The organism is Rhizobium etli 8C-3, from assembly GCF_001908375.1.
Lineage (GTDB): Bacteria > Pseudomonadota > Alphaproteobacteria > Rhizobiales > Rhizobiaceae > Rhizobium > Rhizobium etli_B.
Window position 1 is genome coordinate 2,266,344 of sequence record NZ_CP017241.1, and the last position, 113,212, is coordinate 2,379,555.

The following is a 113,212-nucleotide window of genomic DNA, read 5'->3' on the forward strand; positions in this document are numbered from 1 at the left end:
CGCATCATCGCGGCTACGGCCGCACAACGGGCGCCTGAAGGGCGCCTTTTCCATATGGAGAAACTACTTTGAACATTGCACACCTGCAGGAAAACCGCGCCTCTAAGATCGCTGAGCTGCGCAAGGTAACGGACAACCCGGAACGCTTTGACGCTCTGGAAGCTGAAGTCCGCGCGCTCGACAAGGATATCCGCCGCGCCGCAACGCTCGCCGAATTTGAGCGCCAGGCTGAGGCCAAGCCGGATGCACGGCTCGAAAACGAGATCCGCGATTATTCCGTCGCAAAGGCTATCCGCGAGTCCGTCGCTGGCAATCTGACTGGCCGCGAAGCTGAAGTTTCGGCAGAGCTCGGCAAGGGTCGCGAAGTCCGCGGCGTTATGGTCCCTACTTCGGCAATCTTCGGCGAACAGCGCGCCATGCTCACCACCGGCTCGGCTGGTAACACGGTTGCGACCGCGATGGGTGGTCTGATCGACCGCCTGCGTCCCGTCCTTGCCGTGCAGGGCATGGGCGCCACGATCATTAGCGGCCTGACTGGCAACCTCGACCTGCCGCGCCTGACGGCTGGCCCGACTGCCTACTGGGTGGCTGAAGACGGCGCGCCGACTGCTTCGGATTCGACCTTCGACAAGGTTTCTCTGGCGCCGAAGACCGTTGCCGGCGAGATGTACCTTTCCCGCCGCCTGACGCTGCAGAATGGCGTTGCGCTGGAAAACGTACTCCGCAATGACCTTGCGTTCATTCTCGCTCAGGCGCTCGACAAGGCGGCTATCCAGGGTGGCGGCACGAATGAGCCGGATGGGATTCTTTCTGTGATAACCGAGAATGTGACGGCAGCGACGGCGCTTTCCGACATTGCGGCTGACCTAATTGCCGCGCTGGAAATCGACGACGTGACCGGCACGACGGGCTTCCTCACCAATGCCGCCCTCATGGGTGCGGTTCGCAAGGTCAAGGACACGACGGGCCGCGTCATTCCGGCGTCGGAAATCTTCCACGGCGAGCGCGTCGTTTCGAGCAACAACGTTCCGGTTGTTGCAGCTGAAAACCCGCTGATCTTCGGAGCCTGGTCGAATCTGGTCCTCGGCATGTGGAGCGGCGTTGACATTCTTGCCAACCCGTACAGCGACGCCAGCAAGGGCGGCCTGCGCCTGCACGCGTTCCTCGATGCGGATATCGCGATCCGCCATACCGAGGCGTTCTCTTACAAGAACGTCGCCTAATGGAGGCCGTCACCCTCGCTGAAGCGAAGGCGCACTTGCGCATCGGATTCACGTCCGATGACGCCTATGTGACTTCGCTCCTAGAGGCGGCCGAGGGGTACGTGTCGGAGATCGGGGTGGCGCTTGCCGCCCCGGTTCCCGCGCCCGTTAAGCACGCCATCCTCTTGCTTGTGTCGCACTGGTATTCCGCGCGCGAAGCTGCGGCGACCGAACCGCCACGCGCCATTGCATTCGGTGTAGACGCCCTTCTCCAGCCCTTTAGGGAGCAATCACTGTGATTGAGAAACGTATCGCGACTGAGGTTCGCGCCGAAGGCCGAAAGCTGACCGGGTACGCGGCGACGTTCGGCACAGAAACCCGGATCCTCGACTTTAACGAGACGATCGCCCCCGGCGCCTTCGCGGCCAGTCTGCGCGGCCAGCCCGACATTCTGGCGTTGGTCGATCACGACACTGGCAAGGTGTTGGCAAGGACGGCTAGCGGGACGTTGCAGCTCTCCGAAGACGCGCGCGGACTCAAGTTCTCGATAGACGTTCCGGATACAAGCCTTGGCCGCGATATCCTCGCCATGGCGGCCCGTTCCGACCTAGGCGGAATGTCGTTTGGCTTCACCGTCCCTGAAGGCGGAGACGAGTGGCGCGGCGATAAGCGCACGCTCCGCAACGTTGTGCTCCACGAAATTAGCGTCGTGCAGAGCTTCCCCGCGTACGGCGGCACGTCCATTCAGGCACGAGCTCGCCAGCAGCGCACCGATACCGACCGTCGGCTAGCAATCCTAGAACTGGAGGCTTCCCATGTGGCCATTCCGCAAAACTGAAACGCGCATCGCTACTAGCGACCCGTTCCTCGGCGAGTTCCTTGGCGCGCGCTGGCAGGCTAGCGCTGACATTGAGAAGGCAAGCGGCCACGCTGTCGCACACCGCTGCATCAGCGTCATCGCCGAAAACCTCGCAAGCGTGCCGCTGAAGGTCTACAAGAGGACCGAAGATGGCGGACGGGAAGCCGCAACAGAGCATCCGCTCTATGGCGTGCTGCACGACGAGACCGCGCCAGGGCTTACCGCCTTCGAGGCTCGAGAGTGGTTGCTTGCGTCTGCGCTTACCCAGGGCAATGCCTATGCTCGTATCGATCGCAACGGCCGTGGCCAGGTAACGGCACTGCATCCCCTCGTAGCCGGCACGGTCACGGTCGAAGTGCTCAAGTCTGGCCGTCTGCGCTATAAGCACGCCCTGCCCGACGGCGGCACCGAAACGCTGCTGCAAGACGAGGTGCTGCACATCCGCTATCGGACCAAGGACGGCATTCTCGGCATGTCGCCCATCCAGATTGCAGCGGCTGCTTTCGGCCTTGCATTGGCGCAGCAGGACCAAGCCGGCGCTGCCGCGGAGAATGCGTTCCGTCCTGCCGGCGCGCTCGTGTTTCCCGACAAGATCGGCGGGGCCGGCAAGGAGTCCGTGACTGCGAAGTTCAAGGAACGCTTCGTCGGCGCGCTCAAGGCCAACGAGGTAATGATCCTCGACGGCGGAGCGAAGTTTGAGACCTTCAGCTTTAACAGCAAGGACTCCGAGTTTCTGGATTCGCGCAAGCTGTCTAACCTCGACATCTGCCGCGTCTTCGGCGTGCCGCCTAGCGTAGCCGGCATCACCGACGATGCGACCTACAGCAACATCGGCGAGGAATCCCGCGCCCTCGTCATGCGGTGCCTGGCACCATGGGCCAAGCGCGTCGAGATGGCCATGAATATCGCTCTCCTGTCGCCAGAGGCGCGCAAGACGCTCTTTATTGAGCACGACCTAAACGCGCTTACCAGAGGCGATCTGTCGACCCGCTATGCGGCTTACCGCATGGCGCGTGAGGGCGGCTGGCTTTCCGCAAACGATATTCGCGGATACGAGAACATGAGCAGGATCGAAGGCGGCGATGAATATATCCAGCCGTTGAACATGGGCTTGCTCGGCGCGAACGACAATCGCTCAAAGCTGGATGATGCAGCATGACCGGCGCTGGTGATCTGCGGGAAGTCGTCAATTTCCAGTTTTACGAGGAAATTGATGACGGCTACGGAAATGTGTACGGCGACTGGGTAACGGTCTTTTCCGCCCATGCCCGAATCCAGATCCTTCGCGGCACGGAAACGGTTATGGCGGGCCGCCTTGCCGGCAAGCAAACCGTTGCGCTGACAATCCGCTGGCAAACCGAAGTCGCCACCATGCACAGCGGCTTTCGGGCCGTTAACGCGCGCAGCGGCGAAGTCTACAACGTCAAAAGCGTTGAACCAGACGAGCGGCGGGCGTTCGTCAACATTCTAGTCGAGTCGGGCGTGGCGACATAAACGCGGGCCGCCTCGTGCGGCCTGCACAACCTTGACGATCTGCCTATTTCGTGCAATACGAGCGTGCCCCAACAATAACAACAATAAAGGGAGGCCACGCTATGAAGCTCGCCGTTGCGCGCGAAATCAAATCCATTGCAGCCGAAGCCGGCGCGGACAGTTGGAAGCTGATCCGCGAAGGGAAGCACCTGATAATTGACTTCCGATTCGCTGAGAAGACCGTGCGGCAGGTGCTGGCCGCTACGCCTTCCGGGCCGCGAGCACGACGCAACGAAGTGGCGTGGTTACGACGGCAGGTTGCCGCTTGAGTGCGGTACGACGCGCGGTACAACATGGCCCGCTGCACCGCCTGATTCTAGGCTAATTCGTCCAGTCGATCATCGGCGCGACGGCGAAGACGGGAGCTTTGAAGTAGTTGCCTTTTTCTTTTTTTTCAGGCGCTTGCAACAGTTTTTTCTCCGTCTTGTTCACGCTTGTTTTATGCCAAATCCGCCGATTTCGACGCCGGACTTGGCACAATGCACCAACTGGAATCGCCATGTACCAAATGAGGATGCGGTCATGGGAACTATCACCGCGCGAAAGCGAAAAGATGGTAGCGTCGGCTACGGGGCACGCGTGCGCGTTATGCGGGATGGCCTCACTTATCATGAGACAGAGACTTTTGATAGGCGGCCGGAGGCAATGGGTCCGCCTCAAGCGTTACACGCATCTTCGCGAAACCGGCGACAACTATGCTAGCTGGGGCGGCCCCCAGTCGGCGGTCGAGACCAGATAGCAAGCGCATGCGCCGCTTGGACGAGGCTTTTTCTGCTGCGGAGGAGCCTCCACAATCGAGTCAGGGAAATTTACTTGCGCTCGGGCACGCTGCCCGCAGCTTCAACGTCGGAACAGAGCCGGTGAAGAGCCTTGTGCCCCCGCGTCCTTCAGCGCGCGGAGGAAATGGTCGTTTTCCCGGATCGAACCGACGCTGACACGAATGAAGGTCTCGAAGCCTGTCTGCTTCCACGGCTTGACGATGACACCGCGTTCGAGCAGGGCCACGGCCAGTTGGGTGGAGTTTTTCCCTGTGTCGACGAACAGGAAATTGCATTTCGAAGGCGCCATCCGGTAGCCCATGGCGGCAAGGCTTGCAGCCATCCGTTGACGTTCGAGACTGGCGGCCTCGATGGACCGTTTCAGGTGGCCCGCATCGTCCAGCGCGGAAATTGCCGAAACCTGGGCTATGGCATTCGTGTTGAACGGGGTGCGGGCGCGGTTGAAGAAATCGCAAAGGCCGCCATCGCTGACGATGCCGTAGCCAATGCGCAGGCCGGCCAGGCCGTAGGCCTTGGAAAAGGTGCGCAGCACGACCCAGTTGCAACCGCTATCCTTCAGCATGTCGGCTGCGCTGGGATAGTCATCGCCTGCCGCATATTCGGCATAAGCCTCGTCTACAACGATGAGAGTTTCCGGATCGAGCGCAGCGATAGCCTTCGCTAGTTCACTGGGTGTCAGCCATGAGCCGACCGGGTTCATAGGATTGGAGAACATCAGCATGCGCGGCTTGCGGGCGATCGCGGCAAGAAGCGCATTCATGTCGATGGTGAGATCCGCTGTGACGGTGACGCGCTCGACCTTTCCGCCCATCAGGGTCACGTAGTCCTCGTGCAGAGGGAAGGATGGATAGAGCGTCGCCATGGTATCGGCCGGGCGCACTACCGACCGGCAGATGACGGCGATCAGGTCTTCCGAGCCGTTGCCTAGAATGACTTGGTTGGCCTCCACGTCAAAGTTGGCCGCCAGTCGAGCGCACAGGGCGCGGCCCTGCGGATCGGGATAGAGCCGGGCAAGCTCGCCGATATCGGGAAAGAGCGTGCGCACCATCGGCGAAGGGCCGAGAGGGTTCTCGTTGGAGCCAAGCTTGGCGATGTCGTCGATATGGTATTTCGCCCGCACCTCCTCCAGCGTCAATCCGGCATTGTAAGGAGCGATCGAGCGGATTTCCTCCCGGATAGGGCTTGAAGCATTTGCCATTTGCAGTCTCCATGGGCGCGCTTGCTACGCGACATTCAGGATGTGCGTATATGTATAGACATGTCAACACAAGTATGCTTCATTCCATCAGAGAACAAGAAGGGAGCCGCTATGACCCGTGCGAGTTTTGATCTTTCCGGCCGCCGCGCTCTCGTCACCGGCGCAAGCCGCGGCATAGGGCAGGCGATCGCGGTTGCCCTGGCTGAGGCCGGTGCGGATGTGGCGGTCACAGCGCGGGCGGTCGAGGGACTAGCCGAAACCCGGGCGCTGGTCGAGGGCGCCGGCAGGCGCTCGGTGACGATCGCCCAGGACGTACGCGACGTCGAGTCCTGCGGACACGTCACGAGAGCGGCGTCCGAGGCGCTGGGCGGCCTCGACATCCTGGTCAACAATGCGGGATTCGAAAATGTCCGGCCCTCCTTCGATGTGGATGAGGCGCTCTGGGAATCGATCCTGTCGACCAATCTGAAGGGGGCTTTCTTCTGCTCTCAGGCGGCCGGCCGGATCATGGCCGAAGCAGGCGGCGGCGCTATCGTCAATCTCTGCTCGCTGACCTCCTATGTCGGCGTTCCGACCGCTGTGCCTTACGGCGCCTCGAAGTCCGGACTTCTCGGCGTGACGCGGGCGCTGGCCACCGAATGGGCAGTGCACAACATCCGGGTCAACGCCATTGCGCCCGGCTATTTTCGCACGGCCATGACCGAGGTCTTCTACGAGAACGAGGACTGGCAGTTGCGTATGCTGGACAAGATCCCGCAGCGCCGTTTCGGCAAGGAAAGCGACATCGGCGGGGTCGCGGTCTTTCTCTGCAGCGATGCTGCGGCATACGTCACCGGGCAGTGCATTCCAGTCGACGGCGGCTTTCTCGCTTCAATCTGAGATCTCGGCCAGCTTCGCCCGAGTGGTTAGTAGAATGGCGGCAAACACCGCCGCCCCCTCAGGCGCTTGCCTTTTTGCTCGCGTGCGACAAAATCTCGATCGAGATGCGCGAGACTTTTCGCAACTGCACAAAACTTAGCCAGACGACATTGCGGCAAAAAAAATACGCAAGTTTGATTGACGGTACTTGTACAAATATGTATAGACAAGTTAACGTGAAACTCGATCGGTTGGCTGCCGTCGCGACGGCAGAATGAAGCTTCGGGACGGCACCGTTCGTCAAGCCGGGCAACACAGGGGAATCTCATGGGCGTTGTTGCTGCCGGCCTCCGTCCGGCCGGAATGACTGGTCAGATTGCTGTTTCCGTCAAAGATGTCAGCATGGTTTTCGGCAATGTCCATGCCGTCAAGAATGCCTTCTTCGACCTGCCGAAGGGCAAGTTCCTGACCATTCTCGGCCCGTCAGGTTCCGGCAAGACGACCCTCCTGCGTATGATTGCCGGCTTCGATCGCCCGACCAGCGGCGAAATCTTCATCAACGGCCAGCCGGTCAGTGCCGTGCCGCCGCACAGGCGCGCGATCGGCATGGTGTTTCAAAAGCTCGCGCTCTTCCCGCACATGACGGCGGCTGAAAACGTCGCCTTTCCGCTTAAGATGCGCCGCCATGATGCCCGCACGATCCCGGAGAAAGTCGAGCGCTATCTCGATCTCGTGCGGCTCGGCGGCTATGGCGGCCGGCGCATCAATGAGTTGTCCGGCGGCCAGCAGCAGCGTGTCGCCATCGCTCGCGCCCTGGTGTTCGAACCGGACCTGCTCCTGCTTGACGAACCGCTCGCCGCGCTCGATCGGAAGCTTCGTGAGGAAATGCAGCTCGAATTCCGCCGCATCCAGAAGGAACTCGGGGTGACGACGATCAACGTCACCCATGACCAGCGCGAGGCGCTGGTGGTCTCCGACGAGATCATCGTCATGAGCGGTGGCGAAATTCAGCAGAAGGCTCGTCCAGTCGACGCTTATCGCGCTCCGTCCAATGCCTTCGTCGCCAACTTCATTGGTGTTACCAATTTCATCGAGGGCGAGGTCGTCGATTTGACCTCTGCGGGCGTCGTGTTTGAGGCGAATGGCCTGCGCTTTTCCGGTGTCGTCACCGATGCTGCGCTTGCCGCCGGTGCGCCCTGTGCCGCTGCGGTCCGCGCCGAGCAGATCCGCATCGCCCCGAAGGACGGAAGCCTCGGCGATCTCGAAGCAGTGGTTGACGGCAAGGTGGTCGACTGCATCTTTGAAGGCGAGCGCCTGGTCTACGAAATTCGGGTTCCGGGGCTGGCCGGCGTTCTGATGCGTGTCTTCGACCACGACCCAGAATCCCACTTGCAGTTCGGTCCGGGCGAAGACGTTCGTCTCGGCTGGAACGCAAGGGATATGAATGTTTTTCAAAAATGACCCCGAGAAGGTCCAGCCAGAGGAGAATGTATAATGTCGCATGAAAAGTTCCTGTCCGCGCAAATTCGCCGCCGAACACTGCTTGCGTCCATGGCCGCAGCCGGCGCCTCGGCCGGCCTCTCGACGCTTGGCGCGAGCCGCGCCTTTGCCCAAGAGCCGGAAAAGCCGGCCGAAATCATCGTTCGCGCCTGGGGCGGCAGCTGGGTCGATGCTCTGAAGGCCGGCGTGTCCGACAGCTTCACCAAGATGACTGGCATTGCCGTTCGCCACGACCTGACCGAGGACAACGAGATCCAGCCCAAGGTGTGGGCTGCCGTCGCACAGAAGCGTGTCCCGCCGATCCACATCAACTGGGATACGACGACCAACGCCACCAAGTCGGCGCTGCGCGGCGTGACTGAGGACCTGTCGGATCTGTCGAACATCAAGAACACCACCGACCTTGCCAAGCCCGTGGGGCTCGACGGCTATCCGATCGTCAACACCTACGGTTATGTCTACGTGCTCGCCTATCGCCCGTCGGCCTTCCCTGATGGTGCGCCGAAGTCCTGGAAGGATCTGCTCGACCCCAAACTTAAGGGCCGCATCGCTCTATACAACGACGGCATTGGCTTCCATTTTCCGGCCCAGGTCGCCGGTGGCGGCAAGCTGGAGGATATTCCCGGCAACATGCAGCCGGCCTGGGACTTTATTTCCAAGATCAAGGAACAGCAGCCGCTGCTCGGCGAAGACCCTGACTTTACTACCTGGTTCCAGAAGGGCGAGATCGACGCCGCATGCACCATTTCGACCAATGCGCGCGAAGCCAAGAAGAACGGCATCGAGATCGCCTGGGTCGTGCCGGAGGAAGGGGCCAAGTTCGACACCGACGGCCTTTGGATCCCGAAGGGCTTGCCGGAAAACGAGCTTTACTGGGCCAAGCAGTACATCAACCACGCCCTGACCAAGGAAGCCCAGCAAATCTGGCTGGACGGTCTCGGCCTCCCAGGCGTCGTCCCCGGCCTGACACCGCCGGCTGATCTCGTAGGCGATCCGTCCTATCCGACCAAGGAAGAGGACTTCAAACACCTGATCCGGATCTCGTCCAAGGTGCAGGTCGAAAACGAGAGCCAGTGGTTCGCCAAGTTCAAGGAAATCATGCAGGGCTGAGGCCCTGTGCGCCCGCCGCGTCCTCTCTGGCGGCGGGCAACCTCCTTTCGTGAAACAGGATTGGTAACATGCGCGCCTCCCCCGCCGCATATCCCCTGACATGGCGCGTCATGGATGTGCTCGAACGCCTTGCGGCGATGGTCTGGCCGTCGAGTTTCCAGCGAGGCCTGCCCTATCTCATGCTGGCGCCGGCGCTGCTGCTTGTCGGACTGCTTGTGCTCGGCCTTTTTCAGATCGGCGACGCCAGCCTCCGGACGCTCGACACCACTACCTTCCTGATGTCGGAAAGCTATACGCTTGCCAACTACCAGCGCGTGCTGTCGGAGAGCTTCTTCGCCACAGTGGCCGGACGAAGTCTGATTGGCTCTGTGATCGTGACCGTAGTCACGCTGCTGTTCGCCTTTCCATACGCCTATCTGATGGTGCGTACGCCTTCATCGGCGCTCCGCAAGTTCCTGCTCGTGGCGCTCTTCCTGCCATTCTTCATCGGACAGGTGGTGCGGGCCTATGGCTGGCTCATCATTCTCGGAAACCAGGGCATGGTCAACGAGGCGCTCGGTCTTGTCGGCGTGTCGCCTATGCGGCTGCTTTACAACTATCCGGCGGTTCTGTTCGGCCTTGTCCAATACATGCTGCCTTTCGCCGTGTTGATGCTGGCTCCGGCGCTCACGGCGATCCCGACCGAGTTGGAATCCGCAGCCGCCTCCCTCGGTGCCGGCTGGGTCCGAACCTTCCGCCATATCGTCCTGCCGCTTTCGCGGCCAGGACTCGTCGGTGCGGGTCTCGTGGTCGTCACGCTCTCGCTCACCGATTTTGCCATTCCCGCCATCCTCGGCGGCGGCACCCAGGATTTTATCGCCAATGCGATCTACGACCAGTTCTTCCGCACCTCCGACCAGGGTCTCGGCGCGACGCTTTCGCTCATGCTTGTCGCCGTCGGCTCCATCCTCGTCGGCGTCGTTTTCATGCTCTTCGGCGCGGGCACGCTTGCCATGGGAGGAGACCGCAAATGATCGACAGCCGAAGCAAGTCCATCGTCATCTGGGCTTTCGTCGCAACTGCCCTCGTTATGCTCTCAGCGCCCACCATTGTGGTGCTCGGGGCCTCCTTCACGGCCGGAAACATCATCACTTTCCCGCCTGACGGTCTGTCGCTCAAATGGTATGGCGCAATCGCGCAGGCGAGTGATCTCCGCCAAGCCTTCCTGCGCTCGCTGATCGTCGCCACGATCTGCACGGTGATTGCCATTCCCGCCGGCACGCTCGCCGGCATCGCACTCGCCAAGTATCGGGTGCGGTTTGCGCGCTCCATCCAGATCTACCTGCTGCTGCCCTTTACCATTCCGCTGATCGGTTCCGGCATCGGGATGATGCTTGTCTTCGGCCAGATGAACGTCCTCGGCAAACTGTGGCCCGTGGGCATCGCCTGCTGTGTGATCAATCTGCCCTTCATGATCTGGGCCGTGACGGCGAGCGCTAGCAACCTGTCGCCCGATCTCGAACTGGCTGCGGCCAATTGTGGAGCCCCGCCCCTGCAGCGTTTCCTGTACATCACCCTTCCGGCGGTGCTGCCGGGCGTGATCACCGGATCGCTGTTGATGTTCATCCTCGCGCTCAACGAGTTCCTGGTGAGCCTGCTGCTGGTCGATGCCCGAAGCGTGACGCTGCCGGTGCAGATCTACAATTCCATCCGCTCGATCATCACACCAGATTTGGCCGCAATCTCCGTGGTGTTCATCGCCTGCGCCGGACTTGCGATCGCACTGCTCGACCGACTGGTCGGTCTCGACATCTTCCTCAAATCGAAATGACCCTTCTGCCCTGCACGGGCCAGACATCAAGGACAAGACGATGACATCAGTGTCTTTCTATGAATATTCCAAGCTGAACGCCGAGGAAAAGGCCGCGCTGCTGCGCCGCTCGGAAACCGACATATCGAGCTTCATCGAGAAGGTCACGCCGATACTGGAAGCCGTGCGTATCGAGGGTGACAAGGCGCTCGCGCGCTTTGGCCGAGAACTCGACAAGGCCAATGTCACGGAAGCCAATCTCAAGGTCAGCGAGGCGGAGTTCGACGCGGCCTTCAAGTCGGTCGACGCGAGCGTCATCGAGTCCATCCAGTTTGGCATCGACAATATCCGCACGTTCCACGAGGAGCAGCGCCCGGAAGCCATGTGGCTGAAGGAAATCCGCCCCGGCGCCTTTGCCGGCGACCGCTTCACGCCCATCCGGTCGGTTGCGCTCTACGTGCCGCGCGGCAAGGGATCCTTCCCGTCGGTGACGATGATGACCTCAGTTCCGGCCGTGGTCGCGGGCGTCCCGAACCTGGCGATCGTCACGCCACCAGCACCTGACGGTTCGGTCGATGCCGCAACCCTCGTTGCCGCGCGGCTTGCCGGCGTCGAAACCGTCTACAAGGTGGGAGGCGCGCAAGCCGTGGCGGCGGTTGCCTACGGCACCGAAACCGTCAAACCAGCGCTGAAGATTGTTGGCCCCGGCAGCCCGTGGGTGGTCGCCGCCAAGCGCTCGCTGGCGGGCGTCATCGACACCGGTCTTCCCGCCGGTCCGTCCGAGGTGATGGTCCTTGCCGATGACACCGTCCATGGTGGACTTGCTGCGCTCGACCTGCTGATCGAGGCAGAACATGGCCCGGATTCGTCGGCCTATCTCGTTACCCACAGCCGCCGCGTCGCCGAAGAGGCGCTCGCAGCCCTTCCCGAACACTGGGCGAAAATGACCGAGCAGCGGGTCGCCTTCTCCAAGGCCGTGCTCACCGGCAAGACGGGCGGCGTGGTGCTCACCTCCTCACTCGAGGAAAGCTATGCGTTCGTCAACGCCTACGCGCCGGAGCATCTTGAGCTGTTGTCGGAAGAGCCCTTTATCCATCTCGGCCACATCACCGAGGCGTCCGAAATCCTGATGGGCACCCATACACCGGTCAGCATCGCCAATTTCTCGCTCGGCCCGAACGCGGTGCTGCCGACCAGCCGTTGGGCGCGCACGTTCGGTCCGCTCTCTGTCACTGATTTCGTCAAGCGCAGCTCGATCGGTTATGTCACGGCACCCGCCTACCCGGAATTCGCAAGGCATTCCCATAATCTGGCCATCTACGAGGGTTTCTCCTCGCATGCGCTTGCCGTCTCACCGGTACGCGATGCTTACCTGAAGAAAGGTGCCTAACCATGAAGGCCGTGCGGCTCTACGACGCCCGGGACTTGCGAGTGGAAGAGATGCCTCAGCCATCGGCTCCGGCGTCGGGCTTCGTCAATATCGAGGTCAGGGCCGCCGGTATCTGTGGCTCCGACCTTCACAACTACCGTACCGGCCAGTGGATCTCGCGCCGACCCTCGACGGCAGGCCATGAATTCTGCGGTCGCGTGACCGCGGTCGGAGAAGGCGTTGGCCATCTTGTACTCGGCGATGTCGTGTCGGCGGACTCACGCATGTGGTGCGGCACCTGCCCGGCCTGCAAGAGCGGCCGCAGCAATGTCTGCGAGACGCTCGGTTTCGTCGGCGAGGTTTGCGACGGCGGCTTTGCCGAGGCGGTGCAACTGCCGGCGCGCCTGGTCGTCCGTCACGATCCGCAGCTTTCGCCGCATGTCGCCGCCATGGCCGAACCGCTGGCCGTGGCCTTGCATGCCGTACGTCGCCTCGCCGCCCCCGACGGCGAACCGGTTCTCGTCGTCGGCTGCGGCACGATCGGCGGGTTGAGCGCCCTTCTTCTCTCCCGGCTGCATGACGGCCCGCTGCTACTGGCCGATCTGAACGCCGAGAGGGCCGCCCTCGTTGCCGACGTAACCGGCGGCACGTTTGTTGCTCTCGACAAGGCGGCGATCGAAGCCGTACTTTCCCGCGGACGGCTGCGCCATGCGCTGGATGCCACAGGCAGCATCCAGGCGATTGTCCAGGCGCTCGACATCCTGTCGGGCGGCGGAGCGCTGGCGCTCGTCGGGATCAGCCACGGCAAGCTCGACTTCGACCCGAACCTTCTGGTCGAGCGGGAGATATCGCTGGTCGGTTGCCATGCCTTTGCCGACGAACTGCCCGAGGCCATTGGGCTGCTTGTCGATCTCGCGCCCGCGCTGCAGCGGTTCATCGAAGTGGTGCCGGCGCTCGACGAGGTTCCCGCAGCCTATGAACGGCTGTTGAGAGGCGAGAGCAAGGCGCTGAAGACGATCATCGAGGTGACGGGCTAGTCCGGCCCGTCATGTCATCTGAATGCCGGCCTGTCAGGCGGCGCTGGAGACCTGGCCCCATGAACACTCTTTCCGATTCCGCGTCACCCCTCTACGAGAAGGTGAAGGATTTCGTCCTCGGCAATATTGGTAGCGGAAAATGGGGGCGCAACGCTCGCCTTCCGTCGGAGAACGAACTCGTCTCGACGCTTGGCGTCTCCCGCATGACCGTTCACCGGGCGCTGCGCGAACTCACCTCAGAGGGGCATCTTCGCCGCATCCAAGGCGTCGGAACCTTTGTCGCGCCACCGAAGCCGCAATCGACGTTGATCGAGATCAGCAACATTATCACCGAGATCAAGGCGCGCGGCAGCCGGCACCGGGCCGAGGTGGTCGTCCTCGAACGTATCAAACGACCGGAGCCAGAGCTACTGCTTGCCTTCGAGTTCGAGACGGTGAAGCCCGTCGACCACTCGGTCGTCATCCATTTCGAGAACGACCTGCCGGTCCAGCTTGAGGAACGCTTTGTCAATCCCGCCCTCGTTTCCGGCTATGTCGAGCAGGATTTCAGCGCCATCGCGACCTACGACTATCTGCAGAACGCCACCCCGCTGACCGAAGTGGAACACCTCATCAGTGCCCTGCCGGCCAGCGCGGACCAGGCGCGCCTGCTGCATATCCGTCCCAACGAGTGTTGCCTTGTCCTCCACCGCAAGACCTGGTCCGGCCCGGTCATCGCCACCGTCAACACGCTGACCTATGTCGGCAGCCGCTATTCGCTCGGCAGCCGCTATCTGCACGGCAGCAAGTGACCGCGGGTCCTTTTGACCAGAAGCCCCATCCGGAAAGAACGCCATGAGCCAGCCCACGAGCCGCACTGCCGAAATCAGGAAGATCGCCAAAACCGGGGACGGCAAGGCGGAACAATTGCTGGCCGAGCTTCTGCGCGACCTTTTCAGGATTGAGGCGAGGAATGTTGTGATCAATCACGACCAGTACAGCCTCAATTCGCTTAACGGCTTCTTCGAAACCGCCGATGGAGCCTTCTTCTTCAAGTTCCACCAGGAAGAGGGCGAAGAGGCCATGAGCGGTGAATATTACCGCGCCGACATCCTGGCCCGCGCCGGCCTGCCCGTGGACCAGCCGCTGCTGATGTCGGTGCTTCCGGGCGAACAGATCCTCGTCTATCACAGGCGGACCGACCCGCGCTTTTCCGATGTGCTGCGGGCGCTGGACTTGAAGGACGACCCTGCAGCGCGAAAAAGGGCTGTCGAAGCCGAACGCAGGCTGAGCGAAGCCGTGCTGAAAGTCTATCTCGACACGTTGCATCCGGTGAGCGCCGGGGAGGTTGCGGCCGAGCCGATCCACCGGCTGTTCTATGAACGCCTCATTGACCCTCCGACCGGCGCCTATCCGGGCGGGCGCATGGCGAGCTTCTACGTCGGCAAGGACTTTTCCTTGCCCGGCCTCATGCTGAATTGGGAGGCGTTTTCACGCTGCCGTTTTCTTGTCAATGGCATTGAATACCGGGACAGCATCGGCACTCTTTTCGACGCCGCGCACGAGAGACTGAGCCCGTTGCGGCTCGCAGATGCGGGTGGGGTGACGGCACATGGCGACGCCCACAACGCGAATGTCTGGTACGAGGACCGCGATGGCGAGGCCAGCTTGTCGTTCTTCGACCCCGCATTTGCCGGCGAGAACATTCCGACGCTGCTTGCCGAGGTGAAGACCACCTTCCATAATATCCTCGCCCATCCACTATGGCTCTACGATCCGGCCATGGCGACCGAACAATACGAGGCGAGCGTGGTACTTGACGGCGATCTGCTGCGGGTGACGACCGATTTCGAGCTGAGCCCCGTCCGGCGCGCGCTGCTAGACGTGAAAGCTGAAGCCTTGTGGCGTCCGCTGCTTGCCGAACTGAAGGCGCGGGGCATGCTTCCGGCCGACTGGCGCCGGGTTATCCGGCTCGGTCTCTTCCTCTGCCCGACGCTGGTGATGAACCTGCGTGCCGGCGCTGCGAGCCACAACCCGGTTTCCTCGCTGATCGGCTTTTCCATCGCGGTCGCGGCCGGCAGTGAGCCGGTGGCAGGGAAAGATGACATTTCCAGCTTCCTCGACCTGATCGATCCCGACAGAGACTGACATGAACCCGGTCAACATCCACGACTTCCGCGATGTCGCCCGGCGGAAGCTGCCGAAGATCTTCTTCGACTATATCGATGGCGGATCCTTCGAGGAGGAAACGATGCGGGCGAACCGATCGGACTTTTCCCGCATTGCCCTGCGCCAGAACGTCCTGGTCGAACCGCGGCCGCAGGACCTCTCGACGACCTATCTCGGGCGCCGCCATCCCCTGCCCTTCATGCTCGGTCCAGTCGGATTCCTCGGTCTCTATTCCGGCAAGGGCGAGATCAAGGCCGCTCGAGCAGCGCATGCCGCCGCCATTCCCTTTTGTTTGTCGACCTTTTCCATCGCCTCGCTGGCCGATCTGCGCGCAAAGACGGACGGGCCGCTCCATTTCCAGCTCTACGTTCTTAATGACCGCTCGCTGTGTGAGGAATTTCTCGACTCGGCGGAGAAGGCTGGCGTCGATACTCTATTCGTCACGGTCGATACCGCCATAACCGGCATCCGCGAGCGTGACGTGCGCAACGGCTTTCGTTCTCTCACTCGCGTCACACCGGCGCTTCTTGCCCGTCTGCTGATGCGGCCCCGATGGCTAGCCGACATCGCCCTCACCGGTATGCCGTCGGTCAGGGCAATCGAGCACCGGCCAGAATTCGGCCGCGGCGCGCTGGAGCAGGCGGCCAATCTCTCGCGTCGAATCGACAAGACGCTGTCGTGGAAGGACATTGCCTTGTTGCGCGAGCGTTGGACGGGCAAGCTTGTGATCAAAGGAGTTCTCACACCCGAGGATGCTGTGTCCGCCCGCGACCTTGGCTGTGATGGCGTGGTGATTTCCAATCACGGCGGACGTCAGCTCGACGGGGCCTCGAGCACGATCCGCGCCCTGCCCGGCATCCGCGCTGCCGTCGGAAACGACTTCTGCCTGATGCTCGACGGCGGTATTCTTCGTGGCGCGGACGTCATCAAGGCGATTGCGCTCGGAGCTGACGGCGTAATGCTTGGCCGGGCATATGCCTACGGCCTCTCGGCCGCCGGCGAGGCGGGGGTCGCCGAGGTGATCGCCATCCTCGAGCGGGAGATTTCGATCAGCCTTGCGCTGATGGGCATTGCGTCCATCGATCAGCTGAAAGGCTCAGGGAGTTCCGCTGTCGTACGGTATGAGACTTGATAGGGCCTCGCAACTTCGACAGTGGTTGCTTCGCTAGACTCGGGAGTAGCAAAGCGCTCGATCCGTTGTTCTCCAGCGCTGATTCCCGGCCTGAACTGACCTCAATTTGGTATCTGGTACACGGCAACAGCGCCAAATAGTTGTTGAATAATCAACAAATTCGCACCGTCCGTCCAGTCGATCATCGGCGCAACGGAAAACACCGGGCCATTGGAATAATGCCCCTTTCCGTCTGCCACAGACATCCTGCCGCCTTGCGTGATTTTAAGCTCGATCTCGTTTCGCTACCGCCCCGCGCTCGACCGCAGCATGGTGAGCATAGCTCACGCGGGACGAGGGATTCTAGCGAAGAAATAGGACCAAGGCCAGCTTGGGCCGCCGCTTAAGCGGCAATGAGCAGGAGCACATAGGCAATGACGGTCACCATCAGCCCGCGGAAGGCGAAGGTCACGCAGCGATATTTTCCTCGGGCGATTGCCGAAAGAATATCGGCATTGTTCAGATACTCGTTGAAAAGATAGACCTCGTCCCGGCGCTGCGCTGCATCCCAGAAGCGATGGCGGTGCTTGCCCCATGACCCCCAGAACAGGGAGGTCGACTTGTTAACGTGGCGCGGCAGCACTGCGAGGATGGCCGATATGATTGAAAAGACCGAGGCCGCGGCAAGCAATCCCGAGAAAAGCATGCTCTGCTGGTACCCGTTCACATAGCGCTCCAAGGTAAATACGCTGCGAACCTCACTCGAACTAACCAAGAATGCGAGCATGAAAGTAAAAATATAGGCAGCTTTCTGATCTGAAATCTTGATCTGGTCGTAAAATATATCGTTAATTTTCTTTATGTGATCAAAATACTCTGCACCTATATCCTCTGTCGAGGGCCCACTCCTCATAAGCTCAGCCGCACTTTCAAAATCGGTCACGTTCTCAACTCCAGCCTAAAAGTGTTTCCGTGATATTACACTTCACAGCCAAAGCAATAGCGCGCATGCAGCGCATCTTGACTTTTCAACTTCATATAGACAAACGCATTAGACATGAGGGGAAAATTCATCAGTTCCATGTCCGCCGTTACGGCGTTGAGCGTGGCGTGCTGTCTTGGGCGGCCGGCAGCCGCTGAACCCGTACGCCGCGCGGCACCGGCTGCAGGCTCCGTGATCGACCGCAGGGTCGGCGAGGAAGTCCGGTTCGTCGACCTGTCCAACTGGCAGAATGTCGACCTTAACCAGGAGCTTTTGGGCGGCGACGTGCTGCGTACCAATGCCACCGGCCAACTCGCGGTCCTGTTCGCGGACCGCACGCAGGTACGCCTCGGCCGGAATTCGTCGCTGCAGGTCAAGCAGATGGCGCCGGCGGGCGATACGATCCTCAACCTCCAGTCCGGCACGATGTGGGCCCGCGCCCAGCGCGGCGGCTCGGGCCTGACCGTCCAGACACCGGCCGCAGCAGCTGCCATCCGCGGCACCGACTGGACGCTGACGGTCAAGGGAGACCAAACCTCGCTGATCGTGCTGGAAGGCCGCGTCGAGCTGAAGAACGAGCACGGTAGCGTCGAGGTCACGCAGGGCCAAGCGGCCGTCGCCACCATCGGACAGGCGCCCCGCAAGCTTGTCATCGTTGCGCCGGACGACCGCGAGCAGATGCTGTTCTACCTGACGCTGCGCGGCGGTTTCACCTTCATGCCCGCCTCGCCGCTTCCGGTCCAGAAGATGCGCAGCGAACGCAGCCGCATCGAAGCCAGGGCACCTGAGGCAAGAAGTGCGGAGGACTGGCTGACGCTTTCAGAGGTACAACTGTCACTCGACGGCCGGCAGAAGGCGCAGGAATCGCTGGCGAATGCGCGCATGTTCAAGCTTTCCGCCGCCCAGCGCGCTCGTGCCGACCTGATCGACGCCCTGATTGCCGGCGCCGAAAAGCGATATGACGAGGCAGCAAAATTGTTCTCGCGGGCTGAACGGGTGCTCGATCCGCAGCGCCGGAGCATCGCGGCCTATGGCAGCTATTATTCGCGTTCCCTGCGTGATCCCAGTCATGCCGAAAAGCCGCCGGCAAACGTCACGGGCCCCTATTCTGCCGTGATGAAGGCTTACACTTCAGGGTTCCTTGAGGACATCCCGGCCGCGATAGCGACGATGAAGCAGGCGGAAGCGCGATATCCCAACGATTCCACCCTGCCCGCCTTGCGCGCCCAGCTCGCGATGCTGATCAACGACCGAGTCCAGATGAAAGAGGCGATCGACCGATCGCTCTCGATCGACCCGACCGATCCCAATGCGTTGCAGGCCCGAGCCCGCATGCGCGCCGATTATGAAGGTAATCTCGATGGCGCGCTTATGGACCTGAACAATGCGATCAGTATCGCGCCGGGCTCGTCCAGCGCCTGGAACGACCTCGGCCTGCTCCAGGATGCCCGCGGTGCGACGCGCGAAGCGGAAGCCGCGCTCAAGAAGTCCATCGAGCTTGATCCAGACGATCCGGTTGGCCATGCAAATCTCGCGATCCTCTATCTCGACCAGTCGCGTATGAAAGAGGCCAAGCGCGAGATCGATTTGGCGCTTGCCGCCGACCCTGCCTTCAACATCGCCATTTTGGCACGCGGCCGCTATTATCTGCAGATGAACGAGAGGGAAAAAGCGGTCGATGACCTGCTCGCCTCCTCGACTGCCAACCCCGGCTATTCGCAGGCCCAGCTCATGCTCGCCGCCGGCCACTACGAGAATGGCGACCGCGAAGCCTCCAGTCAGGCGCTCGATAATGCCGATCGGCTGGACAAGAACGATCCTTCTGTCGCAGCATTCCGCGCAGCCGTCGCAATAGACGACTATGACTCAGATGGCGCGATGAAGAGTGCCCGTGAATATCTCAAGCGATCGCGCGCGCGGGGAGGATATTACGCCTCGCTTGGAGCCAACCAAAACGGCGGCTCGACGCTCAATGCAGCTTTTCGCCTCCAGGGTTTGGACGCCTGGGGTCAATACTACGGCGATGCGGTCTTCGATCCGTTTTCGGGCAGCAGCTATTTCGACCAGACTTTTCGTGGAAGCGTAAACCCGCTCGCCAATTCATTTCTTTATGGCGGGAACGTGGTCACCAACACCGCAAACGCGTCATCCTATTCATCCTTCATTCAAGGATTATTGTTTGATCCCCACATGCTTTCGGGTCGCTCGCGGTCGGCAAATCTTGCGCGCATGCCCTTCCTGGAAGGCTCGATTGGCGCTGGAACGACGCTGACGCAAGAAAGTGCGGGCTCGTTGGGTGAGGCTGAGATCCAGGGCTTTTCCAATGAACCCCGGCCCATCAGCTTCTTCGCAAATTTCCAGTGGGAAAAGACCTCTGACACGACACGCGAATACAATAACGGTGCGCTTGATTTAAACACCGATACGAAGCTTGTCGCCGGCAATGGCTACGTGACGGCATCGATAACTCCGGACGATCGTTTCGTCGCATTCCTCAATCATTCAGATTCAAAATACGATCTCGACATTCCGTCCAGAGCATTTCTGCCGCTGGTGCCAGGCCTCTACTATGGCCTTGATAACCAATTTACCATTGCCGGCGTCGGCTTGAGCCATACTTTCGGATATCGGAACGTCGTAAATTCAGCTTTCTTCTATTCATCAGTTGATTCTTCGATGGATCAAAACATTCTCGTTCCGCCACTAATTCCCGGTCTGTTTTCAAGCCTAATACTCACTAAGCAGGAAAATTACGTCGGCGCGATAAATCACACCTACGGTATGGACGACCTGACCTGGCGCTATGGGATCGAAGGAGGATGGATCGACACAGAAACGACCACGGGCGTTTCATTCGCTGGTATCCCTCTCGGTGAGGTCGAGGAACGCACCGGTACTCGCTATGGCAAGGTATACATCGATCTCCTTCACGAGACAACGCCCGATTTGACGGCGCAGTACGGGCTCTTCGGGACCTTTTACCAAGGCGACGAGGTAGACATTCAACGTCTCGAGCCCCGTATAGGAGTCGCTTGGTCGCCGGCGGTGGGCCATTGGCTGCGAGCCGGTTACTTGCGACAAGGCACGAACGGGACCACGCCGACCCTTGCCCCGGTCGGCATCGTCGGCCTGCAGCCTAACACATTCGGCACCGATCTTTCAGGGTATGCGGATACGTTCACTGTTCGATGGGATGCTGAATGGAATGATTGGTTGTTTACGGCTGTAGACTTCCAGCATCAGGAACTCCGCGACCTCTCAATCGACAACATCATTGCTCTGGAGAGCTTTGACACCCGCAAAGCGCGCGCAGATCGTGCTTCGTTTACAGCAAACGTTGCTTTGGGACATGGGTTTGGCTTGGCTGCGACATACGCCCTCAGCGATTCCGAAGATAACGATCCGTCGAGCGGCGGTTATGGACAAGAATTGCCATTCCTTCCAAGGCACTCGGGACAAATTGCCCTCACCTGGGTGAACGAAGCCAATGTGAAAGCTACGCTTGCGGCCAACTACGTCGGCGAACGCCATGGCGATCAGTCCGACGAGATTCTCGATGATTACTGGACGCTCGATGCAAATCTTGTCTGGGAGCCACTTGATAAGCGGTTCGCACTCGAAGCAGCAGCTTACAATCTGCTTGATGAGGATTTTGAGGTCGCCTCAGGATTCAATGGCTGGGGCCGCGTGTTCAAAGGCACGCTTGAAATTCGCTTCTGATGATCGCGGTCGCAGATACCGGGCGCAAAATACGCCAACCAGGCTGGCCGTTCAGCAGCCGACCGGTGCGGCTGGCGGTTCTGGTGCTTTTGACGCTGATTGCCATTTCGCTGCTATCGCGTCTGCCGGCCTGGTCGCTGCTGGAACTGCGGAGCTTCGATTATCTTTCGACCGTCGACGATCCGCTGCCGCCTGCTGATGCGCCGGTGATCGTGGCGATCGACGAGCCGTCGCTTGCGGAGATCAACGAGCAATGGCCCTGGCCGCGCAGCCTGCATGCCCGGCTGATCCGGCAGCTGCGCGCAGCGGGCGCCAAGACAATCGGCCTCGATATCATCATGGCCGAACAGTCTTCGCGAGAGGACGATGCCGCAATAACTGCGGCCGTTGGGCCGGACATTGTGCTTGCCGGCGACGAAACGCTGATCCAGACGCCGCAGGCCGACCAGTTGATCCGCGCCACGCCGATGCCGCAACTGACGGAAGCCGGCGCGAGAACCGGCATCGCTTCGATCGATCTCGGCGGCGACGGCGTCTTCCGCACCATCCCGCCCTATCAGGACGGCTTTGCCATCACCCTTGCGCAGGCAGCCGGGACGGCACCGGGCCGCCTGCCCGCCAACGCGCTCATTCAGTCATTCGGACCATCACGAAGTTACCCGACGGTTTCTTATTATCAGGCGCTGGACCCAGAGAACTTTCTGCCGAAGGATTTCTTCAAGGACCGCGTGGTACTCGTCGGGCTCAGCCTGCAGAATGCGCCGGAAATCGACAAAGGCGGTGCAGATGCCTTTGCCACGCCTTACACGGTCCATACCGGCAGACTGATCGCCGGCGTCGAAATCCAGGCGACGATCTATGACAACATCGTGCACCGTTATTCGATCGAGCTGGCGCGCCTTCCAGTGGTTGCCTTCGCCATTCTGATCGCCGCCATCCTCGCTGCAGCGACCGTCTGGAAATCCACGGGCTGGCCGACATCCGCCGCCACGGTTGTCTTCATCGGTGTCGCGGCGGCGCTGAGCTATGCCGGCATCCGCTTCGGCAATCTGTTCGTCTCGCCGCTGGGGCCGGTCGTAGCTTATGTGTCGGTCGCCTTCGGCCAGGCGGCATTCGATTTTGCCGAAGAGCGACGCAAGAAGAAGCAGATCACTCTCGCCTTCTCGCAATATATATCGCCCGATCTCGTCAAACGGCTTTCCGAGGATCCATCACAGCTGAAGCTCGGCGGCGAGCGGCGGACGCTATCGGTCCTGTTTTCGGACGTGCGCGGTTTCACGACGATTGCCGAAACGCTGAAGGACGATCCGGAGCAGCTCACCGGCCTCATCAACCGCCTCCTGACACCGCTTTCCGATGTCGTGATGGATCACGCCGGGACGATCGACAAGTATATGGGCGATTGCATCATGGCCTTCTGGAACGCGCCCCTCGACGATGCGGATCATGCGCTGCATGCCGTTGCGGCCTCGCTCGCGATGCAAGAAGCGATCGCAAGCCTGAACAGGCAGCTCGAGAAGGAGGCCAGGATAAACGGAACGCCGCTGCATGCGCTGAAAATGGGCGTCGGCATCAATACCGGCGAGTGCGTTGTAGGCAACATGGGCTCGCACCGGCGTTTCGATTATTCCTGTCTCGGGGACGCGGTCAATCTCGCCTCGCGCCTGGAGGGAGTCTCGAAAAATTATGGTGTCGCTCTGCTTCTCGGCGAGCAGACTGCAAAGCTTGTGGCAGACACCTATACCGTCGCCGAGCTCGACCGTGTCATGGTCAAAGGCAAGACGCTCCCCACGCCGGTTTTCACGGTGCTGCATCACGCAGATGCCGCGTCGCTGGCAGCGCACCAGGCTTTCGTCGAAATGAAATATGCGGGCAGGCTTTCGCCGAACGATCCCGTATTCGATACGCTGCCGCAGGCGATCCCCGAACTTGCGGCCTATTATCAGATCGTCCGCAGCGATGTCTCGGGCACGGAAGGATAATCGTACCGTTGCGCTTTCCCCGCTTGCGATTTTCCGTTTAAGATCGTCGGATTCGATAACAGCTAGAGCATCTCAATGTCAGCAAGAAGCCCCGCTACCGTCATTCCGCTTCCGCAGCCGGTTCTACTTCCCATCGAAGGCAGCAGCGACGTCTTTCCGGTACGCCGCGTCTATTGCGTCGGGCGCAACTATGCCGATCACGCAATCGAGATGGGGCACGACCCGAGCCGCGAGCCGCCGTTCTTCTTTCAAAAAAACGCTGACAACCTGCTGCCTCCCGGCAAGCCATTCCCCTATCCGTCCCTTTCCACTGATGTGCATTACGAGGCAGAATGCGTGATTGTGCTGAAATCCGGCGGCGGGAACATTCCCCTCAGCAGCGCGCTTGACTGCATCTATGGCTATGGCGTCGGCATCGATTTCACCCGCCGCGATCTGCAGGCCGAGGCAAAGAAGCTCGGCCGTCCCTGGGAAGTGGCAAAGGCCTTTGAATACTCGGCACCGGTTTCGGCAATCGTACCTGCAAGCCGCCTCGGCCATCCGGAGGCGGGCCGCATCTGGCTCGACCACAACGGCAAGCGCGTTCAGGACGGCGACATGAAGCAGATGATCTGGAAGATGCCGGAAATCATCGCTGAGCTCTCCAAGCTCTTCGTCCTGGCGCCCGGTGACGTCATCATGACCGGCACGCCGGCCGGTGTCGGCGCCGTCGAGAAAGGCGATCGCGTCGAATGCGGCATTGATGGTATCGCGACGCTTGCCGTAACAGTCGCCTGAGGAGATTGCCATGCCCGTTTACACGCTTGGGGGATTGTCGCCGAAATTGCCGCCGAGCGGGCTCTACTGGATTGCGCCTGACGCGCATGTAATCGGGCAGACGGAGCTTGGCGAAGGCGTCGGCATCTGGTTCGGGGCCGTGCTTCGCGGCGACAACGAGACGGTCACCGTCGGCAGCAACACCAATATCCAGGAAGGCGCGATGCTTCACACCGATCCGGGCTTTCCGGTGACGATCGGCCAAGGCTGCACCATCGGTCATCACGCGATCGTCCACGGCTGCACGATCGGCGACAATTCACTGATCGGCATGGGCGCAACCGTCTTGAACGGCGCGAAGATCGGAAACAACTGCCTTGTCGGTGCCAATGCCCTGGTGACGGAAGGCAAGGCATTTCCCGACGGTTCACTGATCGTCGGCTCGCCTGCCCGCGCGATACGGACACTCGATGAAAAGGCGATAGAGGGGCTCAGGCGCTCGGCGGAAAAATATGTCGCCAACTGGCAGCGCTTCGCCCGCGACTTGAAGCGGATCGACTAGCCGGCGAGGAATTGTACTAGGCGGCGCAGGTCTCGCAAAGACCGCGGATTTCGATCGTCGTCTTCTCCGCCTTGAACTTCTTGCCGCGGGTCCAGTTCATCAGCCGGTTATCGACGTCGTGATCGTGGAATTCCATAACATGGCCGCAGCTTTCGCAAATCGCGAAGGCAACGGTGCCGTGGCTGTGGCAATTCTCGTTCGGATGAGCGCAGACAACGAAGGAATTGATACTCTCCAGCCGATGCACGACGCCATATTCGAGCAGCTTCTCCAACGCACGGTAGACCTGCAGAGGGGCGCGGAACCCGTGGTCGCGCAACTTGTCGAGGATGGTATAGGCGCTGAGCGGGCCGTCGGCCTTTTCCAGCACGTCGAAGACCAGCGCCTGGTTCTTGGTCAGTTGAGGTGCGTTCATGAGCCTTGTCCTTGCGGTTCCTTGCGCCCCAGCCGCGGCAGCAGGCTGAAGATGAAGAGAATGAGTGCGGCAACCACGATCGACGGGCCTGACGGGGTATCGTAGGTGAGCGAGCCGAACAGGCCGCCGACGACGGCGGCAGCACCGATCAGAGACGCGAGAACGGCCATGAACTCCGGTGTCGACGAGAAACGGCGGGCCGCGGCCGCCGGGATGATCAGCAGCGACGTGATCAGCATTATGCCGACGATCTTCATGGCAATGGCGATGACGATCGCCATCAGGAGCATGAAAAAGAGCTTCGCCCGTTCCGGTTGCAGCCCCTCGGCTTCGGCAAGCTCGGGGTTGACGGTCGACGCCAACAGCGGACGCCAGAGCCAGGCGATTGCAGCGACGACGAAGAAGCCGCCGCCCCAGATCAACGCGATATCGCTTTTCGCGACGGCGAGGATATCGCCGAAAAGGAAGGCGATGAGGTCGATGCGCACCCAACTCATGAAGGCGACCATGACGAGCCCGATCGCCAGCGTCGCGTGCGACAAGATGCCGAGCAGCGCATCGGCCGACAGCGCCTGCCGCTTCTGCAAGAAGAGCAACAGGATCGAAACTGTCGCCGCAACAGCAAAGACGGCTAACGTCAGGTTGAACTCAAAGAGCAGCGACAGCGCAACACCAAGCAGCGCGGAATGAGCGATCGTATCGCCGAAATAGGCCATGCGCCGCCAGATGATGAAGCAGCCGAGCGGCCCGGTTGTGAGCGCCAGGCCGACACCGGCAAGGATCGCGCGGACGAAGAAATCGTCAAGCATGGCGCTCTCCCGCATGATGGTGGCGCTCGTCATCGAAGTGATCGTGATCGTGGTGATGGCCGTCGTCGGGATGGCAATGATCCGTCACCGAACCATCTGAATGCAGCACGCGGCCGTCCGGCAGATGCGTGTGGTCGTGGTGGTGGCTGTAAACGGCGAGCGTCTTTGCCGCACGGGTGCCGAAGAGTCGCACATATTCCGGGCTCTGGCTGACCGTCTCCGGCGTGCCACGGCAGCAGACATGGCCATTGAGGCAAATGACCGTATCGGTCTCCGCCATGACGACATGGAGATCATGCGAGATCAAGAGGATTCCGCAGCCGGTGGAATTACGGATCTGCTTGATGAGATCGTATAGCGCGATCTCGCCGGAGAAATCGACGCCCTGAACCGGTTCATCCAGCACGAGCAGATCGGGCTTGCGGGCGATGGCACGCGCCATCAGCGCCCGCTGGAACTCGCCGCCGGAAAGGTGCTGCACCTCGGCATTCAGCATATGAGCCATGCCGGCGGCCTCGAGCGCGGCCATCATCTCGCCTTCGGGAAGCGAGCCGGTCAGTGTCATGAGGCGCCGGACGGTGAGCGGCAGCGTCCAGTCGATCGCAAGCTTCTGCGGCACGTAGCCGACCTTGAGGCTGCTTGCTCGCTCCACCTTGCCCTCATCTGGCTTCAAAATGCCGATCGCCGCCTTGGCGCTTGTCGATTTTCCGGAGCCGTTCGGGCCGATCAGGGTGACGATCTCGCCGCGTGAAATCGAAAAATCCACGCCCCGGACGAGCCAGCGGCCATCCCGCCGGACACCCACATTGTGGAGAGAGACCAGCGGCTCCGAAGCAGGGTTTGCGGGAGATAACATCATTTTTCCGACAGTGCTGTTGCCTCATGCTATCGCACACGTTATAGCATTACGCAATTGATGTAATAACATTACAACTGAATTCAAGCGGAGCGTGAACATGAAAATGGCTATCGGCCTTTCCCTGGCGATCTCGGCAGTCCTGCTGGCCGGCGCATCCAAGGCGGCGGATGCACCGGCTGTCGTAACCTCGATCAAGCCGATCCATTCGCTGGTTTCGGCAATCATGCAGGGCATCGGGACGCCCGAACTCATCGTCGATGGCCCCGCCTCACCGCATACCTACAATCTCAAGCCGTCGGACGCGAGCGCACTGCAGAGCGCCAAGGTGATCTTCTGGGTTGGTCCCGGCCTCGAAGCGTTCCTCGAAAAGCCGCTGGAATCGCTGGGCTCCGGCGCCAGCATCGCCGAGCTGGAGGATGCGCCAGGCCTCGTGAAGCTGAAGTTCCGCGAAGGCGGCGCCTTCGAACCGCACGGTGATGGCGACGAGGCGGAAGCCGGACATAAGCATGAAGAGGCCGGGCACGATCATGACACGCATGCGCAAGACGATCACGCTCACGGCGAATTTGACACGCACCTCTGGCTCGACCCGATGAACGCCAAGGCCATGGCTGCGCAAATCACCACGACGCTGGTGGCCGCCGATCCCGCCAACGCGCTGACCTACCAGGCCAATGCCAAGGCCCTCGACGGAAAGATCGATGCGCTCGACCAGGAAATTACCGGCATCATTGCCCCGGTGAAGGACAGGCCTTTCATCGTCTTTCACGACGCCTATCAGTATTTCGAGCACCGTTATGGCGTCCGCGTCGCTGGCTCCATTACGGTGAGCCCGGAAAACATGCCCGGCGCCGAGCGCGTATCGGAGATCCACAAAAAGGTTGCCGACCTCAGCGCCACCTGCGTCTTCGCCGAACCGCAGTTCGAGCCGCGCCTGGTCGGCGTCGTCATCGAAGGAACCAATGCGAAAGCCGGCGTGCTCGACCCGGAGGCAGCAACGCTGGAGGCAGGTCCCGATCTTTATTTCACAATGATGCGCGGCATCGCCAACAGCTTGAAGGATTGCCTTTCGCGCGAAAGCTGAGCCGCAAAGGCGAGCGTTTATGCTCGCCTTCTTCGCAAGGTGGCCACTGCGCACAGCATGACGGCGATGAACTCAGGCCGCTTCGCTGCATCTTTAAGGAGCGTGAACCGTTGCCGCCGATCGAGGGACTGAGCGAACCCACGGACAATGAGGCTGCGTCCCGGGGAGTCTCGCCAGGGAAGATACTGCTATCTGCCGCGCAAAAGCTGCGTTGGAAACGGAAAGCCGCCTGAGAAATCGCGCCCGGCCCTCAATCTCAAGGACGCGGCATTCAACGGTTTTCAGATCGAGTAAAGCGCAATCGGCTTCTCAAAGCCCTTCAAGCGATATGCCCGACCTTTGCTGTCGGCCGTTTGGCTCTGCGCCCGCTCGCAAACGGCCTTGGTGACGAGAATCCGCCCTGCGTCAGCAACCGACTGCGCGCGAGCAGCCGTATTCACAACAGTTCCAATCGCAGTCAGATCGCGATGCGATCGGCCGAACTCTCCGAAGCTGGCCTCGCCGGAATCGATGCCTATACCAACACCGAATTCACTTCCGTCCAGGCCGGCACCTTCAGCGATGTGACGTTCACGACGCAACTGGCAGCGGCGCTGAATCTCCCGGGCAGCGAGCACAGCACGTGCGGCGTGGTCCTGGTGGTGGATCGGAAAGTTGAATATAGCCATGATGGCGTCCCCGACCGTCTTGTTGAGAAGGCCGTCATATTCCCAAATTGCTGTGGCGCATTCATCGTAGAAATCATCCAGCAGCGAGGAGACAATATCTGCCGACAGCGACTGCGAAAGCGTCGTATAGCCTCTCAGATCTGCAAAAAGTACGGATACATCAACATTAATCTTGCGGGCTTTCATCACGCGCGTGAACATAAGTTCGCAAATCGTGCAGGTGTTCGGATTCATCCGGCTCGGCCGTATGCCGAAGGCGCGGAAGGGAATGGAAGCCAGTCCGTGCAAGGGCACCGGGAGACGCATCTGCTGCCAGCAGCCCTTGCAAATCCTGGATTGAGAAAACGACATCTTGCCGCCGCCCTGTTTGCGTGCCGTTTTGCGACTTTCGCACATCCGGGCCAGAAAATCTTCAAAAAAGCCCGTATTTGCGTTGTAACGGCGACCGCGCGCAGACATGGGATGTCGGATTCTCGTCGAGCCACTCGTCTTCAAGACACCAGACGTGGAGAACAGCGATGACTATTACGATTACGGCCTTTGAACGGTCGCCCGATAGAGGCAAGGGACTGGCGCGCGACATGCGCGTTCGCTGGGCGCTCGAAGAAGTTGGCGAGCCTTACGAAGTTCGCCTGCTTTCGTTTAAAGCGTTGAAGAAACCCGCGCATCTCGCGCTACATCCTTTCGGGCAGATCCCGACCTATGAAGAAGGCGATCTCGCCCTGTTCGAGTCGGGGGCAATCGTGTTCCATATCGCGGAGTGCCATGCAGGTTTGCTGCCAGACGATGCGAATGCCCGGGCACGGGCGATCACATGGATGTTCGCGGCGCTCAATACGGTCGAAACGCCGATCTTCGACCGCGCCCTCTCCAAGATTCTCGAGCGCGACGAGCCTTGGTACGAGCAACGTCTGCGTGTGCTCGAAGACAGCATTCGGAAGCGGCTGGGCGGCCTTTCCAGTCGTCTTGGCGATGCCGCCTGGCTGGACGGCGAGTTCAGCGCCGGTGACCTTCTGATGGTGTCGGTGCTGCTCAGGTTGAAAGGATCCGGTATACTGGAGGAATATCCGAACCTTTTCGCCTATGTCGCCCGCGGTGAAGCGCGGCCCGCATACAAGCGTGCTTTCGCCGCTCAGTTGGCGGTCTTCACTGCCGCATCGACCGGCTGACAAAGATCGGCTCCCAGGCAATCATGCGTCGTTCGCTCAGCCATGGGTCCTCATGCCAAAGCAATCGGCGTAATCAGGAAGGAAACGGAAAGCAGAGTTGTGAATATCTTCTTCATCGGGTGAACCTCATGTTTGCACGCCGAAGCTAATTTCACGAAGGTGAACCAAAGCTGAAGATAAAATTAAACTTTTCTAATAAAAACCGCCACTTGCAAGTTTATTCTTATATATTAGTTTCGCTTTTTGATCCGCATTTCAAGCCTCGCTGAAGATCAAAGCCATGTTGACGACGTCGATATAGCGGCCGTCGATCCGAACGGCGTCCTTGCTCACGCCCTCGCTGACGAAGCCAGCCTTCTCGTAAAGACGGATTGCGCGGGCGTTGTCGGCATGGACGCTGAGCTCCACCCGTATGATGTTGTATTCCCTTGCCTGCTTGAGCGTTGTCTCCATGAGGCGCGAGCCGATGCCCTGTCCGCGATGGGCAGAGATGATGCCCATGCCGAGCGATCCCCGGTGGGCATGCGACGGAAAGGAATGTCGCCGGATATCGCACCACCCCACGACTTCACCGTCCCTCACGGCGACAAATTGCGGATGCTTGTTCTCGATCATGTCGAGCACGAATTCCCGTGTGCCTTCGAGCGGAGGAGCCTCAAGGAAGGTGAGATACCTTCGCTCACGCGAAACAACGTCGAGAGCCTGGTGATAGCTCTCGATGTGTCGCACGGCGATCGGTTCGATCACGATAGCCATTTTCAAAGCTCTTCATAACTGAACCAGTCGAAATCGGCTGTCTTGGCGCGGCCCGATGTGTCGAAGGCGAAGACGCCGGCGAAGGCACCGGTGAAGGAGCCGTGCTCTCCGCGGCCACCCTCGTCGGAGACGACGCCGGCATCGAGAACCGCGCCGATCGGCTGCCAGGCGCCCTTTCCTTCCGTCTGCCAGAAGAACTGCAGGTCGTTGTCGCGGATTTCCATGGAAAGCTGCACGCGGCCTTCCGCTGGAAGGGCGACGCCGCTGCCAGCCGGAAAGCTCAGTCGACCGTTTGGATAATCCCCGTTGCAGGAAAGGATGGTGACGCAGCGGCCGAGTTTCTCGTGCAGCGTCACGCCTATGGCATGCAACTTGTGGCGATTGTAGTAATGCGTCAGGCCGGCGACCTGCTGGTAGGTGTCCGGGTCGAACTCCACAACAGTCTCGGCGCGGAAACTGTGATGCTCCTGGCGGCGGGCGACGAGCGCCTGCTCGAACCATGAGCCGATGCTTTCGCGGGCGATGAGGCGCAGATGGCCGGGGCGCGCCGTGAGATCGAAGATGCGCTGCGGCTTCGGCGTGCGCAGCCACTGGAAATCCGCAGGTAACGTGCCGCCATCGAAACTGTATTCGGTGCGAATGGGTTTTTCGGTGCTAACTGCACCCTTGGGACCCGGAACTTCGACATCGGGCACCGTCGTGCCGTTTTCGAGGTAGAGCCAGTCGTCCGCCTTCCACACGCATTTCTGGAGATTGGTTTCGCGGCCAAGCGTGCAGCGGCGCTTCGGCGGGAGCGGCCGCCCGCAGAGATGGGTGTGATAGACTTGCCCATCGGGCGTCTCGACATACTGCCCGTGCCCTGCCCGCTGCAGAACGGCTTCCGGATTGTCCTTGGAAGTGATGAGATGGATATTCGGATGCATCTCGTAGGAACCGGCAATGTTGCGCGAACGCGCCATGGTGACCGCATGATCATAGCCCGTGCCGCCTTCGGCGGTCGTTAGATAATAGTAGCCGTTGCGCTTGAAGAGATGCGGGCCCTCGACGAGGCCGAGCGGGCTGCCGGCGAAAATGTTTCTGATCGGACCCTTCAGCGCCTTCGTCACCGGATCCCATTCCTGCAGCAGGATGCCATCGAAGGCTGGATGCTTGGGCGCACCGCCATAGCTTTCCGTGCGGTGGTTCCACTGCATGTTGAGAAACCACTTGCGGCCATCGTCGTCATGGAAGAGCGAGGGGTCGAAACCGGAGGAGTTGACGTAGACCGGATCAGACCAGCGGGCCTCGATTGTCGGCGAGGTGACAATGTAGTTGTGCGCGTCCTTGAAGTTGCCGTCGAAGCGCTTGACGTCTGTATACACCAGCCAGAACTGCCCATCGGCATAGGAAAGACACGGCGCCCATACGCCGCAGCTATCAGGATTGCCGCGCATGTCGAGCTGCGATTGGCGCTCCAGCGGACGGCGCACCAGTGTCCAGTTCACCAGATCGCGCGAATGATGGATCTGCACGCCCGGATACCATTCGAAGGTCGATGTCGCGATGTAATAATCGTCGCCGACGCGGCAGATAGACGGATCGGGATTGAAGCCCGGCAGAACGGGGTTGCGGATCATAACGGCTGCTCCTCCGGATAGCCGCAGACTGCGGCACGTACATCAGACTGAATGAGAAACGCCCCGGCAGTTATGGCCGGGCGTTCTTGCGCTTATTCTCGCTCTGCCGATTTCGCCCAGAGATTGACGTCGGCCCCACGGGCATAGACGTCGATCTCTTTCAGCTCATCCGCCGTAAACTCAAGATTGTCGAGCGCCTTGACGCAATCGACGATCTGCGATGAGCGGCTGGCGCCGATCAGCGCCGACGTCACCCGGCCGCCGCGCAATACCCATGCGATAGCCATCTGCGCTAGCGTCTGTCCGCGGCGTTCGGCGATGCTATTCAGCTTGCGGATGTTTTCGACGATCGACGGGCGGATGAAATCCCGCTTCAGAAAGTGGTTTAGCGCCGCACGGCTGTCTTCCGGGATGCCGGCGAGATACTTGGTCGTCAACATGCCCTGCGCCAGCGGTGAAAAGACGATCGATCCCATACCGACCTTGTCCAGCGTGTCGAGCAGCTTGTCGTCCTCAACCCAGCGGTTGAGCATGGAATAGCTTGGCTGGTGGATGAGGCACGGCGTACCGAGATCCTTGAGGATCGCGGCTGCCTCCTGGGTGCGCTGGGAATTGTAAGAGGAGATGCCGACATAGAGCGCCCGGCCGGAGCGCACGATATAGTCGAGCGCGCCGCACGTCTCTTCGAGAGGCGTATCCGGATCGAACCGGTGAGAATAGAAGATATCGACGTAGTTGAGGCCCATCCGCTTCAGGCTCTGGTCGCAGGAAGCGATCAGATACTTGCGGCTACCCCACTCGCCATAAGGACCCGGCCACATATCGTAGCCTGCCTTCGACGAGACGATGAGTTCGTCCCGCAGGCCTGCGAATTCGGTGCGAAGGATTTCGCCGAAGGCGGTTTCGGCCGAACCTGGAGGCGGGCCGTAATTATTTGCAAGGTCGAAGTGAGTGATGCCGAGATCGAAGGCAGTGCGGCACATGTCGATCTTGCGATCATGCGGCGTGTCACCGCCGAAATTGTGCCAGAGACCGAGGGAGACGGCAGGAAGCCTCAGGCCGGAGTGGCCCGTGCGGTTGTACTTCATCTTCGAATAGCGGTCGGAAGCCGGTTGCCAGCTCATCGTACTGATCCTTTGGAAGAGTGCGCGCGGGCGGGAAAAGCCCGCGCGAAAAATATCCCTTTGGAGGCCTACTTCAAGAGTGCCTGAGCCTCTTCGATGCCAAGCGCGGCGGGCTGTGTGCAGGTCGTCGTGAGTTCCACGAACCTCCCCTCCTCGCCCGATTTCAGGATCGAAGTCATGACGTCGACGCCATGCAGCGTGCGCTCCAGAGAGCAGCGGGCATCGCGGCCTTCGATCAGCGCCGCGACCATATCGGCAAGACCTGCCGTGCGGTAGTTGGCGCGCGGGCCCTGCGGGCTGTCCTGGTTGAACTTGCCGAAGGGATGTTCCCACGCTTCAAGCGGCTTGATGTCCTTGTCGCGGCCGCTGGCCTCGACGACGCCGCCGAAGAAATTCGGGTCCGGCACGAAAAGGGTGCCATCGGTGCCGTAGAGCTCCATGTTGGCATGGCGGTGCGACCAGACATCCCAGCTCGCCGTCAACGTCACCGTCGCACCGCTGACGAATTCAAGCAGTGCCTGGACCGTCGTCGGCGTCTTGACCGGAATCGTCTCGCCGTGGCGTGGCTGGCTGGTGATTGTGCGTGTCTCCGAAGCCATCGAGGTGATCGCGCCGACGCGCTTGACCGGGCCGATGAAATTGATGAGGTTGGCGATGTAGTACGGTCCCATGTCGAGGATGGGACCCCCGCCCGGCAGGAAGAAGAAGTCCGGGTTCGGATGCCACATCTCCATGCCCGGCCCCATGACATAGCAGGCGCCGGAGGTGATGCGCCCGATGCCGCCCTCGTCCACATATTTGCGGGCAAGCTGGTGCGCACCGCCGAGAAAGGTGTCCGGCGCGCAGCCGACGGAGAGCTTCTTCTCCTTGGCGATGCGCCGCAGATCCTCGCCCTGTTCCAGCGTCAGCACGAGCGGCTTTTCGGAGAAGACGTGCTTGCCAGCCTCCAGCGCCGCCTTCGAGACCGGATAATGCGCGTCAGGGATGGTGAGGTTCACAACGACGTCGATCTCCTCATTGGCAAGAAGCTGCTCGATGGTCTGCGCGGTAACGCCGAATTCCTTGGCGCGAAGCTCGGCTGCCTGCACATTGATGTCGGCGCAGGCCAGGATTTTCAGGCCCTTGAAGAGGGGCGTGAGCGAAAGGTAAGTGGTGGAGATGTTGCCGCATCCGATGATGCCGACGCCAAGTTCCTTGGTCATGGTCTGCCTCAGTAGGTCTTGAAGGATGCGATCGAGCGGGTGATCAGGCGATCGATGTCGCGCGGATTGTCGTGCTCGACGACGAAGTGCTTGACCCTGGTGCCCTCGAGCGCCGCGATCAGCTTCGGCCAGGCAAGCGTGCCGTGACCCACGTCGGCCCAGCCGTCCTCGTCCTTGTTCTCGCCGGCCGGCGCGATGTCCTTGACGTGTACGGCAGTGATGCGCGAGCCGAGCTTGTCGATCCAGGCGAACGGGTCGGCTCCACCGCGGACGACCCAGGCGATATCGGCTTCCCACGAAATGTCGGGCGCACCTTCGAAGATGCGCTCGATCGGCAGCGAGCCGTCGGCAAGCTTCACGAATTCGAAGTCGTGATTGTGCCAGCCGAATTCGTAGCCGGCGTCCTTATAGGGCTTGGCCATTTCCTGCAGGCGCTTGCCAAACGCAAGCCAGCCGGCGCCGTCCGCCGGACGCTGGTCGGCGGCAAGGTGCGGCGCGTAGATCGAATCCATGCCGAGCGTCTTTGCGATGTTCAGCGATTTCTCGACTTCGCCGTCAAGGAAATCCGGGCTGAAATGGCCCGTTGCCATCGTGAGGCCGTTCTTGTCGAGATCGGCGCGCAGGCCCTTCAAATCAGCGTCGTCGAGGTCGGCGTAGATACCGCCGAAGCCTTCGACCTCCGAATAACCGGCCCTGCCGAGCTTTTCGAAGATTGCCGAATAGGGCTGGAAATTGCGGGCGCTATAAAGCTGGAAACTCAGTTTCGTCATCACTTTCTCCTCGGGCCTCGTGCCCTTTCTCAAAATCAATCTGCCGACTGGCAGGAATGCAGGTCGTAGAATCGGAACTCCGGAAGCTCGCCGTCTTGGAGCGGCTTTGCCGGGGTGAAGAGGATGCGCCGGGTTTCGCCAGCTGCCAGATCGAAGACATTGTCGGAGTATTTGCCGTCGGTCTCGGTCTCGATCATCACGAACAGCGCCAGTCCCCTGGCGGTGACATTGAGGCAAACCGAGCCGTCTTCCTCAGCATATTCGCGGGTCACCTGGAGACCGGCAGGCTCCAATTCGAGTGCCTTGTAGGTGCCGTGGGCGTAGTGCCCCTCACCGCCCATGCCGTTTGACGCCGTGAAGCGCCAGGCAAGCAGCGTACCCTCGGGGATATCCGAGACATCGATCGCCGTTGCCGTCACGGCAGCCTCCGGCGTGCAGACCGCTTGGGCGTCCTTCAGGTGCTTGCGCTCGCCCTTCATCGTCACAACGGAAATCGAAAGATCGGCGCTGACCTGCGAAAGCGTGTCGTTGACCAGCGAGAAACGGATCGTTTTGCCGTCCTCCGACGGAATGGCGGCCACGGCGACCGGCTGGAAGAAGCGCTTGACGAGATAGTGCATCGCCTTCCAGCGCCCGCCGTAGTCGAGGCTCGACCAGGACGCGACCGGCCAGGTGTCGTTGAGCTGCCAGTAGATCGTGCCCATGCAATGGGGCTTGAGCGACCGCCAGTATTCCACCGCCGTCTTGATCGCCAGTCCCTGCTGGATCTGGCTGAGATAAACGAAATTCGCAAAGTCCTTGGGGAAGCGAAAGTAGCGGAACATCGTGCCCGCGATTCGCTCATTGCCGCCGGCATTCTTCTGATGCAACTCCATCACCGGCGACGCGACGTTCATGTCCTTGTGGTCGGCATAGGTCTTGATGACCGGCATAGAGGTATAGGACTGGAAACCGAATTCGGAGCAGAAACGCGGCCGCACCGAGCGATAATTGTCGAACGACTTGTTTTCGTGCCAGACCGACCAGTAGTGCATGTCGCCGGAGCCATCGGCGTGCCAGGCGTCACCGAAATCAAGATAGCCGGAGGACGGGCTCGACGGCCACCAGATCGCACCTGGAGCCGCCTTCTTCATCGCCTGCTCGATCGTGCGGTTCAGTCGATCATAGGAGACGAGATAGCGGTCGCGGTCTCTCTTCGGCTCGTCGAACCAGGTGAGCGCACCGACCAGTTCGTTGTCGCCGCACCAGAGTGCGATCGAAGGATGCGAGGCGAGCCGCTTGACCTGGTAGTCGACTTCGAGCGCGACATTGTCGAGGAAGTCTTCTGTCGAGGGGTAGAGGTTGCAGGCAAACATGGAATCCTGCCAGACCATGAGGCCGAGCCGGTCGCACAGGTCATAGAACCAGTCGTGCTCGTAAAAGCCCCCACCCCACACGCGGATCATGTTCATGTTCGCAGCTTTTGCCGACTGCAACAGGTCCTCCGTCTTCTCTTCCGACGACAGCGAAAACAGTGCATCCGCCGGAATCCAGTTCGCACCGCGGCAGAAGATTTCGCGGTCGTTGACCCTGAAAGCGAAGCGGCTTCCGGCCGCATCCGGCGTGGTAACGAGTTCGACGGTACGAAGGCCGATCTGCTTTGTCACCACTTCGGACGGCAAATCGACGGTCAGCGCATAAAGCGCCTGCTCGCCGCTGCCGGAGGGCCACCAGAGGCGCGGTTTCTCGACATAAAAGATATGATTGACCACCGTCTCGCCGGCATTGACACCGACATCCAGTCGAACACGCTCACCGTCGAGCGCGAAATGCATCGGCACGATGCCCGGCTCCTTCGCAAAGAGCGTTGCTGTAACCTGCAGTTCGACGCTGCCGTTAAGGCTATGCCCCTGGCGCGTCGTGACGTGCTCGATGCGCGCAGTCTCGAGCTTCTTCAATGCGATCTTGCCGTAAAGCCCGAGCGGTGCGATCGCGATGTTCCAGTCCCAGCCGAAATGGCATTGCGGCTTGCGCAGCATATTGCCGTTGGCGATCGGCGAGTTGCCCTGGTGATAGGGTACGTAGAAAGGCTGCCTGCCCTGCCGCTCTGCGCCCGCGGCAATGCTCGAATGCAGCACGACGCGAATCGTGTTTTCGCCTGCCTTCAGCATGCTCGAAACGTCTGGCCGGTAGCGGCGAAAGCAATTGTCGGCCGAGAGCACTGCGAACCCGTTGACGAAGACCGTGGCAACGGTATCGAGGTAATCGATGTCGAGATACCAGTCGCCTTCGGCATCCTCGAGCTGGAAGGCTCGCTCGAGCACCCAATCTCGATGCGCGACCCACTGCACCTGCTCTTCATTGCGGCCGAAATACGGATCCGCAATGAGCCTTGCAGCGTGAAGCGCCGTATGGACGTCGCCCGGAAGCGTGATCGATGTGGTGACATCGCCTTCAGCGGAGGCAAGTCGCCAGGAGCCGGAAAGATCGATGGACGAAGTGTTGGACGTGGTCATTTTCTGATCTCGAACATTGGAACGAGGAATGCCCTCGCTCGCCCAGGAGCACTTTCTGCCCCTCACCCTATCCCTCACCCCGCCCGCGAGAAGAGGAAGTTTGCCGAGCGCAGCGTTGCGATCGGGAAGGCGCTGCGGCTGTCTGTGGGCAGAAGGAGCCGACAGGCATGAGGGTACCTCCCTCGCCCACCGCACGCTCGCCGTCTCCTAAATTCTCTCCTCCGTCGCAGCATCGAAGAGCGATGCCAGCGACATGTCGAAGCTGAGCTTCACCGGTGTTCCCACCTTGAATCGACGCGCGCCGTTGATGCGCACCGACATCGTGTGGCCGGCGTGCTTCAGCCAGAGGAGGTTGTCGGCCCCCATCGGCTCCTCGATGTCGACGGTCGCATCATGCACTTCGGGGCCGAGATTTTCATCGACCTTGATGTGCTCCGGGCGCACGCCGAGCACCACCTTGCGGCCCGACTGCAACGGTTGAGCCGCGTCATAGCCTTCGAGCGAGAAGCTGACGCCGTTTGATCTGAAGACCGTCTTGTCGCTGTTCTTGGTCAATTCGCCGTGCAGGAAGTTCATCGATGGCGAGCCGATGAAGCCAGCGACAAAGAGATTGCGCGGCCTGTTGTAGATGGTCGTCGGATCGTCGAGCTGCTGAATGATGCCGCTTTTCATGATCGCGATGCGGTCTGCCAGCGTCAGCGCCTCGATCTGATCGTGGGTGACGTAGATCATCGTGTTTTTCAGCGACTGGTGCAGGCGCTTGATCTCCACACGCAGTTCCGAACGCAGCTTGGCATCGAGATTGGACAGCGGCTCGTCGAACAGGAACACATCGACATCACGCACGAGGGCGCGGCCGATTGCCACGCGCTGGCGCTGGCCCCCGGACAGTTCGGCGGGCCTGCGCTTCAAGAGCGGCTGGATCTGCAGGATCTCGGAGGCGCGCGCCACGCGCTTGTCGATCTCGGCCTGCGGCACCTTTGCAACCCGAAGTCCGAAGGACAGGTTCTTTTCGACGCTCATCTGCGGATAGAGCGCATAGGACTGGAACACCATACCGATGCCGCGATCCTTGGGCTCTTCCCAGGTAACGTTCTTGCCCTTGATGAAGATCTGTCCCGCGGATGCATCAAGCAACCCGGCGATGCAGTTGAGCAGCGTGGACTTGCCGCAGCCGGACGAGCCGAGCAGGACCAGGAATTCGCCGTCGTTAATGTCGAGGTTCAGATCCTTGAGGACGCTGACGGCGCCGAAATTCAGCGACAGATCCTTGATGGAAACGCTTGTGTTCATGATCAACCTTTCACTGCGCCAGCGGCGATACCGCGGACGAAGAGACGTCCGGACACGAAATAGACGATAAGCGGCACCGCGCCGGTGAGTAGCGTTGCAGCCATGTTGACGTTGTATTCCTTCACGCCCTGGACGGCGTTGACGATGTTGTTGAGCTGTACCGTCATCGGGAAATTCTGGTTGCCGGCAAAGATCACGCCGAACAGGAAGTCGTTCCAGATGCCCGTGATCTGGATGATCATCGAAACGACGAAGATCGGCAGCGACATCGGCAGCATGATGCGGAAGAACACCTGCCAGAACCCTGCCCCATCCACACGCGCAGCCTTGAAGAGTTCGGGGGGCAGCGATGCGAAATAATTTCGAAAAAGCAGCGTGTTGATCGGCATGCCGAAGATCGTGTGAACCAGGACGACGGCCCAGATCGTCGAGAAGATGCCGAGCTCGCGCATGATGATGACGAGCGGATAGAGCATGACCTGATAGGGTATGAAAGCGCCGAAAAGCAGGATCGTAAAGAAGACTTCCGAACCTTTGAAACGCCAGTAGGACAGGCCGTAGCCATTCACCGAGGCAATCGCCACGGAAATAATGACGCTCGGAATGGTGATCTTGACCGATTTCCAGAAGCCGACGCTGATGCCGGAGCAATCAAGGCCCGTACAGGCCTGACTCCATGCCTTGACCCAGGGCTCGAAGGTGATCTGCACCGGCGGAGCGAAGATGTTGCCCATGCGGATTTCTGTCATGTCCTTGAGGGAGGTCACGACCATCACGTAGAGCGGTAGGAGATAATAAAGCGCGGCGACAGTAAGGATGCTGTAGAGGATTATGGTCGAAGGCGCGAACATGCGACGAGGTCTTGCGCCTGCCGGCTCGACGACGCCGGCGATGTTGTTGGTGGTGGTGGCTATGGCCATGATCGTGCTCCCTCAGGATCGCTTCTGGCGGAACTCGGCGAGAGCCCACGGAACCAGGATGATGAAGACGGTGACGAGCATCACAGTCGAAGCCGCGAGGCCCTGCCCGAGATTGGCGCGCTCGAACATGAACGAATAGACGTATTTGGCAGGCACTTCCGAAGCAAATCCGGGTCCGCCCTGCGTCATCGCGACGACTAGGTCATAGACGCGCACGATGCCGGAAGCGACGATCACCAGCGTGGTGACGAAGACGCCGCGCATCATCGGAATGATGATGAACAGGTATGTGCGCCACGCCGGAATGCCGTCGACGCGCGCCGCCTTCCAGATTTCGGAATCGATGCCGCGCAGACCGGCAAGCATCAACACCATGACCAGCCCCGTCCCCTGCCACAGGCCGGCGATGACGAGCGCATAGATGACGGTGTTCTTGTCGCCGAGCAGCGCGAGGCTGCCTCCCGGAAGGCCGAGATCGTTCAAAACCTTCGGCACGCCGAGGCCGGGGTCGAGAATCCACTGCCAGACGAGCCCCGTCACGATGAACGACAAGGCGAACGGGTAGAGAAAGATCGTGCGGAAGGTGTTCTCGAACCTGATCTTCTGGTCGATGAGAACAGCCAGCACGAAGCCGATGATGAAGACGAATGTCAGGACGCAGACGCCGTAGGTGGCAAGATTGAGAAGCGACTGGTTCCACCGTGAATTACCGAAGAGCCGGCTGTACTGATCAAAGCCCACGAAATCGCTCGTCGGCAGCAGCCGCGATGACGTGAACGAGTAGAATACGGTCCAGAGCGTGCAACCGATGAAAATCACGATGACGGTCAGCATCATAGGGATTGCTGCGACCTTCGCATTGAGGTTGCGCAATAGGCCAAACGGCCGGCCGGCATGAGCCATCAATACCTCCTGTTGGCGGTCAGGAGCGCGACCAGACTGGATAGCTGTCCGCTCGCGCGCCCATAAAACCGTCTCAAGTACGAGAGCCTCTGTGGCCTTACTGGGCCTGCGAGATGATGTCGGCCTGACGATCGATCGCATCGTCCACAGACATCTTGGAGCTGAAGAATTCGAGCGCGAGATCCTGCAGCTGACCCTGAGTATCGGAATCGAGCATCTGCTCGGTCGAAGGCAGAACGTTGTTAAGGTCCGACAGGATTTCGATTCCCTTCTTCATGCAGGCGTTTGCGGCTTCGAGATCGACGTCGCCGCGAACCGGAAGCGAACCCTTGACCAGATTGAACTTGACCTGAACTTCCTTGGAAAGAAGCATCTTGGCGAGTTCAAGCTGCGCCTTGGTAATTTCTGGATTGCTGTTCTTCGGGAAATAGAAGGCGTCGCCGCCCGTATCGAGCTGCGCATTGAAGCCGAGACCCGGCAGGCAATCGTAGTCGACGCCGGCGACCTTCTTCGCGACGGCGAATTCACCCTGCGCCCAGTCGCCCATGATTTGAGCGGCAGCCTTGCCCTCGATCACCATGTTGGTGGCAACGTTCCAGTCGCGGCCGGAGTAAGCCGGATCGACCATGTCGCGGGCCTGGGCGAATGCGGTCCAGACCTTCTTGTTCTGATCGCTGCGAACGGCCTCTTCGCTCTTCTTGTCGTTGATCTGCAAGTAGAGGTCTTTGCCGCCAATGCCGGCCTGCATGACGTTGCGGATGCCTTCGACCTGCCACGGGGCGCCGGTGGCGAGCGGCGTGATGCCCTTTTCCTTCAGCTTCGGAGCATTGGCTGCGAGCTCGTCCCAGTTTTTTGGAACAGCCATGCCATTGTCTTCGAAGACGTGGCGGTTGAGCCACATCCACTGCCAGGAGTGGATGTTGATCGGCACGCAATAAATCTTGCCTTCATAAACGCAGGCGTCGAGCAGCTTGGCCGGACGGATGACATCTTTCCAATGCTCCTGCTCGGCAAGTGGCGTCAGATCCGTCATCAGGCCTGCCTTGATGAGCTCCTCGGCGTCGCGGCCGGTGTTCATCTGGGTAGCGCCCATCGGGTTGCCGCCGAGAATTCGGCTAATGATGATCGGGTTGGCGGTGGTGCCGGAGCCGGCAATAGCGCCATCGACCCACTTGTTGTTGCCACTCGCATTGAAGCTGTCGGCAAGGACCTTGACCGCAGCGGCTTCGCCGCCGGATGTCCACCAATGGGTGACCTCGAGATCAGTCGCGTTGGCCGCGCCAAGCGGCAGCACGACAGAAGCAGCAAGCACAGCCGCCATCGAACGAAAATTCATGAGTTCTCCTCCCTCACTGAAACGTTGCCGGAAAAACTTAGTGCAATCGACATTTTGGCGCAACAGCCCGCCGTCAAATTTCTATGCAAAACTCGCCATTGCTATCCATGCCTGTTCTTGTTCCACACTTTCGCGAGATGTGGCGTTGCGCTGAGAATTCAATATTTCGTGACAAGTATCATCCGAACGCACTGATATTAGACATTATTTTTCAACTATGCCGACGCCACCCCAGGAAACGGGATTTGCAAGTGAAAAGGGTCAGAGCTTGAAATCGCGAGTCAACCCAGGCGTCCAGTGAGATTGTAGCCGGGATAAAAAGTGCTCGACATTTGAACTGTATCGTTACAGATTTAACAACTTCGAGGAGGATTACTTTTCAGCGGCGAATATGCTTACGGCTTGGCAGAAAACATTCTATAAGCGGACCGAAATCGCGCGAAGGTGACATAAAGGGATGGAAAACAAGGGAAATTCGGGGGGAGCGGCAGCAGCCATCCAGCGCGAACGGCCGACACTGAAGACAATCGCCTTCATGACGGGCTTGGGCATCACCACGGTTTCGCGCGCACTCAAGGATGCACCGGATATCGGCGCGGAGACCAAGGAGCGCGTGCGTATGGTCGCCCGCCAGCTCGGCTACCAGCCAAATCGCGCCGGCGTACGCCTCAGGACCGGCAAGACCAATGTCATTGCGCTCGTCCTTTCCATCGATGAAGAAATCATGGGCTTCTCGAGCCAGATGGTCTTCGGCATTTCCGAAGTGCTGACCGGCACGCCCTACCACATCGTCGTGACACCGCACTCGCACAGCAAGGACCCGATGCTGCCGGTGCGCTACATCCTGGACACCGGCTCTGCAGACGGCGTCATTATTTCGCGCATCGAGCCCGACGATCCGCGCGTGCGACTGCTCGCTGAGCAGAACATGCCCTTCGCCACGCATGGCCGGACCGATGCGGGACTGGTTCATCCCTACCACGATTTCGACAACGAATCCTTCGCGCACGAGGCGGTCAAGAGACTCGTCGAGCGCGGCCGCAGGCGCATCGCCCTGCTTCAGCCGGCAAGCAAGCTCACTTACTATGCCCATACGAGGATCGGCTTCCAAACCGGCCTTCACGATTATGGCGCCGAGGAAGTCCCGCTGCGCGTCAACACCGATACGCCGCTGGAGGAGGTCAAGACCGCGGTCGAAGCGATGATGCGCGTGCCGAATGCACCCGACGGCATCGTCTGTTCGGCAGGAAGTGCCGCTATTGCCGTCAATGCCGGCATCGAGGCGACAAGCAAGCGCGTCGGCTACGATGTCGACATGGTTTCCAAACAGTCCGCGCCGATTCTAAACTGGATCAGGCCGGAAATCATCACGGCCAACGAGGATGTTCGCCACGCCGGCCGCGAACTGGCCAAGGCCGTCATCGCCCGCATCGATGGCATTGAGCCGGAACTGCTGCAGAGCATCAGCAAGCCGGTCTGGCCGGACGATCGAAGATAGGAGCCGGTGCGCGGGCCACTGATCCTGCATCGATCTGCTCACAATAAAAAAGCCCGTTCGAAATCGGGCTTTTGCATGTTCGATTGATACCTCAGAACGTCGAAGCGCCGCTGCCCCACGGACCATGGTGGAAATCCTTGCCGTCGAGGCGGTCGAAACCGTGGGCGCCAAAGAAGTCGCGCTGGGCCTGGATGAGGTTGGCCGTGCCGCGGCCCTGGCGATAGGCGTCGAAATAGGTAAGCGCCGAGGTGAGTGCTGGAACCGGCAGGCCGGCGGCAAGTGCTGCTGCAACGACGCGGCGAAGCGATGGGATCGATTCCTTGACCATTTCCGAGAACGCCGGCGTGACGATGAGGTTTGCCGAATCCGGCGCCTTGGTGAAGGCGCTGGTGATTTCGTCCAGGAACTGTGAACGAATGATGCAGCCGGCTCGCCAGATCTTGGCGATCACCGGCATCGGCAGAGACCAGTTGAACTCGCGGGAAGCTTCCGCCATCACGGCAAAGCCTTGCGCATAGGCGCCGATCTTGGCGGCAAACAACGCCAGTTCCAGATCCTTGTCGAGGTCCTGGCTGTAGGGGATCGGGAAATCATATTTCGGCGTGCCGAAGATCCTCTCGGCGGCTTCGCGCTGGCCCTTCATCGAGGAAATGCTGCGGGCCGCAACGGCAGCTTCGATAGCGGTCGCCGGAATGCCCATGTTCTGCGCTTCGATCGCTGACCACTTGCCGGTCCCCTTCTGGCCAGCCTTGTCGAGGATCATGTCGACCATCGGGCCGCCGGACACAGGATCGTTCGCCGCCAGCACCCTTTCTGAGATTTCGATGAGGTAGGAATTCAGGCGGCCCTTGTTCCATTCGCCGAAGATCTTGCTGATCTCGCCGGCGCTCTTGCCGAGGCCGTCGCGCAGGATGCCGTAGATTTCGGCTATCATCTGCATGTCGGCATATTCGATGCCGTTGTGGATCGTCTTGACGAAGTGACCGGCACCATCGTTGCCGAGCCAGGCGACGCAGGGATCGCCGTTGTACTTGGCGGCAATCGAGGTCAGAACCTTCTCCACGCGCTTCCAGGAGTCTTCGGTACCGCCGACCATAATCGACGGGCCGTGGCGGGCGCCTTCTTCACCGCCGGAAACTCCCATGCCGATGAAGGTCAGCTCGGTATCCTTGAGGCGGTCGAAACGGGCGATCGTGTCACGGAAATTGGCATTGCCGGCATCGATCATGATGTCGCCTCTGGAAAGATGCGGCCGCAGCGCTTCCATCTGTTGGTCGACAGCCTCGCCCGCCTTGATCATGATGATGATCGGACGCGGCGGGCGGATGGCCTCAACGAATTCCTCGATGGTCTTGCAGGGGACGATCTGCTTTTTGAGCTCACCGGCGCTTTCGTAGAATTCGTCCGTCTTTTCGGGCGTGCGGTTAAAGACTGCGATCTTGTTGCCTTTTTCCGCGATGTTGAGTGCCAGGTTGGAACCCATGACGGCAAGGCCGATCAGCCCGATTTCTGCCTTTTCCACGATACACCTCCGATGAGTCATTTTGGATCGGTGTTGTGGCACTCTCCGGGAAAAACGGCAAGTCTGGAAGGAGGCCGATCAGTTCGGCAGGCGCAGTTCAAAGGCTGAGCGGCCGTTTCCTTCAACAGGGGCCTTCCTGTCTGCTATTGTCGGCAGAGGGAACACCAAGGAAAATCCGATGAGCACCATGCCTGCCAAAATTCTTCACTGCTCGATCAATCGGTACTGGAAGGAGGTCTACGACTTTGCCGGCAAGCCGGAAAACATGTCGCTGTGGGCCTCGGGGCTGGCTTCCGGCCTGGAACCGGAAGGAAGCGACTGGATCGCGCACGGTCCTCTCGGAACGGTGCGAGTGAGCTTCGTCCCCCACAACGAATTCGGCATCATCGACCATACGGTAACGATCGAAAGCGGACTACGGGTCTACAACGCGCTGCGAATCGTGCCGAACGGCGACGGCTGCGAGGTGATGTTCATGATGTTGAAACAGCCGGGCATGACGGACGACCAGTTCGCCGCTGATGCCGCCCATGTGCAGAAGGACCTCGGCGCCTTGAAATCACTGATGGAGATGTAAGCGATGGAAAAAGGAGACGACCTGAAGATCGACTACATTGAATTCAACGTCGCCGACATAGCCGCGGCGAAGGCCTTCTATGGTCGCGCATTCGGTTGGAGTTTCACCGACTACGGCCCCAGCTATTGCGAATTCAATGACGGCCGCCTGACGGGCGGCTTCACAAACAACCAACCGCCGCGCCCGGGTGGTGGCCCGCTTGTGATCCTCTACGCCGACAAACTTGAGGAAGCGCTGGAGAAGGTCGAACACGCCGGAGGCAAGATCGTAAAGCCGATCACCGCCTTTCCCGGCGGCCGACGCTTTCATTTTCTTGACAAGGACGCCTATGAACTTGCCGTATGGAGCAAGACTTAAGGCGGGAACCTAGGCAGCGATTGTGGAGATCGCTGCCGCACCGACAGCTTCCAGTACGACAAGCGCACCTAGAACCTGCCCGGACAGATCGCGCAACGGCGACATGCGGCAACGCGTGCGCCTGCTTTCACCGCGCTGTTCATAGTGGTATTCGACATGCTGCCCCGCAAAGCAGGCGTCGAAGTTGGCTTTCGCTTGTGCAACGAACTGTTCCTCGCCGATGAATTCCATGACATGGCGGCCGATCATGTCGATCGGCGTTTGCCCGAGATACGCACAGTTCAGCGTATTGGAATAAAGATAGCGGTAGTCGCGCGTGAGCACGGCGACACGATCCGGAAGCGTCTCGAGAATTGCCGAATTCAGAAAATTCCCGATGTCGACGTCGGGCACACCGGCTTTCGGTGCAGGTTGAGGCAAAGCCCGCGGCAAGGCGAAATCGGCACGCGGAAGCGCGCCGAAATAACGCTCCAAAAGCGATAGGAGCACGGTTGAGTGATGGCTGACACTGGCAGCATCATCGGCATCCTGCTGCAGCAGATAGCCGACAAACTGAAGCTGCGCGTACATCTCCATCAGGTTGGCGGCCTGATGGCCCACAATGACCTCGACCAAAAGATCGAGACCGCGGTCAAGAGTTGCAACGCGCCGATCGTCACCAAGACGAATTGCCTCTTCGATCTGCGAGCAGCGTGATGAGAAAGCTTGCAAAAGTTCGCGCAAGGCGCCTCCAGATCCCTTGTTCTCCAAAGGACACATATTCTCCCCGCTTTGGCGGAATTCAACGCACATGACACGTACGTGAATCCCGTTACTCGCCTTAGTAGCGACGGATAACATGATCAGGATTCACGTTCAACGTGAACGTCACATGGGTTTTAGTGGATGAGATATGAGAGGTTGAAAGCCCTTCACTTAAGAACTTCGTGCTTTACCTTCCAACGGTCGTGGTACCAGAGCCATTGGGCCGGGTATTCCCGCACCCAGCTTTCGACCTTGTCGTTCAGCATCTGCGCGGTCGCTTTCAGGTCGAGATTGCCCTTCTCGTCGCGCGGCATGTCCAGCTTCGGCTCGATTTCCAGCCGATAGCGGTTGCCGGGAAGGCGGATGCAGCGCGCGGGATAAACCTCGCAGTTGAACTGGCGGACGAGTTTCGGCAAGAGAGGATTCGTCTTCGTGTCCAGGCCGAAAAAAGTGGTCTTCAGCCCTTTGCGGAACTTCTGATCGACGAGAACGCCGACACCCTGTCCGGCTTCGAGCTGACGCGCAAGTGCAAAGGATGAGCCTGCATGCGACGGTACGAGCTTGCCCATGCGGGCGCTGCGGAAATCGAAGACCTTCTGGGCGACATAAGGATTGTTCGGTGGACGGAAGAGAACCGTCACATGCAGACCGAAGGCAGCGCCGCTGACGGGCAGGAGTTCGAAGTTGCCGGTATGCGCCGTAAAGACGATGAACGGCCGGGGATTGTCCCGCAGGTCGAGGAAGATTGGGATTCCGGAGACTTCCACCCTGCCCGGTCCTGTCCTTTGCGGGTCGAAATCGAACAAACGATCCAGAAAGACATATTCGGCGGCGAGCCTGCCCATATTGCCCCAACTCGCCAAGGCGATCTCTTCTAGCTCCGCCTCTCCTTTCTCAGGGAAGGCATTGCGCAGGTTGAAGAGCATCAGCTTGTGGCGCGATGTGTGCGGACCGATCTTGCGGGTCAGCCAATCAGCAAATCCGATCGCGCTATCTGCAGGAAACAGCTTCAGAAAATTCATGAAGCCGAAGGCCAGCTGAGCGATCAGCCACTGGCGGAAATGCTCGAGCTTCAGAACGATCCGGGTGAGGAAGAGCTTCACCGGTTCAGTCCATCTTCAGGATGATCTTGCCGAAGATCTGGCGGGATTCCATGCGTTCGAGCGCGCGGTCGATATCGTTAAAGCCGACTTCCGTGTCGATGACCGGATGAACGAGGCCACGTCCCATCTTCTGCATGGCATTCGCCATATTCTCCATACGGCAGCCGAAGGAGCCCAGTAGCTTCAGCTGCTGCTGGAAGAGCATCATCAGGTTCATGTCGGTGGAAACGCCAGACGTCGAGCCGCAGGTGACGAGGCGGCCGCCGCGTTTCATGCACAGCATCGAGCCCGCCCAGGTATCCTTGCCCACGTGTTCGAAGACGACATCGACGCCCTTTTTTTTCGTGAGCTTGCGCACCACGCCCTCGAAGCGATCCGTGCGGTAGTTGATGACGTGATCGGCGCCGAGCGCCATGGCCTTCTCGATCTTGTCGTCCGAGCCGACGGTAGTGATCACCGTGCAGCCGATCTTCTTGGCGAGCTGGATCGCCGCCGTACCGATGCCCGAACCGCCGGCATGCACGAGGATCGTCTCGCCGGGCTCAAGCTTGGCATTGTCGAAGAGCATGTGCTCGACCGTCCCGAAGGTGACGGGCGCCAGAGCCGCGCCGGTGGCATCGACGCCGGGCGGTGCCGGAACGAGCAGGCGGGCCGGAAGGTTCACCTTCTCCTGAGCAAAGCCGTCAAGATGGAAACCATGGACGCCAGAGACGTGCTCGCAGAGATTGTCTCGGCCCTCGCGGCACGAACGGCAGAGACCGCAAGTGCGCGCGCCGTAGATTGCCACCAACTGGCCGGGCAAGACGTGCGCGACGCCCGGGCCGATCGCCTCCACGACGCCCGAGGCCTCCGCGCCGATGACGAGCGGCATCTTGCGCTTGGCGAATGCCATGCCGCGCCAGCCCCAGACGTCGATATGGTTGAGGGCTACTGCCTTTACGCGCAGCGTCACCTCACCTGCAGCCGGGGCATCCGGTTCCGGCAGATCGGTGATCTCCAGCTTGCGGTCATCGATCAGTTGCAATGCGCGCATAAAAAACCTCTCGCCTCGAAGGCGTCTTGTCTCTCTTGTTTTGTCGGCAACCGCTTAAGCCGGTTCGAGCGCCATGACAAGACTGGCGTTCTGGCCGCCGAAGCCGAAAGAGTTCGAAAGCACGGCGGAAACCTGCTGTTCGCGCTTCCTGTTCGGTACGACATCGAGAACGATAGATGGATCCGGATTGTTGTAGTTGATCGTCGGCGGCAGCGTGCCGGTGAGCATGGTCTGCAGCGAGAACACCGCTTCGACCGCACCAGCAGCCGTCAGCGTATGGCCGATCATCGATTTGTTGGAGGACAGCGGAATGGAGGCCATGCGCTCGCCGAAGACGGCAAGCATCGAGCCATATTCCATCTTGTCGTTTTCCGGCGTCGAAGTGCCGTGAGCATTGATGTAGCCGATGCCGCTCTCTTCGATGCCGGCATCGATGAGGGCGGCACGGATCGTGGCGATCGCCGGGCCGCCGTCGGGCGACGAACGGGTGCGATGGAAGGAGTCGGCCTTTTCACCTGCGCCCTTCATGATGCCGAGCACCTTGGCGCCACGCGCGACGGCCGCTTCCAACGATTCGAGGACCAGCGTCGCTGCACCCTCGGCGATGACGAAACCGTCGCGATCCTTGCTGAAGGGCTTGGAAGCCTTCGTCGGCGGATCGTTTTGCGTCGACAGCGCGGAAAGCAGAGAAAAGCGGATGAGCGCTTCGGCGCTCAGCGAACCATCGGTCGCAACAGCAAGGGCGCGATTGGTACGCCCCTGGCGGATCGCTTCGATGCCGAGCTGGATCGCGGTGGCGCCAGAAGCACAGGCGGTCGAAAGGGTCACCGGCAGCCCGCGCGTGCCGAAACGGTCGGCCAGGCGCTCGGAGATCGCGCCGAACAGTGCTGCTTCATGGAAGGCGGAATCCGTGCGCTTGCGCATGGCGGCCAGGAACCGCTCGTAGGCATCGCCAGGATGGTCGGAGGGCGGCGAACGGTCGGCGAGATCGAAGCGGGCACTCCATTCCGGCTCGATCGGCGGCGCGGCGAGAAAAAGCGGACCGTTGAAATCGCCGGAGATACCGGCAACGGAAAGGGCTTCGATCGTCGTTTCGCGGGCAAAAGCGTAGGAGCGCTCAACGGCGTTGGGGACCGGGATGTCGATGAAATCGACAGTGCCGGCAATGCGCGTCGAGAGCCCGTCGGTCGGAAAGCGCGTGATGGCGTGGATCCCGGAAGTGCCGGACGTCAGCGCCACCCAGTTGTCCTTGAGCCCCTGGCCGAGCGAGGTAATGATTCCCATACCGGTGACCGCGACGATCGGGCGGCCGAGATGATCCTTGTAAGTCGCTTCTGTCATTTGCTCACTCCTCACGCATCCGCGGAAAGAACGGCGACACCCTCGCCGCGTTGGTGGCCGACTGCGGTGACGACCGCGGCCGTCGTACCGGCGCTCATCGGTTTTTCGTGCGCGACGTCGAAAGGCGGCACCTTCGCTTTGCTGTCGACGGCAAGTGCCGCAAAAGCAAGTCCAACGGTAAACTGCGCTTCGATCGCATGGCCGGACACGCCGCCGAAGCCGCGGACGGCCGCGCCCGGAAGCTCATGCTCCAGAACCGCCTTCTCGCGCTCTGCCAGGTCATGCATGCCGGTCGAGCCGGAGAAAATCGCAGTGTTTTCCGGCGCAAGCTTCTTGGCCGGCTGCAGCAAGCGCCCGAGACGAGCCTCAAATTTCCCGGCATTCCGGTTACCGCGGTCGCCTTCGATGGAATCGATCGTGGCATAGACATGCGCGCCCCGCGCTTCCGCGTGCTTGCGCGATTCCAGGACGACAAACGCTCCGGCCGAACCGAGGATCATGCCGCCACCTTCGGCATCCTTGCGCGACCAAAGCGGTACCCATTTGCCCTGCAGATGAGCGCCGATCGATTCGGGCAGCAGGATCATGTCCTGACGCTCGGCGGCAAAGGCGCCGCCGACGAGCGCATGCGAGGATTCGCCCGACTTGATCCGGTAGAACGCCGTTTCGACGGCGGAGATGCCTGCAGCCTCCTCGCCCATGAACGTCCGCGAGGAACCGGTGACCTTATGGACGATCGAGATATTGCCGGCGAGGAGGTTGGAAAGCTGAGCCAGGAAGAGCGTCGGGCGCAGCTCCGTAGTCAGCTTCTCGTTGAGTAAGAGCTCGCGATCATTGCGCTTCAGGCCCTCGTCGACGATCAGCGTATCGACGTTGATGTCACGCTCGCCGCCGCCAGCGGCCACGATCATGTCCATACTGCCGCAGGTTTCGGCATTGTCCTTGAAGCCCGCGTCATCGAGCGCCAGGCCGGCGGCAAAGACGCCGATGCGCTGCCAGTTTTCCATCTGGCGCTGATCCCCGCGCTTGGCGATCTGTTGCGACCAGTCGATATCCGGCAGCGGATGCACCGGATAGGGCTTGAATTTCTCGGTCTCGATGATCGGCTCCGGCGCGCGGCCTGCCGTCAAGAGCGCGACATGCGCATCCCTGCCGACGCCCTGACAGGTGACGATACCGACACCGGTGATGAGGACATCATTTTGAGCCTTGCTCATCCCTTTACTCCCTGCGCAGCGATCGCATCCATCAGGCCGACCTCGCCCGCGCGCTTTTTCACGATTTCGCCGAGCGGAACCTCGCTGAAGGGCATGGTGCGCAACTTCAACTGCGCATCGCAGACCTTCTTGCCGCCGCTCGTGATCTTTGCCTTGGTCACGGCAAAGCCGGACCCGTCATGCTCCAGAAACGCCTCAATGTCGAGAACCGCCTCTGGTTCGACGAAGGTGCGCATCTTGGCGCCATCTACCGACATCAGGAACGGCATCGCGGCGAAATCAGTCGCTGCCAGCACCAGCATGCCGGAGGCCTGCGCCATGGTTTCGATGAGGAGCACGCCCGGAACGAGCGGCATACCCGGAAAATGGCCTTCGAAAACGGGGCTTTTCGCCGGCACGACGGAACGCGCCTTGAGCATACCCTTTTCGAGGTCGACCGCTTCCACGCGGTCAATCATCTGGAAATATTCCAGCAGCATCGGATCCTCCGGCCCGGCGAGAAAGCGAGCGCCGGATACGCCTAGTTAGGAACAAAACCGCCCGGCCGCTACTGATCGCAGAGGCAGGGCGGAGAAAAAAGACAGCTGTGTCGCTCAGGCCTTGGCGGCGCGAAGCTCATCGATCTTGGCACAGAGGTTCTTCAGCACAAAATACTCCTCGGTGGAAACTTTCCCCTCGTTGACTTCCTGCGTCCACTTTTCAAGCGGGATCTTGATGCCGAATTCCTTGTCGATGGCGAAAACGATATCGAGGAAGTCGAGGCTATCGATACCGAGGTCGTCGATCGTATGGCTCTCCGGCGTGATCGTTTCGCGATCGATCTCGCTGGTTTCTGCAATGATGTCGGCAACTTTATCGAATGTAGCGGTCACGCGCTGTACCTCTTTCAATGACGAATTTATCCCCCTCATAGGCAAATCCATTTCAAAAGCCAATGCTTTCGCATGATCTGCTTTCAAATTTGGCGCGCAACTGTTGCCGAAACAGCAAATGGCATAAATGCTCGGATCAACTGACCAGCATTCTTGTCTGGATAACGCCGAAACTCGTGCGAGGCACCGTCAAAGCAAAGCGACGAATGCCAGAAACACGGCGATCGCCATTATCATGCAACTCGCATTGAATACCGCGATCCCGTCCTCGACGTCGCTGACGGTGGCCGTGCCGCGGCCTGCGCCGTTGATCATCGGTTCGCTGACGACGATGCCGGCGTAGACCCGCGGACCTGCCAATTGCAAACCAAGGGCACCGGCCATGGCCGCCTCCGGCCGGCCGGAATTCGGTGAGCGATGCAGACCGCCGTCGCGGATCGCAACCTGGAAGGCTTCGCGGCTGGCGCTTGCGCCGCGCCGGAGCCAGGCGCCAGCGGCAATCAGCAGGATGGCAAGACGGGCGGCCGGCCAATTCGCCAGATCGTCGAGGCGAGCTGCGGCCCAGCCGAAATCGATGTACTTGTCCGACTTGTGTCCGATCATCGAGTCGGCGGTATTCAGCATCTTGTAGATGAAGAGGCCGGGCAGACCGAGGATGACATACCAGAGTGCCGGGGCAACGACGCCATCGGAGAAGTTTTCGGCCAGGCTTTCGATCGCCGCACGACAAATGCCCGGCTCGTCCAACGTTTCAGGATCGCGACCGACAATGCGGGACACGGCCTTGCGGCCGCCGACGATCCCCTCACAGCGCAAGGCTTCCGCCACCGCAGAAACGTGGTCCGCAAGGCTCTTCTGCGCCAGGAAGATCGCCACGCAGGCAACTTCGAGCAGAATTCCCACAAAGCCGAACAGCCCGAAGAACCAGTGCAGCACGAGGCCTGCGACAGCGCTGAAGGCCAACAGCACCGTAATCGAGACGGTGCCGTTGAGCCGCCGCTCGGCCTTCGTCAGCGTCTCGCTGTTGAACTGACGATCGAAATGTGAAATCGCCTTGCCGAAGAGGACGACGGGATGCGGCAGCCGCGACCACAGCCAATCCGGATCGCCGACGATCCGGTCGAGAAGGAGCGCCAGCAACAGCACGAGGAGATTTTCGTCGATCGTCATCCGTCAAAACTTTCCAAAGCGACCGCAAGCCTATTGTCGGCGGCGAAATCGGGCGCGAGGCCGAAACGCAGCCATTCCGGCGCATAGTCGAACTTGCGGACGAGAATATGGTGGCGGCAGAGATGCGTGTGAATGCGGCCTGCGAGGCTGTCTTTGACGAGCGAAAAGAGCCGCGTACCGCCGGCCGTTTCCAAACCGGCACCTTTCAACACGCCTTCCAGGGCATGCTGGCGCTCGGCGATCCTGCGGATGATTGGAGCCGTATCCGACCGCAGCAAGGACGCGGCGATCGACAGCGCCGGACCGGACACCGCCCAAGGGCCGAGCCAATCCTCGAAACGCTCGCGGATATCGCCTGCAGCCACGACGAAGCCGAGCCGCAGACCTGCGAGGCCGAAGAACTTGCCGAACGAACGGAAGATGACGAGATTTGAAAGTCGCGATGCAAGAGGCGTGAGACTTAAATTCGGCTCGGCATCGCCGAAGGCTTCGTCGACGACGACCAAGCCGCCCTGCCCTTTTAACCGGTCATGCAGCGCGGCGAGCTCGTCCGGCTTATAGCTTTGGCCATCAGGATTGTTCGGATTGACAACGACGGCAAGCGCATGCCTGTCGTCGACATCCCCGATCGCATCGACCGCATCCACGATAAAGCCGGCTGACCGGAACGCCTTCTCATATTCGCCATAGGTCGGCGAGACGATCGCGATCGGCCTGCCGGGCTCGATCAGTCTGGGCAGAAGCTGGATGACGGATTGTGTGCCCGGAACAGGCAATGGCAGGAGATCGCCGCTGCGGTAATAGTCGCGGGCAGCGGCAACGGCAGACTGCACCAGGTACCTGTCGGGAAGGCGATGCCAGGATTGAGCAGGAATGTCCGGCAGCGCCTCCGGGCACGGATTGATGCCGGTCGATAGATCAAGCCAATCCTCCAGCCTTCCGCCAAAGGCAGCCGCGGCGGCCGTGATCCCGCCGCCATGCACGATCGCAACACTCATCCGGCGGCTCCAGCAAGGTCGATCAGATGCATATAAGACCCAGCGATCTGGCCGCGGCGAAGGCCGGCTTCGCCGAGTCCGATGCCGAGAGCATCGCTCACCCTGAAGAGCCTGTCGGCCTCGCCTTCGCGAACGACAGTGGAATAATGATATTCATGGGCCGTCATGGCATGGTCGAAGAATGCCCCGTCGACCGGCTGTACGCGGCGATAGCCCAGATGCCGGCTGCGCTCTTCATAGCTGGTGACAAGCGGCAGCAGGCCGACCATCTCGTGCCGCGTGCCGCCAGCATCGATCAGCCCTTCGCCAAGGACCATGTATCCGCCGCACTCGCCGTAAATGCGAGTGCCGCGCCTGGCAGCCTCGATCAACGCCCGGCGGAACGTCTGCGCACCCGCGATCACTCCGGCATGCAATTCCGGATAACCGCCCGGCAGATAGATCGCGTCGGCGTCGGCAACGGGTGCTTCGTCGGCCAGTGGCGAGAAGAAGGAAATCGTTGCCCCGCGGCGGCGCCAGCCGAGCAGCATATGTTCGTAGGAAAAGGCAAAGGCGATGTCGCGGGCAACGGCAATCCGGCTTCCGAGCGGCGCCAGCCGATGGATATTCGCCGCCGAGGGAACATTGAGGCCCTGGCGCGCGGTGCGCAGGAGAAACTCGAAATTGCACTCGTCGGATACAGCTTCGGCGGCATGCTCGATAAAGTCCTCCAGCCCCTGATGCTCGCCAGCCTGGACGAGGCCCAGATGCCGCTCCGGAAGCGCCAATGTCTTGTCGCTGCGGATGACGGCGATGACCGGCATGCGGATCGCATCGAGCGCCTGGCGCAGCATCGTCTCGTGCCGCTCGCTGCCGACCTTGTTGAGAATGACGCCGGCGATACGGACGTCGGCGCGGAAGCTCGCAAAGCCGCTGACGAGCGGCGCGACCGAATGCGACATGCGCGAGGCGTCGACAACGAGCACGACCGACAGGCGAAGCATCGCAGCGAGATCGGCCGCCGTCCCCTTGCCGTCGGCCGCGCCGTCGAAGAGGCCCATCATCGCTTCAATGACCAGAATGCGATCGCCGGACCGGTGAAGCGCGGCATTGGCGGAAATCAATTCGGGGCGCATGGCCCAGGCGTCGAAATTCAGGCAGGGCGTGCCGCTGGCGGCGGAATGAAAGGCTGGATCGATATAGTCGGGGCCGGCCTTGCCGGGAGCGATCGCAACACGGCGATTGCGAAGCGCCCGAAGCAGGCCGAGCGTGATCGTAGTCTTGCCCGAGCCGGAGGACGGCGCAGCGATCAGCAAGCCGCTCATGCCATCACCCTCCCGCCCGTGCGGCCAAATGGATCAGGCTGCAGCCTGCGCCCTGCCAAAGCACCCAACCAATCGAGCGACGGGCGCAATTTCACGACCTCGCCGACGACGAAAATTGCAGGCGGCTCCAACCCGGAGGCCGCGACGGCGGCCGGTGCTTCGCCAAGCGTCGTTTCAAGAACCTGCTGCCCGCTGGTTGCCGCATTGCATACGAAGGCGACCGGCTCCGACGGATTGCGGCCGGCCGCGATCAGGTTGGCGCTGATCTGGGCGATATGCTTCATCGCCATATAGATGACGATCACCGGAGAACCGCGGCCGATTGCCTCCCAATTGATCGCATCCGGCACGATGCCGGAAGAATCATGGCCTGTGAGAAACGTCACCGCATGGTTGATGTCGCGATGGGTGACCGGAATGCCGGCATATGCGAGACCGCCGATCCCGGCCGTAATGCCCGGCACGATGCGGAACGGGATGTTATGCTCGACCAGCGTCAGCGCCTCTTCGCCGCCACGGCCGAAGACGAAGGGATCACCGCCCTTCAGCCGCAGCACGCGTTTGCCTGAGCGCGCAAGTTCGACCAGGCGAAGCGAGATATCCCGCTGATTCGCGGAAGGCTTGCCGCCTCGCTTGCCGGCATATTCGAGAACGGCATCGGGCCGCGCGAGCCTCAAGCATTCCTCGTTCACCAGCGCGTCGTGAATGATCGTATCGGCTTGCGCCATCGCCTTAGCGGCAAGCAGCGTCAGCAGCCCAGGATCACCCGGCCCGGCGCCGACGAGCCAGACGCTCCCCGGCTCCAGCGCCGGCAGATGGGAGAATGCGCTTTCGATCATTCAGGTGATCTATGCCCGGCAGCAGGCAAGGTCAACGGCAACCGTGAAGACCCACCACAGGCTGGGGATGGAAAGCGGCTTAATATTGGAATCGGTTGTATCCGAACACAAGCAAAGCAAGCCATCCCATTGATCCGATTCGGCAAGAACCGGCGGAGACAACACCGGCTCCGCAATTCATCAAGCGCGCAGCAGCGTCTCGCGCACGAGGCCGATCACCTTTTCCGATTCGACGCCGGTGCAGACGATCTGGCTCGGCAGGCCGTCCCAATCTCCGGGCGGGAAGCGGCGGCCATCCGGCTTCACGATCGTCTGGCCGTCGGCAATACCGCCACAGACGACGCGAACAGAACCTGTGATGGTCGAAAAGAGTTCCGGCGCCACGACGTAGACGCAGGCGCAGCTGTCATGCACCATCATTCCGTCATCGACGGCGTGCGCATAAAAATCGATATAGAACTGCGAGAGTTCGTTCAACAGTTTGACGGCACTGTCGCCCTCTGCGGCGGTAGCGGCGAGATAGCGCCGGCTCATAGTCGTGACCGCGGTCACGTCGAGGCCAATGACCACGACCTTCCAGGGAGCGGTCAAGACGATGTCGGCAGCTTCCGGATCGCCGTGAATATTGGCTTCTGCGACCGGCGAGACATTGCCCGGCACATAGAAATTGCCGCCCATGATGACGACGGCCTTCACGAGCTTGGCGATCCCCGGATCTTCCTTCAGGGCCAGCGCAAGGTTCGTCATGCGGCCGACGGCAACGAGCGTCACCTCGCCCGGATTGGCGCGCACGGTGTCGATGATGAACCGGTAGGCCGGGCGCGGATCGAGCGGCCCATCGACCGTTTCCGGCACGTCGATATTACCGAGGCCATTGTCGCCATGCACGAGGGTCGGCCAGCCGATCTCCTTGCGCGACGGATCGATCGTCGTACCCTCGCCCTTGGCGACGGGAGCCGGAATATTCCATTCGCGCTTCAAAAACAGCGCGTTGCGCGTCGTCGCTTCGATCGAGGCATTCCCGAATACGGTGGTGATGCCGATCAGATCAATGTCGGGGTGACGATGCAGGAAGAGGAGCGCCATGGCGTCATCGACGCCCGGGTCCGTGTCATATATGACCTTGTGCATGAGATTTTCCTTTTATGCTGTTCGTCGCGTGCCGGAAAACGCCTCGCGAAGTGGCGACACCATAGCGGCCGTTATTCTTTCTGCAACCGCATGCGGGCGATCGCCGCGGTTGCGTGCGCAGATTTGATCTTGGGCACGGCAAGCTCTGCATTGCAGCCGCAAACGGCAAGCGCAGCGGACTCGGCAACGCCGTGGCAGCCGACCTGGGAAAAGACGATGTCGGATGGATTCTTAAGGCGCGGCGTCTCTTCCTCAAGGCGTGCGGCGCTGAAAAACAGCAATGGTACGCCGAAATGCCTGGCAGCCTCGACAATAGCAGGCTCTCCGGCCCGGCCGTCGATCGACGCGATCGCTGCGAGTTCATCGGGCACCAGGCCACCCAGCGACAAAACCTCGGCCGCAAGCGCCATGACTTCGTCGGGCGGCGTCCCGCGCTCGCAACCGAGGCCGAGGACATGGCGGCGTGAATTGTCAAAGGTGATTCCGGTCATCGGCCCTATTTGAAATGATGGGTGTTTGTCCAGCCATTGCAGCCGGAAGCAGGAAATGCAACATGGCGCGGACTTCAGTCCGCCTTCGAGTTCCGCTTTGACCGATATCGCTCCCCAACTGCTTCTACTCCTGTGCCTTGCCGGCTTTTTTGCCGGCTTTGTCGATGCCATCGCAGGCGGCGGTGGGCTCATCACCGTCCCGGCGATGCTGATCGCAGGGATCCCGCCGCTCCAGACGCTCGGCACGAACAAGGTGCAATCCGTTTTCGGAGCAGCGTCCGCGACGATCGCCTATGCCCGCAAGGGCCATGTGAACCTTCAAGAACAACTGCCGATGGCCATGATGGCGGCCATGGGCGGATCGCTCGGTGCAGCCCTTGCGACGATCGTGCCCGGCGATGTTCTGCGCGCCATCATGCCGGTGCTGCTTATCGCGATCGCGCTCTATTTCGCCTTCAAGCCAAACCTGAACGACCTCGATACCCACCGCCGCGTCACGCCATTCTTATTCGGCATGACATTCGTGCCGTTGATCGGCCTTTACGACGGGATTTTCGGTCCAGGCACGGGTTCCTTCTTCATGCTGTCCTTCGTGACGCTCGCAGGTTTCGGCATGCTGAAGGCAACTGCGCATACCAAGCTTTTGAACCTCGGCTCGAACATCGGCGCGCTCATCGTCTTCGCCTCCTTCGGCGCAACGCTGTGGACGGTGGGGCTGATGATGGGTGTCTGTCAGTTCTTCGGCGCACAGGTTGGCTCACGGCTTGCGATGCGCACCGGCGCCAAGCTCATCAAGCCGCTGCTGGTGGCGGTTTGCATCGCCTTCACGATCAAGCTTCTGTCGGACCCGACGAACCCTCTGCGCCTCTGGAGCCTGGGGATGGCCTCCGATTACCTGCCGGGGAATTGATCCGCTTTCAGAACTCCACGCCGGGCTGCCCCTTGATACCGGAGCGGAACGGATGCTTGATCAGCTCCATTTCCGTGACCAGATCGGCGATCTCGATCAGCTCGTCCTTGGCGTTCCGGCCCGTCAGCACGACGTGGGTCATATAGGGTTTCTCGGCAATGAGGAATGCGGCCACCTCGTTGACGTCCAGATAGTCATAACGGAGCGCGATGTTGATCTCGTCGAGCAGCACCATGGAATTGCGCTCGTCGCGGATCAGTTCCTTCGCCTTCTCCCAGGCAGCCCTCGCCGCTGCAACATCGCGCGCACGGTCCTGTGTTTCCCAGGTGAATCCCTCGCCCATCGTATGAAACTGGCAAATATCAGAGAAATGTTTCTCGATCAGGTCGCGCTCGCCGGTCCACATCGCGCCCTTGATGAACTGCACGACGGCTGACGGTTTGCGATGGGCGATATGTCGGAAGATCATTCCGAAGGCAGCAGACGACTTGCCCTTGCCTTTTCCGGTATGAATGATGATCAGGCCTTTCTCGTCGGTCTTCGTGGCCATGATCTTGTCACGCGCGGCCTTCTTCTTGGCCATCTTTTGGGCGTGACGTGCATCGTCCTTCGCGCCGCTTTCCACTGGTTCTTCGCTCATTGTTCTTCCCTAAGAGCTTGTGCCGTTTCCGTGCGCGGCGCCGCGAGATCGAAGCGTGCCGAATTGCTGCGTGGCGTCCAGAGCCTGCGCTCGATGGCTTCGAGCAGCCGCTCCTTCATGTCCGCAAGCGCCGCCGGGTTCTTCTTTGCCATGAAATCGCGGACTTTCGAATCGGCGACGAAGGCCTGGTAGACGGCCTCGAAGTGGTGGTTGCCGACGGCACCCGTCGTCGCTGCAAAAGCGAACAGGTAATCGACTGTGGCTGCGATCTCGAAGGCGCCTTTGTAGCCATGGCGCATGACGCCATCGATCCATTTCGGATTGACCGCGCGCCCGCGCACGACGCGGCCGATCTCCTCCTCGAGCGAGCGGATCACCGGCTTCTCCGGTCGTGAGTGATCGTTGTGATAGATCGCCGGACGTACTCCGCCCAGTTGTTCGGCTGCGGCCGCCATGCCGCCTTCGAACTGGTAGTAATCGTCGCTGTCGAGCAAGTCGTGCTCGCGGTTGTCCTGGTTCTGCACCACGGCCTGGATGGAGCGCAGGCGCTCTTCGAAGACGCCGCGTTCAGCCCTGCCTTCCTCCGCCGCGCCGTAGGCATAGCTGCCCCAGACAAGATAGGATTCCGCCAGATCGGCACGCCGTTCCCAGCCCTTTTCGTCGATCAAAGCCTGCAGGCCCGCACCATAGGCGCCGGGCTTGGACCCGAAGATGCGGTAGCCGGCGCGCTTTTGTGCGGATGCCTCATCGAGGCCGGCGGCGGCAAGGCGCGCCGTTTCGCCGCGCATGCGGGCCGCGATCGGGTTGTCGGCGGCATCTTCATTGAGGGCGCCTACAGCGCGGATTGCCCGGTCAAACAGCGTGATCTGCTCGGGAAAGGCGTCCCTGAAGAAGCCGGAGATGCGCAGCGTCACGTCGACGCGCGGGCGCTGCAGCAGTGCAGGCGGAATGATCTCGTAGCCGGTGACGCGCCGCGAGGTCATGTCCCATACCGGCTTGACGCCGATCAGCGCCAGCGCTTGGGCGATATCGTCGCCACCGGTGCGCATGTTCGACGTACCCCAGGCCGTAAGCCCGAACGAGACCGGCCAGTCACCATGGTCTTGAACGTAGCGCCGAACGAGCAATTCGGCGGATTTTTTGCCGAGTTCGAAGGCTGCGGGCGTCGGAACGGCGCGGCTATCGACTGAGTAGAAATTCCGCCCCGTCGGCAGCACGTCCGGCCGCCCGCGCGTCGGCGCACCGGACGGACCGGGAGCGACGAAGCGGCCGTCGAGACCGCGAAGAAGGCCCGCGATTTCAGCCTTCCCGCAGGCGCGGATGGAAGGCTTCAGACGAGTTTCGATCTCGGTGAGGACCGATTGTGTCGCAGGCCAGTCCGTCGGGCACGGAATTCCACCAGCGACCAGTTCTGCGGCAAGCAGTTCGATGCGTTCGATGGTGTCGCCATTGGTGCGCCAGGGGGTATCGGAGGTTTCCATCAGCAGCGATGGCCGCGGGCCGAGCCAGGGCGCCGACATATCGCAATCCAAGGGATCGAAATGTCGAGAGAGGGACTTGGGGCCCTCTGTCCGACCGGAAGCCGCAGATAGGTGTTTCATAAAGGGGGGTGCCTCCGCGACGTCCGCTGCAAATGCGTCCTTCGCAATCGCCCTTTGCAAACTCTGATCCCCGTCCTCGCCCAAACTGCGCGGCACGCGCGCCAGTGCCACCGTGAGATCGGTCAGCAACCGGCCCACCGGCGCAACGCCGAAGACATGCAGCCCATCGCGAATCTGCATTTCCTTAAGATCGCAAAGATAGGCATCGAGCTTCTTCAGCGCTTCGTCCCCACTCTCGCCTTTGGCGATCCCCGCATCCCGGTCGAGACCTATATCGGCGACGAGATCAAGGATCTGTTTGCCGAGCAGCCGGATGCGCCGCGGATCGCTGCCGGCGGCCTCGTAATATTCGTCGACCAGCGTTTCCAGGTCCTTCAGTGGGCCATAGCTTTCGGCCCGTGTCAGCGGCGGCGTAAGGTGGTCGATGATGACGGCGCTCGAGCGCCGCTTGGCCTGCGTGCCTTCCCCCGGGTCGTTTATGATGAAGGGATAAAGATGTGGCAGCGGGCCGAGGATCGCTTCCGGATAACATTCCGAAGACAGTGCAAGCGCCTTGCCCGGTAGCCATTCCAGATTGCCGTGCTTGCCCATATGGATCACGGCATCAGCGCCGAATTCCTCGCGGAGGAAGGCATAGAAGGCAAGATAGCCATGCGGCGGCACGAGGTCCGGCGAATGGTAGCTTTCCTTCGGATCGATGTTGTAGCCGCGTGCAGGCTGGATGCCGACGAGGAGATGTCCAAAGCGGGTGAAAGGCAGGGCGAAACTGCCGTCCATGAAATAGGGATCGGACGCCGGATCCCCCCAGCGGAGTGTAATCTCGTCCTGAATCTTTTTCGGAAGAGATGCAAAGAAGGCCTTGTATCCACTCAAGGAAAGCGTCTCGCGGATCACCTTGCCATCATGTCCGGAATTCGTCGGCCCCTCGGCTAGGTGCCTCATCAGCGCATCACCATCGGCCGGGAAACCGGAAACAGCGTAACCCGAATCCCGCATTGCCTTGAGCACCTCGATGGTGCTTGCTGGTGTATCGAGGCCGACGCCATTGCCGAGGCGTCCATCACGGTTCGGGTAGTTTGCAAGCACCAGTGCGATCCGCCGGCCCGCAACCTGCCTGTTTCGGAGGCGCGCCCAGTTGGCAGCGAGTTTCGCCGTGTAGCGCATGCGTTCAGTATCGGGCTCGCTGGCGACTATGTTGGCCTCGACGGCCGCGTCGTAACGGGCGGCGGACTTGAACGAGACAGCCCGCGCCAGAACGCGGCCATCGACCTCTGGCAGCGCGACGTTCATGCCGAGATCGCGGGCGGAAAGGCCTTGGGACGACGAGGCCCACGCCTCCTTGGATGTGGCCGAGAAAATCGCCTGAAGAACAACGGCGCCGTTTGATTCAAGCACGCTCGGCGCTCGATCGGCGCCGGGCGCAGACACGGCAAAGCCGGTAGCGTTGATCACGACATCGGGCGGCGCCTCTGCAAAGACACGCTCTAGAATGCCGATAGATAGCGGATCCTTGAGACTATAGGCGAAAACCGGCAAAGGGCGCAGTCCTTCCGCCGCCAGCGCTTCTATGAGCGCTTCGACGGGCGCCGTTTCGCCGCTTTGCACGAGCGCACGGTAGAAGCTGATGGCGACGATCGGTTTGAATCCGGCCTCTTTTTTCGAGTCTTGGATACCGGGCGCGGAAAAGATTTTCCATTCCTCAACTCCAATCACGCCTCGACCCGGCCACCAGATGCCCGCCTTCATCAGTGGCGCGGCTGCGCCCGGCTTCTCGCCGCCGGAAAGCATCGCCGTCGCGTAATCGAGAAAACTTCGCGAATTCCCCTCGCCGCCTTCGATCAGATAGCCCCAGAGCGCGTTGAGATCGTCAAGCGGCACGTTCGAAAATGGCGTCAATCCGGCATCCGGCTTCGAATCCCCAGGCAGGACCGCAATCAACGCACCATGCCGCGCCGCGCAGGCATGCAGCGCCTCCAGCGCGTAGTGGAAGTAGCTCGCGCCGCCAAGCGCCCGGACGATGATAAGCTTTGCGCAGCTTGCCGTGCGCTCGATATAGGCATCGACGGACATTGGGTGCTTGAGGCTCATCAGGCTGGCGAGCCGGAGCGTGAAGGACCTTGAGCCTTGCGCGTGAGCTGCGGCGATCGCCGCAAGCTCGGTATCCGCCGCAGACAGGAACAGGATGTCGGCCGGCGATTGGCCGAGGTCGATCGCCTCGTCGCCGTCGCTGATCGTTCCCCTCTGGGCAAGCAGCAGATGCATGGCCGAGCCTTAGACGTGTGCCTGGATGGACCTGCGGACGGTGTCCTGATCCATCTCGTGCAGGCCGATCACCACAAGCCGCGTGCCGCGCGCTTCGCCCGGCACCCAGGCGCGGTCGAAATACTGGTCGATACGGCTGCCGACGGCCTGGACCTGCAAGCGCATCGGCTTGCCCTGGACATCGGCAAAGCCCTTGAGGCGCAGAATATCGTGCTCGGCAATCACGCCTTTCAGCTTCTCGGCGAAGCCTGCCGGATCACCGATCGGGCCGAACTCGACCACAAAACTGTCGAACTCGTCGTGATCGTGCGGCGTGCCGTCCTCATGCTCCAGCTCGTGATGGGACTTGCGGTTGCCGATGTCCTCTTCAGTACCGATGCCGAGGCCGAGCAGCACGCTTGCCGGAACCTCGCCGTTCCTCGCCTCGATCATCGCCGGCTTGCGGGCGATGCGGGAGGTCACTTCGTGGCGCACGCGACTGAGCCCTTCGCCGTCAAGGAGATCTGTCTTGTTGAGCACGATGAGATCGGCGCAGGCCAGTTGGTCCTCGAACAGTTCTTCGATCGGGCTCTCATGATCGAGCGAGACGTCGTCTGCGCGGCGCGCCTCCACCGCCTCGTGATCGTCGGCAAAACGGCCGGCAGCGACGGCCGCGCTGTCGACGACTGTGATGACGCCATCGACGGTTACTTCGCTGCGGATATCCGGCCAGTTAAAGGCGGCAACGAGGGGCTGCGGCAGGGCAAGGCCGGAGGTTTCGATGACGATGTGGTCTGGGCGTTGCGCGCGCTCCAGAAGCTTCGCCATCGTCGGGATGAAATCGTCGGCAACGGTGCAGCAGATGCAGCCGTTGGTCAGCTCGATGATATCGTCCTCAGTGCAGTTTTCCGCGCCGCAGCCTTTCAATACATCGCCATCGACGCCGAGATCGCCGAACTCGTTGATGATCAGCGCGATCTTCTTGCCGCCGGTGTTGGAAAGCAGGTTGCGGATCATGGTAGTCTTGCCGGCGCCGAGGAAGCCGGTGATGACGGTTGCGGGGATCTTCTGCTGGCTCATGGGTTCAACCCTTCATTTTCAGCGGCAAACCGGCCGCGATGAAATACACTTCCGCGGCTTGCGCCGCCATTATCTGGTGCAGCCGTCCTGCATGGTCGCGGAAATCCCGCGCCATGCGGTTTTCCGGCACGATGCCGAGGCCGACTTCATTGGAAACGACGACGAGCCGCGCTTTTGCATTGGGCAACCAAGCGGCAAGTGCTGCGAATTCCGCCGCCATGTCGCGCTCCTCCATAATCAGGTTGGTGACCCAAAGCGTCAGGCAATCAACAAGAATCGCCCGGCCCTCGCGGTCGATAATGGAAAGACGCGGGACAAGCTCCAGAGGCTCCTCATGCGTCCTCCACAATGGGCCGCGTTCGGTTTTGTGGCTCTCGATGCGCTGATGCATCTCCTCGTCCCAGGCCCGGCCCGTCGCGACGTAGTGGCGCTCAAGCCCGCTGTCGGCAATCAGCTGCTCGGCAAATCGGGACTTGCCGGAACGGGCGCCCCCCAGGACGAAGGCGGTGCCGCGTGTGGAACGGTTCATCTGGAGACCTGTGGGGTAAGGGATGGCACTGCGGAGGCATAGCGCAGCCAACCCTCGTTCCTGCGCCTGTCACAGGAGCTGAGCGCCTCCAGGTCCTTGGGCTCAGAAGATCCTTTCAACAGGACTGTTTGCGTTCCTGTGACGACAGGAGTGCGGAAAGTCGAAAGTGCCGCATCCCTCAAAGACGCCGCGAAATACGGCATGGAATTCCATCGTTGAGCCATGACAACCTCCGTGCTGGCAGCGGGGAACAATGCCCCAGAATGAGCTCTTCGCCCGGCACGCATGGCAGGTCTCCTGGCTCGCGGGTGTCGGCCGACAGGGCGACCACCTAAGGTCGCCCTGACCGCGCCAGCGGATCTGCCTCGCCTTCCCGGTTGCGATCTTGTGAAAAGGCGGACGATTCGTAGAAATGGAGGCGTCCTGCCCCGGCTGATCACAATGCATTTCCAGTGGCTTTTCCGGCGCCGCAGCCGCTTCACCTGCTCCGCAACATGCAAAACAGCCGTGACCCGACCCGACGCCGGATGGAAGACCCTGACCGCTCTACAGTCGCGGGGTCGGCTGTGATGAAGACGCCCGGCGTGGGTCCGTCCCTTCACATTCCCTTTTCATCCGGAACAGCATCTGCAGCCCCGGAACCATCCGTAAGAATATTCATCGTTAGGCAAGCCGCCTTCCGAAGTCAATTGTGCCCACTCAAATGAAACCCGCGGCAAACAGCTTGCAATTCTCGGTCCGTTTCGCGCCGGGCTTTCGCCACATTTCGGGAGCAAGCGCCCGTATAGCCCTTGACGCTGTTGGCCGCCATCTAGTTCTTTGCACATGCTCACGAAATCGAATTTCCCGCGCCTCTACCGGCTCTACCGCCTGCTCGACGCCGGGAGGCTCCGTGCGCTTGCCCGCCGCAGTGAAATGGGCATGGTCTTCGCCGGCATCGCCGTCGGCGTGACGTCGGGCCTGGCTGTCACCGGCATGAGCCTTGTCTCGCGCGAACTGCATCGCTTGATCTTCGGTATCAGCGACATCGAACGGCTGAGCTCATCGCAGACAAACGACAAATTCCTGCTCCTGATGGCGCCGGTCTGCGGCGGGGTTCTGCTCGGCCTTCTGTTTTTCATTCTCGCGCGAACCCGCAAGAAGCCTATGGTCGATCCCATCGAAGCCAACGCTTTGCATGGCGGACGGCTGTCGCTGACAGATAGCATCATCGTCGCCGTACAGAATCTGGTTTCGAACGGCTTCGGCGCCTCCGTCGGCTTGGAGGCCGGCTACGTTCAGCTCGCGGCGGGTATCGCCTCCAAACTCGGGCTGAAGCTTCAGCTCCGCCGTGCCGATCTGCGCGTCCTTGTCGGCTGCGGCGCGGCGGGAGCGATTGCCGCGGCCTTCAACGCACCACTGACAGGCGCGTTTTATGCATTCGAGCTCATCATCGGCACCTACACGATCGTTTCACTGACGCCGGTCGTCGTTTCCGCCCTCGTATCGACGCTCGTCGCGCGCCTGCTGGCGGGAAGCGATTTCATGATCGATGTCGGTGAATTCGGCACGGTGGTTCCGGCTGATTATATCCCTGCCCTGTTGCTTGGCGCCTTCTGCGCCGGCGTCGGCATCCTGATCATGCAGGGCGTGGCCTTCATCGAGGAGATGGCGCGTAAAAGTTCCGTTCCGACGCCGCTTCGCCCGGCGCTCGGCGGCATCGTCGTCGGCCTTCTGGCGATGATTACACCGCAGGTGCTTTCAGCGGGCCACGGCGCGCTGCATCTGAACCTTGGCCGTGATGTTGCCGTCCCGATCCTGGTCGGCCTTCTCCTACTGAAGTCCTTCGCATCGGCGATCTCCATCGGTTCCGGCTTCAGGGGCGGCCTCTTCTTCGCCTCGCTCTTCATGGGCGCGCTGCTCGGCAAGCTTTTCGCCTATTGTGCCCCCTATTTCGCCCATGCGACGCTGACGCCCGTGATCTATGCCGTGGTCGGCATGAGTTCGCTCGCCGTTGCGGTCATCGGAGGGCCGCTGACGATGACTTTCCTGGCGCTCGAAATAACCGGGGACTTTCCAATCACCGCGCTGGTACTTGCAGCCGTCATCACCTCGTCGCTCGTCGTTCGCAACACGTTCGGTTACTCTTTCGCGACATGGCGTTTCCATCTTCGTGGCGAAAGCATCCGCAGCGCCCATGATGTCGGCTGGATCCGCAATCTGACGGTCGACAAGCTGATGCGCTCGGACGTGAAAACGGCGAAGGCCAGCATCACGATTGAAGATTTCAAGAAGGCCTTCCCGATCGGATCGAGGCAGCGCGTCATCCTCGTCGACGACTCCGACAAATATGCCGGCATCGTGCTCGTTCCGGAAATCTACGCGAGCCCGGTCGACACCTACGACGAGGGCAAGGATCTGAAGGATTTCATTCGCTACCGGAACGACTTCCTGCAGCCACAGATGAACGCAAAGCAGGCGGCGGCGATCTTCGACAAGACGGAGAGCGAGGCCCTCGCCGTGCTCAACAATCTGATCGAGCGCCGCGTCGTCGGCCAGCTCAGCGAAAGCTATACGCTTCGCCGCTACAGCGAAGAGCTCGACCGCAGACGACGCGAGGTATCCGGCGAAATCTAGCCGAGGAGCCCCGCCACCCAGGCATTGTCGAGATGGGTCTCGAGTTCGTCGGCGACCTCGTCGAGCGCCTGGTCGACGATTTGACCGTAGCTCCGCCGTTGGCCGGATAGGCCAAAGCTTTCGAGAAGCTTGCCGCGAAAGGCATCGCTGCCGAACAGGCCGTGCAGATAGGTGCCCATGATCCGGCCGCCAACAGATACCGCGCCATCGGCCACACCGTCGATCACCGCTGATGGCCTGGCACAGTCCGGCCCGGTCGTCACGCCCAGATGGATCTGGTAGCCGGCAAGGGGAACGCCGTGTTCGACCGAAACCGCCAGGCTGTTCCGCACGGTCTTTTCAGGCGCCATTTCGGTCTCGACATCCAGCAATCCGAGACCCGGTGTCGCATTGCTCGCCCCCTCGATGCCGAGCGGATCGCGAACCACGCGCCCGAGCATCTGATATCCGCCGCAGATGCCTATGACGCGCCCGCCGCGCCGGACGTGCGCCTCCAGGTCTCGGTCCCAGCCGGCAGCGCGCAGATCACCGAGGTCGGCGATCGTCGATTTCGACCCGGGCAATATCACGAGCGCTGCATCGTCCGGTAGCCGGTCTCCCGGCTTCACGAAGACGAGCTCGACATCCGGCTCGGCACGCAGAGGATCGAGATCGTCGAAATTGGCGATCCGCGGCAGAACCGGTACGGCGATCTTCAACGCACCGGAAGCACCCCTGGCGAGGCGCTCCAGCACGACCGAATCCTCCGCTGGCAAGCGCGCGGCAGCCTTCAGCCAGGGCACCACGCCGAAGCACGGCCATCCGGTGAAGCGATTGATGGCTGCCTTGCCGTCATCAAAGAGCGAAACATCGCCTCGGAACTTGTTGATGATATAGCCGGAAATCATCGCCCGGTCGTCGTCCGAAAGGATTGCGTGGGTGCCGGCAAGAGAGGCGATCACGCCGCCGCGGTCGATATCGCCGACGAGCACGACGGGCACCTTGGCGCGGGTGGCAAAGCCCATATTGGCGATATCGCCGGGACGTAGATTGATTTCGGCCGGCGAGCCTGCACCTTCGACGATGACGAGATCGGCGCCTTCCAACGTGATCGCAAAGCTCTCTAGCACTTGCTCAAGAAGCAGCGGTTTCAACATCTGGTAGTCTCGTGCCCTAGCCTGTCCAAAGACCTTGCCCTGCACGATGATCTGGCTGCCGTTTTCGGATTGAGGCTTAAGGAGAACCGGGTTCATGTGTATCGACGAGGGCGTGCGCGCCGCAAGCGACTGCAGCCACTGCGCCCGGCCGATCTCCCCGCCGTCATCGGAGACGGCCGCGTTGTTCGACATATTCTGTGGCTTGAAAGGCTTCACCTTGAGGCCGCGATTGGCCGCAAGTCGGCAAAGCCCGGCAACGAGCACCGTCTTGCCGACATCCGAGCCGGTTCCCTGCAACATGATCGCCTTGGTCATGCGATGAGGCCTACAACGCGGCATGATCCGCGGTCAATCGTCCGATTGAAATGCGAAAACCGCGCGGGCTGGCGGGCGCGCGCGGTTTGCCGAAAACTCTGGCGTATTCGCCAATACACGACGAAACTCGTATTCTCCGGGACGCACTACCTGATCCGGAGAAAGCGGCGGTTGTCCCCCGCCGTGGTTCAACTGATAGCGCGACATTCTTACCGGAGTGTTATTACGGACCTCAGCAATGGCAGATTTCGACTTTTTTCGACATTTTGCCGATTCCCGATCCGCATGCAGCCCATGATGGCAGCTCGGTACAGGCTATCGCTTGTGGATCAGTGGGGATATTAGCGCATTCAAATCAGCTGCTTAGCTCAATAATATTCGCTCATAATCGGATTTCAATTGCCGTGTCAAAGGCGTAGGCTGGAAGTGATGGAATGTTCCAGGCCGCGGTGGCGATGCAAAAATGGCTGAAACCTGAAATTGCGACGGCGAAATTGTCACATGCATCCATTGAACGAGCCGATGGGCAGTTTGTATTCTGCATGTCAGCATCAGAAACTGGGAAACGAGGGAATGAAGATCATCCTGGCTTGGCTGTTTATCGCGGTATGTCTCGTTACCGGCGCCCGCGCCGCGCGCGCTGATTGCGATAATGTTTCGATTGCGGAGATGAGTTGGGCCTCGGCGGCGATTGCCGCCAATATAGACCGCTTCGTCCTTAAAAACGGCTACGGATGCAACGTCACGATGGTAGCCGGTGATACGGTGCCCACTTTTGCTTCGATGGATCAGAAGGGCGAACCCGATATCGCACCCGAACTCTGGACCGCGTCAGTCAGGGTTCAATTCGATGCGGCTGTGAAGAGCGGGCGCCTGATCCAGGCCTCCGAGATTTTGTCGGATGGTGCAATCGAAGGCTGGTGGATTCCGAAATTCATCGCCGATGCAAATCCCGACATCCGCTCAGTGCAGGATGCGCTGAAACGGCCAGACCTCTTCCCCGCACCCAAAAATGCCTCTAAGGGCGCCGTTCACAATTGTCCGCCGGGCTGGAGCTGCCGGATTTCGACAGCCAATCTTTTCAGAGCCTTGGCCGGCGAGAAGGCCGGTTTCGAGCTGATTGACAGCGAAAGCCCGCAAAGCCTCGACGATTCGATCGCCGCAGCCTTCGACGCCAAGGTCGGCTGGCTCGGCTATTACTGGGCACCAACGGCGATCCTCGGCAAATATGACATGACACTGCTTAGTATGGGCGTCAGCCACGACAGGGCGGAATGGCTGGCTTGCACCGCGATCGAAGGCTGCGCGCGTCCGCAGCTTAACGCCTATCCCGTCTCCCAAGCCTTTACCGTCGTCACCAAGGCCTTTGCCGACCGTGCCGGTCCGGAACTCGCCTACTTGCGCTCCCGCACCTGGGACAACAACACTATAAACGACGTTCTGGCATGGCAGGACGAAAACCAAGAAAGCAGCGAGAACGCCGCACTGCATTTTCTGCGCAACTACCCCGAACTCTGGACACGGTGGATGACGGCTGACGTCGCGGAAAGGGTAAGGGCCGCACTTTGAGCAATTCCAGCCTCGCGAAGGCTATAGCTCCTAGGCTGACGGCATAGCTAGTCGAACGACTGCCGGACAATGGCAAGAACCTATGGATGACCGATGACGCCAGCCGCTTCCTTTCCCGATCGCGAGATTGTTGCCCACAAATTGCAGGCGCTTGCGAAGCCGACAGGTCCTATCTTGCGCTGCTCATGGAAATGCAGCGCAAGACGACAACCTGATCGACGGCTTGCGTCGGTATCTGGATTTGGCGGCGGCTGGGTCTTTTCTCAATTCTCTGAAAATTGAAAATTGCGGAGTCTGGATTGGCGAAGCCGCTCCCAGGCGCCTTCAGATCCGTTTGACGGAAACGGCAAGATCCAGCCAGCATCCGGCCTATCTTGCATTCCGCGCCGGGCTTGACCGATCAGGCGGCCTGGAACGCGCCTACCCTGCCGCACGATCTGAAAAGATTTAGCGGCGTGCGGCGCGGTTGACCGAATGGCCGGCATCCTGCGTCGCGTTGACGGCGTTTGCCGTATCACGGCCCATGCCACGGATGGTATTGCCGCAGGAAGAAAGGGCCAGAAGCAGCATCAGTGCTGCGCCGACTTTGACCGTTGTCGCCATTTTGGAAATCCTCTTGTGCAAACGAAAATTACGCAGCCGAAGCAGCCAACGCCGCTCCGGCCGTTTAACGCGCTGAAATCCAATAAAGTTCCTCGCCGTCCAGATCAAGCGGCGGCGGCCTTTGCCTTTTCCGCGAAGGCAAAGCGGATGCTGTCGGCGACGGCCTCCATAGGCCCGGAGAGCTGCGAGGCCGTCAACAGCCGGATGTCGAACGAGCCGAGTTCAGGCAGGCCTTCCTGGGCACCAAGCATCACCATCCCGTCGGCCACATAGGAGCGCGGCAGCGGCGCGATCGCAAGGTCGGAAAGCACAGCGGCGCGCTGCGCCATCGTATGGCCGCTGAGATAGGCAACGCGGTAGGGCCGCTTGTTACGCTCAAGCTGCGCCAGCGCCTCCTGGCGCCAGATGCAGCCATCCTCCCAGATCGAGATCGGCAGGGGATCCCGCCTGTGGGCAGTACCGCATTTGGCGCCTGCCCAGACAAGGCGTTCTCGAAACACGATCTCTCCGCCGGTCGGAAACGGCCGCGTGGCGCAATTGATCAGTGCCAGATCCAGCCTCTGCTCTTCCATACGCTTCTTGAGGCCGATGCTCATGTCGATCGTTACGTCGACCATGATGCCCGGGTAGCTCTCCGCAAAGCTCTTCAGGATACTTGGCAGCAGCCGTTCGCCGATATCCTCCGGCGCGCCGAGCCGCACGACGCCGCTGAGTTCCGGCATGATGAAGCGGGAAACCGCCTCGTTGGAAAGCGCCAAGATATTGCGGGCGTAGGTCAGCAGGAGCTCACCGTGCTGCGTCAGCGTCACCGATCGCGCATCACGCATGAAGAGCGTCGCGCCGAGCTGTTCCTCGAGCTTCTTGATCTGCATGGAAACCGCCGAAGGAGTGCGGAAAACTGCTTCGGCTGCGGTCGAAAAATTGCCTGTTTCCGCAATGGCGACAAAGGTTCTTAGAACATCATTGTCGAGCAAGGGGATCGGGCGGCGAAAGGGCACAGTCATCGTCGCATCTTTCAATTTTTCTGATGTTAAGCACCATATCATTTCGTTTGTTTGAATGTCAACGCAAAGCTATTTTAGCACCATGGCGATAAACGAAGGAGGCCATGATGACCGAGACTGCACATAGCATTTTGGACATCTTCTTTACGTTCAGGGCAAGGCAACTGCAGCGCACCGCCTGGGAGAACACTATGCGGCAGATGACCGCGTTGCCCAGCCACCTGATCGCCGATGTCGCCCCACATGCGCCCGACAACAGCCGAGAATGGTTCACCCATCCATCTGCTTCTCCACGAAGTTCTGCACGTAAAGCGTTACAGACGCTGCACGAAATGCGCTTCACGCCGGGCTTGTCGGCAGCTGACCCTCAACGAAAACTGTAATCGACTCGCAGGACCCGCACCGAACTATTGAGGCCGCCAGACTTCCTCCTTTGCAACCAGGAGGACCATCGCAGATGTGGGCAACCGTGTCATCGAACCGGATGGGAGTACCGATCTGGAACGACTTTTCTTGGCGCGGGCGAGGTCAGGCCAACGCCGCCGCTAATGCTTCATCATCAATGGAAGCGGCGAATGCGACAGCAGGTAGTGAGTGACACGACCGAGCAGCAGTTCCAGGAAGTAGCCATGCTTGAAAGCGCCGATCAAAAGGCACGTCGCATTCGCCGATTTGGCGAAATCGAGGATCGTTTCCCCGACGGACAGGCCTGCCGAGTTGATTGCGACGACGTCGCCGTCAAGCCCCAGCTGATCAAGCAACTCTCTTGCCGTTGACTGGTAGCTTCCGTCCGGTTCGTCGTTGACGCACAGAACCGTCACGCGATCGGCCGCAGCCAGCCAGCGTCTTGCCGCGGCGACGGCTCCCCGCGCATGACCATGCGGTTTCCAGCCGATCACCACATGCCCCAGCAGATTGCCGGCATGGGTACCGGCAGGTGGTGCCAACACCAGCTTGCGCTCATGGAAAACGAGATCGTGAAAAGCGTCGCGGGCATCCATATTGCCATGACAAGGAGCGACGACCAACGCCGTCTCACGGACTTTGGCACTCACGCAACGAGCAACTTCGCCGCGGCAATCATCGAGAAGGAGCCGTTCTCGGCCAGGCTTGCACTGCTTCCAATCCTCGAAGGCTCGGGCGACCCGTTCGAACCGCTTATGCGGCGAGCCTTCGGTCAGGTCCCGCAGCATCTGCAGATCGATCTCCTCGGGCGCGGCGATCATCCGTTCCGGATCGGCGCCGACATGGGCCACGGACATGGTGCCATGGATGGCACGGGCGGCGTCTTCGGCGACGTCAAGGCAAGGTTGCGCAGTTGCCGGATCGGGCAGCAGGGCGAGAACGTCGGCATGGTCGGTCCCTTCCCGCACAAGATCGGCGAAGATGACACCGGCTTCTGCCGAAGTCGGGTTCGGCGGGTCGTTCGCGGGCGCATTGTTCATACCGGGCCTCCTTTCGCGATGCTCCCACATCGCTCCCGGTCCATCACGTTTAAGATTTTACTCCTGCGTCCGATGGCTGGCTAGCAAACGCCGCACAGGCTGCGCCGCTTCCACGGCAAACGGGCGATTGCGTGGTAGGGTTTATACGCCGGCCAGTACCAAGGGCTTCGCCATCATAGCCTGCGACCCAGATGGATCGACGGGTTCTGGGAAAAGCCCCTGCCGCCATGGTCGGATTCTTCGTCCGTGCCAACAACTCGATCGAGGTCACCTACCAGCGCTCGTTCTACGAAAAACGCGCCGCGCTGCTCCACGGCGGCAATCTCGACGTGGAGCCGATGGTGGCGAAGCCGCGCCCTGGCACCGCTTGCGGCATCCTTTGAACAATCAGCCAATTTCCGCGTTCATTTGAAGGGGCAAAGGAGCTCTTGATGTCGTACGGATCGCTGAGTGCTTTTGGTGACACCTGGTGCCGGTACAGGCCGGACACCGAAACCCTCGAGGCCGCTCATGACCTGGTGGACCGGTACCTTGCGTTCGCCGAGGAAGCGCAAGTGGGAAATGACATTATCGACGAGATCGAGCTGCCCGTCCCGAAGCCTATGCTGATCAAGTCGTTTGGCCTCGTCATCGCTGCCGAGCACCGTCCGCAGATAAGAGCTCTGCTGATCAGAGCCGGCATGACGCTGGCCCAGTACCGCGCCGACCTCGGACCACGGATGCGGTTAAAGCCCACGACGCCGCACGGCAGGCTACGGGCAGCCCGATCGCGGGAATTCGAGCGCCGTCTTCAGAAGAAGCTCGTGGCGGTCGCTGAAGAACGGATCAGCCTTGGCGCGTTTTATCGACGCGCCTTTATCGAGGCCATGCATTGACGCCAGATGAGGTCACACCTTGCCTTGACCGCGACGATCAGATCGCCGCCTGCATCAGGTAGAGGGATCGTTCCGGAGGAAGCTGCGCAACCATTTTCATCATGATCTTGGGATCGACATGGTGAACGGATCGCACTTGGCCGTCCCGGTAGATGATCGTCAAGACGCGCGTCTCTTCGTCATAATCGAGTTGGGCGATCGTTTTCGTGTACACCAGGAACCGCATTGCCGTTAAACCTCACTGGTCAATGGAACATCACCAAGGTGATGGTGCCGACCATGACCCAACCGGAAACGATAATCAGGGACATTCTCAACAACGCCGTCTTGATCGTCATGGAATACTCCAAATCGCTTCAACCAAACTAGCTGTACTTTGGGACGAGTGTGGGCCGATCGGACCGAGCCTCATCCCGGTTGGATTGTATGTCTGACGCCTTTGGGCAAGTATGGGAGCCGAAGGCGGACTGGAATCACCTCCAGCGCGACTAAACACACACCAATATAGGCGGTCGCGTGAAATCGACGTGACACACGTGTTGCGAGAACATCTATATCGCGCCTCACAATCTCTGCACACAGTGGCGGGATCGGGTCGGACCCCGATACCGGTCAGAAGTCGCGAAGTGCGTAGCCGGCGCCGCGCACCGTCCGGATCACCTTGTCGGCCTTGCCGAGACTGATGCCCTTCCGAAGGCGTCCGATGTGTACGTCGACAGCGCGTTCATCGACACTGGCATCGCTGCCCCACAGCGATGCCCTCAATTCCGATCGGGAGTGGACGCGACCGGGGGACTTCATCAGAAACTCGAGTAGCCTGAACTCGGTGGGTCCGAGCTTGACTTCCTTTTTCTGCCTGTGGACCCGGCGGGCGTTCTTATCGAGCGTCAGATCCCCGACTTTCAGCGTGCTCTCCAGTAACGCTGGATTGAGACGTCGCAGAAGGTTCCGCAATCGGATGAGGAGTTCGACGGGGGAAACTGCCTTTATGAGGCAGTCGTCGGCTCCGGCCGAAAGGACTGCCAACCGGTCCTGTTCGAGGGGCGAGTCCAGAAGCACCACGATCGGAAGGCGGGCGGTCGCTCCGGTTGTCCTGAACTGGCGGCATGTCGAGATCGCCATCGAGCCAGGAGCCGGCGCACCGAATATCACCGCATCAGGCAGCCGCAACGCCACAAGCTCGACGAGCGATGCATGGGGGGGAAGACAGTTCACCGAATATCCTTCTGTCTCCAGAGCGTTCTTCAGCGTGGTGAGCAGATCTTCGTCCTGCTCGACAACAAGTATCCGCACCGACATCCTCTCCGGCCTCCCTGCTACGCTTCCATCGAATATCCCGCGCCGCGGACCGTGCGGATGACGTCCTGCATGTTGGAGAAATTCAGTGCCTTGCGAAGGCGACCGACATGAACGTCGACGGTGCGCTCGTCGACATAAATGTCGTGGCCCCAGACACCATCCAGAAGCTGCGAACGCGAGAAGACGCGTCCGGGCGATGACATCAGGAACTCCAGGAGGCGGAATTCGGTCGGACCAAGGCGGACTTCGCGGCTCTTGCGGTGGACGCGATGCGTTTCGCGGTCGAGTTCGATATCCCCGCATTTCAGCACCGTGGAGAGCACCTCAGGCTTGGCGCGGCGCAGCATCGCCTTTACGCGGGCAACCAGCTCTGGCGTGGAGAACGGCTTGACGACATAGTCGTCGGCCCCGGTGGAAAGGCCGCGCACGCGCTCGCTTTCCTCGCCGCGCGCCGTCAGCATGATGATCGGCAGACGCTCCGTTTCTGGGCGCATGCGCAGGCGGCGGCAAAGCTCGATACCAGAGACGCCGGGCAGCATCCAGTCGAGGATCAGGATATCCGGCGTGCGCTCCTGAAGCCTGATTTCGGCCTCGTCGCCGCGCAGGATGGTGTCCACCTCGAAACCTTCGGCCTCGAGGTTATAGCGAAGAAGCACGCTCAGTGCTTCTTCGTCTTCAACGACTGCAACTCTCGGGATCATGCGGTTCTGTCTCCTGAAGGCGGGTTCGCAACAGTCATTGCGTGACCGCGCCGACGGTGTTGGCAGTGTCGTCCTTCGGACGCTCGCCTTCCGGCTGTGCGCCGGTCGCCATGTAATAGATCGTTTCGGCAATGTTGGTTGCGTGATCGCCGATGCGCTCGATGTTCTTGGCGCAGAAGAGAAGATGCGTGCAACTGGTGATGTTGCGCGGATCTTCCATCATGTAGGTCAGCAGCTCGCGGAACAGCGAGGTGTACATGGCGTCGATTTCCTCGTCTCGCTCGCGGATCGACTTCGCCTTGTCGGCTGAACGCGAGGCATAGACGTCGAGTACTTCCTTGAGCTGTACCAGCGCCAGTTCGGAAAGATGCTCGAGACCGCGGGCGAGCTTGCGCGGAACGCCGGTGCTCTGCACGGCAATGACACGCTTGGCAGTGTTCTTGCCGAGATCGCCGACGCGTTCGAGATCGGCCGCGATGCGGATCGAGCCCATGATCTCGCGAAGGTCGGAGGCCACCGGCTGGCGGCGGGCAATCGTGACGATCGCCTTGTCGCCAATCTCGCGCTCGGCGTGATCCATGATAACATCGTCGGAGATGACCTTCTGGGCCAAGCCAGCGTCACCGTTGACAAGCGCGCGGACGGCGTCCGACACCATCTGCTCGGCAAGCCCGCCCATTTCCGAGATGCGGCGGGACAAATACTTCAGATCCTCGTCATAGGCAGAAAAAATATGGGTCGATGCCATGGGGATTGTCCTTGAATAGCCTGAACGCCGCAGATCAGCCGAAGCGGCCCATGATGTAGTCCTGGGTGCGCGGGTCGTCCGGATTGGTGAACATCTTGTCGGTGTCGTTCTCCTCGACGAGATTGCCGAGGTGGAACATGGCGGTGCGCTGCGAAACGCGGGCCGCCTGCTGCATCGAATGCGTCACGATGACAATGCTGTAGTTCTCGCGAAGCTCGTGGATCAGTTCCTCGACCTTGGCGGTCGCAATAGGATCAAGCGCCGAGCATGGTTCGTCCATCAGGATGACTTCCGGGCTGACGGCGACGGCTCGTGCGATGCACAAGCGCTGCTGCTGGCCTCCCGACAGACCGGTGCCGGATTCCTGCAGGCGGTCTTTGACTTCGTTCCAGAGACCGGCCTTGTGGAGGCTGCTTTCGACGATCTGATCCAGGTCAGCCTTCGACCTGGCAATACCGTGGATGCGCGGTCCGTAAGAAACGTTCTCGTAGATAGACTTCGGGAACGGGTTCGGTTTCTGGAAGACCATGCCGACGCGAGCGCGCAGTTCCACAACGTCAATGTCCGGATCGTAGATATCCGCGTCGTCCAGCTTGATTTCGCCCGTGACGCGGCAATTGTCGATCGTGTCGTTCATGCGGTTCAAGCAGCGCAGGAAGGTGGACTTGCCGCAGCCCGACGGGCCGATGAGTGCGGTAACGGTATTTTCGCGGACGTTCAGGTTCACGTCGAATAGCGCACGCTTCTCGCCGTAGTAAACCGACACCGTCTTGCCGACCATCTTGTAGGCGGTCGCGTTCATTTTCTGCTCCAGAGCCTTCTCAACTGCTGTTTCGGTCAACATGTTCATAATCCTTACTCCGTTACCAGCGGCGCTCAAAGCGCTGCCTGAGGAAGATGGCGATCGCGTTCATCAATATGAGGAACCCCAAAAGCACGAGAATTGCGGCGGAGGTTCTCGATACGAAGCCGCGTTCCGGGCTGTCCGCCCAGATGTAGATCTGGCTCGGAAGCGCCGTCGACGCCGCGAATATCCCGTCCGGAGGGCTCGTGATGAAGGCGTTCATGCCGATGAGCAGCAGCGGCGCGGTTTCTCCAAGAGCTCGCGCGAGCGAGATGATCGCTCCCGTCATGACGGTCGGCATGGCGAGCGACAGCACGTGGTGGAAGATCATCTCGTGTTTGGAGGCGCCGACCCCCAGGGCCGCCTCTCGGATCGAGGAAGGCACCGCCTTCAGCGACACGCGTGTAACAATAATGAGCGTCGGCAGCGTCATCAGCGAGAGGACGAGGCCGCCGACGAGCGGAGACGACCGCGGCAGGCCGAAACCGTTCAAGAACACGGCGAGCCCGAGGAGACCGAACACCACCGACGGGACCGCCGCAAGATTGTTGATGTTGATTTCGATGAGATCGGTGAAACGGTTCTTGGGAGCGAACTCTTCCAGGTAGATCGCCGCCGCAATGCCGATCGGGAAGCTGATGGCGAAGCAGACGAGCAGCGACCAGAACGATCCGGAAATCGCGCCAGCCAAGCCAGCCAGTTCCGGGAAGCGGCTGTCGGCATTGAGGAAAAGCGCCCAATTGAACGGACTGGAGATTACGCCCTTGGATACGAGCTGGTCGATCATGCCGATCTGCTCGTCGCTGATGCGCCGCTGGCTCTCTGGCGTATCCCGGCTGATCTCGCCTTTGACGAACTGGTCGGCCGGATCGGACATCGGGATGACGAAGCTGCTCGGTGCCTTGAGGCGTGCTGGATCCTTAATGACTGCATCGCGAACGAGGAACGGTGCCGAGGATGTGAAGAGGTCGAAGAAGGCCTTCTCCTGCCTGCGTGGCAGGTCCCCAATCTGGTTGCGCAGTGCCTCGCGCACGGCGCCGCGCCAGTCGGCCTTCATCATATCACTTGTATCGAGCTCAGCTTTGCTGAGGTCGATGTTTATGGTGGCCACCGTCTGGGTGAACGCCTTGTACCCGGTGAGCGTCAGAGAACCGATGAGGAAAGCGAGGAAGCCGAGCGCGAAAATGATTGCGATCATGCCATAAGCCTGGAGACGCCGCTCAGCGGCATAGCGTGCCTTCCGGCGTGCCTTCATGTCATCCGAATGCCAGTTGACACGCGTTCCGGCGACTGCGGTCGTGGACATCAATATTTCTCCCGGTACTTGCGCACGGTGCGCAGCGCGATGAGGTTCAGGCCGAGTGTGACGAGGAAGAGTACAAGGCCGAGTGCAAAAGCCGCCAGCGTCTTCGGGTTGTCGAACTCGGAGTCGCCGATGAGAAGGGTGACGATCTGGACGGTCACGGTGGTGACCGCATCGAAGGGGTTGAGTGTGATCTTCGCGATTAGGCCGGCTGCCATGACGACGATCATCGTTTCGCCGACCGCACGGCTAAGGGCCAGAAGGACGCCGCCGATAATGCCAGGCAAAGCGGCCGGCAGCAGGACCTTGCGGATAGTCTCGCCCTTGGTTGCTCCCAGGGCCAGCGAGCCGTCGCGCATGGCACGCGGCACCGCCGCAAAGGCGTCGTCCGAAAGCGAGGAAATGAACGGAATAATCATCACGCCCATGACAAGGCCGGTGGCAAGCGCGCTGTTCGGCGACGAGGCTATCCCCACGGAAGCGCCCAGGGCCCTAATAGCAGGGGCGACCGTCAGCACGGCGAAGAAGCCGTAGACGACCGTCGGAACTCCCGCGAGAATTTCAAGAAGCGGCTTCACAACGGCACGGAACCGCGGATGCGCATACTCGGTAAGATAGATGGCGGAGAGTATCCCCGTCGGAACCGCAACCAGCATGGCGATCGCCGAGATGACGAACGTGCCGAACAGGACCGGAAGAACGCCGAACGCGCCTTGCCCGGCCACCTGGTCTGCGCGGATGGCGATCTGAGGCTCCCAACGCAGGCCGAAGAGAAATTCGGTGACCGGAACCCTTGCAAAGAAGTGGAGCGCTTCGAATACGAGCGAGCCGACGATGCCCACTGTGATGATGATGGCAACCAGGGAGGAGAACATCATGAAACCCGTGACCGCAGTCTCGACACTGTGGCGGGCGCGATACCTTGGGCTGATCACCTTCATCCCGAGAAATGCACCCACCGCGACGATGCAGAAGCCAATCGCCATCATCAGGTAGGTGGAGTAGGTCTGGAGCGACCGAAGATGTTCGGCTGCAGCAGCCACTTCAGGCGTTGGCTGGCGGAACAGGTTTCCGGCCGCAACCTGGCGGATTTCGCCGATGAGCAGCGATAGTGCAGCACTGTCCATGCCTTCGGAGCCAGGATATGAGGCGAGCACAAGCTGGTTCACGACGCTGGACTGGAAGGCAAGCCAGAGAAGAAGGAAGATGGAAGCGGGAACAGCGGTCCAGATCGCGGCGTTGAGACCGTGGTAAATCGGCCGGGAATGCGCCTTGATGCGGCTCGTTCCTGCCGTTGTCGATACGGCGAGGGCGCGCAAGCCTCCGAAGTAGGCCGCGACCACGGCTGCGGCAACCAATACGAGGAAGAGATAACCGAACATGTTGCCCCCATATAAGAAGAAGCCGCCCGCGGGCTGCGCAGGCGGCCGGTGAAGTTCGATATTACGAGCCGAGCTTCTTGGCTGCCATGACAGCCTTCTCGACTTCCGCACGCTTGGATTCGTCGAGAGGCGTCAGACCGCGTTCAGCAAGGTAGCCGTCCTCGCCCATCGAAGATTTGGAAGTATATTCTTCCAGGAACTCCTTCATGCCAGGGATGACGTCGCGATGCGCATTCTTGACATAGATGAAGAGCGGTCGGGATACCGGATAAGAGCCGTCCTTGATGGTCTCGAAGCTTGCCTCGACGCCTTCGATCTTGATATCCTTGAGCTTGTCTTCGTTCTCATAGAGGAACGAATAGCCGAAGATGCCGACCGAGTTCGGATCGGATTCAAGACGCTGAACGATGAGATTGTCGTTTTCGCCGGCTTCGATGAACGGGCCGTCCTGACGCATGCGCGAGCAGGCTTCCGTGTATTTTTTCTCGTCGGCTTTCTTGAGGTCAGCCATGCCTGGGGTCTTCTCGCAGCCCGGATGCATAACCAGTTCGACGAATGCGTCACGGGTACCGGAGGTCGGCGGCGGTCCGAAGGCGACGATATCGACGTCCGGGAGGGACTTGTCGATGTCCGACCACTTCTTGTTCGGGTTGGCAGTCAGGCCGCCCTTACCATCGGGAAGCTGCGCGGCGAGCGCCTGGAAGATCTGCCCCTTGGTCAGGTTCCAGTCGCCGGTATTGGACCTGGATACGGCGACAGACAGGCCGTCATAACCAATGAGAGCTTCGGTGATGTCGGTCACGCCGTTGCCGGCGCAGAGCTTGACTTCCGATTCCTTGATTGCGCGGGAAGCGCCCGTGATATCTGCGAAGTCTTCGCCGACGCCACCGCAGAAGGCCTTGAAGCCGCCGCCCGTGCCGGTGGACTCGACGACCGGAGCGGGCTTGCCAGTCTTGTTGGCAAACTCTTCAGCAACTGCTTGAGTGTAGGGAAACACGGTGGAGGAGCCGACGATCTTGATCTGATCGCGAGCCGATGCGACGCCTGCGGTTGCCAGCAAAATAGCGGCGACTGCGCAGCTTCCGAGATATTTGTTCATGGATACTCTCCCGTAGAATGTAACGATGACGCTTCGGCGTCGGCTCCCCTCTATAGGCACCACGTAACAGTTTTGTGACAGTTTTGTATCAATTCATCGTGCGGGAAGGAAGGCATCGGCAATGCTTGCCGGCTGCGCCAGCGAGGGCGGATTTCGAGCATCGAACCAAGATCAAATTAGCCAAATAGAGTCAACGTCTTCTCGGCAGTTTCCATCTGATTTCAAATCTTAGCCGGACGGTTCCGGCCTCCAAGCAGATAAGAGCTGGCCAACACATCCATTATCCGTCGTGCAGCCAGGAGAAAATCGGCAAACATTATAAAAGTGACATAAAACCGACATTCCACCGTTACGAACGCGGCATATGTCCCCTCAGACGCAATGACGAGGGACGCGCCAATGCTGGAAATAACGGATTTGACCCGGCGGTTCGGTGGCAAAACCGCGGTCGACCAGACGAACCTGAGAATACCGCAGGGCCAAATGGTGGGCATCATCGGCCGCTCGGGCGCCGGCAAATCCACACTTCTGCGCATGATCAACCGCCTGCAGGAGCCGACTTCCGGTTCCATCCAATTCTGCGGCGTCGAGGTCTCTGCTCTGCGTGGCCAAGCCCTGCGCAACTGGCAGCGCGATTGTGCGATGATCTTCCAGCAGTTCAATCTCGTCCCTCGCCTCGACGTTTTGACCAATGTCATGCTCGGCCGCCTCAATCACCGCCCGACCATGCTGAGCATCCTCAGCATCTTCAGCCGCGACGAGCGTATTCATGCGATTGCGGCTCTGGAGCGCCTCGGCATCGAACAGACGGCGCTACAAACGGCCGGTACGCTCTCCGGCGGCCAGCAGCAGCGCGTGGCCATCGCGCGTGCCCTGATGCAGAACCCGAAGATGGTCCTCGCCGACGAGCCGATCGCCTCGCTCGACCCGCTGAATGCCAAGATCGTCATGGATGCGCTGCGCGACATCAACGAGCGCGAGGGCATCACCGTCATCACCAACCTGCATACGCTCGATACGGCGCGCAATTACTGTGAACGCATCGTCGGCATGGCCGCCGGCCGCATCGTTTTCGACGGTAAGCCTTCCGAGCTGACAGCGGCTGCGGTCAAGGAAATCTACGGCACCGACAGCGATGGCGCCGGCATCGACGAAACAATGACCTCCACCTCGATCAACATGCCCGGGCCAGCCACCGCTCAAGCATCCGCCGCCCGGCAACCCGTCGCCCTGGCGGGTCTGTGAGAAAGGGCGGCGATCGACCGCCCGCGTCGACAAGCAAACTTCTTCGCAACAGCAAGACACCGGGAAACCGGTCAATCAGGAGAGAACCATGGTAAAGAAAGCACTCTTCGCCGCGACAGCGCTTCTAGCGCTTGCCGGCGCTGCCGCAGCCGAAAATCTCAAGGAATTCCGGGTTGGCATTCTGGGAGGCGAAAACGAAGCTGACCGGCTGCGCAATTTCCAATGCCTGTCTGAAAAGCTTCCTGCAGCAATCGGCGTCGAGAAGGACTCCTTCTTCCCGGCAGCTGACTACGACGGCGTTGTCCAGGGCCTGCTCGGCGGCACGCTAGACTACGCAGAACTGGGCGCATCGGCCTATGCCAAGGTCTATCTCGCCAATCCCAAGGCCGTCGAGCCGATCCTGACGACCGTGCAGACCGACGGCGCAACCGGCTACTACTCGGTCATGGTCGCCCGCAAGGACAGCGGCATCAAGAAGCTCGAAGAAATGAAGGGCAAGAAGCTCGGCTTTGCCGATCCTGACTCGACTTCCGGCTACCTCGTTCCCCTCGTCACACTGCCTGAAGCCACTGGCGCTCCGGTCAAGGAATACTTCTCCTCCACCGGTTTTGGCGGCGGCCACGAAAATCTCGTCTTGGAAGTCGTAAAAGGCAACTTCGATGCGGGCACGACCTGGGCCTCGGGCGTGGGCGAGTTCAAGGATGGCTACAGCTCCGGTAACCTTCGCAAGATGGTCGACAAGGGCATCTTGAACATGGACGACCTCGTCGAGCTCTGGAAGTCGCCGCTCATCCCGAATGGCCCAGTCGTCGTGCGTTCCTCGCTGAACGAAGACATGAAGGCCAAATTCAAGGCGTTCATGATGGACCTGCCGAAGTCGGATCCGGCCTGCTTCTCGGCAATTCAGGGGGGCGATTTCAAGGGCTTTACCGAAGTCAACGTCGATTTCTACAAGCCGATCGTCGACGTCCGCAAGGCAGCCATTGGCGGCTGATGCCGTTTCCTCCCGCAAAGCCGCCGGTTCCCTCCGGCGGCTTTGCCATATCCCACGTTCGAAGGTTGACTATGAGCGACACCGCGCTGCGCCACTTCCCGAGTGAATCCGCAAACATGATCGAGCGGCACTGGCACGAACTTGCCTCCCGGCGCCGCGGCCAGACATTCCTTGCCTTGTTTCTCGTCGTCGTCTTCACAGCGGGTTCGGTGTGGTTCGCCAATGAGACCAACGCGGGCAAGTTTTGGGACCGCCTACCCTATCTGGCAGACTTCGTGGGGGACCTCGTGCCGCGTGACGCGTGGGAGCCGGCGCGCGCCCTGCTCGATCTCCCTTCCCCCTATTACGACGGCAGCCAGAAGTACGACTATCCCGAGGGCCGGTTCTACGTCACGCAGACCCTCTACGTTCCGGAATATGTCGAAAAGATCGTCGAGACGGTGAACATCGCCATCTTCTCCACGGGCGTCGGCTTCTGCCTGGGATTTGCACTGTGCTTCTTCGCTGCCAAAAACATGATGCCGAATGCCTATGTCCGTGGAGCGGTGCGCCGTTTCATGGAGATCCTGCGGGCGTTTCCCGAGGTCGTCATCGCGGGCTTTTGCCTGGCGATCCTCTCGCTCGGGCCGGTCCCGGCGATCATCGCACTATCCGTCCACACCACCGGAGCGCTCGGAAAGATGTTCTTCGAGGTGGTGGAGAACGCCGACATGCGCCCTGATGAAGGCCTGCGGGCCGTCGGCGCGACCTGGCTTGAACGGGTCTGGTTTGGAATGGTGCCGCAGGTCATGCCCAACTTCGTGAGCTATTTCCTCCTGAGGCTCGAGATCAACGTGCGGGCGTCCACCATCATCGGAGCGGTCGGCGGCGGCGGTATCGGCGAACTTCTCAGGCTTTCGATCGGACAGGGTCATCCGGCCAAGACTCTTGCGATCGTATTCCTCCTCTTCTGCACCATCATTGCCGTCGACCAGTTCTCCGCATGGCTGCGTAGAAAGCTGGTCGGCGAGCAGTCGTTCCGCACCGTCGCATGAGGTTGCATCGATGAACACGCTTTCGCCCGTCCAAAAGGCCGACATCGCCGCGCGCCACCCGCAGTTCTTCGACAGGACCTCGCTGCGCCCCTACCGCGCGCCTCTTCTCGTCATTCTCGCTGCCGCATATGTAGCGTTCTCATTCTGGTTCTTCGCGTTCGGAAAGGTCTTCTCTCAGGCCGACTACTCGATCGCCGGCACCTATCTTGCCGACTGGATCTCCTACGAGGTTCGCCCGGAGATCGACATGGCAGCCGACGGGACCATGAAGATTTCCTATTCGCGGTTCGATCCGCTTGGCGAAGATCCGAACCCCGGCTGGGTGGAGACCGAAAAGTCCGTCGTAACCCATCAGACCGGCACGGCCACACCGACGGTCAGCCTGTCCGAGCCGCAGACGACGCCGAAAAGCTGCATATCGCTGATGGTTCCCGGTGCTGCCATGGGATCGTCCGCACCTAAAGGGCCCGAATCGCCCCCGCAGGCCCCGGCGGCGACCGCTCCGGCAACCGTCACCGAGGAGGTTGTTACACGGGCGCGGATCGCCATGAGCAGCAATTCCTCGATAGAAATGACTGCCAATAAGGCGGTGTTGACGAGAGGTGCTGAAACGGTCGTCGTGCCGATGGGTAGATCGGACATTCGCATCGACGCCCCCCTTCCGGACTGGGCGTCGCAGAGGCGGCCGGGCGAGAAGATCATCGCCAGCTTCGGATTCGCCGGCTGGGCGGAAGTCACGACGAACGACGTCAAGGTCCACAAGCGGTTTCTCGGATGGGCGAATTTCCTGTTCGACACGCGGTCTCCCTTTTTTGGGAAGCCATATTCCGAGGTTGCGAGCCTCATTTTCGGCGGTCCCCGCATCGACCCGGAGCGGAGCAACCTGGCTCTCGCCTGGAACAACATCCTCTACAACAGCGAATGGCAGCACCTCGACGTATGGACCAAGCTCCTGCAGACCATCGTGATGGCGTTCGTCGGGACTCTGTTCGCTTCGCTCGTCGCTTTTCCCCTGGCATTCGTCGCAGCACGCAACATCACGCGCAACGGTGTTGCAAACCACGTGACGAAGAGGTCCTTCGACTTCCTTCGCTCCGTCGACATGCTGATCTGGGCGCTTTTCTTCACACGCGGCTTCGGGCCCGGCCCCCTGGCCGGCATCTCGGCGATCTTCTTCACAGACACCGGGACGCTGGGCAAACTGTATTCGGAATCACTCGAGAACATCGACGAGAAGCAGCGGGAAGGCGTCCGCTCCGTCGGAGCGTCGCCGATTGCGGTACAGCGGTTCGGTGTCCTGCCGCAGGTACTTCCTGTCTTTGCGTCGCAGGCCCTCTACTTCTGGGAGTCCAACACGCGCTCAGCGACGATCATCGGCGCCGTCGGGGCGGGAGGAATCGGCCTCAAACTGTGGGAGGCGATGCGCACCAACCAGGACTGGGAAAACGTCGGCTACATGGTGCTCCTGATTCTGATTGTCGTGTTTGCCTTCGATGCCGTCTCGAACGCGATCCGGACACGTCTGATGGGACGCCGCTGAACGTTGGGCTGCAGGCGTTTGGTCTTGTGTCAGCCCGCTGAAATACGATCTGTGGTAAGTGCTCTGGCGGAGATTTGCCCGGTGTACTTCCCTCGACTGCGTCTTTGCTCATCGTGTGAGCTTCCTCAGTCGACGAACTGCTTTGTCGGACAAAGGAATTTGCCTCGCTTCCGCTATATGACAACCCGGCTCAAACAGAGCAGCCAAAGCAATGAGAGATAAAAGAACGGGTTATTGCGGCTGAACGCCCCTTGGCTCGTTAGTGAAAGACAGCTTCTTTCCAGAGGCTGCCGCCCGCAATTCTCCCGTAGCCGAGGTTTTACACTGCACGCATGTAATGGGTGTTGAACGGGTCGGTCATGTCGTACTTGACCTGCGTGTCGATCGAGGCGACGCGGAGCCGGATTGTTTCGCTGTGCGTATGCGTAGGGCGCCAGCAAGGCCCTACGGGTTTGCGCCTTAATGAGGGTGGAGCCCGCTTTTGCCATCACAACGGTCCGTAGTTGGCTTTCCGCAACTGACCTGTCCTTGAAGACGGCATCAAGCTCGCGCTCGCCTAGCCGTCTAGCTTCATGCACATTTGATTTCCGTAGCGGGCCGCCAAATTAAACAAGTGTCTCCATCCGCTTACTGTCACCGGGGCAACTCATAGGTCTGCGGCGACCGTCGATATGCTTCTTCACAACGTGGCGAACAAAACCACGGCCCCTGCGGGGCGGCCCGCTTATAGGATGAGTATGGTGCATGCATCTTGCACACAGGATCGATCCAGGCTGGATCAGCCGACGGAGCAAGCTCGATCTCATAGAGATGGACTTCCCCGGCTACCGATCTCAGCGCCATCATTCCGAGGTCTCGCACTAGAATGCCTCTGGCAATAGCCGCCTCGGCAACGGGTTGAGTGGCAAGTAATTGACCAGGCGATGCGAGCGCGGCGATTCGTGCTGCAATGTTGACAGTCGTGCCAAAGAGATCGCCTGCTCTGCGGATGACCGGCCCATGGTTCAGCCCCGCCCGAGTGAGGGGTAGCCGTGGCTCCTTGCGGCATGCCTGCAACAACGCTCCGAGTACCTGGATCGCTGTATCGGGCTCGCGAAATGAGAGCATTGCCTCATCACCGATCCATTTAATCGGAGGCTCATAGCCGCTCAGGGCGTCGCGGACCATGCTCTCGAATACCTCAAGCACGTCAAGCGCGGCTGCGTCTCCATAAACATCCGCAATCGCGCTGAACCCCGCGATATCTATGAACGCAACGGTGGCCGGTGCTTTATCCAAAATCTCTCGCAGCCTCACATCTCTCTCCATGGCCCGAAGATTTGATCGCTAGCAACGCCGCATTCTCGCCTGCGTTCGCGTCCTAAGCAACTTCTGAAACCATCGCTAACAGGAGCCCTTGACCTTCCCGTCATGGGAGGGATTACCTATGTCGTCCTGGGCGTCATCACGGCAAGCTCGCTGCCCAAAAGCGATCTGCTCGCGCTCACCTCGAAAATCTGTTCTGACGACATTTCCATTTATGGCACGACAAAATCGAAACCCGATGTCTTGGCTGAGAAAGCTACGGACGTCGACAGATGGCCAATGCGAAGCTCTGTCGTCCAACCGGACAGTGTTGTCAGCTCGTGTGCGGCGGGGCGCTGTCGGGTAAGCGGGATACGATTGGCGTGTGTTCGATATCCCAAAGGAAACGAGCGTACGGCTCGGCACAGTTTTGAAGTTGACATGAGTGGGCTGCGCATCGTGGCTGAAGATGGCAAAGTAATCAGTCGTCAAAGGAACGGCGAGAGATAAACGGCAGCGGCCGCCAAAGACGTCGTTCGCCTTGACCTTCCAACCTTGGAAAGGTCCATGTTCCTCTAACTCGCGACACCGTCGTCACAAAAAAGACGCTTCCGCCGCAAAGCAGGCAAGGCGTGATCGAAAAGCCAGGTAAAGACCGCCATGAAATCTGCAAACGGCGCTCAATGGGACTACGCGCGAGAAATTCGTTCGATCCTTCTGCGCTTTGTCGCGTTCGCGATTCTTCTCGCCAACCTCTTGCTAGGCGGCAACGAAGGCGCCGGAAGGACGCACTTAATCGTTGTCGTCAGCTATCTCGTCATCAGCATCACTTCCGTCGCAACAGCGCGATTCCTTCCTGATCGCTCTTGGTTGAAAACCCTCTTTGTCGTACTCGACTCCTTGCTGGTCGTCTTAATTTTATATGGGCACATCCTTGGCGAGCCGGTTACCGAAAACCACAATTTGACGACAACCAGCTTGGTGGTGGCATTTATCCTGCTCACCCATGTAGGCCTCAAGCTGGATCGGCGGCTGGTCCTTATCTTCTCCAGCCTCGTCCTCTTTTCGTGGATCACCATGCTGGCTATCACTGCTGCGAGGCATCATACGGCTGACACGGTGTCGTTGATCGCATCGTTCTTCAATCAGGACCTGGGTCTCACGGTCAGCTTTGGCTTCACCGCCTTTGCAATCTATCTTCTCGCGAAGGACCACGACCGGACGCGCAAGGAAGCGCTGCGAGCGGATGAGCGACGTCTCAACCTTTCGAGGTTCTTCTCGCCGCTCGTGGTCGCGGACCTTGAGGAAGGCAGTTCGGCTCTCGATCTCGAACGTCGCAACGCGGCGATCATGTTCGTTGATTTGCGAAATTTCACAAGCTTTGCCGAGACTGCGCCAGCACGCGAACTGGCCTGGGTTCTGGGGGAATACCGGCACCTTGTTTCGGGCACCATTTTTGAGCACGGCGGGACCGTCGATAAGTTTATTGGCGACGGGGTCATGGCGGTCTTCGGCCAACCCTCCCCCAGAGAAGACGACGCAGACCGCGCCTTGGCATGCGCGCTTGATCTCGTCGATGCGCTCAGCGATTGGAAGAACCACAGTGGTTACCCTGGCCTCGACGCAGGTATTGGCTTGCACTGCGGCACGGTCGTCGGCGGCGTCCTGGACAGCGGATGCCATAGCGAGTTTACCGTAATCGGTGATGCGGTTAACGTCGCCCAGCGCCTGGAGTCTCTGGCCAAATCATTCGATGCGCCGCTCGTCGTGTCGTCGGCCCTGATGGCCCAGCTCCAGAACCCCGTTCCACCTGCCCTCTGGATATCGCAGAGTGCGGTGGCACTGCCGGGACGTCGGCTTCCAATAGATGTGTGGTACTTGCGCCGCGAAGCGGGCCTTGCGCTCGCTGAGGATAGCCTGCGCAACGAAACCGGGGGCGTGCAGACCGCCCTTCAAAGGTCGTCCTTCCAGCCATCGCCTCCGGCGCCCGATGTGTGCACGGGATAGTCGATTCTCGGGACTGTTTCGCCTCTGCGTCACGTTTGTCAGTGCCGACTATACGATCAATTCAAACTGCTTCATGAGAAGGCCTGGAAAACCGAGTCGCCCGAAAAAACCATTCACCGTTTCACGAAAAAATGATTCTGGGCGTCGAATAAAGCGCCTCGGCAGCAAGGTCAGATCCGACGAAGCAACAATCCGGTGCGAATTTAGGATTCTGGGCATGGCCTTGTCCTCTTCTCCTAAGCTAACAAGGGATGACATGGCATTGTTCCAGTCATGATCTTGGGCGGCGATTTTGGGCCTTCAGGAAGGGACTGACACAAAAGCGCATGCTTCCAAGCGGGTGGCGACAAGCTTGAGGTTCGTGAGTAGGAAGCAAGAGCCCTGAGCATCAGCTTGCTGGGCCCAAGGAACCTCAATCGGACATCAACACGACAACCGACCTCGGAGTCACGAGAGAATTCAGTTCGATGACGGTGTTCGGGAGTATCATGGTTGAGACGTGGGGCATTGAACCCGGCTCGGCTGATGCTCGTTCGTCAACCATTCTTTACCTTTGAGTTCTCGTAATCGGGCAGCGTTGTGAAGCAGATGGGGATTGCGTTCATGTCGGCCTCCGATGACGGACGCCGCATGACGTAGAAGAATATCTCTTGCCACTCAGTGAGAGGTGATCGCGCGACCGCTGGACGCGAGATGCTCTGTAATGGCGCGCCGGATTTCGGTTACCGTGTCAAAGAGCCTGTTGTCCAAGTCGATGACATTGAAGCGGACCGCGATGAATTTGAGGCGGTTTTCGACAGGGACCGCGATCCCGACTTCCTGACCATTGAATACGACAGCTTGCTTTTGCATAACAAACCTCGGGCGCGCCACAGGGGAGCACCATCTTAGAAAAGTGGAATAAAGGGTTGGTTTACGACGCGTCAGATTGCCGTCGTAGGTCGGTATCGGATCGAGATGAGATCACGCATTCGCTACACCATTGCGAACAAACGAAGTCAGACAAAACAACGTCATCATCCTCCCACAAGCGAGGTCAAACGACCGGTGAGTATCGCCGGCGACGGCCGGTTATTTCGGAACTCTTATGTAAAAACGTAGTCGAGAAACTTCGAGCAAGCAACTGATTTTTGTGATTATTTAGCGTTTTGAATCGTATGATAATTACCGCAGGTGCGAAGTATCAAATGATGTACGTTCGTCTGCGAAGGCCCCATCGACGGCTTTACCCGGACGATATTGCAGACTAGGCATCGCTCCGGGTCCAAAATCCCACGCAAGGTCGCGATAGCACCTACGCGCAATCCGAGATTCAAAATCTCGGCCGTCCCGATCGACGTGACATAGGTGGCATTGGTCTACCAAATCCGCGTATGGAAGTGCCAGACAGTATATGGGTCCACCACGCTCTGGCGGTGAACGGGCGTCGCAATCACACGCCCGCGGAGCGTAGAGCTAAGCCACCAAAGTACCCCTGTCGATGGCATCCAGGCCAATGGAAACTCGGCGTCACCAAAATCCAGGAAAACGGGACGCTTGTCACCTCTCCAGCGGTCGATCATCGCTGCGGCGCGAGCCGAAGACGCCCTCAATCAGCTGTCATCGAAACCAGTCGCGAGAAGGACCGAACGATCGAGGAGCTGAAAACCGAGGTGGCGACCTTGGTCAGCAAGCTGCCCGAGGCCGCACAAAGCCAATATGACGAAGACTGGCGGAACTCGTTCTTCAAAAGGACACCTACAAGCGGATCAAGGAGGCCCTGGGCGAGAAAGATGCCAACGACATCCTCAAGCGCGTTGAGGAGCTGCTTGCCACTGAACAGGAGGCGGCCAACCTGCGGAATGCTAATGACATCCTGAACATGCAGCAGCGTGATCTAGCGACGCGCCTCGATGATACCTTTAAGAAGCTCACCCAGCGGGACGCCGAGCTTGCGAAACTCGGTGTCCGAGAATACTTCTCAATCGATTGCGTTCGGAGTTTCTGGCTATTCCGACGGCTTGGAAAAGCCGCGGTAGAAGCGTGTCGGATGCAGCAGCGAACTCACGATGTTCGCGACGATCGGCCCATCCGCCTCGCTCTTCGCCCTTGCTTCCTGCCACTCCCCATCGGCGGTGAACAATGAGTAGAGAAGTCCGACGACCGCAATGGCCGCCACGATCGCAATGTCCCGGACAACTCTCCTGCCCCACCATCTGGCCTGTCGTGACAGGAAAGAACGTGTGCGATCTTGCGAGCGGCGTCGATGGACAGCAGCGCGGTATGTCGGCGTCGCTCCTCGATGTCCTGCTCCGTCACGCCGGAGAATTTGATGCAGCCTGGTCAGTTGCTTGTCGCTCAACCGCGTCCTGCTGCCATATTTCTCCAACCTTGAGAGCACGTCCGACAGAAAGCTCCGCTGCCAAGGGCCCAGAGCCGCTTCCGCCAATGCAGTCCGAATGTTGGCTTTGAGATGTTCCGTCTCAAAAAGCACGAGCGCGGCGTCACTTGGCTTCGAATCTGAATAGCCCTGCAACTAGCGAAACGGCTCCGTGCGCCGGGTCGATTTTCTATAGTGAATCCATAAGGCGGCTATGCAGCCAAGCATGGCAAAGCCATACCAACCGAACATCAGGCCCAGCACCCATTGTTCCTGGCTATTGCGAAGACCAAAACCAGTGGCGATCAAAACAACATGAGCAATAAGAAGTCCAAGCGCCACGAAGATCACGAACACAACCCCTGTTAGTGAGATCGTTGTACGAAAAACAACCGAGACTTCCAAGATGTGGCGGCCTTCTGATTGCAAGCTGGTAAATCTCCAGTTACAGAATTTGCTCCAGATGATCGGTTAAGGAGAGCGCCTAAGATGGACGTGAACTCTTTCGTTGCACAGGAGACGTAATGCCGGTCGGTTTCGCGGAAGGACTCTCATTCGACCACACCAGGACGAACTGGACCGGCGACGGCCCTCGTCCGCTCTCCTGGACTATGTGGTATCCGGCCGTCGATAGCGCCAATGAAACGCTTGCGACTGAACATCCGATTTTCCGGCTGCATCCCATCGCTCCGGATGCCGCGCTGAAGAATGCCGGGAAGCCTCATCCTCTCGTCCTGCTGTCGCACGGCAGTAGCGGCGTCACCTTCGGCCTTGTTATCAATCGCTTGCGAAGCGCTCGACAGCACGTCCTCTTGTGGTGTCACATCCGGCATCCCGATCATCGGTCAGTTCGATCTTGAGATTTTCCGAAGCGCTATCTGCAGTTGTAAAATGAAAGTTCGATTACTACTCACATTAGGTAAATAGGAAAAGAACGCCGAAACGTTAGAATGCCGCCCGTAAAATCCGGTCACGGATTTGGGGGGACCATGCGAGATCGTCTGAAAATGGTTGGACCCGCCATCGCGGCTTCAGGTCGATGCGTTGGGATTGGCGTTTTAGGTGCTGTTTTAACCTTTTCCCAAGCCAGCGCAGAACCGCAATCAAACGGTTCTATGCTCACAGCCAAACTGAGATTGCTTTGCGGCCAGTCGGATGTCGTCTGGAACTATGTTGTAACGATAATGGGTGAAAGAGAAGCAATCCTGAACAACAGCAATCAGGGCAAACAAGGTGAAACAATCCGCCACTTCGTGCTTTATCGCGATAACAGCTGGGTCCTGATTTACGATTTCTTTCGGCGGGGACGTCCAAGCAGAGAAGATCAAGCCTGCATCGTCGCCAGCGGTTCCCAAGAAACAGCCTACGAGGCCGTCGGGCTATTGGTTGTCGAGCTTCCAAATGAGTGGATGGGTGAGCGTCTGAAGGACGTTCCTCCTCCGGAGCTTGATGGAACACCAGTAACCTACTAGCGCCATCAGCGCTGTGAGCCGGAGGTGCTTACATGAGACGCTTAATCGAAGCCGCCTTAATTCTATTCATCCTGACGCCGCACGGGTTTGCCGAGGGCGTCCGGCCCAAATTTCCGCCAGACGAGAGGTTAAACGTTCCGTCGCTTACCCTTACGGACGAGCAGTTTCTGCGGGGCGATACGGCGAACGGGATTGCTGTGACCCTAACGGGAGTGTGATTGTGAACAGGCCCTTCGCCTCGATCCATTGAGTCGGCAGCCTGACCCATTCCGGAAATCGAAAGGTTATGGAGCTGGAACTCCCCTCTCCTGCGCGAGCGCGTAGAACTCTTCGTGGGTCAGCATGCTGGTTCCCTCCTTTGATGGCGCTGAATAGCAACGAGAGCCATCGTCATTGCGCAAACGCTAATGGATGGCTTTCAGTCATTATACAGTTCTTACGCAGAGTTGCTCTCAACGGTCGAGCAGAAAGAGTGGCGGGGTTTGAGGACGCCCACCGTGCTTCGTTGACCGTCTGCTTTTACTGGTTCGGCTGCATATCCCCGAGAACCTTGTGGAGTGTATTGCAAGTCTCCATCTGATAGAGGTTTTTATTGCATTACCGACGATCGCCTCAAACAACTTTTCACAATTAAATCAGTTCGATATGGTCTGATAGCTATTTCGCTTTGATTGAATCCGTTTCGCTGTGGCTGAATCTGCTTCGCTATAGGCCAGTGTTTGCTTCGCTCTAATGTGAGTTCATCAACAATGAGGAACTCACTTTAGAGCGATTCACCCAAGCGCGTGATCTATCACAATATGCTGCCTCTATGGCGATTCTATTCCGTCGCCACCCTTAGCTGTAAAGGCGATCGGCCGGCTGGGACCAGTGCAAACACTCATCACACACACCTCTTAATGATCGATCGGAAAGCGTTGCTTACGTCCGAGCGTCGCCAGATGGCACGCTTGTTCGCGTCATCGAATACTGGGTTGATGCCAGCATCAAGAAGGTGTTCCCGGAGTTGCGTTTTGGAAACGATATGCCCCTCTAATTGAAGCCTGATCCGAGCCGAAAGGCCGCTCTCGTAACATGATGCAAACTGTCCGAGTATTGCCCTCGTATACGGTGGCTTCAAGATTTCCATCTTCTTTATATGCGTTATCTGACCTGGCCACAGTCGAAGATAGACAGGCGCTTCCCTGGCCAGAATTGGTAGCGAATAGGCTTCGTCGAGGGACGCCTCAGCGAGAGCGAGAACACGCTGGAGGGCGTCCAAGTCTCGAATATGAATAGTCTCCAAAACAGACCTCCGCGTCTCGCGCGAAACCCAATATTCGATATCGCCGTCAAGCAACGCCCTGACGACATTGGCCCACGGATCGCCGCCTCGCGTATATAGCGCTGTCACCGCCTGAGGCAGGCGGACAGATTCCGCAGGAGGCAGGCCACCGCATCGCTGTCGTACGATCCGAGCGAGGAACGAAGCAGCAACTTCGGGAAATGTTAGGAGACCATCCAGCTGGCAAAGCTCGGCAGGGAAGATTCTATTGTCCGTCATGTCGAGCAATGAGGGGACGGCGATACCGAACGACCTGCAAAAGCCCGTGACGTCGTGATTTGCGCGGAACAGCGCCAGCAGCATCTCTAGCGGAGTGCTTTCACTAGCAACCTCTCGGAAGCGTCTCAGTGCAAGGTATTCATCGACATTAAGGGTCGTCGGCTTGTAGCCTGCGGTGAAAGCTTGACTACCGATTACCCTGACCCGGGTCCCGCGTTCGATAGCGCGCATCTTCTCCCGGAGACGGTTCGGGACCCGAACATAGTAGAATAAGTACTTCAAAGGATGGTTTAAGAGGTTCCTTTCGCCGCCTGGATCGTGCGCAACGAGGTCGGAGAATGTCTCGGGCCAGCCCTCGATGACCTCCGCGGCACTCGCTAATACCGGTGCGGTGACTTCCCAGGTCTGTTTCGTGTCTACCCTGCAGGCAATCGATCGAGCCACTGCACAAATAAAATCGAACATTGTTCCGTCGTCGATATCCTCGAAATCAGCATGCAAGCTCGTCCTGACCTTCCGGCGTTTTTCCTCTTTCGTCGGATCGATCAGGCTTGTCGCAAGGTCCAGATGTCTCCAATAGCGCTCGTCGACGAGCTGCTGCGGATATTGGCGAAGGTCAACGGCGATGAGCTCCCCGTTTTCGGAGATTTTGCAACAGTTGTCACAACACCAAACGTCTCCCATAAACCTCATCCCGAACCTCTTATCGCAGACGGGGCACTTCTCCAGAAGAAACTCTTTGGTCTCTGGATCGAACTCCAACGCCCGCACCTGCCAAAGCGCACGCAAGTGAGGCGACTTCCGAAGAGCGAGCGGCGACACTCGACGATATCGAGTTAGAGCCCCGCATCGGAGCGATGTCTCGAAAAACGGAAGGCATCTCCGACCGGTTGATGGTCGGCTCCACGATAGCGCCTGTAGCTCGCCAAGCCCTCCCTCGTCCCCAACGAGGGACGCGAGGGCCTCGGCGGTGATGCCTAGCCCGCTGAGTGTACCCGGTGCCATTGGAATGCCTTGGTTCTCGACTCCAAGTAACTCAAGCGATTTCCGCAGATGAAAGCCATTTTCGCAACCCGCGCGAAGCAAAAACCCTTCAAGCGACTCTCCTGCCCGCGGGCGCGTTGCCCTTGGGTATCGTCCTTTCGCGATATTAATTGTCATTGGCGACGTCCTTCGCATATTCTTCGGGAGATGGAATGAAGGTCGGCCCCGTTCTGAAGGGGTTGTAAGAACACAGTTTGATTTCTTGCGAATAGTCCTCTACGGCGGTTGCGAGATGTTCTCGGGTGAGCTGCGCATGGCCACTCTCAGCCATATTTTCCAGCGCATTCCGGACGATGATTGCAACAACGCCCAGACGTCCTTTCGAAGCGATGTTCAAACAGAGCGGGACATCCCCTTCGACGAGTATTCTTGGCCTTTCCGGCAAAATGCGATGCTCCACAATTTTCAAGCTGAGCCGGCCGCAAAAGTCCTCGAAGTCCTTTCGACCTTTTCGGTCGCCATAATGCAAAGGTCTAAAATCTATCGGCTTGTGAGAACGGGTAGCTATCTGGTGTTCGAAAACGACTTTCTCGGCATGTTGCGTGCCGACGAAGACTATGGGCCATCGTTTTACCCAGCCCTTGAAGGTGTTCTGGACTTCGGTCGCGTCGTCTGTTCTCGACACCGGACCGGTGTTGGCGGGCGTCTTCAGGTGCTGGATTTCGTCGATGAAAATGATCTGGTAACCACGTTCAGAGAGAGCCTTTTCCACACGGTACCGCCTTTGCCTATAGGTTCCGCTGTAAGGTTCCGGATCACCTAGCGCTACCAGGAAATCCGACATGAGACTGCTCATCGTCGTGCCGCCTGTCAGCTCCACATGCAGCGCGATGGTCTGCAATTTGGCCAACTCGCGTCTCGGAAGCTTTGCGGTCTTTTCTAGCCAGGCTTTTTCGTCGGCTGTCTTAGCCGTTAGCGCTTTCGCGGCCAGCCATTCATCGACGAGGAATTTGTCAATGTACCATTCGACGGTGGTTGTTTTTCCCGACTGCGATCCGGCGAACATCTTGACCGCGGTCTGCCCTGCGTACGGGGCCGCAATCATGCGCTGACGCAACTTCTTGAATACAGCGACAGCAGCCTCCTGTTGCGGGTGCTTGATCCGCATCTCGCTAAACTCGGCATAAATCTCATCCGGGCTCATCATTCTATGGGGTAGCAAGACTGCCTCCATCTTTCTCAATCGAGATCGTCAGCGAGCGCATCCAGAAAGCTGTCTGGGCTCTCAATGATGGGCAACATCCACTGACTGGAGCTTTGAAGGTCTGGTATCGAGGGTGGTGGGACGGCCGGCGGCGCGGCTAGGTTGCGCAGTTTCTTCACCTGTTTGTTTATTTCACGCGTCTCCCGAGCCTTCTGCGCGCCGCGAGGCTGATCTTTGTGAAGAATTTGTGGGGCCTTCCGAACCATCGCAGGCATTTCCTGCGGGACATCGTAAGAAGCGGTACCCTGAACGGTGGGCTCGATGCTGCCGATCTCAATGTGGTCGCCTTCAACGAGGTTCCAGATAACAAGCTCGTCTTGGCGAGCTGCTTTTTTGGCCGCCCTTTTTGCTTGACGGATCGCCCTCTCGGCGCGATCCATGGCCCGCGCGTTGTCGATGAGTTTGTAATACTCATATTTCGCGAGGATAAGCTCTTCTTCATCAACGAAATGCTTATCCAGTCGGCGATCGCTGGCTTTGATCAAGTCAGCCTCTGCGTAACTCAGGCCTTCGGCAAACCTGGGCTTCGAGTTTGGCAATCTGACGAAACGCTTCCTTACGTGGTCGACAATCACGATGTGCGAACAATCCCATTTGTAGATGATGGCCTCAACCTTGACCTTGCCGCGGCCGGAGCGCCCCTCCTTTGGCACTGTTGCAATCAGAAAATCTTCCGTTACGTCCGGATGATGAAAAACGTGGTTCTCATAGACCACGCCGTTCCTGTCGATCCGCAGTCGCGCGCGGGTGCCGCAGATAATGTCCACGAGATCGAGCCGTTTGGAGACAGACCGACCTACCATAGGATCATTGATCTTCGACCACATTCGAACCGGAACAGCTTCAAGCGTGCGATTGCGACTCAAGTGGTGGACGTTGACGATCCAGTGCCACATCACACCCTCGGCAAATCTGAGGGCCCAATCTGCTTTTTCCTCAGGCTTGAGCCGACGCGCCGCGAGCACGTGGGGCTTATAAGGTATTCCCCCGGGCGCTTTGTGCCAGATGCCTTTGTTGTATGTATTGAATCCGCTCTCGACGATGGCTTTCGCCTGCGGCGTCGCTTTTGGCGCAGCATCCATATCGATGCCAGCATCGCCTAAGAGGGCCCGCATTGAAACGCCGATATTCTCAACGCCGTTGTCGAACAGCATTTTTTTCGGTTGCCCGTATCCGTCGGTCGCCCCTTTCTTGACCCCAAAGCGCTCGATAAGAAAAAGCTTTGGCCGCAGCATTTGCTTGATCGCCAATTGCACGGTGAGCGTGGATGGCTTTTCGAAAGTCAGAATTGCGGCGAGAAGTATCCGAGAATAGACATCCACTATGGATACAAGATAGGGCCGCTTGCGGTCTTCGACGTTCCCGTCTTCATCATAGATCGGTATCCATTCATCTATCTGCGTCTGATCGACCTGCACGAGTTGTAGTGGGAATTCAGCGGTCGCACCGCTGGCTCTAGCTCCATACCGCTGCAGCGCCTTTATAGGGTCGCGACGGGCGAGGCGCTCCCGAGTTTCCTGGTCGCGGATATAGTTTTCGACTGCCGTACGTTTTGGATATTTGAGCCCTTCTTCGCCTCGTGCGCGCCGAGCCCTGTCCTCTTCGATAGCTTGCCCAAGGAAAAGGAATACCGCCTCCTGTAACTCAGGAGGCTTTGGATTGCCTTCTTGGTAAAAATGCTCGACAGCCTCGTCTAGCTTTGGCTTTACCCAAGGGTCCTTCCATACCCTTTTGCTGTGAGCTCCTTGCTTGCTGATTAGGTCGGCAAGATCACGTTCGTGCGGAACACTTCGCTTCAGAGCACGAGCCAATCCCGACGCTGATGGCCTCCGAAAATGGCCGGCTCGGCAAGCCGTGGAGTACGTTTTCTCAATGAACTCTTCGAGGCCGTCCGTGGACTTCGAAACTTTGCCGTTCTCGTCAAACTTTCGAGCGTAGTACCTGTACATCAGCGCTTCCGCGACCTTTTCCTGGGCGCTCTCGATCCTTTTCCTTGTCTCGAGTGGTGTGTCCGGAAGAGTCGCGTCCATCAACGCGTGTATATCGATGCGATCAACCCAGTTTGACGACAACTGCTGGACAGCAGCGTTTTCCTTGATCCATTTCCCGAACTGGGCCTCCTCGATCCGTTCCGGCATTCCGGTAGATTCATCAAGAAAGATGAGGGACCCGCCTGCGAGTTTTTTTACAAGGGTGTAGTCCCTTGTACGGTTATCGGTCGTGACGCGATAACAATCGCCTCTAGTGAATCCCATGGCTTGCACCTACGACGTTACGCGAACTTGCATTGTGTTATATCGCGGCAAGCGGACTACGGACTGCGGTGTCACATTGTCAGTTAGGTTGATTTCCACAATCCGACGAACGTGAAGCGCTCTCAGCTTACCCCAACCGACCGCGCCACCGCCGAGAGCCTCCACGACATCCGCTGCAATCTTCTCGCCTCCTTCCAGCACTCTCTGAGCAGACCAGACGTCAAGTTGGTTCACCGCCGTGTGTCTCCAGGAGACGACGCTGGAGGCAACGCGCAGGTGTCCCGGGAAAATGTCTTCGACCCGCTGGATGATGAGGAAAGATATTCCCAGCTTTCGGTAGATCGTCTCGGCCAATTCCAGCTTTTTCTTGTACCTCAGGTCATGCTGTCGGCTATCCCGGTCATCCTTGATTTCGATGATAAGCGTCTTCAGGTCGGCGTCGGGCTCGTCATTGGAAGGCGCAAGCGCTGCCGACGAAAATGGAACCCCATTCAAGAGGTCTGCCAAGAAGGACGGATGAACTTTCAGCTCGAGGTCAGGGAAGTACTTCAAGGGAGCGCGTTGCTCCCGAATGAAGATTTCCAGTCGATGAGGCTGCGCGAGCAGAGACACAACACGTGGGGAGGCCTCAGCGAGGACGAGCGCGGGCTGTTCCCCCTTTCGGGATTCCCAAGGCATCTGAGCGAAATCACCCTTCACCGATATGAAAAAGCCGGTGTATTTCGTCTGTCGGCCATTCACGATACGTCTTACCGGGCCGCCATCTTTTGACTTTAGCAGCCTGGCAATCGGACGACTGACGCCGAGAGCTTTTGCCACTTTCCGAACCGCAGCCGCGGCCCGTTTGGCCAAAGGTTTGAGAAAGCCGAATAGGCGAGCTTTTTCATTGGTCATTGCGATTGACATTGAATCCTACTCCTCTGCGCCTTAGGCGCGCCGATAGGTTCCCGTCCCCGACCGAGATCGCAGACAGAATTCGCAAAACTTTTAGACACACTGATGCAATGCGCTGGATGCGCCTGAGAGAACGTGCTAATGATTCGGATGTCTCCGATCATCAAGAGTGTTCGGGTCGGCACAAAGGGCGGCCGCATCGCTAGTGCGAGCCGCCCGCGCCCTTCAAAATCTCACACGCCTCCCACCTGCACCGCCCACGCGATAACCTCGCAGCGCAAAGGCTGCATTGTTTATCAAAACTCGGCAGTGCAAGGAGTAGTAACGTCTGTCAGCTAGTGCGACTTCGTGATAGTCATCAAGGCCCTCCTCATCAAGTGTTGATTGTGCGGGAGAGTCGCTAGCTCTTTACCGCGAGTCGGCAGGAAAGAGCCTATGCATCAAGACGGATTGAATCAACAGGGTCCATGAAGAAAATGGTTGATGGTCCAGCGAACTATAAAAGCGAATTTGAAACGAGCCCCGGGCTGTCCGAAGCGTACAGGCTCGTTGTACAGGAAGTTGATCAGCTTCGTGAGGCTCAGAAGGACATCCGCAAGAAGCTCGAGAAGGCCGAAGCAGCTCGGGACCTGCTGCGGCAACTTCTGTCAGCAAAGAGCTCGGTCTCGATAGAGCAGAGTCCGTCGGGTCAGACGGTGAGTTTGAAGAAGATAAAGCCGAAGCGTCACCGATCAGGTAGCCAAACCGCGGAGGTGATTTCTCGTGCGAAAGAAATTCTTCGAGCAGAGGAGCGCCCACTCGATCGAGGTGTATTGCTTGAGGCGATTGAAAGGACAGGCTTCAAAATCACAGCGAACAATCCCGCTAGGTTCATAGGGAGGACGCTCTGGGAGAGCCCCGAATTCATTCACATCCCGGGAGAGGGCTACTGGCTGAAGGGGATGGACCTGCCTAAGAAAAATGATGAGGTCCATAATTAGGTCCAGAACTGAGGTCTTCCAGTTCTTTTGACGGTGTGCGGTCCACCCAGAATGCATTCCCCCTAAAGCTGGACACCGCGCTGGGAACAGAAGAAAACAGCAACAGGTCTGATCTAAGCCCACTGGGAGGTTGCAGGTTCATTGATGTCTACGAATACTTTGAGGTCGGCCATTTAACGACGCGTGCTGTTTCGGGAAATGCAAGATACCAATGCTGCCCAGTGCGCCGCTAGTCCCTTCTCTCCTTTTTTAGCTGAGTAACGAGGTCTACCGACAGGTTCATCAACCTGGATCGCGCCTCCGCCCGATTAGTTCACATCTTCGCAATCAGATGCCGATTTCCGAATGAATCTTCGGCGTAAAACGGCCGCCGACTGGGCGGTTATAGTGGCAAGCCCGAGCATGGGTCAGGCCGTCGTTTCTATTTTTCTTATATCAAGAATATAAACTTGCGCCGGAAGCCTCGAAGGGGCATTGGCAGGAACGGTTGCGTCAACCTCTTTTCGGGGTGAAGCCTCCGATCCCAATCGAAAACTTCGCGCCTGCGTCCCGCAAAATGTTCACCAGTTCGAGCGATGCCTGATGCGCACGTAGCGCTTCATCACGACTGCAGGGCTCATCGCCATATCGGATTCCCGGTTTGCATTGGATTGCTGCCACCTGAGCGCACGCGTCGAAAGCAAGACCAGAATTCAAAAGGGTTTGGCAAAGCTCCGCCAGACCATGGGTAAACTTGAACTTGATACCGACAAGGTCGATAGCCGCTTTTAATACTTTCTCCGCAGCCTGAAGGGAGGCCCATTTGGACTCCCCGAAGCGTCCGCTTCGCGCCATCAAATTGCTGACCGCCATCTCGACATCACCGCGTGCGATCGAAATCAAACCGTGCTTGGTACTCTCCAGCGTAAATGCGGCCGGCAACGCTATTTTAAATGCTTTGTCGATCGCGACTAGCGCGGCATCCGATAGCCTCGCTGCTTTTGCGGCGGTCAATTCATCGACGAGTTGGGTAATATTGCAGGTGACGGGGCCCCGCCCCAAACCGGGATTTTCTAACCATTCGCGCGTGAGCACGAAATTCACCCGACCGAAGATTCGTGGAACCTGCAAGACGTACAGATCGCCATCAAGCAGGACTACGGTCTTCCCCGGGCAGGGATTTGTCTTGAGCCTTTCGCCGTAATTACCCTTATACCATTGGTCGATTGCCTCTCCGATCGCCACATTTTCCTGCAGTTCTGGCGGCAAACGTGCCCGAGGCGCGGCGATCGGAATGCTGATTCCGTATTTCATCGAAATCTCGCGGAGGGCCAGCATGGGTCGCGCTGGGATGTCTACTGCCTCATCTATCAGCTTGGAGTCAATCTCGGCCATCATTGCCTCGAATGCTGGCCCCTGTTCGGGTGGTCGTTCCTGTCCCATGAATACTCCGGTTGTGCCGCCGATAACGGGAATCTGAAGCTAGTTAGTGGATGACCGAGATACAAGAAACACGAGCAACTACGCTCGCCGAAATTGTGAAAAATCCGTGGGTCCTTCTAAAAAGTGCCGCTGTGAAAAGCAGAATATGGCATATGGATAGTCTCATTCGTTTCCCGATGGCCCGGCGTCTTTGATTGTACTGGTTTGCTGAGTTCCAGCGTCGATCTCGGACGACCTCGCCGCCAAACGAATCTTCTGGAGGACTACGTGATCAAGCAGCCCATCGAGTTCCACTTGCTAAGGCCATGGAATGGCGAACTCTTTCAAAGGGAACGGTGGGGTTTCATAAACTTCCTCGTCGGCCCCAATGGTAGCGGGAAGTCCAGATTTGCCAACCAGTTGAAAGAGGTCCTTCCCGGCGCTCGGCTTCTGGGGACCGACCGGCTTCAAGGCACCGGCATCAACGTCCTTAAGGACCTGTGGGGCGACAACACCGCAGGCGGATACCAAAAGGGAAACTTCAGCTACATCAAGCAGGCCGGTCTCAATTACGGATCGGGGCTTCGTCGAGGATGCCGAGGTTACAAGGAGGATCAAGCCCCCGCGACACGCCTTGGCAATTTCGAACGTCTTCTCGCAAAGAGCCTTTCCGATGCCCTGCCCTCTGGCTGAAGCGTCTAAGAATGTGGCGATGTCGGTCCAACCCTCGGGCAAGTCATGGTACCGCTCCAGCGCCTGGAAGCCGAGAAGCCGACGAACTGGTGGCATCGATCCGAAGGGACCTAGACGCCAAGAAACCGCACGCAACTCTCGACCGGCTTCACACATACTGCATGAAGCGGTTTGCCTCCCTCGTCCGGAAGCATGGCGGCGGAGAGTGCGGACATGACGATCCCCTGCATTCCAGGGTGGGCCGCTACGTCAAGCACTTTGGCGCGCAACGCAACCTCTTGCAGATGTTGGAGCGGATCATCAAGAGCTCGATTAGTGTCTTCGAAGCTATGAACGACATCCGCAATAACAAGTCCCTCGCGCACGACAATCCCGAACTGATCGATCACGATGAAGCTCGCTTCATCTTCGACAGCATCACTGCGATTCTTCGATCGGTAGATGGGCGGCGGTTCGAGGATTAGCCCTGTCGTAGGGCTAAGATACGCCAAGCAGCCTTCGTGCAGTGTTCAGAGGGCGGCTCACTTCTGTTGAATATTGAATTGCTCAGGAGAAACGTTGGCATCCCGCTTCTGCGCGTCATCGAAAGCTCCCCAAGCGGTATAAGCACCGTCCCAAATTTTGTCGTTGCACCACATGATGTCTCCTCCGACCGGAGATGCCAAAATTTTGCGCTTCCGAAGCTCATCTGCGATGCGCGTTGCTTCGGTGTCACCCACGAAGCTGAAGCGACCCCAACCACGTTCTTTCATGTCTTTTACGAAAGCCGCGAACTCATGTCCCTTAAAGTTCATCTGATGCTCCTTTTTGATTGCGGCGTTCCTAAGCTGCCACGGTTAACCACCACTTAATGGCAACAAAACCGAGAGTACCGACACGCATCCAACGGCGTGGCACTTTTGGCAGGTACCGTTCCGTTAATCGAACTCTGTCATCTTCGATACACTTCGTGATTTCCATATTCCCGAACCGTTTTCTAAGACCACGGATCGAGGAGCCGAAGTTTGAAATACGCGGTCAACTTGCAGACGATGCCGTGAAAACGGGAAAGAACATGAAGCAGCGCCTCCTAGTCACCACTGACGACGCCATGATGCGGCAGGCCGTGCGAACCCGGCTCGCCCTCGCGCATGCAGGTGAGGATGCTGTGATCGTCGATGAATTGAAAGTTTCCCGGGGAAGCTGCCGAATGGACGTCGCGGTTATCAATGGCCGCATTGAAGGTTACGAGATCAAGAGCGACAAGGACACCCTGGAAAGACTTTCGAGACAGGCTGAGATGTTCGGTCTCGTGGCTGATCGTATGACGCTCGTGGTCGGCCACAAACACCTGGAGAAGGCCCGCACGATGGTGCCAGGCTGGTGGTCTATCATGACCCCCTCATCGGTCGCTTCGGACAAACTGGACCTGGTAATCGCCAGGCGCGGTCGCTTAAACAGAAAGAGGGACAAGAGAGCGTTGATCGAAGCCCTCGAGCGAGATGAGTTGATTGCGATGCTTGAGGCGCACGGAATCGACAAGGGATACCGTACCGTAAGCTACCATCAATTAGCGGACCACGCGGCCGAGCGCCTCTCTCGCGACGAGATCGCCCTTTCCGTAAAGAAGATGCTCAAGGTCAGGGCACGTCTTGGTGCCGCTTTTGGCGACCGGGCCTTCGGGCGTAACGCGATTATCTGCTCAGAGCCATCTGCGTGATATGCTGATTGGCCCTCACTGAAAGCCAAGCAGTCGGCGTTGTGAACTTCTTGCCGTCTATGGTCAGGTCTCCCTCCGCGACGCGCTCGATGATCGACGTTCCCCAGCAGTCCGCCCTGCTTGCCCACTGATCGCTCTCCGTCGTGTCCTTGGCGGCGGCAACGTATTTTGTCTGGTCGCTATTATTTTCATAAAGACAGATATGCCAGGCATTCGAGGCGACGAGATCGACATGGGGAAACCATCCGTTCGCCGCGACGATGCTCGACGTGCGCGGCGGTATCGACATGTAGTCGCCATACCCGACGCTAAACGTCTTCGAAATCTCGCGATGAAGTCCCAGTTCTTCGATTTCCAGTCTGCGTGGCATGTCCTTCAACGAGGTTTTTGGGAAGCTGTTCGAGAGCAGCACGGTCTCGAGCCGATCGACATCGTCGCCTAGTCCCTCGTACAGGCGTGACAGGAAATCTGTCGAGGCTGCGGAGGCTGCGCGGAAGCGACCTCTGATGTCTTCAACGTCGACGATGACAAGAAGCGAACCCGCGCTTTCTCTGATGTAACGGACGGCCTGGAAGAACGCAGCCACCTGACCGGCGTCGCCTGGCTTGATACGAAATGCGCCGCGTGTGCCTTTCCGTTTGACTATTTCTAACTGGCTCGAAATCTGTTCCGAACTCGTCGCCCTGAGCACGGGAATGAGTTGTGGCAAGTCTGAAATCATATCGACCCACCTGACAGCGCCATGAGTGGGGTCTGTCAATTCTATTATATGCCGATTGAACGCTTCTGTCTTTTTCCGATTTTTCTCGTCATTGGCCAATTCCTTTTCCGACCGGGGCCGGCCCGCTTTCTGTCCTGCGGCTGCCCTCGTGATTTCCCTTCGACGTCGGCGCTCAGTTGCTTCTTCAACCGAAGTGGTTGGTTTCGGCTCTGGATCAAAATCCACGATCGCAGGACGGCTGCCCAGGTCTTCAAGTAAGACGGTGGCAGTCTCCAAAAGTGTCTCGCCTTTCGCGTATCGCGTTAGCGTGACGATCGGGACCATCGCGTCTTTCACATCGTCTGGGCATTTTGAGTAGGCGAATTCTTCGTGGACCCTGGTGCTCATCGCAGGGAAATATGGTCGTCCGTCGAACATTTCGAATTCCGATACGGGTGGCGAGAATCATGTTCTAATGCAACCACCGCACGACATCCGGCTTCTGACAGTAAATCAAGACTCCGGTTGTATTTCGCACCCTAAAAGTTCGCGTTGTCCCCGTAATCACTCAGATCGGCTTCCTGAAAGCTTGATGACCAGTTAGACAAGATGGCATGATCGGCCGTGCCGACCACGAGCCACCACAGTGATTCACAAATGGACGAATTGAAGATTCTGTTGGAAAGAAAGGTTCGGACCAGTGTTCGAGTGCATGGCATACTGGTTCCGGCCAATTCTCTGCAATCACGGCTTCACGTATTCTGCCAGAACCTTGTAAGATACACGGGTATCGAAGCCTTCCCAGTGCAGTTGAAGGGATCGGCAACGGGACTGAACTACCGAGGCAAGAAGTTCCTTGCCTGCACAGCTCATCAGTTACGGGATGTTCGCGAGGAAGAAATCGGCGTGCTATTCCTCGATGAAAACACCTACATCAGCTCAGCGGGATATACGCGCTTCAATGCGTCGGTGCAGCAAACCGAAAGTGATGCAGTCGATTTGTGCGTGTTCGACTTCACCGAGCAGACCGAGGCAAACACCTTACTCGGAAGGCGCTTCTTCACGTTGCGTAGCGATGACGTATTGCGCGATGAGGACGAAGTCCTTGGCTACCACGCTTATGGATGTCCGTTTGGTGATCAGACCTACGATGTCCTCGACAACAACCACGTCGGTACTGTGATCAGATCAATGACATGCGAACCCGAGAAGCATATCTTCGATCAGGCGGTCGGATCGTGTCGACTTCTCTCAAAGATGGACTTCGATCCGAACGGACTCTCCGGCGGGGCAGTGTTCGCGACCGTGTTGGAAGGCGAGGAAATCGTTCTAAAGTTCGCGGGCATAATCAATCGCGCCGGTGGCGGGATTATTCGCTTTATCAAGGCAAAGTCGGTCCAGCGCCTGCTTGATCTCTCGGTCGAAAGCCCCTCAAGGGTACGAGCCGATTATACCGATAGAGGCAGCTTGATAGTCGGAAACTTGGGCTGAATGAGCTTGATAAGACGATCGAATGGCTTTCGCGGTAGAAACCAGCCAAGAGGCTTGGCTCCGGAGAACAGTTCCCTGCTCCCGAGGTGAAGTTTGGTGCCGATGTATCGTGACGGCCCGCCAACGCAATGTGCATGCGGGCGAGAAGGAAACGGGTCAGCGTCAGTCTTGTGAACCTGCCAGACAAACCCGTCGACCTTGTAGTCTTTCTGGATTGATAGGCGGCCCTCGGCGTCTTGAAACGCGATCCCCTCCCCAAGATCGACAGAAACGAAACGATCGTTGTCTTCCAGAATGACCCCATCAGGCCATTCAGTGTCGTCGCTCGAGTCTAATATCCTGATGATCTTCAAACCAACCATGACTGTTTCCTGGATTGAAAACGCGAGCCTACACCGGCGTTAGAAATAAACGGAGGCCTCCAGTGCTCAATGTCGTCGTCGATCAAGCCTGAACTCCGCTGCCGGAACCTCAATACGCCACATATTTTCGGAGACGACCAGGAACTCATCTTCATTGTGATCGAGCCTGCAATAGACGTCGCTAAGACAAACCGTCGAGGCGTAAACTGCGACTTCGCCTGGCTGTCCATCCTCCAAATGCCATTCCTTATGCCATGTGGCGTAGTAGATTGCTTTGTCGAGCGAGGTTGTCCACGACATACCCCGGGTATGCACTGGGCCAGCGCATCCGCGAAATAGCGAAATCCTTTCGGTGGAAATCCCATTGCTGACTGGTACCGAACGCTCCTGCAGCTTAGTTCGGTCACAAGCGTCGAAGACTGCCTTTAGGTTATCAAAACCGATATGCTCGAAATGGGAAGTGTGGAGATAGGTAGACAGCCAATAGGATTCGAGCCGATCCACCTCCGCCAGCTTTGCGCAATTCCGAACGATGAAATCGGTGGATCGCTCCCTAAAGCGCCAGTGCAAATCGTCACCGACTTCAATGGCCTGCCGAAAACCCCTGGCCTCATCGGCCGATAGTCCAGTGAAATCCCAGTCCAACATGCTCGACAACCTATGATGTCTTTTCGAAGCTCGATAGCTTGGCGCTGTAGATGGTATGATCGGCGTGTAAACTCAGTGCCGGCTTTTTGCGTTCTGTGGCTCACCTCGTTCAAAATCTTCAGTTCCCTAGTTTGCGCAGCTCAGATTGCGCAGCGATTACCTGTTCAACTGCTGTCGAAACGATTGGATCATGCCTGGAGAAACATCGCCCGCGAAACAGACCGGTGCATACCCGCCTCCGCGACTATAGGCGCTCCGCTTGCCGCACCGTCGCCCACCACGGTCGGTGTTGTACGGGCAGGCGCAAGACCCAGGATACATGGAGATTGATTCGGCAATGATCCTTTGGATCACCATGGAATCGGAAATCTGAGGCACCGCTGGTATGACGGGGTCGGCACCCGCCCGCGTATCTGCATCATTTGACGCCCTTTGTTCACGCTGGTCAGGCTGCGGTGTACTCGGCCGCTCGTCGGAAAGCAACGCGGTCGAAATCCACCCTTCCCGCCTCGTCAGCCCATCGCGGACCTTCGACCAGTCGCCAGCGGTTTCCGTCACCACCAGCTCTCTGCCGCTGTCATATCTGTCAAGTATGCCGTACGCCTTTCCGGGTCCGCTGCGCAAGGCGACCCTCCGGCCCGTTACGAAGCGTGTAACGGCCGCAGCCGCGTGCGGCAGCCCCGGCGGCGCGACAGCCGTGACCGAAGGCGTGGGGGCGCTCGTCTCAGCGGTCTCCTCCGCAATAGTCTGCCTATTGTCAATGACGCCTTGGTTCGCCGCGGGAAGACGTTGCGGCTCGATGGAAGGGGCTTCAGATTTGTGAAAGAATGAGGCGATCAGCCCAATGCCGAGGATTAGGAAAACGACCGCCGGAGTTAGTTTGGTTTGCTTTCGCGAACGACGCTTACGCCGCATCTCCCGGTCCGATCACAGCGTTATTGCACCGCCGCCTCGCGCCGTCGGATTCTGATTTCGATGCGCCTGCGGGTTTCGACGTTGCCTGCTTGGCCAGCGGTGAGCGTGTCGCCAGGCAGGATAAGCTGCGCGGCCGACAGAGGCAGGACGGTGATCCCGGACAGCGACTTGTTCGCCCTAAGGATATTGGCGACCGAGATCGCACGGGCGAGCCCAAGCCCGGCATTGTCCGCCGGCTCGAGGGTCGTAATCGCTTTCCTGGACGACAGAACATCGATGGAATTCTTGTCGAGGTTGGAATTCAGCCGCGAGAGCGGCTGCTCATCTGTGTGGCCAATCACTTCGACGATGTCGGCACCGTAGCTCTCGAGGTTTTTCGCAATCTGGTCGGAAATCGATCCATTCAGCTGGTCTGTGAATGAGGTGGACAGCTCGGCGCTGCCGGAGCGGAAGAAATAGCCATTGGCTTCGGCCAGGCTAATGATCGGCGGCCACTCGTGCGGTTTTCCAGACGCGGTGAGCTTCGCAAGCTCCGCCTCTTGGGATTCCAACTCCTTGAGGGCGACTGTCAACCGGGACGCCAGATCGCGCTGCTGTTCGTTGAGTAGGTCGTTGTCCTTTTGTAAATCCGCCGCCCGCTGCTCTGCGGCTATGAGAGCCTCAACACGCTTGAGGATATCGGCGGCATCCTTCTGACCGAGGACCTCCTTGATGCGTTGATAAGTGTCCTTCTGCAGGACGAGTTCGCGCCAGTCTTCGTCGTACGCAGCTTGCTCCACCTCCGGCAATTTGCTGGCGAGGGCCGCGACTTCGGCCTTGAGTTCCTCAATCTGCTGATCCTGCTGATTGCTTGTTTCGGTGACAACTGACAGTTGCTTGATCGCGTCCTCGGCCCGCTGGCGTTCCTTCACGATGATCGCCGCGGTCACCAACAGTAGGCAGAAAACGACTAGAAGCAGGGATTCCGCCATCGTAAAACCGAGGATGAGCCCGCGATTGTAGCCCTTGGTCTCAATCTGGCCGGCGTTCTCCGGCGTCATCGCTGCCACCACGACTTGCGAGGCTTGTCATCCTCGGCCTCGGAAACCTGAGCGATGCCAGCATTGTCCACGACGGTGTCGTTGGCAGCCGAAGGCAACTCTCCGGAAGGGACATGAACCGACAATTGAGACAAGGTGCGTTCGATCCGCTCGCCACGGAGGCGGCTCTGTTCTTCGGCTGCCCTCGCCTCGCTATGACGTCCCGTCGATGCCTCTACGAATTCCGAAAGCTTTGCGGTGCTTGCCGCATGGGCATCGTTGGCGGCCTTGGATGCCGAAACGACTTCCTCTACAACGGATGTCAACTTGGCGACGTTCTCGGCCGACTTCGTCTGCGCAGCGGTGGCGGTGGTCACTTCGGCGGCAAGCTTTGTCAAATTTGATGCGGTCTCATTGAACGGGGCAATGCCCGCCAGAATCTTCTTGGCTGTCTCACGAGTGTCTGCCGCATTGTCGCTGATAGCCTTAGCGTGGGCATCCGCTACGGACTTCAAGGACTCCACGGCGGGCGACACGTCAATCCTCAAGACTTCATCCGGAGAACGGGCCGCGGCGTACTTCTGGATGACATTGTCGACTGCCTCAGAAAGCTGCTTCGACTTGTTGGTCATCATGGTCGCCAAGTCCTCCATTTGGCCGGACAGCCGAATAACGTTCCTGGCGTTCGTTTCCGAAAGATGGGCCACATTCTTGTGGCTCTCCGCTAAGGTGGTCAGCAGTTGCTTTGAGGTTGTCTGAATGGATTCCACCGCCTTCGCGGACATTGCCTCGATAGCTGCCCGCACCGCTTCGCCGTTCCTTTCAGCCTGGCGAGCGATTTCCTCGAAACCTTCGGATAGCATCTGGTTGCTGGTCCGGCGGTAGGACGAGAATTCCATTGCCGAGTTGTCGAGCTCGGCCCTCACCCGCCTGGTCATCTCGGCGAGCTCGTGCCTGACCGCCTTTTCGATATCGGCAGGATCGCGGCGCATCTGATTGAAGAAGATACGAAGCGCGATCCCAGTCACCGTGGAGATGATCGCGATACCGAAGTTGCGAACGACGTCCTCGATTGAGGCTTCGCCCGTGAACTTATACAGCGAGACGCCCAGGCTCGTCAGCGTGTAGATGAAGCCCATGTAATAGAGGTTGTCGCCGGCCTGCTCGCTGTGGACACGCAGGCCAGCAAGCATGTTCACTGTCATGTACAGGAACATCATCGCGACCGGGATTGCGGTGATGAGCGCAATGTCGAAACCCCAGACTTTACCCAACCAGATGACGGCGGAACCGATCATGGTCAAGAGGACGAAGAGTACGATCGGTCCTTGGTTGCGGACCAGGCTTCTCATCGATGAGGTACTCATTACATTGTTCCTGTCAAACGCTCGATCCCCGAGAAGTTGCCGTGGTTGGAGCCGATCCACGTCGCCCAGAATTCCGGCAGATTCCTCAAGGCAGCGGAGCTTTCCCTCTGGAAGAACAGCAGCTTGACATCCACACCATCCAACGGGGTTCTGAATTTGTTTCGGGCAACGCTGCGTTCAAATGCCTTGATGTCCGCGCCGGATTTGTACATCGAAAAAGCTGGCGTGAACTCAATCATGTCGGAGGCGATAATCAGCCGCTTTGGCTTTCCATCGAGCTTCGCATCGGTGAAGCTTTCGATCACGATACGCTGGATGCCAGCCATGATGGGCGACTGCTTCGATGAGGTGCCATCGCCCATCTGGTCCTCGATCCTTTTAAGAGGTTGGTTGAAAGCCTTGTCCCAACGCTGCTGAATTTTCTTAGGATTTGATGTCCACGGGTCTGCGCTCTCGCCGTCACCTGGATTACATCCATGAAACGTGCGCTCGGGTTTGCCCTCGACGTCGGTGAGGAGGTAGACCTCGATCAGGCCATGCTGCTCGACGTCGGACACGATACGCTGAAACTCTCGTTTGAGGTCGAGCTTGGTTATCTCGGAGATCGGGTCGGTGACATCGAGCAATACTGCCGTCGCCGACGTGGCACCGCTTTCCGGGCAAAGGTCTGCATCGAGCGTCGGTGCGGCCTTCGCCTTGTACCAGAGCATCGAGTAGCCGCCGACCGCGCCGGCAATGGCGATGGCGAGGGCGATGATGCCGATGATGGGGCCGACGGAGCTGCCTCCCCGGCGGCTTCTGCGCTTACGCCGGGCTGCCATTGATCGTCTCCGGATAGATGTGGTCGAGTTCGTGATAAGCGGTGACTGCGTCTTCAAATGCTTTGCTGATGCGCTTCATCTGGGCGGACAAGTCGGCTTGGGCGGTCTGGATGCGTTCACTAAGGTCTTTGTCGCTCCAATCATCGGACGTGTCGATGATGACCTTGCGGCGCTCCATCTTGTACTGCGC

At 59.4% G+C, this 113,212-nt stretch carries 108 protein-coding genes, 2 pseudogenes and 1 riboswitch (1 of these 111 running past the window's edge); of the genes and pseudogenes, 46 read left to right on the top strand and 64 right to left on the bottom strand.

Translation table 11 applies throughout. The features are described from left to right. Positions 1 to 68 precede the first annotated feature (68 nt). The 6 genes from AM571_RS11540 to AM571_RS11565 all read left to right on the top strand — a co-directional run bounded on the left by AM571_RS11540 (position 69) and on the right by AM571_RS11565 (position 3,863). Positions 69 to 1,223, top strand: coding sequence for a phage major capsid protein (locus AM571_RS11540; protein ID WP_074061515.1), 1,155 nt, complete (start codon positions 69 to 71; stop codon positions 1,221 to 1,223). Next, the gene (locus tag AM571_RS11545) at positions 1,223 to 1,501 is read left to right on the top strand and encodes a head-tail connector protein (protein ID WP_074061516.1); all 279 of its coding nucleotides are present in this window, start codon (positions 1,223 to 1,225) and stop codon (positions 1,499 to 1,501) included. The genes AM571_RS11540 and AM571_RS11545 overlap by 1 nt, the downstream gene beginning before the upstream one ends. Then, a complete protein-coding gene (locus tag AM571_RS11550; RefSeq protein WP_237358476.1) occupies positions 1,498 to 2,040 on the top strand; it encodes an HK97 family phage prohead protease in 543 nt (180 codons plus the stop codon). The genes AM571_RS11545 and AM571_RS11550 overlap by 4 nt, the downstream gene beginning before the upstream one ends. Then, positions 2,018 to 3,220 carry a phage portal protein gene (locus tag AM571_RS11555; RefSeq protein WP_074061517.1) on the top strand — a complete coding sequence of 401 codons (1,203 nt, stop codon included), beginning with the start codon at positions 2,018 to 2,020 and terminating at the stop codon, positions 3,218 to 3,220. The genes AM571_RS11550 and AM571_RS11555 overlap by 23 nt, the downstream gene beginning before the upstream one ends. After that, a complete protein-coding gene (locus AM571_RS11560; RefSeq protein ID WP_074061518.1) occupies positions 3,217 to 3,555 on the top strand; it encodes a phage head closure protein in 339 nt (112 codons plus the stop codon). The genes AM571_RS11555 and AM571_RS11560 overlap by 4 nt, the downstream gene beginning before the upstream one ends. A 101-nt stretch (positions 3,556 to 3,656) precedes the next feature. Further along, on the top strand, positions 3,657 to 3,863 hold the full coding sequence (locus AM571_RS11565; protein ID WP_074061519.1) for a hypothetical protein: 207 nt from the start codon (positions 3,657 to 3,659) through the stop codon (positions 3,861 to 3,863). A gap of 571 nt (positions 3,864 to 4,434) precedes the next feature. Here the strand turns inward: AM571_RS11565 and AM571_RS11575 are convergent. Beyond that, positions 4,435 to 5,571, bottom strand: coding sequence for a histidinol-phosphate transaminase (locus AM571_RS11575; RefSeq protein ID WP_074061520.1), 1,137 nt, complete (start codon positions 5,569 to 5,571; stop codon positions 4,435 to 4,437). Between the two features lie 111 nt (positions 5,572 to 5,682). Between AM571_RS11575 and AM571_RS11580 the strand changes: the two genes are divergently transcribed. From AM571_RS11580 to AM571_RS11625, 10 genes are all read left to right on the top strand, one after another. Beyond that, positions 5,683 to 6,450: an SDR family NAD(P)-dependent oxidoreductase gene (locus AM571_RS11580; protein ID WP_074061521.1), complete on the top strand. Its 768-nt coding sequence runs from the start codon at positions 5,683 to 5,685 to the stop codon at positions 6,448 to 6,450. A gap of 306 nt (positions 6,451 to 6,756) precedes the next feature. Beyond that, positions 6,757 to 7,890 (top strand): ABC transporter ATP-binding protein, encoded by a 1,134-nt coding sequence (locus tag AM571_RS11585; protein ID WP_074061522.1) that lies wholly within the window; start codon positions 6,757 to 6,759, stop codon positions 7,888 to 7,890. 33 nt (positions 7,891 to 7,923) lie between these two features. Beyond that, positions 7,924 to 9,039 (top strand): ABC transporter substrate-binding protein, encoded by a 1,116-nt coding sequence (locus AM571_RS11590; protein ID WP_074061523.1) that lies wholly within the window; start codon positions 7,924 to 7,926, stop codon positions 9,037 to 9,039. Between the two features lie 68 nt (positions 9,040 to 9,107). Beyond that, positions 9,108 to 10,052: an ABC transporter permease gene (locus AM571_RS11595; protein ID WP_074061524.1), complete on the top strand. Its 945-nt coding sequence runs from the start codon at positions 9,108 to 9,110 to the stop codon at positions 10,050 to 10,052. After that, on the top strand, positions 10,049 to 10,849 hold the full coding sequence (locus AM571_RS11600) for an ABC transporter permease (RefSeq protein WP_074061525.1): 801 nt from the start codon (positions 10,049 to 10,051) through the stop codon (positions 10,847 to 10,849). The genes AM571_RS11595 and AM571_RS11600 overlap by 4 nt, the downstream gene beginning before the upstream one ends. Positions 10,850 to 10,889: 40 nt before the next feature. Continuing rightward, the gene (gene hisD, locus AM571_RS11605; RefSeq protein WP_074061526.1) at positions 10,890 to 12,218 is read left to right on the top strand and encodes a histidinol dehydrogenase; all 1,329 of its coding nucleotides are present in this window, start codon (positions 10,890 to 10,892) and stop codon (positions 12,216 to 12,218) included. A gap of 2 nt (positions 12,219 to 12,220) precedes the next feature. Next, complete coding sequence (locus tag AM571_RS11610; RefSeq protein WP_074061527.1) at positions 12,221 to 13,234, top strand: zinc-dependent alcohol dehydrogenase; 1,014 nt, start codon at positions 12,221 to 12,223, stop codon at positions 13,232 to 13,234. 59 nt (positions 13,235 to 13,293) lie between these two features. Beyond that, positions 13,294 to 14,025 (top strand): histidine utilization repressor, encoded by a 732-nt coding sequence (gene hutC / locus AM571_RS11615; RefSeq protein WP_074061528.1) that lies wholly within the window; start codon positions 13,294 to 13,296, stop codon positions 14,023 to 14,025. 115 nt (positions 14,026 to 14,140) lie between these two features. Continuing rightward, positions 14,141 to 15,361, top strand: coding sequence for a hypothetical protein (locus tag AM571_RS11620; protein WP_196776331.1), 1,221 nt, complete (start codon positions 14,141 to 14,143; stop codon positions 15,359 to 15,361). Position 15,362: 1 nt separating this feature from the next. Continuing rightward, positions 15,363 to 16,514 (top strand): alpha-hydroxy acid oxidase, encoded by a 1,152-nt coding sequence (locus AM571_RS11625; RefSeq protein ID WP_074061530.1) that lies wholly within the window; start codon positions 15,363 to 15,365, stop codon positions 16,512 to 16,514. A gap of 101 nt (positions 16,515 to 16,615) precedes the next feature. On the opposite strand, the gene AM571_RS36195 is transcribed toward AM571_RS11625, so the two are convergent. Both AM571_RS36195 and AM571_RS11630 read right to left on the bottom strand, forming a co-directional pair. Then, positions 16,616 to 16,759: a hypothetical protein gene (locus AM571_RS36195; RefSeq protein WP_155774432.1), complete on the bottom strand. Its 144-nt coding sequence runs from the start codon at positions 16,757 to 16,759 to the stop codon at positions 16,616 to 16,618. A gap of 137 nt (positions 16,760 to 16,896) precedes the next feature. Further along, positions 16,897 to 17,436, bottom strand: a complete 540-nt coding sequence (locus tag AM571_RS11630; RefSeq protein ID WP_074061531.1) for a Pycsar system effector family protein — start codon at positions 17,434 to 17,436, stop codon at positions 16,897 to 16,899. Between the two features lie 114 nt (positions 17,437 to 17,550). Here AM571_RS11630 and AM571_RS11635 point away from each other — a divergent pair, with 114 nt between their 5' ends. The 4 genes from AM571_RS11635 to AM571_RS11650 all read left to right on the top strand — a co-directional run bounded on the left by AM571_RS11635 (position 17,551) and on the right by AM571_RS11650 (position 24,495). Further along, positions 17,551 to 21,195 (top strand): FecR domain-containing protein, encoded by a 3,645-nt coding sequence (locus tag AM571_RS11635; protein WP_074061532.1) that lies wholly within the window; start codon positions 17,551 to 17,553, stop codon positions 21,193 to 21,195. Continuing rightward, positions 21,195 to 23,177, top strand: a complete 1,983-nt coding sequence (locus AM571_RS11640; RefSeq protein WP_074061533.1) for an adenylate/guanylate cyclase domain-containing protein — start codon at positions 21,195 to 21,197, stop codon at positions 23,175 to 23,177. The genes AM571_RS11635 and AM571_RS11640 overlap by 1 nt, the downstream gene beginning before the upstream one ends. 75 nt (positions 23,178 to 23,252) lie before the next feature. Next, positions 23,253 to 23,954: a fumarylacetoacetate hydrolase family protein gene (locus AM571_RS11645; protein ID WP_074061534.1), complete on the top strand. Its 702-nt coding sequence runs from the start codon at positions 23,253 to 23,255 to the stop codon at positions 23,952 to 23,954. Positions 23,955 to 23,964: 10 nt separating this feature from the next. Beyond that, positions 23,965 to 24,495: a gamma carbonic anhydrase family protein gene (locus tag AM571_RS11650; RefSeq protein ID WP_074061535.1), complete on the top strand. Its 531-nt coding sequence runs from the start codon at positions 23,965 to 23,967 to the stop codon at positions 24,493 to 24,495. Between the two features lie 16 nt (positions 24,496 to 24,511). Here the strand turns inward: AM571_RS11650 and AM571_RS11655 are convergent, their stop codons facing one another. The 3 genes from AM571_RS11655 to znuC are packed head-to-tail and all read right to left on the bottom strand — an operon-like array spanning position 24,512 to position 26,575. Continuing rightward, entirely contained in the window at positions 24,512 to 24,910 is a 399-nt protein-coding gene (locus AM571_RS11655; protein WP_074061536.1) for a Fur family transcriptional regulator, read from the bottom strand. After that, positions 24,907 to 25,719: a zinc ABC transporter permease subunit ZnuB gene (gene znuB / locus AM571_RS11660; protein ID WP_074061537.1), complete on the bottom strand. Its 813-nt coding sequence runs from the start codon at positions 25,717 to 25,719 to the stop codon at positions 24,907 to 24,909. The genes AM571_RS11655 and znuB overlap by 4 nt, the downstream gene beginning before the upstream one ends. Then, positions 25,712 to 26,575, bottom strand: a complete 864-nt coding sequence (znuC, locus tag AM571_RS11665) for a zinc ABC transporter ATP-binding protein ZnuC (RefSeq protein WP_074061538.1) — start codon at positions 26,573 to 26,575, stop codon at positions 25,712 to 25,714. Before znuC ends, znuB begins: the two co-directional genes overlap by 8 nt. Before the next feature lie 100 nt (positions 26,576 to 26,675). On the opposite strand from znuC, the gene AM571_RS11670 reads away from it, so the two are divergent. Further along, positions 26,676 to 27,662 (top strand): zinc ABC transporter substrate-binding protein, encoded by a 987-nt coding sequence (locus tag AM571_RS11670; protein WP_074061539.1) that lies wholly within the window; start codon positions 26,676 to 26,678, stop codon positions 27,660 to 27,662. Between the two features lie 281 nt (positions 27,663 to 27,943). Here AM571_RS11670 and AM571_RS11675 read toward each other — a convergent pair whose 3' ends face one another. Beyond that, on the bottom strand, positions 27,944 to 28,681 hold the full coding sequence (locus AM571_RS11675; protein WP_074063202.1) for an adenylate/guanylate cyclase domain-containing protein: 738 nt from the start codon (positions 28,679 to 28,681) through the stop codon (positions 27,944 to 27,946). Between the two features lie 167 nt (positions 28,682 to 28,848). On the opposite strand from AM571_RS11675, the gene AM571_RS11680 reads away from it, so the two are divergent. Further along, complete coding sequence (locus tag AM571_RS11680) at positions 28,849 to 29,499, top strand: glutathione S-transferase family protein (RefSeq protein WP_074061540.1); 651 nt, start codon at positions 28,849 to 28,851, stop codon at positions 29,497 to 29,499. A gap of 255 nt (positions 29,500 to 29,754) precedes the next feature. On the opposite strand, the gene AM571_RS11685 is transcribed toward AM571_RS11680, so the two are convergent. The 10 genes from AM571_RS11685 to AM571_RS11730 all read right to left on the bottom strand — a co-directional run bounded on the left by AM571_RS11685 (position 29,755) and on the right by AM571_RS11730 (position 41,914). Next, positions 29,755 to 30,255, bottom strand: coding sequence for a GNAT family N-acetyltransferase (locus AM571_RS11685; protein WP_074061541.1), 501 nt, complete (start codon positions 30,253 to 30,255; stop codon positions 29,755 to 29,757). Between the two features lie 2 nt (positions 30,256 to 30,257). After that, positions 30,258 to 31,871, bottom strand: coding sequence for a glycoside hydrolase family 43 protein (locus tag AM571_RS11690; protein ID WP_074061542.1), 1,614 nt, complete (start codon positions 31,869 to 31,871; stop codon positions 30,258 to 30,260). Positions 31,872 to 31,963: 92 nt separating this feature from the next. Next, complete coding sequence (gene mgrA, locus AM571_RS11695; RefSeq protein WP_074061543.1) at positions 31,964 to 32,995, bottom strand: L-glyceraldehyde 3-phosphate reductase; 1,032 nt, start codon at positions 32,993 to 32,995, stop codon at positions 31,964 to 31,966. Between the two features lie 68 nt (positions 32,996 to 33,063). Continuing rightward, positions 33,064 to 34,197 (bottom strand): Gfo/Idh/MocA family protein, encoded by a 1,134-nt coding sequence (locus AM571_RS11700; RefSeq protein ID WP_074061544.1) that lies wholly within the window; start codon positions 34,195 to 34,197, stop codon positions 33,064 to 33,066. 8 nt (positions 34,198 to 34,205) lie between these two features. Beyond that, positions 34,206 to 34,967, bottom strand: coding sequence for a sugar phosphate isomerase/epimerase family protein (locus AM571_RS11705; RefSeq protein WP_074061545.1), 762 nt, complete (start codon positions 34,965 to 34,967; stop codon positions 34,206 to 34,208). 35 nt (positions 34,968 to 35,002) lie between these two features. Next, positions 35,003 to 37,462, bottom strand: coding sequence for a beta-mannosidase (locus AM571_RS11710; RefSeq protein WP_074061546.1), 2,460 nt, complete (start codon positions 37,460 to 37,462; stop codon positions 35,003 to 35,005). Positions 37,463 to 37,669: 207 nt separating this feature from the next. Next, positions 37,670 to 38,755: an ABC transporter ATP-binding protein gene (locus AM571_RS11715; protein ID WP_074061547.1), complete on the bottom strand. Its 1,086-nt coding sequence runs from the start codon at positions 38,753 to 38,755 to the stop codon at positions 37,670 to 37,672. Positions 38,756 to 38,757: 2 nt separating this feature from the next. Beyond that, complete coding sequence (locus AM571_RS11720; protein ID WP_074061548.1) at positions 38,758 to 39,675, bottom strand: carbohydrate ABC transporter permease; 918 nt, start codon at positions 39,673 to 39,675, stop codon at positions 38,758 to 38,760. Positions 39,676 to 39,687: 12 nt separating this feature from the next. Next, positions 39,688 to 40,578, bottom strand: coding sequence for a carbohydrate ABC transporter permease (locus AM571_RS11725; protein ID WP_074061549.1), 891 nt, complete (start codon positions 40,576 to 40,578; stop codon positions 39,688 to 39,690). A gap of 97 nt (positions 40,579 to 40,675) precedes the next feature. Then, positions 40,676 to 41,914, bottom strand: a complete 1,239-nt coding sequence (locus AM571_RS11730) for an ABC transporter substrate-binding protein (protein WP_074061550.1) — start codon at positions 41,912 to 41,914, stop codon at positions 40,676 to 40,678. A gap of 457 nt (positions 41,915 to 42,371) precedes the next feature. Between AM571_RS11730 and AM571_RS11735 the strand changes: the two genes are divergently transcribed. Beyond that, a complete protein-coding gene (locus AM571_RS11735; protein WP_074061551.1) occupies positions 42,372 to 43,412 on the top strand; it encodes a LacI family transcriptional regulator in 1,041 nt (346 codons plus the stop codon). Positions 43,413 to 43,503: 91 nt separating this feature from the next. Here the strand turns inward: AM571_RS11735 and gndA are convergent, their stop codons facing one another. Further along, the gene (gene gndA / locus AM571_RS11740) at positions 43,504 to 44,955 is read right to left on the bottom strand and encodes an NADP-dependent phosphogluconate dehydrogenase (protein WP_196776272.1); all 1,452 of its coding nucleotides are present in this window, start codon (positions 44,953 to 44,955) and stop codon (positions 43,504 to 43,506) included. A gap of 157 nt (positions 44,956 to 45,112) precedes the next feature. Here gndA and AM571_RS11745 point away from each other — a divergent pair, with 157 nt between their 5' ends. Both AM571_RS11745 and AM571_RS11750 read left to right on the top strand, forming a co-directional pair. Next, on the top strand, positions 45,113 to 45,511 hold the full coding sequence (locus AM571_RS11745) for a polyketide cyclase (RefSeq protein WP_074061553.1): 399 nt from the start codon (positions 45,113 to 45,115) through the stop codon (positions 45,509 to 45,511). Between the two features lie 3 nt (positions 45,512 to 45,514). After that, a complete protein-coding gene (locus AM571_RS11750) occupies positions 45,515 to 45,868 on the top strand; it encodes a VOC family protein (protein WP_074061554.1) in 354 nt (117 codons plus the stop codon). 9 nt (positions 45,869 to 45,877) lie between these two features. Here the strand turns inward: AM571_RS11750 and AM571_RS11755 are convergent, their stop codons facing one another. The 13 genes from AM571_RS11755 to AM571_RS11815 form a co-directional block, all read right to left on the bottom strand. Next, positions 45,878 to 46,591: a PAS domain-containing protein gene (locus AM571_RS11755; protein ID WP_074063203.1), complete on the bottom strand. Its 714-nt coding sequence runs from the start codon at positions 46,589 to 46,591 to the stop codon at positions 45,878 to 45,880. A 188-nt stretch (positions 46,592 to 46,779) separates the two neighbouring features. Further along, positions 46,780 to 47,715, bottom strand: coding sequence for a lipid A biosynthesis lauroyl acyltransferase (locus AM571_RS11760; RefSeq protein WP_074061555.1), 936 nt, complete (start codon positions 47,713 to 47,715; stop codon positions 46,780 to 46,782). A 4-nt stretch (positions 47,716 to 47,719) separates the two neighbouring features. Further along, a complete protein-coding gene (locus AM571_RS11765) occupies positions 47,720 to 48,748 on the bottom strand; it encodes a zinc-binding dehydrogenase (protein WP_074061556.1) in 1,029 nt (342 codons plus the stop codon). A gap of 54 nt (positions 48,749 to 48,802) precedes the next feature. Next, positions 48,803 to 50,089, bottom strand: a complete 1,287-nt coding sequence (locus AM571_RS11770; protein ID WP_074061557.1) for a beta-ketoacyl-ACP synthase — start codon at positions 50,087 to 50,089, stop codon at positions 48,803 to 48,805. Positions 50,090 to 50,100: 11 nt separating this feature from the next. After that, positions 50,101 to 51,306, bottom strand: coding sequence for a beta-ketoacyl-ACP synthase (locus tag AM571_RS11775; RefSeq protein ID WP_074061558.1), 1,206 nt, complete (start codon positions 51,304 to 51,306; stop codon positions 50,101 to 50,103). Continuing rightward, positions 51,303 to 51,785 (bottom strand): 3-hydroxyacyl-ACP dehydratase FabZ family protein, encoded by a 483-nt coding sequence (locus AM571_RS11780; RefSeq protein WP_074061559.1) that lies wholly within the window; start codon positions 51,783 to 51,785, stop codon positions 51,303 to 51,305. The genes AM571_RS11775 and AM571_RS11780 overlap by 4 nt, the downstream gene beginning before the upstream one ends. A 114-nt stretch (positions 51,786 to 51,899) precedes the next feature. Next, the gene (locus AM571_RS11785; RefSeq protein WP_022715027.1) at positions 51,900 to 52,217 is read right to left on the bottom strand and encodes an acyl carrier protein; all 318 of its coding nucleotides are present in this window, start codon (positions 52,215 to 52,217) and stop codon (positions 51,900 to 51,902) included. A gap of 150 nt (positions 52,218 to 52,367) precedes the next feature. After that, entirely contained in the window at positions 52,368 to 53,348 is a 981-nt protein-coding gene (cbiB, locus tag AM571_RS11790) for an adenosylcobinamide-phosphate synthase CbiB (RefSeq protein WP_074061560.1), read from the bottom strand. Then, positions 53,345 to 54,346 (bottom strand): threonine-phosphate decarboxylase CobD, encoded by a 1,002-nt coding sequence (gene cobD, locus AM571_RS11795; RefSeq protein WP_074061561.1) that lies wholly within the window; start codon positions 54,344 to 54,346, stop codon positions 53,345 to 53,347. The genes cbiB and cobD overlap by 4 nt, the downstream gene beginning before the upstream one ends. Then, positions 54,343 to 55,650, bottom strand: a complete 1,308-nt coding sequence (locus AM571_RS11800) for a cobyrinate a,c-diamide synthase (protein WP_074061562.1) — start codon at positions 55,648 to 55,650, stop codon at positions 54,343 to 54,345. The genes cobD and AM571_RS11800 overlap by 4 nt, the downstream gene beginning before the upstream one ends. Then, positions 55,647 to 56,489: a uroporphyrinogen-III C-methyltransferase gene (gene cobA / locus AM571_RS11805; RefSeq protein ID WP_074061563.1), complete on the bottom strand. Its 843-nt coding sequence runs from the start codon at positions 56,487 to 56,489 to the stop codon at positions 55,647 to 55,649. The genes AM571_RS11800 and cobA overlap by 4 nt, the downstream gene beginning before the upstream one ends. 180 nt (positions 56,490 to 56,669) lie before the next feature. After that, on the bottom strand, positions 56,670 to 57,620 hold the full coding sequence (locus AM571_RS11810; RefSeq protein ID WP_074061564.1) for a nucleoside hydrolase: 951 nt from the start codon (positions 57,618 to 57,620) through the stop codon (positions 56,670 to 56,672). A gap of 71 nt (positions 57,621 to 57,691) precedes the next feature. Beyond that, the gene (locus tag AM571_RS11815; protein WP_074061565.1) at positions 57,692 to 58,111 is read right to left on the bottom strand and encodes a cobalamin biosynthesis protein; all 420 of its coding nucleotides are present in this window, start codon (positions 58,109 to 58,111) and stop codon (positions 57,692 to 57,694) included. A gap of 97 nt (positions 58,112 to 58,208) precedes the next feature. Here AM571_RS11815 and AM571_RS11820 point away from each other — a divergent pair, with 97 nt between their 5' ends. After that, a complete protein-coding gene (locus AM571_RS11820) occupies positions 58,209 to 59,021 on the top strand; it encodes a TSUP family transporter (protein ID WP_074063204.1) in 813 nt (270 codons plus the stop codon). 7 nt (positions 59,022 to 59,028) lie between these two features. Here the strand turns inward: AM571_RS11820 and cobO are convergent, their stop codons facing one another. From cobO to cobU, 4 genes are read right to left on the bottom strand one after another with little or no spacing between them, the layout of a single operon-like run. Then, on the bottom strand, positions 59,029 to 59,661 hold the full coding sequence (cobO, locus tag AM571_RS11825; RefSeq protein ID WP_074061566.1) for a cob(I)yrinic acid a,c-diamide adenosyltransferase: 633 nt from the start codon (positions 59,659 to 59,661) through the stop codon (positions 59,029 to 59,031). Next, complete coding sequence (cobN, locus tag AM571_RS11830; RefSeq protein ID WP_074061567.1) at positions 59,658 to 63,524, bottom strand: cobaltochelatase subunit CobN; 3,867 nt, start codon at positions 63,522 to 63,524, stop codon at positions 59,658 to 59,660. Before cobN ends, cobO begins: the two co-directional genes overlap by 4 nt. Positions 63,525 to 63,533: 9 nt before the next feature. Further along, positions 63,534 to 64,583: a cobalamin biosynthesis protein CobW gene (cobW, locus tag AM571_RS11835; protein ID WP_074061568.1), complete on the bottom strand. Its 1,050-nt coding sequence runs from the start codon at positions 64,581 to 64,583 to the stop codon at positions 63,534 to 63,536. A 4-nt stretch (positions 64,584 to 64,587) separates the two neighbouring features. Then, a complete protein-coding gene (gene cobU / locus AM571_RS11840; RefSeq protein ID WP_074061569.1) occupies positions 64,588 to 65,112 on the bottom strand; it encodes a bifunctional adenosylcobinamide kinase/adenosylcobinamide-phosphate guanylyltransferase in 525 nt (174 codons plus the stop codon). A 269-nt stretch (positions 65,113 to 65,381) separates the two neighbouring features. Further along, positions 65,382 to 65,773: riboswitch (cobalamin riboswitch) on the bottom strand. A gap of 164 nt (positions 65,774 to 65,937) precedes the next feature. On the opposite strand from cobU, the gene AM571_RS11845 reads away from it, so the two are divergent. Continuing rightward, positions 65,938 to 67,728 carry a chloride channel protein gene (locus tag AM571_RS11845; protein WP_074061570.1) on the top strand — a complete coding sequence of 597 codons (1,791 nt, stop codon included), beginning with the start codon at positions 65,938 to 65,940 and terminating at the stop codon, positions 67,726 to 67,728. Here AM571_RS11845 and AM571_RS11850 read toward each other — a convergent pair. After that, positions 67,725 to 69,179, bottom strand: coding sequence for a cobyric acid synthase (locus AM571_RS11850; protein WP_074061571.1), 1,455 nt, complete (start codon positions 69,177 to 69,179; stop codon positions 67,725 to 67,727). The genes AM571_RS11845 and AM571_RS11850 overlap by 4 nt on opposite strands. A gap of 573 nt (positions 69,180 to 69,752) precedes the next feature. Between AM571_RS11850 and AM571_RS11855 the strand changes: the two genes are divergently transcribed. Together AM571_RS11855 and AM571_RS37350 are read left to right on the top strand one after the other, a co-directional pair. Further along, a complete protein-coding gene (locus AM571_RS11855) occupies positions 69,753 to 70,748 on the top strand; it encodes a glycine betaine ABC transporter substrate-binding protein (protein WP_074061572.1) in 996 nt (331 codons plus the stop codon). 93 nt (positions 70,749 to 70,841) lie between these two features. After that, positions 70,842 to 71,199: pseudogene (locus AM571_RS37350) on the top strand (hypothetical protein). Here AM571_RS37350 and AM571_RS11865 read toward each other — a convergent pair. Next, a complete protein-coding gene (locus AM571_RS11865; RefSeq protein ID WP_074063205.1) occupies positions 71,196 to 71,351 on the bottom strand; it encodes an entericidin A/B family lipoprotein in 156 nt (51 codons plus the stop codon). The pseudogene AM571_RS37350 and the gene AM571_RS11865 overlap by 4 nt on opposite strands. 104 nt (positions 71,352 to 71,455) lie before the next feature. Beyond that, positions 71,456 to 72,397 carry a LysR family transcriptional regulator gene (locus tag AM571_RS11870; RefSeq protein WP_196776273.1) on the bottom strand — a complete coding sequence of 314 codons (942 nt, stop codon included), beginning with the start codon at positions 72,395 to 72,397 and terminating at the stop codon, positions 71,456 to 71,458. 65 nt (positions 72,398 to 72,462) lie between these two features. Here AM571_RS11870 and AM571_RS11875 point away from each other — a divergent pair, with 65 nt between their 5' ends. Then, on the top strand, positions 72,463 to 72,738 hold the full coding sequence (locus AM571_RS11875) for a hypothetical protein (RefSeq protein WP_155774433.1): 276 nt from the start codon (positions 72,463 to 72,465) through the stop codon (positions 72,736 to 72,738). Positions 72,739 to 72,900: 162 nt separating this feature from the next. On the opposite strand, the gene AM571_RS11880 is transcribed toward AM571_RS11875, so the two are convergent. Continuing rightward, the gene (locus AM571_RS11880; protein ID WP_074061575.1) at positions 72,901 to 73,800 is read right to left on the bottom strand and encodes a universal stress protein; all 900 of its coding nucleotides are present in this window, start codon (positions 73,798 to 73,800) and stop codon (positions 72,901 to 72,903) included. A gap of 191 nt (positions 73,801 to 73,991) precedes the next feature. Here AM571_RS11880 and AM571_RS36200 point away from each other — a divergent pair, with 191 nt between their 5' ends. After that, positions 73,992 to 74,183 (top strand): hypothetical protein, encoded by a 192-nt coding sequence (locus tag AM571_RS36200; protein WP_132660672.1) that lies wholly within the window; start codon positions 73,992 to 73,994, stop codon positions 74,181 to 74,183. A 48-nt stretch (positions 74,184 to 74,231) separates the two neighbouring features. Next, the gene (locus AM571_RS11885; RefSeq protein WP_074061576.1) at positions 74,232 to 74,675 is read left to right on the top strand and encodes a hypothetical protein; all 444 of its coding nucleotides are present in this window, start codon (positions 74,232 to 74,234) and stop codon (positions 74,673 to 74,675) included. Positions 74,676 to 74,712: 37 nt separating this feature from the next. Here the strand turns inward: AM571_RS11885 and AM571_RS11890 are convergent, their stop codons facing one another. The 8 genes from AM571_RS11890 to AM571_RS11925 all read right to left on the bottom strand — a co-directional run bounded on the left by AM571_RS11890 (position 74,713) and on the right by AM571_RS11925 (position 82,051). Beyond that, the gene (locus AM571_RS11890; protein ID WP_074061577.1) at positions 74,713 to 74,901 is read right to left on the bottom strand and encodes a KTSC domain-containing protein; all 189 of its coding nucleotides are present in this window, start codon (positions 74,899 to 74,901) and stop codon (positions 74,713 to 74,715) included. A gap of 386 nt (positions 74,902 to 75,287) precedes the next feature. Next, positions 75,288 to 75,974, bottom strand: a complete 687-nt coding sequence (locus AM571_RS11895) for a winged helix-turn-helix domain-containing protein (RefSeq protein WP_074061578.1) — start codon at positions 75,972 to 75,974, stop codon at positions 75,288 to 75,290. A 17-nt stretch (positions 75,975 to 75,991) separates the two neighbouring features. Then, positions 75,992 to 76,675 carry a phosphate regulon transcriptional regulator PhoB gene (phoB, locus tag AM571_RS11900; RefSeq protein WP_022714998.1) on the bottom strand — a complete coding sequence of 228 codons (684 nt, stop codon included), beginning with the start codon at positions 76,673 to 76,675 and terminating at the stop codon, positions 75,992 to 75,994. Positions 76,676 to 76,709: 34 nt separating this feature from the next. Then, positions 76,710 to 77,423 carry a phosphate signaling complex protein PhoU gene (gene phoU / locus AM571_RS11905; protein ID WP_074061579.1) on the bottom strand — a complete coding sequence of 238 codons (714 nt, stop codon included), beginning with the start codon at positions 77,421 to 77,423 and terminating at the stop codon, positions 76,710 to 76,712. A 34-nt stretch (positions 77,424 to 77,457) separates the two neighbouring features. Then, positions 77,458 to 78,273 carry a phosphate ABC transporter ATP-binding protein PstB gene (gene pstB / locus AM571_RS11910; protein ID WP_074061580.1) on the bottom strand — a complete coding sequence of 272 codons (816 nt, stop codon included), beginning with the start codon at positions 78,271 to 78,273 and terminating at the stop codon, positions 77,458 to 77,460. 13 nt (positions 78,274 to 78,286) lie between these two features. Further along, positions 78,287 to 79,573: a phosphate ABC transporter permease PstA gene (gene pstA / locus AM571_RS11915; RefSeq protein WP_074061581.1), complete on the bottom strand. Its 1,287-nt coding sequence runs from the start codon at positions 79,571 to 79,573 to the stop codon at positions 78,287 to 78,289. Next, on the bottom strand, positions 79,573 to 80,952 hold the full coding sequence (pstC, locus tag AM571_RS11920; protein WP_074061582.1) for a phosphate ABC transporter permease subunit PstC: 1,380 nt from the start codon (positions 80,950 to 80,952) through the stop codon (positions 79,573 to 79,575). The genes pstA and pstC overlap by 1 nt, the downstream gene beginning before the upstream one ends. Positions 80,953 to 81,013: 61 nt before the next feature. Beyond that, entirely contained in the window at positions 81,014 to 82,051 is a 1,038-nt protein-coding gene (locus AM571_RS11925) for a PstS family phosphate ABC transporter substrate-binding protein (RefSeq protein WP_074061583.1), read from the bottom strand. A gap of 399 nt (positions 82,052 to 82,450) precedes the next feature. Here AM571_RS11925 and phnC point away from each other — a divergent pair, with 399 nt between their 5' ends. From phnC to phnE (AM571_RS11945), 4 genes are all read left to right on the top strand, one after another. Beyond that, the gene (gene phnC / locus AM571_RS11930; RefSeq protein ID WP_074061584.1) at positions 82,451 to 83,296 is read left to right on the top strand and encodes a phosphonate ABC transporter ATP-binding protein; all 846 of its coding nucleotides are present in this window, start codon (positions 82,451 to 82,453) and stop codon (positions 83,294 to 83,296) included. 88 nt (positions 83,297 to 83,384) lie between these two features. Beyond that, on the top strand, positions 83,385 to 84,290 hold the full coding sequence (gene phnD, locus AM571_RS11935) for a phosphonate ABC transporter substrate-binding protein (protein ID WP_074061585.1): 906 nt from the start codon (positions 83,385 to 83,387) through the stop codon (positions 84,288 to 84,290). A gap of 71 nt (positions 84,291 to 84,361) precedes the next feature. Then, entirely contained in the window at positions 84,362 to 85,324 is a 963-nt protein-coding gene (phnE, locus tag AM571_RS11940; RefSeq protein ID WP_074061586.1) for a phosphonate ABC transporter, permease protein PhnE, read from the top strand. A gap of 10 nt (positions 85,325 to 85,334) precedes the next feature. Continuing rightward, positions 85,335 to 86,864 (top strand): phosphonate ABC transporter, permease protein PhnE, encoded by a 1,530-nt coding sequence (gene phnE / locus AM571_RS11945; protein WP_074061587.1) that lies wholly within the window; start codon positions 85,335 to 85,337, stop codon positions 86,862 to 86,864. A gap of 633 nt (positions 86,865 to 87,497) precedes the next feature. Here phnE (AM571_RS11945) and AM571_RS11950 read toward each other — a convergent pair. Further along, positions 87,498 to 88,142: an adenylate/guanylate cyclase domain-containing protein gene (locus tag AM571_RS11950; RefSeq protein WP_237358478.1), complete on the bottom strand. Its 645-nt coding sequence runs from the start codon at positions 88,140 to 88,142 to the stop codon at positions 87,498 to 87,500. Between the two features lie 666 nt (positions 88,143 to 88,808). On the opposite strand from AM571_RS11950, the gene AM571_RS11955 reads away from it, so the two are divergent. Further along, entirely contained in the window at positions 88,809 to 90,155 is a 1,347-nt protein-coding gene (locus AM571_RS11955) for an adenylate/guanylate cyclase domain-containing protein (RefSeq protein ID WP_074061589.1), read from the top strand. 657 nt (positions 90,156 to 90,812) lie between these two features. Here AM571_RS11955 and AM571_RS11960 read toward each other — a convergent pair. The 3 genes and pseudogenes from AM571_RS11960 to AM571_RS11970 all read right to left on the bottom strand — a co-directional run bounded on the left by AM571_RS11960 (position 90,813) and on the right by AM571_RS11970 (position 92,943). After that, entirely contained in the window at positions 90,813 to 91,007 is a 195-nt protein-coding gene (locus AM571_RS11960; protein ID WP_003577126.1) for a hypothetical protein, read from the bottom strand. 1,135 nt (positions 91,008 to 92,142) lie between these two features. Continuing rightward, positions 92,143 to 92,274 (bottom strand): annotated as a pseudogene (locus tag AM571_RS11965) (NIPSNAP family protein); the annotation flags it as partial. A 396-nt stretch (positions 92,275 to 92,670) separates the two neighbouring features. Beyond that, positions 92,671 to 92,943: a hypothetical protein gene (locus AM571_RS11970; protein ID WP_237358479.1), complete on the bottom strand. Its 273-nt coding sequence runs from the start codon at positions 92,941 to 92,943 to the stop codon at positions 92,671 to 92,673. Positions 92,944 to 93,038: 95 nt separating this feature from the next. On the opposite strand from AM571_RS11970, the gene AM571_RS36205 reads away from it, so the two are divergent. From AM571_RS36205 to AM571_RS11985, 3 genes are all read left to right on the top strand, one after another. Next, positions 93,039 to 93,374 carry a hypothetical protein gene (locus tag AM571_RS36205; RefSeq protein ID WP_155774435.1) on the top strand — a complete coding sequence of 112 codons (336 nt, stop codon included), beginning with the start codon at positions 93,039 to 93,041 and terminating at the stop codon, positions 93,372 to 93,374. Positions 93,375 to 93,503: 129 nt separating this feature from the next. Next, complete coding sequence (locus AM571_RS11980; RefSeq protein WP_132550308.1) at positions 93,504 to 93,986, top strand: hypothetical protein; 483 nt, start codon at positions 93,504 to 93,506, stop codon at positions 93,984 to 93,986. Positions 93,987 to 94,018: 32 nt separating this feature from the next. After that, positions 94,019 to 94,204: a hypothetical protein gene (locus tag AM571_RS11985; protein ID WP_074061592.1), complete on the top strand. Its 186-nt coding sequence runs from the start codon at positions 94,019 to 94,021 to the stop codon at positions 94,202 to 94,204. 665 nt (positions 94,205 to 94,869) lie between these two features. Here the strand turns inward: AM571_RS11985 and AM571_RS11990 are convergent. The 3 genes from AM571_RS11990 to AM571_RS12000 form a co-directional block, all read right to left on the bottom strand. Further along, the gene (locus AM571_RS11990; RefSeq protein WP_155774436.1) at positions 94,870 to 96,291 is read right to left on the bottom strand and encodes a hypothetical protein; all 1,422 of its coding nucleotides are present in this window, start codon (positions 96,289 to 96,291) and stop codon (positions 94,870 to 94,872) included. A gap of 388 nt (positions 96,292 to 96,679) precedes the next feature. After that, on the bottom strand, positions 96,680 to 97,735 hold the full coding sequence (locus tag AM571_RS11995) for an ATP-binding protein (RefSeq protein ID WP_196776274.1): 1,056 nt from the start codon (positions 97,733 to 97,735) through the stop codon (positions 96,680 to 96,682). Positions 97,736 to 97,752: 17 nt separating this feature from the next. Then, the gene (locus AM571_RS12000; RefSeq protein WP_074061595.1) at positions 97,753 to 100,032 is read right to left on the bottom strand and encodes an integrase catalytic domain-containing protein; all 2,280 of its coding nucleotides are present in this window, start codon (positions 100,030 to 100,032) and stop codon (positions 97,753 to 97,755) included. 276 nt (positions 100,033 to 100,308) lie between these two features. Here AM571_RS12000 and AM571_RS36210 point away from each other — a divergent pair, with 276 nt between their 5' ends. Further along, complete coding sequence (locus tag AM571_RS36210) at positions 100,309 to 100,803, top strand: hypothetical protein (protein WP_155774437.1); 495 nt, start codon at positions 100,309 to 100,311, stop codon at positions 100,801 to 100,803. Between the two features lie 590 nt (positions 100,804 to 101,393). Further along, on the top strand, positions 101,394 to 101,906 hold the full coding sequence (locus AM571_RS12010) for a hypothetical protein (RefSeq protein WP_155774438.1): 513 nt from the start codon (positions 101,394 to 101,396) through the stop codon (positions 101,904 to 101,906). Positions 101,907 to 102,398: 492 nt separating this feature from the next. Here AM571_RS12010 and AM571_RS12015 read toward each other — a convergent pair whose 3' ends face one another. Beyond that, positions 102,399 to 103,328 carry a HEPN domain-containing protein gene (locus AM571_RS12015; RefSeq protein WP_074061598.1) on the bottom strand — a complete coding sequence of 310 codons (930 nt, stop codon included), beginning with the start codon at positions 103,326 to 103,328 and terminating at the stop codon, positions 102,399 to 102,401. 267 nt (positions 103,329 to 103,595) lie between these two features. On the opposite strand from AM571_RS12015, the gene AM571_RS36215 reads away from it, so the two are divergent. Both AM571_RS36215 and AM571_RS12025 read left to right on the top strand, forming a co-directional pair. Continuing rightward, the gene (locus AM571_RS36215) at positions 103,596 to 104,000 is read left to right on the top strand and encodes a hypothetical protein (RefSeq protein WP_074061599.1); all 405 of its coding nucleotides are present in this window, start codon (positions 103,596 to 103,598) and stop codon (positions 103,998 to 104,000) included. Between the two features lie 89 nt (positions 104,001 to 104,089). Further along, positions 104,090 to 104,464, top strand: coding sequence for an abortive infection family protein (locus tag AM571_RS12025; protein WP_237358480.1), 375 nt, complete (start codon positions 104,090 to 104,092; stop codon positions 104,462 to 104,464). A 57-nt stretch (positions 104,465 to 104,521) separates the two neighbouring features. Here AM571_RS12025 and AM571_RS12030 read toward each other — a convergent pair whose 3' ends face one another. After that, entirely contained in the window at positions 104,522 to 104,794 is a 273-nt protein-coding gene (locus tag AM571_RS12030; protein ID WP_074061600.1) for a hypothetical protein, read from the bottom strand. Positions 104,795 to 104,949: 155 nt separating this feature from the next. On the opposite strand from AM571_RS12030, the gene AM571_RS12035 reads away from it, so the two are divergent. After that, positions 104,950 to 105,699, top strand: coding sequence for a sce7726 family protein (locus tag AM571_RS12035; protein WP_196776276.1), 750 nt, complete (start codon positions 104,950 to 104,952; stop codon positions 105,697 to 105,699). Here the strand turns inward: AM571_RS12035 and AM571_RS12040 are convergent. Then, a complete protein-coding gene (locus AM571_RS12040) occupies positions 105,674 to 106,837 on the bottom strand; it encodes a beta family protein (RefSeq protein WP_074061602.1) in 1,164 nt (387 codons plus the stop codon). The two genes, AM571_RS12035 and AM571_RS12040, sit on opposite strands and share 26 nt — an antisense overlap. A gap of 219 nt (positions 106,838 to 107,056) precedes the next feature. Here AM571_RS12040 and AM571_RS12045 point away from each other — a divergent pair, with 219 nt between their 5' ends. Continuing rightward, positions 107,057 to 107,890 carry a hypothetical protein gene (locus tag AM571_RS12045; RefSeq protein WP_155774440.1) on the top strand — a complete coding sequence of 278 codons (834 nt, stop codon included), beginning with the start codon at positions 107,057 to 107,059 and terminating at the stop codon, positions 107,888 to 107,890. Here AM571_RS12045 and AM571_RS12050 read toward each other — a convergent pair. From AM571_RS12050 to AM571_RS12085, 7 genes are all read right to left on the bottom strand, one after another. Then, positions 107,848 to 108,252, bottom strand: coding sequence for a hypothetical protein (locus tag AM571_RS12050; RefSeq protein ID WP_081377068.1), 405 nt, complete (start codon positions 108,250 to 108,252; stop codon positions 107,848 to 107,850). The genes AM571_RS12045 and AM571_RS12050 overlap by 43 nt on opposite strands. A 66-nt stretch (positions 108,253 to 108,318) precedes the next feature. After that, positions 108,319 to 108,900, bottom strand: a complete 582-nt coding sequence (locus AM571_RS12055) for a hypothetical protein (protein ID WP_081377069.1) — start codon at positions 108,898 to 108,900, stop codon at positions 108,319 to 108,321. Positions 108,901 to 109,056: 156 nt separating this feature from the next. Further along, positions 109,057 to 109,815: an SH3 domain-containing protein gene (locus AM571_RS38345; RefSeq protein WP_081377070.1), complete on the bottom strand. Its 759-nt coding sequence runs from the start codon at positions 109,813 to 109,815 to the stop codon at positions 109,057 to 109,059. Positions 109,816 to 109,835: 20 nt separating this feature from the next. Further along, positions 109,836 to 110,855 carry an OmpA family protein gene (locus tag AM571_RS12070; RefSeq protein ID WP_074061605.1) on the bottom strand — a complete coding sequence of 340 codons (1,020 nt, stop codon included), beginning with the start codon at positions 110,853 to 110,855 and terminating at the stop codon, positions 109,836 to 109,838. Further along, positions 110,852 to 112,201, bottom strand: coding sequence for a hypothetical protein (locus AM571_RS12075; RefSeq protein ID WP_074061606.1), 1,350 nt, complete (start codon positions 112,199 to 112,201; stop codon positions 110,852 to 110,854). Before AM571_RS12075 ends, AM571_RS12070 begins: the two co-directional genes overlap by 4 nt. After that, positions 112,201 to 113,022: a hypothetical protein gene (locus tag AM571_RS12080; protein WP_074061607.1), complete on the bottom strand. Its 822-nt coding sequence runs from the start codon at positions 113,020 to 113,022 to the stop codon at positions 112,201 to 112,203. The genes AM571_RS12075 and AM571_RS12080 overlap by 1 nt, the downstream gene beginning before the upstream one ends. Next, positions 113,006 to 113,212: the 3' portion of a hypothetical protein gene (locus AM571_RS12085; protein WP_074063209.1), read on the bottom strand. 1,242 nt of this gene lie beyond the right edge of the window; the window shows 207 of its 1,449 coding nt (coding positions 1,243–1,449); the start codon falls outside the window, past its right edge; its stop codon occupies positions 113,006 to 113,008. Before AM571_RS12085 ends, AM571_RS12080 begins: the two co-directional genes overlap by 17 nt.

Excerpts from the sequence above, each read along its gene's own strand:
- AM571_RS11545 (WP_074061516.1), top strand. The coding sequence starts at position 1,223 with ATGGAGGCCGTCACCCTCGCTGAAGCGAAGGCGCACTTGCGCATCGGA.
- AM571_RS11555 (WP_074061517.1), top strand. The coding sequence starts at position 2,018 with ATGTGGCCATTCCGCAAAACTGAAACGCGCATCGCTACTAGCGACCCG.
- AM571_RS11560 (WP_074061518.1), top strand. The coding sequence starts at position 3,217 with ATGACCGGCGCTGGTGATCTGCGGGAAGTCGTCAATTTCCAGTTTTAC.
- AM571_RS11565 (WP_074061519.1), top strand. The coding sequence starts at position 3,657 with ATGAAGCTCGCCGTTGCGCGCGAAATCAAATCCATTGCAGCCGAAGCC.
- AM571_RS11575 (WP_074061520.1), bottom strand. The coding sequence starts at position 5,571 with ATGGCAAATGCTTCAAGCCCTATCCGGGAGGAAATCCGCTCGATCGCT.
- AM571_RS11580 (WP_074061521.1), top strand. The coding sequence starts at position 5,683 with ATGACCCGTGCGAGTTTTGATCTTTCCGGCCGCCGCGCTCTCGTCACC.
- AM571_RS11585 (WP_074061522.1), top strand. The coding sequence starts at position 6,757 with ATGGGCGTTGTTGCTGCCGGCCTCCGTCCGGCCGGAATGACTGGTCAG.
- AM571_RS11590 (WP_074061523.1), top strand. The coding sequence starts at position 7,924 with ATGTCGCATGAAAAGTTCCTGTCCGCGCAAATTCGCCGCCGAACACTG.
- AM571_RS11595 (WP_074061524.1), top strand. The coding sequence starts at position 9,108 with ATGCGCGCCTCCCCCGCCGCATATCCCCTGACATGGCGCGTCATGGAT.
- AM571_RS11600 (WP_074061525.1), top strand. The coding sequence starts at position 10,049 with ATGATCGACAGCCGAAGCAAGTCCATCGTCATCTGGGCTTTCGTCGCA.
- hisD (WP_074061526.1), top strand. The coding sequence starts at position 10,890 with ATGACATCAGTGTCTTTCTATGAATATTCCAAGCTGAACGCCGAGGAA.
- AM571_RS11610 (WP_074061527.1), top strand. The coding sequence starts at position 12,221 with ATGAAGGCCGTGCGGCTCTACGACGCCCGGGACTTGCGAGTGGAAGAG.
- hutC (WP_074061528.1), top strand. The coding sequence starts at position 13,294 with ATGAACACTCTTTCCGATTCCGCGTCACCCCTCTACGAGAAGGTGAAG.
- AM571_RS11625 (WP_074061530.1), top strand. The coding sequence starts at position 15,363 with ATGAACCCGGTCAACATCCACGACTTCCGCGATGTCGCCCGGCGGAAG.
- AM571_RS36195 (WP_155774432.1), bottom strand. The coding sequence starts at position 16,759 with ATGTCTGTGGCAGACGGAAAGGGGCATTATTCCAATGGCCCGGTGTTT.
- AM571_RS11635 (WP_074061532.1), top strand. The coding sequence starts at position 17,551 with ATGAGGGGAAAATTCATCAGTTCCATGTCCGCCGTTACGGCGTTGAGC.
- AM571_RS11640 (WP_074061533.1), top strand. The coding sequence starts at position 21,195 with ATGATCGCGGTCGCAGATACCGGGCGCAAAATACGCCAACCAGGCTGG.
- AM571_RS11645 (WP_074061534.1), top strand. The coding sequence starts at position 23,253 with ATGTCAGCAAGAAGCCCCGCTACCGTCATTCCGCTTCCGCAGCCGGTT.
- AM571_RS11650 (WP_074061535.1), top strand. The coding sequence starts at position 23,965 with ATGCCCGTTTACACGCTTGGGGGATTGTCGCCGAAATTGCCGCCGAGC.
- AM571_RS11655 (WP_074061536.1), bottom strand. The coding sequence starts at position 24,910 with ATGAACGCACCTCAACTGACCAAGAACCAGGCGCTGGTCTTCGACGTG.
- znuB (WP_074061537.1), bottom strand. The coding sequence starts at position 25,719 with ATGCTTGACGATTTCTTCGTCCGCGCGATCCTTGCCGGTGTCGGCCTG.
- znuC (WP_074061538.1), bottom strand. The coding sequence starts at position 26,575 with ATGTTATCTCCCGCAAACCCTGCTTCGGAGCCGCTGGTCTCTCTCCAC.
- AM571_RS11670 (WP_074061539.1), top strand. The coding sequence starts at position 26,676 with ATGAAAATGGCTATCGGCCTTTCCCTGGCGATCTCGGCAGTCCTGCTG.
- AM571_RS11675 (WP_074063202.1), bottom strand. The coding sequence starts at position 28,681 with ATGTCGTTTTCTCAATCCAGGATTTGCAAGGGCTGCTGGCAGCAGATG.
- AM571_RS11680 (WP_074061540.1), top strand. The coding sequence starts at position 28,849 with ATGACTATTACGATTACGGCCTTTGAACGGTCGCCCGATAGAGGCAAG.
- AM571_RS11685 (WP_074061541.1), bottom strand. The coding sequence starts at position 30,255 with ATGGCTATCGTGATCGAACCGATCGCCGTGCGACACATCGAGAGCTAT.
- AM571_RS11690 (WP_074061542.1), bottom strand. The coding sequence starts at position 31,871 with ATGATCCGCAACCCCGTTCTGCCGGGCTTCAATCCCGATCCGTCTATC.
- mgrA (WP_074061543.1), bottom strand. The coding sequence starts at position 32,995 with ATGAGCTGGCAACCGGCTTCCGACCGCTATTCGAAGATGAAGTACAAC.
- AM571_RS11700 (WP_074061544.1), bottom strand. The coding sequence starts at position 34,197 with ATGACCAAGGAACTTGGCGTCGGCATCATCGGATGCGGCAACATCTCC.
- AM571_RS11705 (WP_074061545.1), bottom strand. The coding sequence starts at position 34,967 with ATGACGAAACTGAGTTTCCAGCTTTATAGCGCCCGCAATTTCCAGCCC.
- AM571_RS11710 (WP_074061546.1), bottom strand. The coding sequence starts at position 37,462 with ATGACCACGTCCAACACTTCGTCCATCGATCTTTCCGGCTCCTGGCGA.
- AM571_RS11715 (WP_074061547.1), bottom strand. The coding sequence starts at position 38,755 with ATGAACACAAGCGTTTCCATCAAGGATCTGTCGCTGAATTTCGGCGCC.
- AM571_RS11720 (WP_074061548.1), bottom strand. The coding sequence starts at position 39,675 with ATGGCCATAGCCACCACCACCAACAACATCGCCGGCGTCGTCGAGCCG.
- AM571_RS11725 (WP_074061549.1), bottom strand. The coding sequence starts at position 40,578 with ATGGCTCATGCCGGCCGGCCGTTTGGCCTATTGCGCAACCTCAATGCG.
- AM571_RS11730 (WP_074061550.1), bottom strand. The coding sequence starts at position 41,914 with ATGAATTTTCGTTCGATGGCGGCTGTGCTTGCTGCTTCTGTCGTGCTG.
- AM571_RS11735 (WP_074061551.1), top strand. The coding sequence starts at position 42,372 with ATGGAAAACAAGGGAAATTCGGGGGGAGCGGCAGCAGCCATCCAGCGC.
- gndA (WP_196776272.1), bottom strand. The coding sequence starts at position 44,955 with ATGACTCATCGGAGGTGTATCGTGGAAAAGGCAGAAATCGGGCTGATC.
- AM571_RS11745 (WP_074061553.1), top strand. The coding sequence starts at position 45,113 with ATGAGCACCATGCCTGCCAAAATTCTTCACTGCTCGATCAATCGGTAC.
- AM571_RS11750 (WP_074061554.1), top strand. The coding sequence starts at position 45,515 with ATGGAAAAAGGAGACGACCTGAAGATCGACTACATTGAATTCAACGTC.
- AM571_RS11765 (WP_074061556.1), bottom strand. The coding sequence starts at position 48,748 with ATGCGCGCATTGCAACTGATCGATGACCGCAAGCTGGAGATCACCGAT.
- AM571_RS11770 (WP_074061557.1), bottom strand. The coding sequence starts at position 50,089 with ATGACAGAAGCGACTTACAAGGATCATCTCGGCCGCCCGATCGTCGCG.
- AM571_RS11775 (WP_074061558.1), bottom strand. The coding sequence starts at position 51,306 with ATGAGCAAGGCTCAAAATGATGTCCTCATCACCGGTGTCGGTATCGTC.
- AM571_RS11780 (WP_074061559.1), bottom strand. The coding sequence starts at position 51,785 with ATGCTGCTGGAATATTTCCAGATGATTGACCGCGTGGAAGCGGTCGAC.
- AM571_RS11785 (WP_022715027.1), bottom strand. The coding sequence starts at position 52,217 with ATGAGGGGGATAAATTCGTCATTGAAAGAGGTACAGCGCGTGACCGCT.
- cbiB (WP_074061560.1), bottom strand. The coding sequence starts at position 53,348 with ATGACGATCGACGAAAATCTCCTCGTGCTGTTGCTGGCGCTCCTTCTC.
- cobD (WP_074061561.1), bottom strand. The coding sequence starts at position 54,346 with ATGAGTGTTGCGATCGTGCATGGCGGCGGGATCACGGCCGCCGCGGCT.
- AM571_RS11800 (WP_074061562.1), bottom strand. The coding sequence starts at position 55,650 with ATGAGCGGCTTGCTGATCGCTGCGCCGTCCTCCGGCTCGGGCAAGACT.
- cobA (WP_074061563.1), bottom strand. The coding sequence starts at position 56,489 with ATGATCGAAAGCGCATTCTCCCATCTGCCGGCGCTGGAGCCGGGGAGC.
- AM571_RS11810 (WP_074061564.1), bottom strand. The coding sequence starts at position 57,620 with ATGCACAAGGTCATATATGACACGGACCCGGGCGTCGATGACGCCATG.
- AM571_RS11815 (WP_074061565.1), bottom strand. The coding sequence starts at position 58,111 with ATGACCGGAATCACCTTTGACAATTCACGCCGCCATGTCCTCGGCCTC.
- cobO (WP_074061566.1), bottom strand. The coding sequence starts at position 59,661 with ATGAGCGAAGAACCAGTGGAAAGCGGCGCGAAGGACGATGCACGTCAC.
- cobN (WP_074061567.1), bottom strand. The coding sequence starts at position 63,524 with ATGCATCTGCTGCTTGCCCAGAGGGGAACGATCAGCGACGGCGACGAG.
- cobW (WP_074061568.1), bottom strand. The coding sequence starts at position 64,583 with ATGAGCCAGCAGAAGATCCCCGCAACCGTCATCACCGGCTTCCTCGGC.
- cobU (WP_074061569.1), bottom strand. The coding sequence starts at position 65,112 with ATGAACCGTTCCACACGCGGCACCGCCTTCGTCCTGGGGGGCGCCCGT.
- AM571_RS11845 (WP_074061570.1), top strand. The coding sequence starts at position 65,938 with ATGCTCACGAAATCGAATTTCCCGCGCCTCTACCGGCTCTACCGCCTG.
- AM571_RS11850 (WP_074061571.1), bottom strand. The coding sequence starts at position 69,179 with ATGACCAAGGCGATCATGTTGCAGGGAACCGGCTCGGATGTCGGCAAG.
- AM571_RS11855 (WP_074061572.1), top strand. The coding sequence starts at position 69,753 with ATGAAGATCATCCTGGCTTGGCTGTTTATCGCGGTATGTCTCGTTACC.
- AM571_RS11865 (WP_074063205.1), bottom strand. The coding sequence starts at position 71,351 with ATGGCGACAACGGTCAAAGTCGGCGCAGCACTGATGCTGCTTCTGGCC.
- AM571_RS11870 (WP_196776273.1), bottom strand. The coding sequence starts at position 72,397 with ATGATATGGTGCTTAACATCAGAAAAATTGAAAGATGCGACGATGACT.
- AM571_RS11875 (WP_155774433.1), top strand. The coding sequence starts at position 72,463 with ATGACCGAGACTGCACATAGCATTTTGGACATCTTCTTTACGTTCAGG.
- AM571_RS11880 (WP_074061575.1), bottom strand. The coding sequence starts at position 73,800 with ATGAACAATGCGCCCGCGAACGACCCGCCGAACCCGACTTCGGCAGAA.
- AM571_RS36200 (WP_132660672.1), top strand. The coding sequence starts at position 73,992 with ATGGATCGACGGGTTCTGGGAAAAGCCCCTGCCGCCATGGTCGGATTC.
- AM571_RS11885 (WP_074061576.1), top strand. The coding sequence starts at position 74,232 with ATGTCGTACGGATCGCTGAGTGCTTTTGGTGACACCTGGTGCCGGTAC.
- AM571_RS11890 (WP_074061577.1), bottom strand. The coding sequence starts at position 74,901 with ATGCGGTTCCTGGTGTACACGAAAACGATCGCCCAACTCGATTATGAC.
- AM571_RS11895 (WP_074061578.1), bottom strand. The coding sequence starts at position 75,974 with ATGTCGGTGCGGATACTTGTTGTCGAGCAGGACGAAGATCTGCTCACC.
- phoB (WP_022714998.1), bottom strand. The coding sequence starts at position 76,675 with ATGATCCCGAGAGTTGCAGTCGTTGAAGACGAAGAAGCACTGAGCGTG.
- phoU (WP_074061579.1), bottom strand. The coding sequence starts at position 77,423 with ATGGCATCGACCCATATTTTTTCTGCCTATGACGAGGATCTGAAGTAT.
- pstB (WP_074061580.1), bottom strand. The coding sequence starts at position 78,273 with ATGAACATGTTGACCGAAACAGCAGTTGAGAAGGCTCTGGAGCAGAAA.
- pstA (WP_074061581.1), bottom strand. The coding sequence starts at position 79,573 with ATGTCCACGACCGCAGTCGCCGGAACGCGTGTCAACTGGCATTCGGAT.
- pstC (WP_074061582.1), bottom strand. The coding sequence starts at position 80,952 with ATGTTCGGTTATCTCTTCCTCGTATTGGTTGCCGCAGCCGTGGTCGCG.
- AM571_RS11925 (WP_074061583.1), bottom strand. The coding sequence starts at position 82,051 with ATGAACAAATATCTCGGAAGCTGCGCAGTCGCCGCTATTTTGCTGGCA.
- phnC (WP_074061584.1), top strand. The coding sequence starts at position 82,451 with ATGCTGGAAATAACGGATTTGACCCGGCGGTTCGGTGGCAAAACCGCG.
- phnD (WP_074061585.1), top strand. The coding sequence starts at position 83,385 with ATGGTAAAGAAAGCACTCTTCGCCGCGACAGCGCTTCTAGCGCTTGCC.
- phnE (WP_074061586.1), top strand. The coding sequence starts at position 84,362 with ATGAGCGACACCGCGCTGCGCCACTTCCCGAGTGAATCCGCAAACATG.
- phnE (WP_074061587.1), top strand. The coding sequence starts at position 85,335 with ATGAACACGCTTTCGCCCGTCCAAAAGGCCGACATCGCCGCGCGCCAC.
- AM571_RS11955 (WP_074061589.1), top strand. The coding sequence starts at position 88,809 with ATGAAATCTGCAAACGGCGCTCAATGGGACTACGCGCGAGAAATTCGT.
- AM571_RS11960 (WP_003577126.1), bottom strand. The coding sequence starts at position 91,007 with ATGCAAAAGCAAGCTGTCGTATTCAATGGTCAGGAAGTCGGGATCGCG.
- AM571_RS36205 (WP_155774435.1), top strand. The coding sequence starts at position 93,039 with ATGCCGGTCGGTTTCGCGGAAGGACTCTCATTCGACCACACCAGGACG.
- AM571_RS11980 (WP_132550308.1), top strand. The coding sequence starts at position 93,504 with ATGCGAGATCGTCTGAAAATGGTTGGACCCGCCATCGCGGCTTCAGGT.
- AM571_RS11985 (WP_074061592.1), top strand. The coding sequence starts at position 94,019 with ATGAGACGCTTAATCGAAGCCGCCTTAATTCTATTCATCCTGACGCCG.
- AM571_RS12000 (WP_074061595.1), bottom strand. The coding sequence starts at position 100,032 with ATGGGATTCACTAGAGGCGATTGTTATCGCGTCACGACCGATAACCGT.
- AM571_RS12010 (WP_155774438.1), top strand. The coding sequence starts at position 101,394 with ATGAAGAAAATGGTTGATGGTCCAGCGAACTATAAAAGCGAATTTGAA.
- AM571_RS12015 (WP_074061598.1), bottom strand. The coding sequence starts at position 103,328 with ATGGGACAGGAACGACCACCCGAACAGGGGCCAGCATTCGAGGCAATG.
- AM571_RS12030 (WP_074061600.1), bottom strand. The coding sequence starts at position 104,794 with ATGAACTTTAAGGGACATGAGTTCGCGGCTTTCGTAAAAGACATGAAA.
- AM571_RS12040 (WP_074061602.1), bottom strand. The coding sequence starts at position 106,837 with ATGTTCGACGGACGACCATATTTCCCTGCGATGAGCACCAGGGTCCAC.
- AM571_RS12045 (WP_155774440.1), top strand. The coding sequence starts at position 107,057 with ATGGACGAATTGAAGATTCTGTTGGAAAGAAAGGTTCGGACCAGTGTT.
- AM571_RS12050 (WP_081377068.1), bottom strand. The coding sequence starts at position 108,252 with ATGGTTGGTTTGAAGATCATCAGGATATTAGACTCGAGCGACGACACT.
- AM571_RS12055 (WP_081377069.1), bottom strand. The coding sequence starts at position 108,900 with ATGTTGGACTGGGATTTCACTGGACTATCGGCCGATGAGGCCAGGGGT.
- AM571_RS38345 (WP_081377070.1), bottom strand. The coding sequence starts at position 109,815 with ATGCGGCGTAAGCGTCGTTCGCGAAAGCAAACCAAACTAACTCCGGCG.
- AM571_RS12070 (WP_074061605.1), bottom strand. The coding sequence starts at position 110,855 with ATGACGCCGGAGAACGCCGGCCAGATTGAGACCAAGGGCTACAATCGC.
- AM571_RS12075 (WP_074061606.1), bottom strand. The coding sequence starts at position 112,201 with ATGAGTACCTCATCGATGAGAAGCCTGGTCCGCAACCAAGGACCGATC.
- AM571_RS12080 (WP_074061607.1), bottom strand. The coding sequence starts at position 113,022 with ATGGCAGCCCGGCGTAAGCGCAGAAGCCGCCGGGGAGGCAGCTCCGTC.